Below are 112,088 nucleotides of genomic sequence, written 5' to 3'. Positions count from 1 at the left end.
GCGGTGACGTCCAAGGCGTTGGAGGAGGTGAAGGCTTTCGCCAGGCGTTCGATGTCCACTCCGTGTACGTGGTTGAGGGCCTGGGCCGCGAGCGCGGCGATCATGCCCACGTCTTCGCCGAGCAGCTCGGCTTGGACGGGGGTGAGGGGTGCGCTGAAGCGCATGACTAAGCAGCCTTTCGGTGCGGTGTATGAGGCGAAGGGGCACGGCATGCGGTCGTGCCGTGTGTGAGGGGGGCGGGCAAGGGGAGCCCGCCCCCCCGGAGCGTGGTGGTCAGGCGGCAACCAGTTCGCGGTCCGCGCTGTCCTCGGTGGAGCTGTCGGCTTCCGCCTCCGGATTGACGCTGACCAGCTCGCGGGCTTCGGCGTGTGCCTTGGCCTGCTTGAGCTGCCACCGCGCTTTGGTCAGCGACTCAGCGACCCGGTCCAGCTGGTCCAGCCGTGCACCGACCTGGGTCTCCAGCGTTTCCGCGAGCATCAAGGGCTTCGTCCTGGCGATCTCGTCCAGGAGTTCGCGGACCTGCTCGATCTTGTCGAGCGTGCTGCGGGTCTTCTTCTGCGCGGCGGCGCGTTCGGTGCGCTGCTCCTCGGTCATCTCCTCGACGACCAGGAGGACGGCTTGGTCCTGCTGCTGCTTCATCGCGTAGGCGAAGTGGACGATCTCGTTGTCCGCAGCGAACTCGCCGCGTACGAACTTGCTCAGCACGGAGCCCTGGTTGGCGAAGTTCAGCGCGGCGATCTGCACCGCTGCCTGCGTGCCGATCTTCCCGTCCTGCACCAGTTCCTGAATCTCGATACGCAAGTCGAGCAGGGCCAGGCGCAGCTTCACGTACGTGGCGGTCTTGGCGAAGTCGGAGGCGACGGTCTCGATCGTCGCGCCTTCTTCCTCGTCGAGGATCCGCTGGTAGCCGTGGGCCTCCTCGAACGGGGTCATGTCCTCCCGGGTGACGTTCTCCGACATGGACCGCTTGAACCGCTGGAGTTCGTTCTTCTCCGAGATGATCGTGGCGCGGATCTTGGTGCGGCCGAGGATCTGGTGTGCGCGCCAGCGGCGCTCACCGGCGACGATCTCGTAGCCGCCGCGCTCGTTGTCGGGGCGCACCTCGATGGCCTGCATCAGACCGTACTTGTCGATCGACGTGGCCAGCTCGTTCAGCGCGTCCTCGTTGAAGTACTCGCGCGGCTGGCGCGGGTTGCGGTGGATTTGGCTCATCTTGAGGACGCGCTGCACGGGGTGCTCCTTGAAGTAGGTGGTGAGTTTCCCTGCCCTCACCTTCTACCTAAATTCTACTCTCTTTCGAGGTGGCGTCCATTCCGTAGGGAGCCCCCGGCAGTGACCTCGATCACGAAACCTTCAAGCGTTGACCTGGAGGAACGACATACATGAAGCCCGTCTGCGAACGCTGACGTCCCAGTGCGTCTCTCCCTGGGCTGCGCCGGATCGGTAGGGGGAGAAGGCGTCCGTCACTTCCTGTGCGCACCGCAGGCTCATCCGGGGGGCGGCCCTCCGACATGCCAATGGGCGCCGGGTATCCGGCGCCGATTGGCGGTCATCTACTGCTCGGCGGAGCTGTCCCCGGCCTCTGTCCAACTGCGCCACCGGCGCGCCTGCGGCGGCGTCGCCGCGCCGACGGCGTCCCGGCAGGCCGCGCGGATGGGGCAGATGCGGCACACGCGCTCGGCCATGCCGAACGCGACGGGTGCGTGCGCATCGCCTTCTTTTAGCGGGTGCTGCGCGCACAGGCCTTTGCTCCACGCGATCGGCTGAGCGATCGCGGCGTTTTCATTGCGCAGGCCGCTGAGGGCACGCACGATCCCCGCCGCGTCGGGCTGGCTGGGCGCCGCCCGTCTCGGGCTGGGCAGTTCGGAGAGCGCCCTGATGCGCTCCACGTCAATCACTCGTCCCCCTAGCAACGTCAGGACCGGTAGCCCCGGTTCCTGCGCAGTGACCGTCTCGGCGGACAGCCTTCCCACGAGCTCCAGGTCCCTGAGGTCTCACGAGTGGCGCCCCTTCCAGCGCCTGGAGCCGCCGGGAAGGGTCAGTGCCCCATGCCCACGCCGCCGTCAACGGGCAGGACGGCGCCGGTGATGTAGGACGCTTCATCGCTGGCCAGGAAGCGCACGGCCGCAGCGATGTCCTCGGGCCGGGCGGCCGTACCGAGCGGGATCTGGGCGAGCAGGGCTTTGATGCGCTCCTCGGGAAGGACGGCCGTCATGTCAGTGGAGGTCAGGCCCGGTGCGACGACGTTGGAGGTGATGTTGCGCGATCCCAGCTCGCGGGCCAGGGAGCGGGAGAAGCCGATGAGGCCGGCTTTCGCGGCCGCGTAGTTGGACTGGCCCGCCTCACCGAGCAGTGCGACAGCGGAGGAGATGAAGATCATGCGACCCTTGCGCGCCCGCAGCATGCTGCGCGTGGCGCGTTTGGCGAGGCGGTAGGCGGCCGTCAGGTTTGTGTCGATGACCGCAGCGAAGTCCTCTTCCGGCATTCGCATCAGCAGGCCGTCGCGGGTGATGCCGGCGTTTGCTACGAGGACCTCGACCGGCCCGTGCTCTTCCTCGATGCGCTTGAATGCGAGCTCGACCTGTTCGGGGTCGGTGATGTCGCACTGAACCGGAAGGACGCTGTTGATGGCAGGGGGTTCGCCCGAGCGGTAGGTCACGGCGACGTTGTCCCCGGCTTCAGCCATCGTCCTGGCTATCGCGAGTCCGATGCCACGGTTGCCACCGGTGATGAAGACGCTGCGGCCCATGTGGGGCACCTTTCAGGTCGATATTGACAGATAAGGCCCGCCGAGGCGCGGCCTGTAGTGACGGCGTGCTCAGTGGGCCCGCAGGGGCCTCCCTGCGCACGGCTCACTTTGCCTGGTTTTCATCTTGTTAGGTCGCCCTTGTCGCTGCCGGTCCTGACACATCCGGTACTGCGAGTGCGGTACGCACCTGCTGGGAGCGAAGTTTGGGGCATTTGTCATAGTGTGGAGGGTGCATTGAGGCGCCCAAGGAGGTCACGCGGCGCAAAAGGTGCGTTAAGGTCTGGCCAATCTTTTTGTTTTTTCTGGCTCATACAGGATGAAAGACCATGACAACCGCTATGCCGCCCCTCACTCGCATGCTGCGCACCTGGCGCCAGCGACGAGATCCCCGCGCAGTGCCCGGATTCACCGAGCGTTACGGCAAGCGGACCCGCAAGGGTCTTACCCAGTTGGACATGGCCCTCCTGACGGGAATGTCAGAGGGCTGGTACCGCAAACTGGAGACCGGCGTAGAGGCTAACTACTCCGACGACGTCCTGGAGCGCGTCTCGCGGATACTCGGCCTCAACGAAGGTGAGCGTACGCACCTGTTCTACTACGCCACGGGCCACGAGCCCGCCCCGTTGAAGCGCCCGGATGCCAGCCGCCTCGACCCGACCATCGCGGCTCTCGTTCATCAGCAGTTTTGGCCCGCCTACACCTTCGGCCTGGACTGGGACATCCGTGTCTTCAATGAGCCCGCAGGCCGCGACTTTCCATAGATGCACCACGGCGTCAACGTGATGATCTGGGCCTTGACCTACCCCGAAGCTCGCCTGCAACTCATCGACTGGGAGGAAACTTGGGCCAAGCCCATGGCGTCGATCCTTCGGCTGACTGCCCAGGCCAACCCGGACAACGAGCGCCTGGCCGAAGTTATCCAGGAGATCAAGGAACGTGACGAGACCGCGCGGGTGATCCTGGAGGAGGACAACACCGCCAGGGTCCACCCCGACGGGGATGTCCGCCGCCTGCACCTGCCCAACCGCGACGGTGTGTTCGAGGTGGAGTTCATCACCTTCGCCCGGCTGCGCAACAACACCAAGCTGATGGTGGTCATGCCACCTGGCGGTCCTGCCTATCCGCAGGCTAGCCTGGCGATGCCCTCCACCATGGCCAACGTCCCAGTAGGCACGTCAGCTACTCCCGCTTCGGCGTAGGCGGCCGCAGTCTGAGTAAACAGCCGCTCAGGGTGAGCCCACGAGCCCGCATGTTCCGCCATGACCAGGCGGGCGGCCTCGGCCAGGGGAACCCCGGCCTGGGCATGCTGCGCAGCGGATGCTGCAACCGAGGACAGGTAATCCTTGAAGGCAGTGACGTCGGCACGACTCATCAGGGGCCCATGCCCGGGCACAAACTGCTCGGCCCCCGTAGCCAGCAGCCGGTCGCACACCGCGGCGCATGCGGACGGCGTCCCGGACCACACCACCATGTGCGCGCCGCTGAACAGTGCGTCGCCAGCGAAGACTATGCCGTCCTCGGGGATGTGAACGGCCACGTCGCCGGCGCTGTGGCCCTGACCCAAGTCCAGGAGTTCGACCAGCGACTGCCCCACCTTGACTTCCAGCCGACCGGCGAAAGTCTGGGTGGGGCCGGTGACGGTGACGCCGGAAAACGAGAAGCCTCCGAAGTGCCGCGCCGCGTATGCTGCGGCCTTGCCCTGGACGCTCCCCGAGCACAGCATGGTCAGCTGTTCGGGACCCATCTCCTGACACGCGTGGCGAGCGGACAGCTCCGACGTGATGATCGTCGCGTCAGCGACGAGCTGGTTGCCCCAAGTGTGGTCACCGTTCGCGTGCGTGTTCACGACGGTGGAGATCTCCGTACCCGGTAGTGCCGAGGCGACTGCGTGCAGCATGTGACGTGTCGCGCTGAGCGTGAACTGCGTATCGACCAGCAGGACTTGGCCGTTGCTGGAAACCACGCCGCTGTTACTGAAGCCCCAGCCGGGCTGGTCGTTCATCCACGCCCAGGTCGTGGCGGACAGATGCTGGAGGGTAGGGGAAGACACCGCAGATCATCCTATTCCATAGGGCATTGCGGCAGAAACCGCATGAAGTGAGTGCATCTTAGGAACAGATGTCATCACCGAAGCAAATGAGACTGGAGCGAAATCAGGCCGGGGCTACCAGTAGCCGGGCAGGCCAAGTCCCCCTGGCGCATCACGCTTCGAGGCGCGCGGCAGTGGAGAGCCACGGCCCAGGTGACGCCTCACCTGCGCGGTCGAGTTTCACCGCTCACCGGTCAGTCGCGCCCAGGGTGAGAGGGGCCCTAACGCCACTCAATACGGATCCGCTCACTGGGGTCACGATGCCTGCCACGCCCCACCGCGAGTACGCGCACCTTGACGATCACCACGCCGAGCAGCGCCCGCTGCCATGCCCGTGGTGCCGTCTTCCACCAGGCGGCTAGGTCCTCGACGCCATCGATGGGAACGTCGATCAGCTGCTCCAGGTAGCGCAAGCGGCTACGCGCCTCCCGCAAGTCCTGGTTGGTGGCCTTCTCGGCCGCCTCGTACGCTGCCGGCACCAGCATCTCGCGCATCTCGCGCAGCTCCCCGAACCGCTTCTCCGCCCCCTCGACGTGCGCGCGGAGGCGTTCGGCCTCATCCCGCAGATCGGCGAGCAACTGCGACACTCGCTCCCGCGTTCCCGGGCGCAGAAGCTCGGCAAGAACTTCTTCCGCCACGGTGTCTTCGAACCGGTCGCCGTTGATCCGGACTCGCCCGCACGACGTCTGCCCCGCCCTCGGAGGAGGGCACCGGTAGGTCGGGGCGCCGCCGCTGGTAACGCGAGCGCCCACCATGCTGTGGGCACACCGGTCACACTCCGACAAGCCGTCCTTCATCAGGTAGTCGAACGCCTCGCGAGGCTCGGCCTGCTGCCCCGCCTGCTCGGTGAACAGGGCGAGAAGCCTCAGGCGCTCGTCGGGTGTCAGGACCGTTTCACCGAAGTCCGTAATGAGCTGACCGTCATCGTCGAGCCCGGCCATGCGCGGGTGGCTCAGGACACGGGTCAGTACCTCTGGAGCCCACTCGTTGCCGCGTGTCGTGCGATGTCCCTGGGCGTTCATCCACCGACACACCTCAGCTCTGGCTTGCTGGTCGAACAGCAGCGAGGCGGCTTTCCGCAGACCTTTGGCCTCCTCGGGGTGAAGCCCCCCGCGGCGACTCAAATAACCAGTCAGCCGTGCCATGCGTCTCCGTCCGATCACGAGCTGATCGCCTGCCCGCTAGCGACCCTCTTAGCCCAGTAATAGGTCACGATAGCTGCAAGGAGTAGGAGGTGGAATCCGCAACGCGACCTCGGTGAGGCGCACTGATGTATTTGCGCACGTCAAAGCCCCGCACGCCCCGAAAGCCGTGAGGCACGTCACGGCACCCGCTACAGCAAGACGCCCACTCGCACAGTTGGTCGCCGAGCTTCAACCGTGCGACAAGGCAGCCCGGCCAGAATCCCGAGAGGCGGCCCTGGCCGAGCACCACCGGGGGCGCTCCCCCCCCCGGCTACGAAACCCCCAAGACCTTCCACAGCGAAGCCGTCGCCACCTTTTGAGTGCGCCCCAAAGGGATCAGCTTCGCCGGGAACTCATCCGCCTTGATCAAGTCGTACGCCTTGTCCGCCCCGATCCCCAGGGCGCGTGCAGCTGTCACGACGTTCACTACTGCCGGCAGCGATCGGACTTCCTCTACGGACATCCCGCTACACCGCTGACGCTGCTCAGTCACAGACGAGGACAAAGGTGGTCACATCCCTCTTCCCCGCGCCACCTGGCAGGAAGCATACGACGGCCAAGGAAGCGTCACCTTCGCTACAGCAAGATCAGGGCACGTAAGGAACGACCCACCGCAATCAGGGGGATATCCGAGTGTTCGACGGCAGTACCTACAAGCGATGCAAGTGCACCGAACCCAAGTTGGATGGCGACGGTCAGCCCGTCCTCGACGCGAGCGGCCAGCCCACATTTCGTGAACTTGGCTCTGCCTGCCCCCTCCTCATCAGGCGCGACCACGGCTCCTGGTACTACTACGTCAAGCTCGCCGACGGTCCAGGTGGCAAACGCCGACGCCCACGCAAAGGCGGCTTCCTCACGCAGAAGCAGGCCAAGGAGGCAGCCCAGAAGCTGTGGGACGAAGCTCAGGGGGGCATCGACGTTGACACCAATGAGACTGTCGCCTCGTACCTCGACCGCTGGCACGCGAAGCGCGTCGACCTAAAGCGTAAGACCCGAGGTGACTACCGCGACTTCATCGACCGTGTCTTCAAGCCCGCCCTCGGCCACCTCCCCATGCGCGATCTCCGCGAGCGCCACCTCCAAGAGATGTTCCAACATATCTGGGCATACAACGAGGTCAAGAAGGCCAACCGCGAAGCGGCAGAGCTAGCCAAGATCGAATGCGACGCAGCCCACTTGGCCTGGAGCCAAGCCTCCACGCCCCGGCCGCCCGAGCTGCGTCTGGCATGGCACCAAGCCTGCGCGGCTCTCAAAGAAGCCCGCGCCAAGCCTCGCCAGAACACTGGACCCGCCTCCCAGAAGAAATACCTCGACTGTCTCACCGCCGCACTCGGCGACGCTGTCACCGAGAAGCTCATCACGCAAAACTGGGCCAAGCTCGTCGTCGTCCCTAAATATGAGCGCCCCCAACCGCTGGTCTGGACCGACGAGCGAGTGGCGCGCTGGCGCGAGACCGGCCAGAAGCCCAGTCCAGTCATGGTCTGGACCCCGGAACAGACGGGGGAGTTCCTCGACGCAGCTGTCGATCACCCCATGTACATCATGTGGCACCTCATGGTGTACCGGGCACCACGTCGAGGTGAGGCAACAGGCCTGCCGTGGAGCGAACTCGACCTCGCCAAAGGGGTGGCACACGTATCCGGTCAGCTCGTCACCGACTCCAACTACAACGTATGGAAGGACACCCCCAAGAGCCGCAGCGGCCGCCGCACGGTCGCTCTCGACCACGCCACTCTGGCCCTGCTCACGGCCTGGCGCGACGTACAAAAGGCTCAGCGCGCCGAATGGGAGACGAAGCACCGCGAAGACCCTAAGAACCACGGACCGTACGTCGATTCCGGCTACGTCTTCACCCGACCCGATGGACACCCTCACCACCCGGCCAACGTCTCCCAGGCCTTCAATAGGTTCGTCCAGCGCATTGGTCTGCCACCGATCCGCCTCCACGACCTGCGTCACTGCGCAGCCTCACTCAGCCTGGCTGCCGGCCTCTCCATGAAGGCCATCCAAGCCCTGCTCGGCCATAGCAGCTACCAACTGACGGCTGACACCTACACCAGCTTGTTGCCTCAGTTCGAGCATGCCGCCGCCAACGCCCCGCTTGAACTCGTGCCACGCCGCAACGGAGTGGAGAAGCCCGACGGTGAACAGACCTCCGCATCAGAGGTAGACCACGAGCAGGCCACGGCTTCGGTTCCTCCCGGAGCAGAAGCGCAGGATGAGACAGTCGCCTCCGCCACGGTCCCAGAAGACCGGCACCTGCACGTAGTACGTATCGACCGGGGAGACCAGGCGCAAAACGCCGCTTGAGCGCGCTGTCCCCCGCACGTCCCCCCGAGGGCTTCGGCAGTCTGGATGACCAGACCCTCGACGAGGTGCTCGACGTCCTGGACTCGCTGCGCGAGCGGGACCGCAGCGTCGGCATCGTCAGCCATGTCGCCGACCTGCGCCGCCGGGTGCACGCGCAGTTGGAGGTCGTGAAGGGCAGGGCGGGGTCGGTGGTGCGGCTGCGGGGAGAGGCCTGAGGGCTGTTCTTCACCTCCCCGGCGGCCGCCCTGCCGCCCGTCGCCCGGTGGCCCGTCGCCCGGTGGCCCGTCGCCCGGTCGCTCACCGTCCGAGCGGCCGCCCCGTCAGCGGAGACGAGTAGACGACACTCGTCGTCACCGAGCCGAGCGCGCCGATCCTGCCGGACACCTCCTCCAGGTGCCGCATGGACCGCGCGGCGACCTTGATGACGAAACAGTCGTCCCCGGTGACGTGATGCGCCTCCAGGATCTCCGGCGTCGCCTCGACCAGGTCGTGGAACGGCTTGTAGTTGCCGTTCGGATAGCGGAGCCGTACGAACGCGAGGACCGGCAGGCCAAGCCGCTCCGGGTCCACCACGGCCGCGTAACCCTGGATGACACCGGCCCCTTCCAGGCGCCGCACGCGCTCGGTGACGGCGCTCGCGGACATGGAGACGGCGCGTGCGAGCTCGGCGTAGCTGGCGCGGCCCTGCCGCTGGAGGACGTCGAGGATGCGCCAGTCGGTGGCGTCCGTGGAATAACCGGTCATGTCCGAGAGGAAACAGGGAAAACCCCGGCCGATCAAGAGGTGGACCGGGAATGGGCCCTTCAGGTCCGCGGGCCACGCTCATAGATTTTCAGCCATGGCTCACATGACTCACACAGCCCGCATGACTCACTCAGCCCACATGACTCACTCAGCTCACTCAGCTCAGATAGCCGCCGGAACCGACACGAGCGTCGCGGACAGCACTGATCCTGTCCTGCGCGTCCCGCCCGCCGACCCCGCCGCCGCCGTCGCCCACTTCTCCGCGAGCCTCGCCTTCCACGCCGACGTGTCCGACGTCGCCGCCGCCCTCGCCGCCGACGGCGACCCGGGCTTCGTCCTCCTCGACTCCCGCTCCACGGAGTCCTGGGACCAGGGCCACATCCCCGGCGCCGTGCACCTGCCCACGGCCCTGATCCCGCAGCAGGCCGGTCGGCTCCTCGACAGGGCGGTCCCGGTGGTCACCTACTGCTGGGGCCCGGGCTGCAACGGCGCGACCCGCGCGGCCCTCTCCCTGGCCCGCCTCGGCTTCCAGGTGAAGGAGATGCTCGGCGGGTTCGAGTACTGGGTCCGGGAGGGCTTCGCGTACGAGACCTGGGAGGCCGCGGAGAAGCGCACCGCGGACCCGCTCACGGCGCCCGCCGACGGAGCGGACTGCGGCTGCTGAGCCGGGGCCCAGGGTAAATCCCCGTGCGCGAGCGGCCCGGAGCACGCATCATGACCTGTCATGCCCGAACTTCCGCAGCCGCCCACCGCCGCCGAACTCCGCCGCGATCCGCTCCCGTTGCGCGGACGCACCGCCCTGGTGACGGGAGCGAGCAGGCGCGACGGCATCGGCCACGCCGTCGCCCGTCGACTCGCCGCGTACGGGGCGAGTGTGTATCTGCACCACCACGTGCCGCACGACGCCGAGATGCCCTGGGGCGCCGACCGTACGGAGGACGTCGTCGCCTCCGTGCGCGAGGCGCTCGCCGACCCCGGCGCCCGGGTCGTCCACGGCCCCGCCGACCTCGCAGACCCGGACGCGCCCGCCGCGTTGATCGCCACGGCCGCCGAAGCGCTCGGCGGGCGCCTCGACATCCTCGTAGCCAACCACGCCCGCAGCGGCCGCGACGGCACCCTCGACGAGATCGACGCGGCCACGCTCGATGCCCACTGGGCCGTCGACACCCGCTCCGTGATCCTGCTCGTGCAGGCGTACGCACGGCTGCGCGCCGGGCTCGCACCGCGCACGCCCGGCGGACGCGTCCTGCTGATGACGTCCGGCCAGGACATCGCGGGCGGCATGCCGGGCGAGCTGGCTTACGCCCTCCAGAAGGGCGCCCTCGCCTCGGTGACCCGCTCCCTCGCGACGGCGCTCGCCGACCTCGCCGTCACGGTGAACGCCGTCAACCCCGGTCCCGTGGACACGGGCTACATGTCCGGGGAGGCGTACGAGCACATCGCCGCCCTCTTCCCTGCGGGACGGTGGGGCACGCCGGACGACCCGGCCCGGCTCCTCGCCTGGCTGGCCACGGACGAGGCCTGTTGGATCACGGGCCAGGTCATCGACTCGGAGGGCGGCATCCGGCGCTGAGCCGCAGGCCGCGGCCCGGCGGTGCGCTGTGCGGTGCCACCGCACAGCGCACCGCCGCGTCACAGCGCCGACAACTCGTCCACCAGGTCGTCGAGCCCGAGCGACCCCTGGGACAGCGCCGCCATGTGCCACGCCTTGGCGTCGAACGCGTCGCCGTGGCGCCGCCGCGCGTTCTCGCGGCCGAGCAGCCAGGCGCGTTCGCCGAGCTTGTAGCCGATGGCCTGGCCGGGGATCGTCAGATAGCGGGTCATCTCGCTCTCGATGAAGTCCGCGGGGCGGCTGCAGTGCGCTCCGTAGAACTCCTGGGCCAGGTCCGGCGTCCAGCGCTCGCCGGGGTGGAACGGGGAGTCCGCGGGGATCTTCAGCTCCAGGTGCATGCCGATGTCGACGATGACCCGCAGCGCGCGCATCATCTGGGCGTCGAGGTAGCCGAGCCGGCGCTCCGGGTCCGTGAGGAAGCCGAGCTCGTCCATCAGGCGCTCCGCGTACAGCGCCCAGCCCTCGGCGTTGGCGCTGACGATGCCCACGGTCGCCTGGTAGCGCGAAAGGTCCTGGGCGACGTGCGCCCACTGCGCGAGCTGGAGGTGGTGGCCCGGCACACCCTCGTGGTACCAGGTGGAGACGAGGTCGTAGACGGGGAAGCGGGTCTGGCCCATGGTCGGCAGCCAGGTCCGGCCCGGCCGCGAGAAGTCCTCGGACGGGCCGGTGTAGTACGGGGCCGCCGCGCCGCCGGGCGGAGCGATCCGCGACTCCACCTTCCGCACCCGCTCGGCGAGTTCGAAGTGCGTGCCGTCCAGCGCCTCGATGGCCTCGTCCATGAGGTCCTGCAACCACTGCCGCACCGCGTCGACGCCCTCGATGTGCGTGCCGTGCCCGTCGAGGTGGGCGAGCGCCTCCCACGGCGTCGCCGCGCCCGGCAGGATCTTCTCGGCCTCGGTCCGCATCTCGCCGAGCAGCCGGTGGTACTCGGCCCAGCCGTACGCGTACGCCTCGTCGAGATCCAGGTCCGTGCCGTTGAAGTGCCGTGACAGAAGGGCGTAGCGTTCACGGCCGACCACGTCCGGAGCACCCTCGACAGCGGGTGCGTACACGTCCCGCATCCAGTCGCGCAGCGCCACCACCGCGCCGGTGGCCGCCTTCGCAGCCGTGTCCAGCTCGGCCCGCAGCGCCTGCGGCCCGTCCGCCGCGAACTCCTCGAACCAGCCGGGCCCGCCCTCGGGTCCCGCCCACTGCGTCAACTGCTCGACGAAGGTGGCCGTCGGTCGCGGCGCCCCGAACAGCTTGCGATCGAGGCCCAGTTGGAGCGAGGCGCGGTAGCCGTCGTACGCGGCGGGCACCGCGCGCAGCCGTTCGGCGATCGTCGCCCAGTCCTCGTCCGTGTCCGTGGGCGTCACCGTGAAGATCTCGCGGACCGCGTGCGGCGGCGTGTGCAGATTGCCGACGGCACGCAGCCCCTCGTCGGCCTCGTGCACGGCCAGCTCCGCGCGCAGCCGTTCGCGCAGCAGCCGGGCGCAGCGCCGCTCCACCTCCGCGTCGGCACCCGGCCGCCTCTCCGCCTCGTCGAGCCGGGCCAGCGTCGTCCGCGCGAGGTCCGCCAGGGCGTCGAGGCCCGCGGGGGACAGGTCGGGAAGCTTGGCGTGGCTCTCCTTGACGCCGAGGTAGGTGCCGGTGACGGGGTCCAGGGCGATGAGTTCGTCGACGTAGGTGTCGGCGACCTCGCGGGGCAGCGGGCCGCCGGGGGTGGTGGGAGTGATCTTCGTGTCTGACATGCGGACATCCTGGTACGAGACAGGGGCGCGCGTCACTGCCGCGTCACCGCCGCACGGGGTGGCCCGGCTGTCACCGACTCATTGTTTGACTGATCGTTCTGGATGTGGCTAGCGTCCGCGCCATGGCCAGGACCAAGGAATTCGACCCGGACGCCGCGTTGGTGGCCGCCCTTGAGCTCTTCTGGAGCCGCGGTTACGAGGCGACGTCCATGGCGGACCTCGTGGAGCGTCTGGGCATCGGCCGCGCCAGTGTCTACGCGACCTTCGGCAACAAGCGCGCGCTGTATCTCAAGGCGATGGACCGCTATACGGAGCTGAACGACCCGCTGCTCGTCGACGAGCTGTCCAGGCCGGGCCCCGCCCTGCCGGGGGTCCGCGCGCTGCTGCTGAGGTTCGCCGCCGAGTCGTCGGCGCCCGGTTCCCGGCTCGCGGGCTGCTTCGTGACCAACACGGCCGCGGAGCTCGCCCCGCACGATCCCGCGGCCGACCGCAGGGTCGAACTGCACTGGGAGCAGCTCGAGACGCTGCTGCACGCCGCGCTCACCCGGGCGCGGGCCCAGGGGGAGATCCCCGAGGGCCGCGATCCGCGCGCTCTGGCCCGCATGCTGCTCGTACTGCTGCAGGGGATGCGGGTGGTCGGGAAGGTCTCCGGCGGCGAGGCCCGCGTCCGGGAGGCGGCGGACCAGGCCCTTTCCCTGCTCGGCTGAGCTCGCCCGAAGGCCCCCGCCAGGCCTTGCCATGCCGCACGCGCACCTTGATAACAGAATGTTCGGTCAGTTATGACAGTTGCGTAAGGAAGAACACACATGGCGGAGAAGAAGGTGGCCGTACTCGGCACCGGCGTCATCGGCGCAGAAGGCCGAAGCCCTCCGCGAGTGCCGGGCTCTCCGTGAGGGCCCGGTTTTCCGCTACGCCGTGCGTGCGGGCCGTGCGGGCCGTGCGGTGGGTGCCCGTGCCCGCCGCGGGTGGGGCGGTGGGCACGGGCGTCGGAGCGGTGTCTCGGAGGCGGCTGTTGCCTCAGCGGCGGCTGCCGTACGGCACCTGGGAGCTGACCGGCGTGGTGTCGAGGCGGGCGGTGATGACCAGCGTGCCCTCCTCGATCTGGAAGTCCAGGGGCAGGTTGAGGCCGCGCATCGCGGCGACCATGCCGGTGTTGGACGACTGCGTGACCGCGTAGACGCTCTCGCAGCCCGCATCGATCGCCATCGAGACGAGACGGCCCAGGAGTTCGCCGCCGATGCCGCGGCGCTGCCACTCGTCCTCGACGAGCAGCGCGATCTCCGTCTCGTCGCCGTCCCACAGCAGATGGCCCAGGCCGACGATGCGGCCGGAGGCGGTCCGGGCCGCGAGCGTGCGCCCGAACCGCGGGCTCAGGAGGTGGTTCAGATAGCGGTCGGCGTCGTTCACGGGGCCGTGGTACCGCATGCCCAGGGTGCGCTTCGAGCAGCGTTCGTGCATGGTCTTGGCGGCCTTGAGGTCACCCGCGTCGGCGCGGCGCACCGTGATGTCGGGCCCCTCGGGGAGCGTGAGGACGTCCTGCTCGCGCGGGATGCGCGGACCGAGCCGGGTGTCCAGCTCCACAAGCGCTCGCGCGCGGGCGAACTCGGTGGGGGTGAACGGGAGGTGGGGACGCTCGACCGTGATCACTCCGCCTTCGGGGGCCCGCAGTCGCAGCACGGTCCCCTCCAGTACGCCCTCGACGGGCGCTGTCCCTTCGCCGGCGCGCTCGCCCACCGAGGCGGCGGGCAGCGAGCGGATGGTGCAGCGGCCGAGGAGCTGGCGCAGGGCGAGCGGCAGTTCCGCCGCGTCCAGGGCCGTGCGCGTGGCCAGGCCCAGGATGCGCGTGGGCGCGTCCACCAGGTCGTGCGCGTCGGCCCGCTCGATCCAGGTGCCGGAGCCGCCCGCCCGCGCGACCGTGCGCGTGAGGTCGGCCGCGGACAGTGCCGTCGGGGCCCGCAGCAGGAACTCGTCGATCGTGCCCTCGGCCAGCGGGTGCGTCTGCAGGCTGAGGATGTCCACGCGGTCATGGGCCAGTGCCGTGCACAGCGCCGCGAGTGAGCCTGGGGTGTCGCGCACGGTCGTACGCAGTCGCCACAGCGTCGTGGACTCGGCGTGCGCTCCCGCGCCGTCACCGGACGGTGCCGTGGACGTCTCCGGCGGCACACCGGACCCGGGCCCGGACCCGCCTGCCTCGGCGTGGGCGGACCGGGTGCCGGTGCCGGTGTCGGCCGTGCCCGGCGGCGCATGAGTGTGGCGTCGGGCCCACCAGGTGTGGAACCCGACCGTCGCCAGCAGGATCACGGCCGAGAGGAGGAGCAGTTCGGGCCCGTCCGGGCCGTGCCCCACGAGATTGGCCACCGCGTCCGCCGCGGCCACGGCCGTGAACAGGGCGGCCAGTTCGACGACGTCCCGGCGCCAGTGGTGCACCGGCCTGCCGTGCCTCTTGCGTGTCACATCAGACATGTCTGCACTCATGCAGCCACTCTGACCGAAGCCTGTTTCGTGATCACGAACGCTTTGTGACTGATGAGTTAAGAGCGGTTCTGTCCGATTCATTACTCTTTGATCACCCTGCTTGTCCATCGCTGTCCCCCGTATGGCCGCACTGGTCCGCGCGGGTGCCGAGCGCCCCGAGAGGCCGGAGCAGCCCGAGCGGTACGGTCTCGCCCCCGAGCCGTCCGACTCGCCCACGCGCCGTCCGTCACTGGCCCACGCGTCCCGGCTGCAGCACCTTGGTGAAGAGCACGCCTCCGCCCTGCTGACGCAGCCGCACCGTCAACTCGCCGCTGTCGCCGTCGATGTCCACCTCTCCGTAGTACGGCGGTGTCTCTGCCGGTGATGTGTTGGCGCGGTCCGGTGCCTTGACGAACGTCTGGTCCGGGCCGAAGGTTCCGTCGAGTTTCACGGCGGGGAATCCGCCCGCGGCCAGTGGCCCCGACACGAACTCCCAGAAGGGCGCGAAGTCCTTGAAGGCGGCGCGCGCCGGGTCGTAGTGCTGCGCCGAGGTGTAGTGGACGTCGGCGGTCAGCCACACCGTGCCCGTGATCCGGCGGTGTTTGATGTGCCGCAGGAGCTCCGCGATCTGCAGTTCGCGGCCGAGCGGCGCGCCCGGGTCGCCCTGGGCGACGGCCTCGAAGTTCTCCCGGCCGTCCGCCACCACCAGGCCGAGCGGCATGTCGGAGGCGATCACCTTCCACACCGCGCGGGACCGCGACAGCTCGCGCTTGAGCCAGGCGAGCTGCTCGGCGCCCAGGATGCCGGTGGCGTCGTCGGGCTGGCGGCCCGGCGAGTTGGCGTTGCGGTAGGTCCGCATGTCGAGCACGAACACGTCGAGGAGCGGGCCCTGTCGCAGCACCCGGTACACCCGGCCGTCCCGGCCGCCGGGACGCTGCGTGGAGATCGGGTAGTACTCGCTGAACGCCCGCAGCGAGCGTCGCGCGAGGACGTCGACGTCCTTCTCCGTGTAGCGCGGGTCGTCCAGGATCTGCCCCGGGTACCAGTTGTTGCGCACCTCGTGGTCGTCCCACTGCACGATCGAAGGCACCTGCGCGTTGAAGCGGCGTACGTTCTCGTCGAGCAGGTTGTAGCGGAAGTTGCCGCGGTACTCGGCGAGCGTCTCGGCGACCTTCGACTTCTCCGGAGTGGTGATGTTCTTCCACACCCGGCCGTCGGGCAGCGTGGCGCTCGCCTGGATGGGTCCGTCGGCGTAGATGTTGTCACCGCTGCACAGGAAGAAGTCGGGGTTGCGGCCGCGCATCTCCTCGTACACGCGCCAGCCGCCGAGCTCCGGGTTGATGCCCCAGCCCTGGCCCGCGATGTCCCCCGACCACAGGAAGCGCACACCGTCACGGCGCTTCAAGGACGTCGTACGGAAGGTGCCGGTGACGGGCCGGCCCGTGCGGCGCGGGTCGTCGGGGTCGGACAGGAAGACGCGGTAGTGGATCTGCGCGCCGCTCGGAAGGCCGCGCAGCCGGGTCGTCCCTGTGAAGTCGGTGCCCGGCCCGAGGAGCGGGCCGTGCCATCGGGTGGGTCTGCGGAAGGACTCCGTGGCGGAGGTCTCCACGATCATGCGGGCGGGCCGGTCGGACCGTACCCACACGAGCCCCGAGTGCGCGCCCACGTCACCGGCCTGCACGCCCCAGTCGGCGCTCGGACGCCCCCGCAGGGCGAGCGCCGGGGCCGCACCGGAGAGCGCAGGCAGGGCCAGGGCCGCGGGCGCCACGAGCGAACCACGGAGCAGGCTGCGGCGACGGGGGGAGGGGCTCGGCGAACGGTCTGACATGAAGACGCCTCCAGGGACGGCGAGTCGATCGAGTGTGCAGTGCCACGTGTACTGCGGCCTCGCGGCGCCCACAAGAACCACACGTGAACAACTGACCCCGGACACGCGGAAACCAGCCGCAACGGGGCGGCGTGCGGGCGGCGTGCGGTCGGCCAGGCCCTAGGGCCGTGGACGCAGGCCGTAGGCCGCGGGGACCACGACCCCGGTCCGATGGCAGCAAGATCGTCCGGCCGTAGGCTGACCGGAGCGGCCCACGGAGATGCGGCCGCGGACAAGGAGAATCCCGTGCCCGTCGACGGCCGCAGTCACATCCGCATCGCCCGCCCTTCCCGAGACCTGGCCGCCGCCGAGCGGTTCTGGGTCGAAGGACTGGGGCTCGACGTCCTGTACCGCCACGACGGGAGCGGCGGGCCCGGCGAGCACGCACTCCTCATGGTCGGCTGGCCCGACGCCTCCTGGCACATCGAACTCGTCCACGAGGCGGCCGCCCCCGTGGAGCCCCGCCCCACCGAGGAGGACCTCCTCGTGGTCTACGTGGCGGGCGAGGTCCCCGACACCCTCGTCGCTCGCCTCCAGGAGCACGGTGGCACGCGCGTGCAGTCGCCCAACCCGTACTGGAACGAGTGGGGCGTCACCGTGCGGGACCCGGACGGCTACCGCCTCGTCCTCAGCACCCGCGAGTGGTCCAACTCCTGAGCGACGGCTACGGAGACGACGGGTACAGAGGCGACGGCTACGGAGACGACGGGTACAGAGGCGACGACAAGGAGACGACGGTTACAGCCGCTGCCGGGTGCGTGGGCGGGGCGTCCTCGTCAGCGGCTGGTGTCCAGGATGACGCGCGCCACGAGCGCCGGGTCGTCGTGCATCGGGACGTGCCCGCAGCCCGGCAGCCGCACGAGGCGCGCCCCGGGGATCGTGTGCTTCGCGCGGATCCCCTGGCGGCGCAGGAGCAGCCGGTCACGACTGCCCCAGGCGACGGTGACCGGCACCTGCGGCACATCGTCGCGGAACTGCACCCGCCGTCCGGCGGCCAGCGTCTCGTGGAAGCCGGCGGCTCCGCGCAGGGCGAGCGTCTCCGCGACCACCGCCTCCGGCGAACGGTGGCCGGGGCGGGCGTAGATGGTGCTGGTGAGCACGGTCCTGCCGACCGCGCTGCGTGCGAGCCGCTCGACCATGGGAAGGGGCATCGCCCGCGCGATCCCGCGCATCGCGCGCAGGGTCGTGAACGCGTACTGCCGCTCCGCCCCGGACCAGAACCCGGCGGGCGAAAGGGCGGTGACGGACCGCACGAGGTCCTCACGGCCCATCTCCAGGGCCAGGAGGCCGCCGAGCGAGTTGCCCGCCACGTGCGGCCGCCCGACGCCGAGGGCGTCGCACAGACCCCGCAGCGCGGGCACCACGGACCCCAGGTCGTACGCGAGTCCGTCCGGCAGCGCCGGGGAGGCGCCGAAGCCAGGCAGATCCACGGCTATCACGTCGCGCTCGGCCGCGAGGATGCCGGCGACGGGATCCCAGGCCTGGCGGTGGTGGCCTATCCCGTGCAGCAGGAGCAGCGGCTCCCCGGTGCCCGTGCGCCGGTAGGAGACCGTCACCGTGCGCGGGCCGCGGGCCGACTCGACGCTGAACGAGACCTCAGAGACCTCGGAGACCTCGGAGACCTCTGCCACCCGTGCGGCCATGACTGCTCCTGACTTAGACATCTTGTCAGGAAGGATTACCGCCCAGTAGTGACGAGTTCAAGGGTGCGTGCGTGACGAGTTCGGCCGGGGCGTCGCCGACGGGGCGCGACCGCCGCCGATGAGGGCGGTCCGCCGGGCCCGCGACCGCTGTGATCCTCGTCCGACCGCCCCGGCGCGGGTGGACACCGGCAGTTCCGTGAGCTGGGATGGTGACGTGACTGCCGACACCGTGACCGACGTCTTCGAAGAGCACAGGTCCGTCCTGATGGGCGTCGCCTACCGCATGCTCGGGCGGGTGGCCGACGCGGAGGACGTCGTCCAGGACGCCTGGCTGCGCTGGTCGGCGGGCGAGCGCGGGGAAGTGCGCGAACCCCGCGCCTACTTGGTGCGCGTCACCACCCGGCTCGCCATCGACCGGCTGCGCCAGGCCCAGGCGCGGCACGAGGCGTACGTGGGCCCCTGGCTGCCCGAGCCGATGGTCACCGACTTCGGGCCGACCGTGCCCGACACCGCCGAACGCGCCGTGCTCGCCGACTCCGTGTCCCTCGCGGTGCTCGTCGTCCTCGAATCCCTGTCGCCCCTGGAGCGCGCGGTGTTCGTGCTGCGGGAGGCCTTCGGGTTCCCGTACGCGGAGATCGCGAGCACGCTCGACCGCAGCGAGGCCGCGGTGCGCCAGCTCGCCGGGCGCGCCCGCAAGCACGTGGAGGACGGCAGGCCGCGCTACGAGGTCGACCCCGCCGAGCGCCGCGACCTCACCGAACGCTTCCTCGCCGCCGCCACCGAGGGCGACCTGGCGGGCCTGATGTCACTGCTCGCACCGGACGTGCACCTCGTCGGCGACAGCGGCGGCAAGGCCAAGGCGCCGCTGCGCGTCCTGCAGTCCGCGGACAAGGTGGGCCGCTTCCTCATCGGTGCCGCGCGGCAGGGGGTGCCGGGCGTGGAGACGTACGAGTTCCGACCCGTGGAGGTCAACGGCGCGGCGTCCGTACTCGTCCTGGGTGACGGCAAGCCCGACAGCGTCCTTCAGTTGGATGTCGCCGACGGGCGGATCCAGCGCGTCTACATCATGCGGAATCCGGACAAGCTCGTCGGGCTGACCTCCTAGGGCGCCGGCCCCCGCGGCACTGGCCCCGCCCGGTAACCGGGCGGGGCCACTGTCGCGCGCGCCGCCATGTCCGACGTATCGGATTGCGTCACATCGCCCTCAGGGTGTCGACCGGGCGCGAACAGCGCGTGAATGCTCTGTGGCATCACTTCATTGCGGGCTGTAACGGACTCAGGATTGGTCTTGACCAAGGGTGAGCGCGGCTCTATCGTCGCTGAGATAGTGCAGGAACCTTTAATAAACAAGGCGCTGAAAAGCCGCCTGCGCGCGGCGATTGCGGAGGACAGGGTGGGGACCACGCAGCTCGAAACGGTGCCGGAGCCGAAGTACTGGCACCTCAAGACCGTGCTCAGCGAAGCGCTGGACTCCGAGTTCGCCGTGGGCGAGATCCTGCCCAACGAGCGCGACCTCGCCGCCCGGTTCGGCGTCGCCCGCGCGACGCTGCGCCAGGCACTGGAGCAGCTCGAGCTGGAAGGGCGGCTGCAGCGCCGCCGAGGTGTCGGCACGACCGTGGCGCCGCCCCGCATGGGCGTGGCCGTCGGCTCCGCCCAGGGGAGCTGGCCCGGCGCGGTCGGCGACGCCTGGCAGCCGGCCGACAGCGAGCTCGCCGCGCCGCCCGCCCATGTGGCCCGCGCCCTCGGCGTCGAGCCGGACGAGCCCGTGCACGTGGTGCGGCGCACCCGCGTGTCGCACGGCCAGCCCGTCGCCGCCGAACTTCTTTACGTCCCGGCGGCCTCGGTCCCCGACCTCTCGGCGATCGACGCCCCCGCGGGACCGGCCCGCGCGCGTGCTGTGCTGCGCGAGCTCGGGCGGCTCGACCTGGAGGGCCAGGACCGTGCCGTGGAGCTCGGCTCCGCCCGCGCGGACGACGCCAAGGCCCTCGACCGGCTGCCTGGTGCGCCCGTCCTCCTCGTCACCACCCGTTTCCTCGCCGGCGGCGGCACGGCCGCCCTCTCCGTGGCGACGTACCGCGCGGACACCTGCCGCCTCACCTTCGGCGACCAGGGAGCCGTCGAGATCCACCACGGGCCGGAGCAGCGCGCTTCCTGACCCGGCGGGGCGCCCTGTGACCGACCGGGCGGGACGCCCTCTGAAGCAGGCGCGCTGCCGTACCGGCGCCGTACCGCGGTCTTCATAGGCCAGGGGGTGTTCCTCCTGGCCTACTGGTGTGCCGTCACCGTGCCCTCGACGGCGAACAGTTCCTCGTCCACGTGGTCGAGCGCGAGCCGCAGGGCGCCCGTGGCCACGGCGGCCTCGCCGAGGAGCGAGAGCGCCACCCGCGGTGGCCGCAGGCAGTAGCGGGTCAGCTCGCGGTGGAGCGGCTCCAGGACGCCGTCGAGGCCCGCCGCCCAGCCGCCCACCACGACGAGTTCCGGGTCGAGCGCGAGCACCAGGGCGCCCACGTCGTGCACCAGGCGCCGTATGAAGCGGTCGACCGCCGCGCGGGCCCGCTCGTCGCCCTCGCGCGCGTGCGCGAAGACCTCCGCAACCGCCTGCTCGTCCAACGGGTGCAGCGGTTCGTCCGTCGTCGACAGAAGCGTCTCCGGCGTCACGTCGCGGCCCAGCAGGTGCAGGGCGCCGATCTCGCCCGCCGCCCCGCCGTACCCGCGGTGCAGCCGCCCGCCGATCAGCGATCCGGCACCGGGGCTCAGGCCCGCCAGGACGAACACCACGTCGTCCGACTCCGTGGCCGCGCCCTTCCAGTGCTCGGCGACCGCCGCCGCGTTGGCGTCGTTCTCCACCAGGACAGGGCACTTGAAGGAACGGCGCAGCCGTTCGCCCAGGGGCAGGCCCGTCCACCCGGGCAGCGCGGTGCTCAGCCGCACAGAGCCGTCGGCCTCCACGATCCCGGGGCTGCCGACGCCGACGGCGCGCAGCGAGCCACGGGACACCCCCGCGCGGCGCAGCAGGTCGGCCACGGCCGTGCGCAGCTTGTCGAGGCGCTCGTCCGCGGGCGCCGTCTCCGACACGTTCTTCGCCGCGGTGCCGAGAATCTTGCCGTCGAGGTCGGACAGGACCGCGGCGACCCGGTGCGCGCCGATCTCCAGGCCGAGCAGATGGCCCGCCTCCGCGCGGAAGCGGAACTTCCGCGCAGGCCGTCCCTGGCGCCGCGCGCCGCCCTCGTCCGCGTCCGTCTCCACGACGAGCCCGGCCTCGCTCAGCCCTTCGACCACGCCCTCGACGGTGGGCCGCGAAAGCCCCGTCACCCGGGTGATCTCCGTAAGAGTCGCGAAGTCCGCGGCGCGCAGTGCGTGCAGCACCACCGCCGAGTTGATCCGCCGTAGCAGAGAAGGATCCCCGCCGGTCAGCCGCCCCAACGTCCGTCCTTCCGTTCCATGCGCATGATGGGCGAAGGGTACTCGGAAGGCGCCGACCGGGGCGAGTGCCGATCAGGCCGCGGGCCCGACCGGACTCGGCCGCAGGTGACGAAAGCGGACCAGCCGGGCGGGCCGCCGACGGTGACGGGCGCGGGCTCGCCGGGCGGGCGGGGGCGTGGGCGGGTGGCCGGATCAGCCCGGCGCGACGAAACCGGATTCGTACGCCGTGATGACGGCCTGGGTGCGGTCGCGCGCGCCGAGCTTGGCAAGGAGCGAGCTGACGTGCGACTTCACGGTCTCGGTGCCGACGACGAGGCGGGCGGCGATCTCCGCGTTGGACAGGCCGCGCGCCATCAGACGAAGGACTTCCTCCTCGCGGCCGGTCAGCGCCGCCCGCTCCAGGGCGGCCACCGCGGCCGGATTGCCGCGCCGGGTGCCGTGGGCGCCCGCGAGCTCCCGCACTGCCGCGGGGAACAGCAGCGACTCGCCCTCGGCCACGAGGCGCACCGCGTGCACGATCTCGGCCGGCCTGGCCCGCTTCAGCAGGAAACCGTCGGCGCCCGCGCGCAGCGCCTCGTACACGTACTCGTCGTTCTCGAAGGTCGTGATCACGACGATCTTGGGTGGATCGTCGATCATGCGCAGCACCGCGCGCGTGGCCTCGATGCCGTCGAGGAGCGGCATGCGGACGTCCATGGCGACGACGTCCGGGCGCAGCTCACGCACCAGCGGGATCACGGCGGCACCGTCCGCCGCCTCACCCACGACCTCGATGTCCGGCTGTGCTTCGAGTACGGCGCGCAGACCCGCGCGGACCAGGGGCTCGTCGTCGACGAGCAGGACGGTGACCGGCATCCGGTCAGCGTAGATCACGAACCCATGCCCAGGGGCCCCACGCCCACCCCCGTACGTGCGCTCGCCCGGAGTTCGCCCCGCGCTCACGTCAGGGGCAGCTCCACGCGGACCCGCCAGTCGCCCTCGTGCGGCCCTGTGTCGGCGCGCCCGCCGAGGAGCGTGGCCCGCTCCCGTATCCCGCGCAGCCCGCTGCCGCCCCGTCCCGTCGTGGCCGCGGGGGCGGGCAGGGCGTTGCGTACGTCGAGCGTCAGCAAAGCCTCGTCTGCGGCCACTTGGACGCGCACCGGTACGGGCCCCGCGTGCCGCAGGACGTTCGTCAGGGCCTCCTGGAGCATGCGGTAGCCCTCGCGCGACACGGGCCCCGGCACCCGGTCCACAGGGCCGCTCAGGTCGACGTAGAGCTTCGCGCCCGCCGTGCGCGCGGAGACAAGCAGCCGGTCGGCGTCGGCGAGCGTCGGCCGCTCCCGCGCGGGCCTGCCGTCCTCGCGGAGCACCCGCAGCACCCGTTCCAGGTCCTCCAGGGCGTGCCTGCCCGTGTCCTCGATGGCTTCCAGGGCGCGTTCGGTGAACGCCGGGTCGGCGGTGGCGCGCGCGGCGCCCGCCTGCACGACCGCGACGGTCAGCGCGTGCCCGATGGAGTCGTGCAGCTCGCGGGCGATGCGATTGCGCTCGATGAGCTGCTCGGTGCGCTCCTCCAGGGCGGCGAGACGCTGCGCGGGCGAGGGGCCGAGGAAGCGGCGCGCGGCCGCCGCCACCAGCAGCCCCGCCAGCACGACGACGACGTACAGAGCCAGCAGCGGCAGGGGAAGGAGCAGCGCGGCGAGCCACCGCGGTCCCGCTACGGCGAACAGCGGGCTGTCCTCGTCCGGCGCCCCCGCCGCCGCGCCGGTCAGGGCCAGTGCCTGGCCGATGAGATTGACCGTGGCGAAGGCGGTCGCGCCGCCCACCTCCAGGCGCAGCACGAGCCACAGCGCGGTACGTACGCGGTCGTCCCAGGACGCCGACGGCGACACGGAGACACCGCTTCCGGCGGCGTCCTCGCTCTCATCGTCGTCCACGCGCGCGTGGGCACCCGGGAACAGCATCACGCGCGCCTGCAACCCCTCCGCGCGGCGCATCGCCGGAACCAGCGCCGCCGCGGCCACCAGCGGCACCGGATGGACGAAGAACATCAGGAACCAGTCGGCGACGCCCGCGTCCGTGATGCCGAGGATCGATGCGAACGTCAGCCCGACCACCCCGCTCACGACCAGGTGCAGCCAGCGCGTGTACGTGACGGCCCGCGTGAGCGGCCCGAACCACCGGGAGAAGGGCAGGGACATGCCGTCATCGTGCCAGGGCAGCCGCGCGGCCCGGCTCCCCCTTCCGGGAGAGACGATCTCCCCGGACGGGGGAGGCGCGGGCACCGTCCCCGCCATGACGCTGATGCCATGACCAGCATCGACGTCCAGCAGCTCACCAAGGAGTACGGCACCACGCGTGCGGTGGACGACCTGACCTTCGGCGTCCGTCCCGGCCAGGTCACCGGCTTCCTCGGACCCAACGGCGCCGGAAAGTCCACCACCTTGCGCCTCGTCCTCGGCCTCGACCGGCCCACCTCCGGCACCGCCACCGTCGGCGGGCGGCCCTACGCGGCGTACGAGGAGCCGCTGCGGCAGGTCGGCGCCCTCCTCGACGCGCAGGCCGCCCACGGGTCGCGCACCGCCCGCAACCACCTGCTCGCGCTCGCCGTCAGCAATCGCATCACCCCCGCGCGCGTGGACGAGGTCCTGGAGGAGACGGGCCTTTCGGCGGTCGCCGGTCGCCGCGTCAAGACGTACTCCCTGGGCATGCGCCAGCGCCTCGGTATCGCGGCCGCGCTGCTTGGTGACCCCGCCGTGGTCATCCTGGACGAGCCGTCCAACGGCCTCGACCCCGAAGGCATCATCTGGATCCGCGAGTTGCTGCGACGCCTCGCCCGCGAGGGCCGCACCGTGCTGGTGTCGAGCCACCTCATGAACGAGACCGCGACGTTCGCCGACCACCTGGTGGTCCTCGGCCGCGGCAGGCTGCTCGCGGACACCCCGATGCGGGAGTTCATCGCGTCCCACAGCAAACCGCGCGCCCGCGCCCGCACCACGGACCCGGTCAGGCTGCGCGCCGTGCTCGCCCGCGCCGGGCACGATCTGACGGCGGTCGACGGCGACGGTGACGGCGACGGCTCCCGGTGGGCGGTCGACGGCGCCAGGGCCGAGGAGATCGGCAGGCTCGCCGCGCGCGAGGGCGTGCCGATGCTCGAACTCGCCGACGAGGAAGCCTCGCTGGAGGACGCGTATCTGGCGCTCACGGCGTCCGCCACGGAATTCACCGCGGGCCCCTCTGGTGCCCTGACCGTTCCCGAGAAGCCCGCACCCCGCCAGGAGGCCTGACCATGTCCCCCACCGCCGTGCTCCACTCCGAATGGATCAAGATCAAGTCGCTGCGGGGAAGCATCGGATCGCTCGCCGCGGTGTTCCTGACGACGGTCGCCGTCACGGTCCTCGTCTTCGCCACCGTGGGCCGGGCGGAGGCCGACAACGCCGACGCCGAACCCCTCTTCGACGCCTTCTACGCGCTCAACTTCGGGCAGCTCGCCGCCATCGGCTTCGGTGCCACCGCCGTCAGCTCCGAGTACGTCAACGGCGCCCTGCGGGTCTCCCTGTCCGCCGTGCCGCGCCGAGGCTTGTTCTACCGCTCGAAGATCGCCGTCGTGGGCGGGGCGGCGCTCGCGGTCGGACTGCTCACGAGCTTCACGGCGTTCCTCGGCGGCCAGGCCTTCCTCGGCCAGCACGCCATCGGGCTCGGCCACACCGGTGCCGTGAGCGCGTGCGTGGGCGGCGGGATCTACCTCGCGCTCATGGCACTGCTCGCGGCGGGCCTCGCGGCACTGCTGCGCAGCGGGGTCGCCGTGCTCAGCGTGCTGATCCCGTTCAACCTGATCGTCCCGTTCGTGATCGGGGACGTGGCGGGCGGAGCGGCCCAGTTCCTGCCCGACCGGGCCGGGCAGCAGATCCTGCGCGAGGACCCGACGGGAGTGCTCGGCGGCTGGGCGGGCCTCGGCGTGATGGCGCTGTGGGCGGCGGCAGCGGTCGGCGCCGGGTGGTGGGCGGTGCGGCGGCGGGACGCGTGAGGGGTGGGGAGGGCCGTCGGAGGGAGGCGGAGGGCCTGGGAGGGCCGTCGGAGGGAGCTGAGGGGCCGGGAGAGCGGAGGGCCTGAGAGGGCTGTCGGAGGGGCTGAGGGGCCGGTGGGTCGTCTGACGGGAAGTCAATTGTCAGTGGCGGCCGCTTTACTGGACACCATGAGCAGCGCAGACCACATCGCCGCCATCGACCTGCTGCGCGCCCGAGGCTTCCCCGAGGCGTCCGGCAGGTCGGAACTCGGCTATGGCGGGCCGGGCTACCACGTAGCGGAGTTATCGACGCAGGACCAGTTGTGGGACGACGGCACGGCCCACGGGGAAGCGGAGGAGCAGTACGAGGCCGAGCGGGACGCCCTGACCGTGCTCCTGGCCGAGCGCTGGGGCGAGCCGCAGCACTTCAGCCTCGCCAGTGTGCAGCTCCGTGTCATGGCTCAGGGAGCTGAGGTTCCCGACCCGTGGGCGACGCTCAGCGAATCGGTCCCCGACCTGCATCTGTGGCGGGCCGATGAGCACTGGATAGCCCTGGGAGTGGCCCGCTGGGGCGAGCGCCGGGCGCTCCAACTCGTCGCCGTCGTCACGGAAGTCGACCCGCCGTGACGGTCGCCCGCGGTGTACGACCGCCACCCCGTGGGCGGGCAGCGGGCCCTCACCCGGTGCCGAGACCCAACTCCCCGTACGCACCCGGCTCGAAGAAGCGCTCCACATCGGCCTCCGTCACCGACGCGAGGTCGGCCGGGGACCAGCGGGGTGCCCGGTCCTTGTCGACGACCTGGGCCCGCACCCCCTCGGGGAAGTCCGGCGCCGTCAGACACGCGCACGACACGCGGTACTCCTGGTCCAGCGCCTCCTCCAGGGTGGGAAGGCGGCGCGCCCTGCGCAGGGCGGCGAGCGTGGCCTTCAGCGCCGTGGGGGAGCGCGAAAGCAGGTCGTCGGCCGCTTCCTTGGCCGCCGGGTCACCGCAGGACTGGAGACGGTCGACGATCTCCTCCACCGAGTCCGCGGCGTAGCAGGAGTCGATCCAGGCGCGGTGCGCGGCGAGTTCACCGGCGGGCGCCGCCTCGGCGTACTGCCGGACGACGTCCGCCGGGTCCGCGTCCGCGAGGGCCGCGGTGAACTCCGCGAGGCGTACCGACGGCACGTAGTGGTCGGCGAGGCCGCACAGCACCGCGTCGGCCGCGGACGCCGTCGTGCCGGTCAGCGCCAGATGCGTGCCCAGCTCGCCCGGCGCCCGCGTCAGGAGGAACGTGGCGCCCACGTCCAGGACGAAGCCGATGATCGTCTCGGGCATGGCGACGCGGGACCGCTCCGTGACGACCCGTACATCACCATGGGCCGAGATGCCGACACCGCCACCCATCACGAAGCCGTCCATCAGGGCGACGTACGGCTTCGGATAGTGGGCGATCCGGGCGTCGAGCAGATACTCGTCGCGCCAGTACGCCGCCGACGCGGCGCCGCCGCCCGCGAGGATGTCCTCGCGTACGGCCCGGATGTCGCCGCCCGCGCACAGGCCGCGCTCGCCCGCCCCGCTCACGACGACCGTCCGGACGGTGTCGTCGTGCTCCCACGCGGTGAGCGCCTCGTCTACGAGGCGGACCATGGCGTGGTCGAGCGCGTTCAGGGCACGCGGGCGGTTCAGGACGATGTGGCCTGCGCGGCCCTCGACCCGGGTAAGGACCGGTGGGGCGTCGTGACTCAATGAACTGTTCCCTCTTCACCTTCGGGACGCTGTGCCGCGTCCTCTTCGCTTTCGGGACGCTGTGCCACGTCCGGTTCGCCGTCGGGACGCCGTGATGCGTTCGGTTCGCCGTGGGGACGTTGTGCCGTGTCCGGTCCGCCGTGGGGACGCTGTGCCGCGTCCGCTTCGCCGTCCGGACGCCGGAACGCGTCCAGGATCTGCTCCGCCGCCACGGTCGCCGTCAGCGTCCCCTCGCGCACCCGCTGCTCCAACTCGGGTGCGAGCCGCCGCACGTCGGGATGGGCGTGCAGCCTGCCGAGCAGTTCGTCCCGGACCATCGTCCACGTCCAGTCGACCTGCTGGTCACGCCGTTTGGCGGCGAGGCGGCCGGTGGAGTCCAGAAGCTCACGGTGCTGTTCGAGCCGCTCCCAGAGGGTGTCGAGCCCCTTCGACTCACGGGCGCTGCAACTGAGGACGGGCGGGGTCCACGCCGCGTCGGCGGGATGCATGAGCCGCAAGGCTCCCGCCAGTTCCCGCGCCGCCGAGCGTGCGTCCCGCTCGTGCGGTCCGTCGGCCTTGTTGACGGCGATCACGTCCGCCAGCTCCAGGACGCCCTTCTTGATGCCCTGGAGCTGATCACCGGTGCGGGCCAGGGTGAGCAGCAGAAACGTGTCGACCATGTTGGCCACGGCCGTCTCCGACTGGCCGACGCCGACGGTCTCCACGAGCACCACGTCGTACCCGGCCGCCTCCATCACCACGATGGACTCGCGGGTCGCCTTCGCCACCCCGCCGAGCGTGCCCGCGGTGGGGGAGGGCCGCACGAACGCCGACGGGTCCACCGACAGGCGCTCCATGCGGGTCTTGTCGCCCAGGATGGAGCCGCCCGTCCGCGACGACGACGGATCGACGGCGAGCACGGCAACGCGGTGGCCGAGCGACGTCAGCATCGTGCCGAGCGCGTCGATGAACGTGGACTTCCCCACGCCCGGCACCCCGCTGATGCCGATCCGCCGGGCCCGTCCGGCGTGCGGGAGCAGTTCCGTCAGCAACTGCTGCGCCAGCAGGCGGTGCTGGGCCCTGGTGGACTCCACGAGCGTGATCGCGCGCGCGATGTGCGCACGCTTGCCGTCGAGCACGCCCTTCACATAGGTGTCGAGATCGATCCTCGGTGCCATGGGCTCAGCGGCTCACAGCCCGGCGCGGCCGGAGTCGGGCACCGAACCGTGGCCGGAGCCGGGGCCGGGGCCGGAGCCGGGGCTGGATTCGGTGTCCGACTCCGTCTCCGACTCCGGCGCACCGTCGTGGCCGAGCCCGGCGGCCAGCCGCCGTACCAGGTCGTACGCCGCGTCCGGAATGACCGTGCCGGGCGGGAACACCGCCGCCGCACCCGCCTCGTGCAGGGCGTCCACGTCCTGCGGCGGGATCACACCGCCCACGACGATCATGATGTCCTCGCGGCCCTCGGCGGCAAGCTCCGTACGCAGGGCGGGGACCAGCGTGAGATGACCGGCCGCCAGCGAGGAGACGCCGACGATGTGCACGTCCGCCTCGACGGCCTGCCGTGCCACCTCCGCGGGCGTCTGGAACAGCGGGCCGACGTCGACGTCGAAGCCCAAATCGGCGAAGGCGGTCGCGATCACTTTCTGGCCGCGGTCGTGCCCGTCCTGGCCCATCTTGGCGACCAGGATGCGCGGACGGCGCCCCTCGGCCTCCTCGAAGGACTCCACCAGGGCACGGGTGCGCTCCACGGACGGCGACGGGCCTGCTTCGGTGCGGTACACACCGGAGATCGTACGGATCTGGCCCGCGTGCCGCCCGTACGCCTTCTCCAGCGCGTCCGAGATCTCACCGACCGTCGCCATCGCGCGGGCCGCGTCCACCGCGAGGGCGAGGAGATTGCCTTCGAGCCCCGGGCCCGAGCCGCTCCCGGCCGCGGCCGTCAGCCTGCGCAGCGCGTCCTGGCACACCGCGTCGTCGCGCTCCTCGCGCAGCCGCCGCAGCTTGTCGATCTGCTGGGCGCGCACCGAGGAGTTGTCGACCTTCAGGACCTCGATCTGCTCGTCGCTGTCCACCCGGTACTTGTTCACGCCGATCACCGGCTGCCGCCCGGAGTCGATGCGCGCCTGCGTCCTGGCCGCGGCCTCCTCCACCCGCAGCTTCGGGATGCCCGCGTCGATGGCCTGCGCCATGCCGCCCGCCGCCTCGACCTCCTGGATGTGCTGCCAGGCGCGGCGCGCGAGGTCGTACGTCAGCTTCTCCACGTACGCGCTGCCGCCCCACGGGTCGATGACCCGGCACGTGCCCGACTCCTGCTGGAGCAGGAGCTGGGTGTTGCGGGCGATGCGCGCCGAGAAGTCGGTGGGCAGCGCGAGGGCCTCGTCGAGGGCGTTCGTGTGCAGGGACTGCGTGTGTCCCTGCGTCGCGGCCATCGCCTCCACGCAGGTGCGGGTCACGTTGTTGAACACGTCCTGCGCGGTCAGCGACCAGCCGGAGGTCTGCGAATGGGTGCGCAGGGAAAGGGACTTGGCGTTCTTGGGCTCGAACTGCTTGACCAGCTTCGCCCACAGCAGACGTGCCGCGCGCAGCTTGGCGACCTCCATGAAGAAGTTCATGCCGATCGCCCAGAAGAACGAGAGCCGCGGCGCGAACGCGTCCACGTCCAGGCCCGCCTCGCGGCCCGCCCGCAGATACTCGACGCCGTCGGCGAGCGTGTACGCCAGCTCCAGATCGGCCGTCGCCCCGGCCTCCTGGATGTGGTAGCCGGAGATCGAGATGGAGTTGTAGCGCGGCATCTTCTGCGACGTGAACGAGAAGATGTCGGAGATGATCCGCATCGAGGGCTTCGGCGGATAGATGTAGGTGTTGCGGACCATGAACTCCTTGAGGATGTCGTTCTGGATGGTCCCCGCCAGCTTCTCCAGCGGCACGCCCTGCTCCTCGGCGGCGACGATGTACAGCGCGAGTACGGGAAGGACCGCGCCGTTCATCGTCATCGACACCGTCATCCTGTCCAGCGGGATGCCGTCGAACAGTTGACGCATGTCGTACAAAGAGTCGATGGCCACGCCCGCCATGCCGACGTCGCCGGTCACACGCGGATGGTCGCTGTCGTAGCCGCGGTGCGTCGGCAGGTCGAACGCGACCGAGAGGCCCTTCTGGCCGGCCGCGAGATTGCGGCGGTAGAAGGCGTTGGACTCCTGCGCGGTGGAGAATCCCGCGTACTGCCGGATCGTCCAGGGCTGGTTGACGTACATCGTCGGGTACGGGCCGCGCAGATACGGCGCGACGCCCGGGTAGGTGCCGAGGAAGTCCAGGCCCTCCAGGTCGGCGCCGGTGTACAGGGGCTTGACCGCGATGCCCTCCGGGGTCTCCCACAGCAGGTCGTCGACGTCCTTGCCGGTGGCCGCCTCGACCGCGGCGCGCCACTGTTCGGCGGAACCCCGCGGGGCCGCGTCCGGCCCCAGGCCGATGCCGGAGAAGTCGGGGACGGTCATGGCGCCACTCCCATGAGGTCGAGGGTGGAGGAGAGCACGGCGACGGCGTCGCAGCCTGCGAAGACGTGGGTGACGGCGGCGTCGAGAGCGGCGTCCGTACCGGGACGCCCCGCGAGGAACACGCGCTCGGCACCCGCCGCTGTCAGCGCCGCGGCCACCGCGGCCCCCTCGGCCGTGTACAGCGCGTCGCTGGAGCACACGCACGCCACGCGCGCCCCACTGGCCTTCAATGCGCCGGAGGCGCCCGTCGCGTCCACCGTCACCGGGTCGTGCACGGCTTCGATCCCGCCCGCCTGGAAGAGGTTCGCGGCGAAGGAGACACGCGCGGTGTGCGCGGCGGCCGGGCCGAGCGCGGCCAGGAACACCTTCGGGCGGGTGCCGGTCTTCTCCAGATGCGCGTCGGAGCGGGCCCGCAAAGCTTCGTACGCCTCGTCGCGGCGCACCCTCGGCAGGCCACCCGTGGGACCGGCGGGCGCCGGCTCGCGCTCGACCGGCTTCTCCGTCAGGTTCGGGAACTCGCTGACGCCGGTGATCGGTTCGCGGCGCTCGGCGAGCTTCTTGGAACGCTCCGCCCACGTCGCCGCCAGGCTGTCCCCGAGCATGCCGGAACGCAGGGCCGCAGCCTGCCCGCCCGCGCCCTCGATCTGCTGGAAGAACTCCCAGGCCTTGTGCGCGAGTTCGACGGTGAGCCGCTCCACGTACCAGGAGCCACCCGCCGGGTCGACGACCCGCGCCAGGTGCGACTCCTCCAGGAGGATCGTCGAGGTGTTGCGGGCGATGCGCCGGGCGAAGGCGTCCGGCAGGCCCAGGGAGTGGTCGAAGGGCAGCACCGTGACCGCGTCCGCGCCGCCCACACCGGCACCGAGGCAGGCCACGGTTGTGCGCAGCATGTTCACCCACGGGTCGCGGCGCGCCATCATCACCGGCGACGTCACCACGTGCTGGCGCTGGGCGCCCGCGTCGGCGTCCCCGCTCGCCTCGGCGACGCGCGCCCAGAGACGCCTGGCCGCACGGAGCTTGGCGATGGTCAGGAACTGGTCGGCCGTGGCCGCGTACCGGAACTCAAGCTGCGCGCAGGCCTCCTGGAGGGTGAGGCCCGCGCCCGTGAGCAGCCGCAGATAGGCGACGCCGGTGGCGAGGGACGCACCGAGCTCCTGCGCGGCCGAGCCACCCGCCTCGTGGTACGGCAGCGCGTCCACCGTGAGCGCGCGCAGGCCGCCGTACTCCCGGCCGCACAGCCGCGCGAGCTCGACGGCGGCCTCGGTCCCCGCCTCCGTGCCCGTGCGCGCCTCGTACGCCAACGGGTCCGCGCCGAGGTTGCCGCGCGCCGCGTCCTTCGCGACACCCGCGGCCTCGATCAGACGCAGCAACTCCCGTGCGGCGGGCCCGACATCGGCGCCTGCGTCGAGGACGACGGGAGCCAGGTCCAGATACACGCCGTCGAGCGCCCGCTCGAGACCGGCGACCGGCAGGGCGTCCGGGCCCAGGGTGAGCCACAGCGATGTCACGCCGTTCTCGAGGTCGGCGAGCACGGACTCGTTCGTGCGTACGGGGTCGCCCGTGGCGTGCCGCTGCCGCACGTCCCACCCCGCCGCCGCACTGCCTGCGGCGCGGCCGCCCCGTACGAACGGGGCGAAACCCGGATGGCCCACACCGGCCAGGGCCTCGGCGTCGTGTGGGGTGTACAGGGGGCGGGTGCTGAGCCCGTCCTCGAGCGCGGTGGACAGCGCTTCCTCGGCCGCCGACCCCGATACGTCCTTACCCGACTTGCGCAGTACGCCTTCCACCAGGCGCTGCCACTGCTCATGGGTCGCATCAGGGAACTCGGCGGCCAGCGAAAGCCCGTCATCAGGCAGGACCGTCATATTCCGATGCTAGGGCGGAAACCCGGCCCCGTGCTGGGGCGACGCTGTGACCTTGCACTCTCCGGATCGGTCTTGAACTCGGACGGGTGGCCCGCTATTACCGGTGAGTAATAAGAGGGGGGTGTGGGCCGGTATGGACCGATACGGTCGCTGTCTCTTCGCGGGTCTCTTGTGCATCCTCCTCCGCCCCGCGTCAAGAGAACGTCAAGAAGATCGGCGTCCGCATCAGGATGGCGTCAACAAATGCGGGATGAGCTGCGGCGGGACCAAGACTGAGCGCCGCGGGGGAACGGACGAACGAACCCGTGACGCAGGGCCGTTGCCCGCGGGAGCGTGACGCACGCTGCCCGGGGGAGCGCGACGCACGCCGACGGCGGCGCGCACAGTTCCGCTGGGGGGGCGGGCTGTGACCACCCCAGCAGGTGCGACTGCCCCGTCCGGGGCCTGATCGTCCGTCCGCAAGGGGTCTCCGCCCGCGGCCACGAGGTGCCGCGGGCGGAGACATCCGCAGTAGGTACCGGGTACGGGTGGGTGCCGTCAGGGTGGCGTCAAGTCGGTCCCGGCCGCCGTATGAGAGGCGTCAAGTCCGTCCCGGCTGCCGTATGGGAGGCGTCAGGGGCGGCGGCGCATCCGCTGGTGGCCGCTTTGCTTCACGGGACCGGACATTTTCGTGGGCACCGGACCGCACTGCGTGTGGCCGGCCCGCACGTACCTCCAGGAGGCGGCAACCGATGACCCGGGTGCTGGTGGTCGAGGACGACCCGCAGCTCGTACGGGCTCTGGAGATCAACCTCAAGGCACGCAAGTACGAGGTGGACGCGGCGGTCGACGGGGGCACGGCCCGGCGTCTTGCGTCGGCGCGACCGCCTGACGTGGTCCTTCTTGATCTCGGGCTGCCCGACACGGACGGCATCGACGTGATCAGATGGCTGCGCGGCTTCAGCCGCGCGCCCATCCTCGTCGTGTCGGCCCGCCAGGCCTCCGCCGAGAAGGTCGCGGCGCTCGACGCGGGTGCCGACGACTACATCACCAAGCCGTTCAGCATGGACGAACTCCTCGCCCGGCTGCGGGCCGCCGCCCGCAGGCCCCGCGCCGCGGCGCGCGACGAGGCCACCGCCGCGACCGTCGTCGAGACCGAAGGGTTCACCCTCGACCTGGCCGCCAAGAAGGCGTTACGGGACGGGCGGGCCGTGCGGCTCACACCGACGGAGTGGCACCTCCTGGAGGTCCTGGTCCGCCACCGCGGCCGCCTGGTGGGACGGCAGCAGCTCCTCGCGGAGGTGTGGGGGCCGACACATGGCGCGCGGACCAACTATCTGCGGGTGTACATGGCCCAACTGCGCCGCAAGCTGGAGCCGGACCCGGCCCATCCGCGGCATCTGATCACGGCGCCGGGGATGGGGTATCGGTTCGAGGCGTAGATGTATGCCCAGGCGTGTTCCCAGGCGTGTTCATAGAAGTAGGCGTACGGAGTTGGGGCGGGGGATCCGGGGCGGGACGGGGGCGTAGGGAGCGGGCTCTGCGCGGGTTTGCGGGGCCGGGCCTCGCGCGCGGGTTTGCGGGGCCGGGCCCTGTACGGGTCTGCGGGGGCCGGGCCCTGCACGGGCCCGCGGGGTCAGTTGGCGGGCTGTGCGCTGCCCCGCAGGTCGGCGACCACCGCGGCGTGGTCGGACGGCCAGACTCCGCCGACCGGGCCGTCACCCGCACGCCGTACCCCGCGCACCGCGCCGAGGCCGCCCGGGCCCGGCGGACCGACGTGGACGTAGTCGATCCGGGCGCTCGGCTCGAACGTCAGCGCCACGTACGGGTTCGCTGCGTCCCAGGTGGCGGACGCCGCGCCCGGATCGGCGTACTCCCAGGCGTCCAGAAGCACCTGCCCCGGTACCGTGGGAGCCGTACGGTATCCGCCGTGCAGCCGCATCTCGTCCGAGTCCGGCCAGGCGTTGAAGTCACCCGTGACCACGGGTGGGAAATCCGTGCCGCCCCGGTGTTTCGCGACGAACTCCGCGAGCGCCGCGACCTGGGCGCACCGCGCCGCCGACGCGTGCGGCGGAGACGACAGGTGGGTGGTGAAGAAGGGCACGTCCTGCCCGGGAGCGGCGATGCGCGCGTGCAGTGCGAGGCGGCCGTCGTCCGCATCGTCGAGCGGCGGGAGTTGGGACACGGCGCGCTCGGCGATGGGCCAGCGGCTGAGGACCGCGTTGCCGAAGGCCACGGTCGGGTCGTCGATGCGCCGCTGCCACCGCTCGGGGGTCCGCGACGGCTCCCACGTCCAGTGCAGGTCGAGCTCCTCCGCCAGCCACTCCGCGAGGTTCTCGCCGTCCCGTTCCCACACCTCCTGCAAGCCCACGACGTCCGGCCGCAGTTCGCGCAGCACCGTGCGGACCGCCTTCCTCCGCTGCTGCCACGGGCCGAAACGCCACCACACGTTCCACGTCAATATCCGCACGCGAGTCCTCACTCGTTCGGGCCCGTGAGCCGGGCCGCGCGTCAGCAGAATGTCAGCGTGTTGCCTTTTGTCGTCAACGGCGCGTCATGACCAGTCGGATGACACCCCGTGCCGGGCATACCGTCACTGTGTGCCCGGCGCTCGCCGCCCGACACCCGGGCGACCGCCCGGACCGACGAGAGGCCGCCGGAGCTCAGGGAACTCCCCACGTTTTCTGAGGTTCCGTAAGCACCCGTAAGCACCCGAAAGCCCCCCGCAGGCCTTCGCAGCACTCCGAGGGTCCCCGAAAGTGTCCTCAAGGCTCCGCAAGTCTCCTCAAGGAGGAACCCCATGACGCAGCAACTGGTGTACGGAGAAGACCCCGAGCCCTCCGAACGCCGCCCGGCCGGGCCGCTGTTCGTACCCGTCCGGCCGGGACCCGCGGGCTGTGTCGCCCGCCTGTTCCGCACTCCCGTCGGCGGCCGCACCGCCGTCGCCTTCACCACATCACAACGTCTCACCGACGCACTCGGTGCCCGGCAGCCCTGGATCCGGCTCTCCGAGCCCGCCCTGCGCGCCCTCACCGAACCCCTGGGCATCGCCGCGGTCACCGTCGACCCCCGCCTGGCCCCCGCCCCGCTCGCGCCTGTCGCCGCCTCCTTGGCCCCGCCCCGGCGCACCGCGCGGCAGCGCGCGTGGGACCCCCGGGCTGGGGCCCTGCGCGTCACGGGGGCGGCCGCTCTGGTCGGCGTCCTGACCACGTGGCTCGGCTGAAGACAACTGTGACAACTGTGAAGACGACGAGGCAAAACGAGAAGCGAGCCATGACCCTTGCGGACATCCCCACTACAGCGGCGATTCCGGCGATTCCGGCGCCCCCCGCGACCGTGGCGACCCCGGTGGGCCCGGTAGCCCCTGTGCCCCCGGTAGCCCCTGTGCCCCCGGTGGCCCCGGCGACCGGCGGTCACATCACGCCTCCGGCCCCCGACGAGGGCGAGGGCGGTGGTGGCGAGGGCGGTGACGGTGGCGACGGCGACCTGGCCGTCTGGCCGCACTCCACCACCCGCATCGCCCGCGGTGACCTGGCCGTCGGCGGTGTCCCCCTCACCGAGATCGCCGACCGCTTCGGCACCCCGGCCTACCTGCTCGACGAGGCCGAGGTACGAGGGCGCTGCCGCACCTACGTGCACGCCTTTCCCGACACCGACGTCCTGTACGCCGCCAAGGCGTTCCTCTGTCGCGCCATGGCCCACTGGGTCGCCGAAGAGGGCCTGGGCCTCGATGTCTGCTCCGCCGGTGAACTCGAACTGGCCGTCACCACCGGCTTCCCCGCCGCACGCATCGTCCTGCACGGCAACGCCAAGAGCCCCGAGGACCTGCGCGCCGCGCTGCGCCTCGGCGTCGGCCGCATCGTCATCGACAGCGCCTCCGAGATCGCGCGCCTGGCCGCGGCCGTGCCGCCCGGCAGCCGTCAGAAGGTCCTCGTACGGGTCGTCCCCGGCATCGCCGCCGGCGGCCACAGCAAGATCCAGACGGGTACCGAGGACCAGAAGTTCGGCCTGTCCATCACGGACGGCTCCGCGCAACACGCCATCGCTCGCATTCTGGACCAGCCCGGCCTGGAACTGGTGGGCCTGCACTGCCACTTGGGCTCGCAGATCACCGCCGAGAAGCCGTTCCTGTGTGCGGTACGCCGCCTGGTCGGCCTGATGGCACGCATCAAGGACCACCACGGCATCACCCTCCCCGAACTGGACCTCGGCGGCGGCCACGGCATCGCCTACCACCCGGACGAGAACGCCCTCGACATCCCCTCCCTCGCTCGCAAGGTACGCGCCGAACTCGCCGAGAGCTGCGCTGCCGCCGGCCTCGCCGTACCCCGCTTGATCGTCGAACCCGGGCGCGCCATCGCCGGGCCCGCGGGCGTCGCCCTCTACCGCGTTCTGTCCGTCAAACGCACCGGCGACCGCACCTTCGTCGCCGTCGACGGCGGCATGAGCGACAACCCGCGCCCTGCTCTCTACGGCGTCCGCTACCTGCCGCGCCTCATCGGCCGCCGCTCCACCGCCGCACTGGCACCCGTGACCGTCGTCGGTCGGCACTGCGAGGCGGGCGACGTGCTCGCCGCGGACATCGCGCTACCGTCCGACATCCGCCCCGGCGACCTGCTCGCCGTCCCCGTCGCCGGCGCCTACCACCTGTCGATGGCCTCCGGCTACAACCTCGTCGGCCGTCCCCCCGTCGTCGCCGTCGCCGACGGCCACGCTCGCCTCCTCGTACGGCGTGAGTCCCTGGAGGACTTCCGCAGCCGGGACGTCGGCCTCTGAGCGACCGGGCGACCGACGACCGCACACAATCACGCGGCACGGCCTACGCAGCAGGACCGCAGGCTCGCCCAGCTCCCCTCACGAGGCCCTTCGTCCTCAGGAACCGAGAAAGCGCAGGATCGCGAGCACCCGGCGGCTATAGCCCGTGACACCGGACAGCTCCAGCTTGTCGAAGATCGCGTTCACATACTTCTCCACGGCGCTCTGCGAGACGTGCAGTTGCTCCGCGATGGCAGCGTTCGTATGGCCCTGCGCCATCTTGGCGAGCACATCACGCTCCCGCTCCGTCAGCCGCTGCAAGGGGTCCACTTGGCTGCTGAACGTCAGCAACTGTCGCACCACCTCCGGGTCGAACGCCGTCCGGCCCGCACCGACGCGGTCGAGCGCGTCCAGGAACTCGTCGACCTGGACGACTCGGTCCTTGAGCAGATACCCCACCCCTTCCGTGGCCGTCGTCAACAGGTCGGTGGCATACCGCCGTTCGACATACTGCGACAGGACGAGAACGCCCGTGTCCGGCCAGCTCCGGCGGATCTCCAGGGCGGCCCGCAGCCCCTCGTCGGTGTGCGTCGGCGGCATCCGCACATCCACCACGGCGGCGTCCGGCGGATCAGCGGCGATCGCCTCCAGCAGGGCACCCGCGTCCCCCACGGACGCCGTCACCTCGTGCCCCTCGTCGGCGAGCAGCCGGGCCAGGCCCTCGCGCAGCAGCGTCGAGTCGTCGGCAAGCATTACACGCATGGCAACTCCGCGGTGATGACGGTGGGGCCTCCGGCCGGACTGATCACCGTCAACGTACCGTCGAGCGCTGCGACCCTGCGGGTCAGGCCCAACAGCCCACTGCCGGACGGGTCCGCCCCGCCGCGGCCGTCGTCCTCCACATACAGCCGCAGCAGCGTGCCCGCACGGTCGGCCCGCACCGTCACCAGGCCGGCGCCGGAGTGCTTGACCGCGTTCGTCACCGCTTCGGCCGCGACGAAGTACGCGACCGCCTGCGCCGTCGGCGGCGGTATGTCCCGCAGGTCGCAGAAGAGCCGGACGGGTATCGCGGCCCGCTCGGCGACCGATTCCAGGGCGGCGGCGAGTCCGCCCTCGTCGAGCGCCGCCGGATACACCCGCCAGGCCACGTCTCTCAGCTCCACCAGTGCTTGCTGCGACTCCTCGTGGGCCTGCCGGAGCAACTCGGCGGACTTGCCGGGGTCCGGGGCGCGGCGGGCTCTGCCGAGCAGCATGCCGAGGGCGACAAGACGCTGCTGGACGCCGTCGTGCAGATCCCGCTCGATGCGCCGCCGCTCGTCGTGGACGGCCTGGACGACTCCGGCGCGGCTCTCCGCCAGCTCCCCGATGCGGCGCTGCATGCTCATGCGGTCGCTGGGGCTGAGGAAATGCCGTGCCAGTTGTTCGTCCATCAGCGCCACGGCATGCACTCCCTGCATGCTCAGAAAGAGGAGGAACAGGCCGCCGAATCCGGAAAGCACCATGGTCACCGGCCATCGGTCGAGGTCGACCCAGAACCAGCCCCACACCAGCAGCGACGCATACCCGGCGCCGCAGACCGCGGCCAGGAGCACCACTCCGCCCAGGACGCCCACAGTCCAGCGCGTGGACACATAGGCGAGGGCGGGCATACCGGTCAGCGGCGCGGTGACACCCATCGGGTCAGGGCCGTACCAAAGAGTCATCCGGCGCCGCTGCCATCCCGCCCACCGGCGGGCGCCCGCGAGTATCGGGGTTTCGCCGCGGCGCTCGTCGGCGGAGCGCCCCAGCGTGACGAGCAGCCACAGCCCGGACGCCAGCGTCAGGACCAGCTCGACGGCGGCGCTGAGGAATCCGATGAGGACTCCGGCGGCGACGCGCAGTCGGCGGACGAGGAAGTTTCGCATGATCAAACACGCTAGCCGAGCCGTGCGCGGAGCGGACTGCGGAAAACCGCAAAGCTGTCTGCGGTAGGCCGCAGGCCGTATCTACGGCGTTCCGCAGGCGGGCCTACGGCTTCCCGCAGCGCAACTGTGCGGCCGCCCTCATACCGCGGTGGCCTGCGGTTTCGTACCGTCGAAGACATGATCCTCACTGCTCAGCACACGCTCGCTGCCGCATCCGAGTCCTTCGCGGCGACAGTCTCACCCGTCTCCGGATCCGCTCGGCACGTGGTGTACGCGGCCGCCCCCGCCGACGCCCCCGCGGGGGGTATAGCGGGGTGGGCGGCCGATCTCATGGACTCGCTCGGCGCGGTCGGGGCCGGCGCGGCAATCGCGCTGGAGAATCTGTTCCCGCCCCTGCCCAGCGAGGTGATCCTGCCCCTGGCCGGATTCGCCGCCAGCCAGGGCAAGTTCAGCCTTCTGGCGGCCCTGCTGTGGACGACGGTCGGCTCGGTCGTCGGAGCCCTCGCGCTGTACTGGGTCGGCGCCCTGCTCGGCCGGGACCGCACGGTCGCCGTCGCCGCACGCCTGCCGCTGGTCAAGACGTCGGACATAGAGAAGACGGAGGCATGGTTCAGCCGGCACGGCACCAAGGCCGTGTTCTTCGGCCGAATGATCCCGATCTTCCGCAGCATGATCTCGATACCGGCCGGGATCGAGCGGATGCCGCTGCCCGTGTTCCTGGGCCTCACGACACTGGGCAGCCTGCTGTGGAACAGCGTGTTCGTGCTGCTCGGCTATGGGCTCGGCAGCCGCTGGCACGAGGTCACCGACGTGGTCGGCCTGTACTCGAAGGCCGTGCTCGGCATCGTCGCCCTGGCTGTCCTGGTGTTCGTGGTGATCCGCATACGCAAGGCGGGCCGCGGCTCACACCGGTCGAGGAACTGACCCCACCGGATGCGCGAACCGCGACCCGCCCGCAGGAGAACGAACGACCCGACCGACGCGGACATCACCCGACCGACTCAGAGATCAGAGGACCATCATGGCCGGACCGCCGAACTCAGAGAATCGCGCCCGGCTTGTAGGCCGCCGCCTCCGGGTGCTCCTTGAGGACAGCCTCGACCTGGGCGACGACCGTGGCGACCTGATCGCTGGCGGCACCGGTGAACGACAGCTTGTCGGCCATCAGCTCGTCCAGTTGGGCGCGGTCCAGCGGAATGCGGGAGTCGGCGGCGAGCTTGTCCAGGAGCTCGTTGCGCTCGGCGCCCTGCTCACGCATGGCGAGGGCGGCGGCGACGGCGTTCTCCTTGATCGCCTCGTGGGCCTCCTCACGGCCCACACCGGCCCGCACGGACGCCATGAGCACCTTGGTGGTGGCGAGGAACGGCAGATAGCGGTCCAGCTCACGGGCGATGACAGCCGGGAACGCGCCGAACTCGTCAAGGACCGTCAGGAACGTCTCCAGCAGGCCGTCCAGCGCGAAGAACGCGTCGGGCAGGGCCACGCGGCGCACGACCGAGCAGGAGACGTCGCCTTCGTTCCACTGGTCGCCGGCCAGTTCGGCGGTCATCGAGGCGTAGCCGCGGAGGATGACGGTCAGGCCGTTGACGCGCTCGCAGGAGCGGGTGTTCATCTTGTGCGGCATCGCGGACGAGCCGACCTGGCCGGGCTTGAAGCCTTCGGTGACCAGTTCGTGCCCGGCCATCAGGCGGATCGTCTTGGCCAGCGAGGACGGGGCGGCGGCGAGCTGCACGAGTGCCGTCACCACCTCGTAGTCGAGGGAGCGGGGGTAGACCTGACCGACGGAGGTGAAGGCACGGTCGAAGCCGAGGTGGGAGGCGATGCGGTCCTCGAGCTCGGTGAGCTTGTCGGTGTCGCCGCCGAGCAGGTCGAGCATGTCCTGGGCGGTGCCGACGGGGCCCTTGATGCCGCGCAGCGGGTAGCGGCCGAGGAGGTCCTCCAGGCGGCGGTGGGCCACGAGCAGTTCGTCGGCGGCCGTGGCGAAGCGCTTGCCGAGGGTGGTGGCCTGGGCGGCGACGTTGTGGGAGCGGCCGGCCATGACCAGCTCGGCGTACTCACCGGAGAGCCTGCCCAGGCGGGCGAGGACGGCGACGGTGCGGGACCGGACCAGTTCGAGGGAGAGCCGGATCTGGAGCTGCTCCACGTTCTCGGTGAGGTCGCGGGAAGTCATGCCCTTGTGGATGTGCTCGTGACCGGCGAGGGCGTTGAACTCCTCGATGCGGGCCTTCACGTCGTGCCGGGTGACCTTCTCGCGCTCGGCGATGGAGGCCAGGTCGACCTGGTCGAGCACGCGCTCGTAGTCGGTGATCGCGGCGTCCGGCACATCGATGCCGAGGTCCTTCTGGGCACGCAGGACGGCGAGCCAGAGGCGGCGCTCCAGCTTCACCTTCTGCTCGGGCGACCAGAGCGTCGCGAGCTCGGTGGAGGCGTAACGCCCGGCGAGGACGTTCGGGATACGGGGCTTTGCAGGCGCAGCAGTCACAGTCGGCCATTCTACTGTCGGTTTCTGCAGGCCAGCGCCATGGGCCGGATCGTCGGAAGCTACAAGAAGCGACCCGTGTCAGGCTGTGTCCGGCTCCACGCGGTGCCAGGTCCGGACGGGGCCCGGGGTCACCGGGTCGTTCGGCGTCACCCAGAACGCACGGCCGGTCTCGGGATCCACATGAGCGCCCACGCGGCCGTCACCGGACGAGCGGCCGGTCAGCCGGCGGCCGATCCAGGGGCCCAGATGCTGTCGGGCGAAGCGCAGGTCGCTCGCGCGGCGGGCGGCCCAGGCGGCGCGAGCCGCGGGCGGCAGCGGTGTGCGCCAGTCATCCACCGGTTCGTGGCCGAGCGTCTGCCACACCGCCTCGGCGACCCGGCGGTGCCCCTCCGCCGTCAGGTGCAGCCGGTCCACGTCCCACATCCGCTGGTCGCCGAGCGCCGTGGACCCGTACAGATCGACGACGACGGCTCCGTGCCGGGCCCCGAGTTCGTCGACGTAGTGGAAGAGTTCTTCCATGCGGGGGCGGAACCGTTCGAGGACCGGGCCCTGGCGGCCTGGGCTGCGCATCAGGACCAATTGTTTGCAGGCCGGGGCGAGGGTCTCCACCGCGTGTTCAAGGAGCCCGCGCACCCGGCCCATGTCGCACTTGGGCCGCAAGGTGTCGTTGAGGCCGCCGACGAGGGTGACCACATCGGCGCCGAGTGCGGCGGCCATGGGGGCCTGCTCCTCGGCGATCTGTCCGATGAGCTTGCCGCGTACGGCGAGGTTGGCGTACCGGAAGCCGGGGGTGCGGGTCGCCAGACGCTCAGCGAGGACATCGGCCCAGCCGCGGTAGCTGCCGTCCGGCAGCAGATCGGACATGCCCTCGGTGAAGGAGTCGCCGATCGCGACAAGGCTTGTGTGGTGGGGATCGATCTGCATGGCGATGCGATGGTATCCCGCCCTTGCCGGGGCTGCCGGGGCTGCCGGGGGCGGTCCGGGCGGTTCCGGTGGGCTCAGGGGCGGGTGAAGCGGGCGGCGTGCTCGCCGTGCAGACGGCCGGGTGGCAGCTTCCGGCCGAACGCCACGAGGCCCCGAGCCCCCGACCGCGGGCCCCCGCCCAGCCTCCCCCCCCCGGGGGGCGCCTCACACAGGCTGGCCGAACAGCTCCCGCAGCACGTCCTCCATGGTGACCATCCCGGCCAGCCTGCCGTCCTCGCCGAGCACCGCGGCCACATGGGTGCGGCTGCCCCGCATGGCCGTCAGGACGTCGTCCAGCGGGGTGGCCGCCCGTACCCGGGCGATGGACCGCATGTCCGCCACCCGGAAAGGCAGGTCCCGCGGGCTGACGTCGAGGGCGTCCTTGACGTGGAGGTAGCCGACGATGCGGCGACCCTCGTCGACGACAGGGAAGCGCGAGAAGCCGGTCTCGGCCGACAGCGCCTCCAGTTGTTCCGGCGTGACGCCCACGCGCGCGTACTTCACTCGCTCAAGGGGAAGCACCACGTCACGCACCGGGCGGCGCCCCAGCTCCAGGGCTTCGTGCAGCCGCTCCTGGGCCCGGTCGTCGATCAGGCCCGCGTCGCTGGAGTCCTGCACCAGACGGGCCAGTTCGGCGTCCGAGAAGGTGGCCGCGACCTCGTCCTTCGTCTCGACCCGCAGCAGCTTCAGGATCGCGTTGGCGAACGCGTTGATCGCGAAGACCAGCGGGCGCAGCGCCCGCGCGCACGTCACCAGGGGCGGCCCGAGCAGCAGCGCGCTGCGCACCGGCTCGGCCAGGGCGATGTTCTTCGGGATCATCTCGCCGAGCAGCATGTGCAGATACGTCGCCACGGCCAGCGCGATGACGAACGAGATCGGGTGGACGAGGCCGTGCGGCACGCCCACACCGTTGAACACCGGCTCCAGGAGATGCGCGATCGCCGGCTCGGCGACGACGCCGAGCACCAGGGTGCACAGCGTGATGCCGAGCTGTGCGGCGGCCATGAGGACGGACACGTGCCGCAGGCCCCACAGGACGCTCTTGGCGCGCCGGTCGCCGTCCTCGGCGTGCGGCTCGATCTGGCTGCGCCGCACGGAGATCAGGGCGAACTCGGCGCCCACGAAGAAGGCGTTGACGACGAGCGTCGCGAGGCCGATCAAAAGCTGAATGACGATCATCGGTCGTTCTCCTCCGGCTCATCACCTGCGGCGTCGGCGGGCGCGTGCAGCAGCACCCGGGCGGCGCGGCGGCCCGTGGCGTCCATGACGTCCAGGCGCCAGTGGGCCACCTCGACCGTGTCGCCGGCGGCGGGGATGCGGCCGAGCTCGGTGGCGACAAGGCCGGCCAGCGTCTCGTACGGGCCGTCCGGCGCCCGCAGGCCCACGCGTGCGAGCTGGTCGGTGCGGGCAGCGCCGTCCGCCGAGTACAGCGCGCGGCCGTCCTCGTCGGTGCCGGCCGGGGCGAGGTCGGGCGTCTCGTGCGGGTCGTGCTCGTCGTGGACCTCGCCGACGACTTCCTCGACGATGTCCTCCAGGGTCGCGACGCCCGCCGTACCGCCGTACTCGTCGATGACGACGGCCATGGTGCGCTTGCCCGAGAGCCGGTCCAGGAGGCGTTCGACGGTCAGCGACTCCGGTACGAGCAGCGGCTCGCGCATCAGCTCGTGCACGGACTGGCGCGGTCTGCGCTCGGCGGGCACGGCCAGGATGTCCTTGATGTGGACGACACCGACGACCGCGTCGAGGCTGCCGCGGTAGATCGGGAACCGGGACAGACCGGTCGCGCGGGTGGCGTTGGCGACGTCCTCGCAGGTGGCCTGCACGTCGAGGGCGACGACCTGCACGCGCGGCGTCATCACGTTCTCCGCGGTGAGGTCGGCCAGGTTCAGCGTGCGCATGAACCGCTCGGCGGTGTCCGGCTCCAGGGCGCCCTCCTTGGCGGAGTGCCGGGCCAGGGCGACCAGCTCCTTGGGGCCGCGCGCGGAGGCGAGCTCCTCGGTGGGCTCCATGCCGATGCGGCGCACCGCGCGGTTCGCCGTGTTGTTCAGGTGCCTGATGAAGGGCCGGAACGCGGCGCTGAAGAAGCGCTGTGGCGTCGCCACGCGCTTGGCGATGGCCAAGGGCGAGGAGATCGCCCAGTTCTTGGGCACCAGCTCACCGACGACCATCAGAAAGACCGTCGACAGGGCGGTGCCGAGCATGAGGGCGACGGTCGAGGACGCCGAGTCGGGCACACCGGCGGCGTTCAGCGGGCCCTGGATGAGGTCTCCGATGGCCGGTTTGGCGAGCATACCGACGACCAGGCCGGTCACGGTGATGCCGAGCTGTGCGCCGGAGAGCTGGAAGGTGAGGTTCTTGACGGCCTTGAGGGCGCTGGCGGCGCCCCGCTCGCCGCGTTCGACGGCACGCTCCAGGTCGCTGCGTTCCACGGTCGTGAGCGAGAACTCCGCGGCGACGAAGACACCGCACGCGAGCGAGAGCAGCACCGCCAAGAGGAGCAGGAGCACTTCGGTCATCGGGTCACCTCCGTCCCATGGTCGGCCACGGGCGTGGTGAATGCGCGATGTCGGGTACTCGTGGTACTGGGAGGCTCGCCCATGGGCGGACGCTCACACCTTTCCATGAGGTTCGAATTCAAATGATCCGACCATGTTAAAGGACCGGCAAAACACTGGACTCCATGTGACTCTGGGTGACATCATGTAACTCCCCGACGCCATGTGATCCCCGCTGTGCACTCCCTGCTACGTAATCCCGGCTGGGTGATCCCGGCTGGGTGATCCCGCTGTGCCGCTTACCCCCGCCGTACCGCTTCAGTCGGTGAGGGGCTTCACCCAGCGGCTCGAAGGGCACCGCCCCTCACTCGTGAGCGATCGCCTCCAGGACGTTCATGCGCGACGCCCGCAGCGCCGGAAGCAGCGCCGCGACTATCCCGACGACCACCGAGCCGACGACGACGGCCACGACCGTCGACCACGGCACCGCGAACGCCGTCAGCCCCTGCAACTGAAGGACCTGGTGCATCGACACGCCCCACACCAGACCGAGTACGAGACCGAGCACCGCCCCGAACACCGCGATCACCACCGACTCCAGGCGGATCATGCGGCGCAGTTGCCGTCGCGCGAGGCCGATCGCGCGGAGCAGCCCGATCTCCCGGGTGCGCTCGACGACCGACAGGGCAAGGGTGTTGACCACGCCGAGCACCGCGATGACGATCGCGAGGCCGAGGAGTGCGTACACGAGGTAGAGCATCACGGCGATCTGGTCGCGGATGAGCTTCTTGTAGTCGGCCTGGTCGCGCACCTGGACCTGCGGGTAGGGGTCGAGGGCGGCGTCCAGGCGGTCGCGCAGGGTGTCGGCGTCCGTGCCCGGCGCGGCGTTCACGTACACGGCGGAGTCCTGTCCGTCGGGCACGTACTTCTCCAGCGTGCCGAGACCCATGAACACCCCGCCCCGCATGCCGGGGCCTTCTGGGCCATCCAGGTCGGTGAGCGCGGCCACGGTAAGCCGGGCCCTGCGCTTGTCGGGGAACTCCACGGGCAGTACCGAACCGACGCGGACGCCGTGGTCCTCGGCGTAGTCCCGGTCCATCGCGACGTGCCCGGGGGCCAGGGCCCGTGCCGAACTGCCCTGCGCGTACGTCATCTTCACGACGTCGTCGAGCTGTGGCCCGTACCCGGCGGCGGTCGTCTCGGTCGTCCCGCCGTCGGGCGTGCGCAGCTTCAGCGGGGTGAAGCGGTTGCGTACGACGTCGGCGGTGCCCTCGGTCGCCCGCACCTTCTCGGTGACCTCGCGGGGGAACGGCAGGAACGCGTTGTTCTGCACGACGAAGTCCGCGCCGAGGGTCTTGTCGATCTGCTCGTCGAACGACTTGGTCATGGAGGCGCTGGCCACCGACAACCCGCCGACCAGGGCGAGGCCCACCATCAGCGCGGCCGCCGTGGCTCCGGTGCGGCGCGGGTTGCGCAGCGCGTTGCGCTGACTCATCCGGCCCACCGAGCCGAACAGGGCGGGGAAGGCACCGCCGAGCACCCGGATCACCGGACGCACCAGGAGCGGGCCCGCCACGACGGTGGCGACGAGGCTGAGGACGACTCCGAGGCCGAGCAGGGACGCCGATGTCGAGGTGTCGGACGAGGCCGCGCATCCGACGAGCGCGGCGGCTCCGGCCACTGCCACGACCCCGCCGACGACGGCCCGCCTCCGCAACGGCCGCCCCACGCCCGCGATCTCGGCGTCCGCGAGCGCCGCCATGGGGGACACCTGCGCTGCCCGGCGCGCCGGCAGATACGCCGCGACGAAGGTGACGCCCACCCCGACCACGTACGACACCACCGGCGTCGGCCAGGCGATCACCATTTCCGTGGACTTCAGGTTCATCCCGAGCAGACCCATCAGCTCGATGAGTCCGGCGGCGAGGCCGATTCCGGCGGCGAGGCCGAGGGTGGAGCCGACCACGCCGAGGAGCACGGCCTCGATCAGTACCGAGCGGCGCACCTGCCTGCGGTCGGCGCCGAGCGCGCGCAGCAGGCCCAGCTCGCGGGTGCGCTGTGCGATGAGCATCGAGAAGGTGTTGACGATCAGGAAGATGCCGACGAGGACCGCGACGCCGGCGAAGCCGAGCATCACGTACTTGATCACGTCGAGGAAGCCGCCGAGCTCGGACGCGGCCGACTCGGCCTGTTCGTCCGCGGTCTTCAGGTCGTAGGAGGTGCCCAGTTCGGCGGCGATGCGCCGCTTCAGCTCGGCGTCGGGGACACCGGGCGCGGCGTCGACGGCGATGCCGGTCGCCGCGTCCTCGTTGCCGAGCAGCTTGGCCTGCGCGGTCGGGGTGTCCAGGAAGACGAGGGCCGCGCCGGGGTTGGTGGTCGTGAACGTGACGATGCCGACGACCCGCACCTTGAACGAGCCGGGTGCGGCGAGGACCGAGAGCGTGTCCCCGATCTCCACGTCCTTCTTGTCCGCGGTGTCCGCGTCGACCAGGGCCTCCCCGGCGCCGTGCGGGGCCCGGCCCGAGGTGAGCCGCACCGGGCTGCGGTCGGTCTCGTACCAGTTGGAGGCGATCGTGGGCGCCCCGCTTGTGGGGCCGACGGTGTCGTTGTGGCGGTCGACGACCGTGATGTTCTCGACCTCCGCGTCCACGTGCGTGCCGGCGACGCCGTCGATCTTCGCGATCTGCCGTGCCACCGTCGCGGGCAGGGTCGGTGTCCGTCCCGTCGGCATGCCCTCGTCGAGGTCGTCGTCCGCGGGCGCGACCGTCACGTCGGCGGAGGTGGACGCGAAGAGCCGGTCGAAGGTGCGGGCGACGGTGTCGGAGAAGATCAGACTGCCCGCGACGAACGCTACCGAGAGGATCACGGCGAGCGCGGACAGGGCCAGCCTGCCCTTGTGCGCGAGGAAGCTGCGGAGCGTGGCCTTCAGCACGGGTAACCGCCTCAGTCCTGGGTGGCCGGGTCGTCGGGGGAGCCGTGCGCTTCAGGGCCGTCCGGGGTGGCCCGCGCGGGGGGAACGGCGCCTTCGGGCGTGGCCCGTCCGGGGGGAACGGTGCTTTCGGGCACGGGTTGCGTGGGCGGAGCGGCAGCCTCGGGCGCGGGATGCGCGGTCGGAACGGCGCCCTCGGGCGCGGGTTGCGCGGTCGGAACGGTGCTTTCGGGCGCGGGTTGCCTGGGCGGAGCGGCGCCCTCGGGTGCGGGCCGTGCGCCCTGGAGCGCGTCGAACCGTTTCATCCGCTCCAGGACCCCCTCCGCCGTGGGCCGCGGCATCTCGTCCACGATCCGACCGTCCGCGAGGAAGAGCACCAGGTCGGAGTGGCCGGCGGCGCCCGGGTCGTGGGTCACCATCACTACCGTCTGGCCCAGCGAGTCCACCGCCTCGCGCAGGAACCCGAGGACCTCAAGACCCGCCCGCGAGTCGAGGTTGCCGGTCGGTTCGTCGGCGAAGATCAGCTCTGGGCGGGAGGCGAGGGCGCGCGCGCACGCCACGCGCTGCTGCTGTCCGCCCGAAAGCTGCGCGGGCCGGTGCCGCAGCCGGTCGCGCAGCCCGAGCGTGTCGATGACGTGTTCCAGCCACTCGGTGTCGGGGCGCTTGCCCGCGATGTCCATGGGCAGCGTGATGTTCTCGCGTGCGTTCAGCGTCGGGATGAGGTTGAACGACTGGAACATGAAGCCCACCCGGTCCCGCCTGAGCTGCGTCAGCTCGCGATCCTTCAGCCCGGTGATCTCGGTCTCGCCGAGCCACACCTGGCCCGCGGAGACCGAGTCGAGGCCGGCCAGGGTGTGCATCAGCGTGGACTTGCCGGAACCGGAAGGACCCATCACGGCCGTGAACCGTTGGCGCGCGATGTCCACGTCCACCGCGTCCAGGGCGATCACCGCAGTCTCGCCGGAGCCGTACGCCTTCGTCAGCCCGCGGGCGCGGGCGGCGACGCCGACGGGCTCGGTGCGCTCCGTGTGCGGTGCCGAAGCTGATGTGGACAAGGCCGCCTCCCGGGTCGTGGCCGCCCCGACTCGCGTATGCCAGCGGAGAGTCCAGCAGAGAGTAGACGCTCGTACCCGGCGGCTGGTATCCCTCGGAAGTCGGTCGAACGAGCGTGTGTAAGGGACACCTGTCGGGCTACTCGCGAACCTCTTGCCGGTGCTAGCGGATCGGCGCTAGCTTGTGGGCATGGCGAAGACTCAGCTCAACGTGCGGGTGGACGAGGACACCGCCCGGGCCGCGCGCGAACGCGCGACGGCCCGCGGTATGAGCGTCAACCGCTATATCGAAGAGCTCGTCAAGCAGGACGCGGGCGAGCTCGGCCACACCTTCGTGGAGGCCGCGGCCGACTTCATGAAGCAGTACGAGTCCGTCTTCGCCGAGGAGTTCGGCGCGGAGCGCGAGGGTCGTCGCTGACCGTTGAACCTCAGAATCGACCTCGCCTGGCTCCTCATGGTCGCCGAGCACAAGACGCCCGGTGATCCGCAGGTCACCGACTGGGGAGCCCTGGTCGCCGCCGTCGCACGTCACCAGGCGGAGATATTCGGCGTACCCGTCTACGAGGGACCCCACGACCGTGCCGCCGCGCTGCTCCAGCTCCTGCTGCACCTGCCCGCCCTCGAACGCTCCAACGCGCTCTTCGCGTCCTCGGTCGCGTACGCCTACCTCGTCGCCAGCGGGGTGAAGGTGGTGACATCCCCCGAACAGGTGCGGGACCTGGCCCGCCTGATCAAGGAGGACGGGGCGAGCATCGACGACATAGCGCGTGAGCTGCGGCAGTGGAGCCTGTGACGGGCCCTGTTACGGGACCTGTGACGGGATGTCTGAGGGGACCTTTGAGGGGGCCTTGCAGGGGCTTTTGACGGCACCTTGGCCTCCATCGGGCGACAGGCACCGATGAGTTATGGCCCGCGCACGGGTCAGCACAGGGCAAGCAGTCACGACCCCCTAGCGCCCCGACCCCCTAGCGACCCGACCCCCTGGGAGCACGGCCATGCCCGCCACCATCCAGCCCATGCTGATCACCCCCGACCTGGACCGTCTCGTCGCCTTCTACACGGAGCTGTTCGGCGCGCAGGAGAGCGACCGGGTGCCGGACGAAGGGCCCGTCTTCTTCCTGAACCTGCGCATCGAGGACTCCGACCTCGGCATCGTCGCCGACAAGAGCGTCGAACTCGGCGTCCCGCAGCGCTCGCTCCTGAGCGTGACGGTGGCGTCCGTGGACGACCTCCTCACCCGCGTCGAAGCGCTCGGCGGTACGGTGCGCGGCCCGGCGAACGACATGCCGTGGGGTCAGCGGGTCGCGCACATCCAGGATCCGGACGGCAACGCGGTGAATCTCGTCCAGCCGATCTGACGGCGCGGCTCAGGTGCCATGGCCGTTGTGGCCGGTGGGGCTGCCTTGGCCGGTAGGGCCGTCTGGGCCGCCTGGGCCGACATGGTCGGTCGGGTCGGCCTCGGGCTCGGGCGGGCGGCGGGCCGAGCCGAGTACGCAGTACGACGTGGGCAGCCGCGGCCCGTGCGCGGGCACCATCACCTGCCGGTACGGGCCGAGCTCGAACCCGGCGGTACGCAGCGCGCCCACGGTGTCGCGGCCCACGTGGCAGCCGCCGAACAGGAGCGGCCACACGGTCCGGTCCAGGGCGCGCTGGGCCGTGGCCATCGCCGTGCCTGGGGCCCTGCCGTGCTCGAAGAACCGCAGCTCGCCGCCGGGACGCAGCACCCGACGCAGCTCCGCGAGCGCCTGCGGTACGTCCCGCACACTGCACAGCACGAGCGAGGCGACGGCGTAGTCGAACGCCTTGCTCTCGACCGGCAGGGCCTCGGCGGCACCCGGCACCACGTCGACGGGGACGTCCGCGCGCAGCGCCGCCGACACGGCGAGGCCGCGCAGCAGGCGCTCCGGTTCGATCGCCACCACCTCGGCGACCGTGGCCGGATAGTGCGCGAAGTTCAGCCCGTTGCCCGCGCCGACCTCGATCACCCGGCCGCCGACACCGTGCAGGAGTTCCTTGCGGTGCGGGGCGACGACCCGCTCGGCCGCGGTGCTCTGGCGCGCGTAGAAGCGGGCGAACACCGGGTGGTGGACCGCGTCGCGCGGGGCGGGCCTGGCGGAGGGCGGGGCCATGCTGCCTCCAAGGGGTCGGCTGGTACTTCCCCCGCCCCGGCCCACCTCGAAACGGGGGCGGACCGGGGCGTCGGCGCGGCGATCGGGGCGTCCGAGCGATGCCCGGGACGGCCCGCACAGCAACCGGGACGGGGCTCGCGCAGCGACGGGGGCGTCCGAGCAACGAACAGGGACGGTCCGCGAACCCAGCGGGACGGCTGCGCAGCGAACCCGCACGGCCCGCGCAACAACCGGGACGGCTGCGCAGCGAACCGGGGCGGCTGCGCAATGAACCGGCACGGCTCGCGCAGCGATCGGGGTGTCCGAGCAACGAACAGGGACGGTCCGCGCAACGAGCGGCACCGCCCGCGCGCCGAGCGGCACCGCCCGCACAATGACCGGGACGGCTGCAACGAACCGGCACAGCCCGCACAATGACCGGGACGGCTGCGCGCCCCGACCGGCACGGCCCCCGCGCCCCGACCGGCACGGCCCCCGCGCCCCGACCGGCACGGCCCCCGCGCCCCGACCGGCACGGCCCGACCCCAACAACCGGGACGGCTCCCGCGCCCGCCCCGACCGGCACGGCCCGACCCCAACAACCGGGACGGCTCCCGCGCCCGCCCCGCCCGGCACCGCCCGACCCCAACAACCGGGACGGCCCCCGCGCCCGCCCCGCCCGGCACGGCCCGACCCCAACAACCGGGACGTTTCAGCCCAGGCGGCGAGGGGGCCGAGTCTCTCCACGGCTTCGCCACCCCGCAGGCGGCGGGGGGCTTTCCAGGGAGCGTCGGCACCGACGAGCGCCCGGTCCGGGGACCCGGAGAAACGGAGCCCCCGCCGACACCCCGCACGGCCTAGAACGCCACGTCCCGTACGTCCCACCGCCCCCCGAGCCCCGGCCCGAGCCACCCCGCGGCGCGGTCACGGAACGTGGACGCGTCCAGTGCCCCCGCGCCCTCGGGCACCGCCCCCAGCAGGGGAGCGCCCGCCGCGTCGGGCAGCTCGGCCAGGTTGCAGCGCGACGCCAGGTCCGGTGCGGCGGGCCAGCTCCCGATGACGACGCCCGCGGCGGCCAGGCCGCGGGCACGCAGGGCCTCACCGGTCAGCGTCGTCATGTTGAGGGTGCCGAGCCCGGCCGTGGCCACGACGAGGACGGGCGCGTCGAGGAGCCGGGCCGCGTCCGCGAGCGTCGCCCCCGCCTCGTCGAAGCGGACCAGCAGACCGCCCGCCCCCTCGACCAGGACCAGATCGTGCGAGGCCGCCAACTTCGCCGCGGCCTCGGCGACTTCGGCGGGCGTGACCGGCGCGAGCCCGGCCCGCCCGGCGGCCGTCGCCGGTGCCAACGGCTCGGGGTAGCGGGCGAGTTCGACCCCGGTCACCAGGTCGCCTGCGAGCCGCCGCACCTCGGCGACATCCCCGGGCTCGCCGGGCCCGACGCCCGTCTGGGCGGGCTTCAGGACGGCGACGCTGCGCCCGGCGGCGACGGCGAGCGCGGCCACCGCCGCGGTCGTCACCGTCTTGCCGATCTCCGTGCCCGTACCGGACACCACGAGCACGCTCACGCGGACACCTCCCCACGGTTCGCGGCCGTACTGGCGGCCGCCGCCGCGCACACCGCGCGGCCGATCCTGGCGACGTCGTCGTCACCGGTGACGAAGGGCGGCATCGTGTAGATCAGGTCGCGGAACGGCCGCACCCACACACCCTCGCGAACGGCGGCGAGCGTCGCCGCCTCCATGTCGACCGGGTGGTCGAGCTGTACGACACCGAGCGCGCCGAGTATCCGTACGTCCTGGACCCCGGGCAGCCCGGCCGCGGGAGCGAGCGCCGCCCGCAGCCCCGTCTCGACGCGCTTGACCTCGGTCTGCCAGTCCTGCCCGAGCAGCAGGTCGATGGAGGCGCCCGCCACCGCCGCGGCCAGCGGATTGCCCATGAACGTCGGCCCGTGCGCGAGCACCGGCACCTCACCGCGCGCGATCCCCTCCGCGACCCGCGCGGTGCACAGCGTCGCCGCCATCGTGAGATAGCCGCCGGTCAGGGACTTGCCCAGACACATCACGTCCGGAGTGACGCCCGCGTGGTCCGCCGCGAACAGGGCCCCCGTGCGCCCGAAGCCCGTCGCGATCTCGTCGAACACGAGCAGCACGCCGTGCGCGTCGCAGGCCTCCCGCAGGGCCCGCAGATACCTCGGGGAGTGAAAGCGCATCCCGCCCGCGCCCTGCACGACCGGCTCCACGATCACGCCCGCGAGTTCGTGGGCGTGCCGTCCGATCAGATCGTGCAGATGCTGCGCGTACGTCTCGTCGTACGCGTCGAACCCGGCGGGCGGCAGGTCGGCGAAGACCTGCTCGGGAAGGACGCCCTGCCACAGGCTGTGCATGCCGCCCTGCGGGTCGCACACGGCCATCGGCTGCCAGGTGTCGCCGTGGTAGCCGCCGCGCCAGGTGAGCATCCGGTGCTTCTCGGGCCTGCCGAGGGAACGCCAGTGCTGGAGGCACATCTTGACCGCGACCTCCACGGACACCGAACCGGAGTCGGCCAGGAAGACATGCTCAAGGCCGTCCGGAGTGATGTCGACAAGTCGCTTCGCCAGGCGTACGGCGGGCTCGTGCGTGAGCCCGCCGAACATCACATGGCTCATGCGGTCGAGCTGGCCGCGTACCGCCTCGTTGAGGACGGGGTGGTTGTAGCCGTGGATGGCCGACCACCACGACGACATGCCGTCGACGAGCTCGCCCACACCGGTGACGTTCAGCCGCACCCCGGTGGCCGACTCCACGACCAGCGGCTCCTGGCGGCCCGGCATCGGGCCGTAGGGGTGCCAGACGTGGGCGCGGTCGAGGTCCAGGATCTCCCGCGGGCCCAGGCCGGGGGCCGCCGTGCCGTCACGCATTGGGGGCCAGATCCGTGCCGGCGCCACGACGGCGTACCGCGACCAGGTCCGTGCGCGCCCCGGGCACCCCGGCCGCCCCCGCCGCGGGTGCCTCCGCCGCGGGAACCCGCGCCGCGCCCACACCGGACGCCGCGCCCACACCGGACGCCGAGCCCTCTGCCCCGGGCGCCGACTCCGCCCCGGGCACCGGCTCCTCCGCTCCGAGCACAGGCTCCTCCGAGCCGCACGCCGACTCCTCCGACCCGCACACCGACCCGCAGCCGCCGCCCCTGCGGTGCTCCGGCAGCGTCACCTGGTCCGAGGTCTCCACCTCGAAACCGGCGTCCGCGATCATCTCCAGGTCGGCCTTGCCCGCCTGGCCCTCGCTCGTCAGGTAGTCGCCGAGGAAGATCGAGTTGGCGAGGTGCAGGGCGAGCGGCTGCAACGTACGCAGATGCAGCTCGCGCCCGCCCGCGATGCGGACCTCGACGTCCGGGCAGACGAACCGGACCATGGCGAGGATGCGCAGACAGCGCTGCGGGGAGAGGTTCCACTCCTTGGCGAGGGGGGTGCCCTCGAAGGGGATGAGGAAGTTCACCGGCACCGAGTCGGTGTCGAGCTCGCGCAGCGCGAAGACCACGTCCACCAGGTCGTCGTCCGTCTCGCCCATGCCCGCGATCAGACCCGAGCAGGCGGAGAGCCCCGCCGCGTGAGCTTTCTGCACGGTGTCGACGCGGTCGGCGTACGTATGCGTCTTGGTGATGTCGCCGTACGTCGCCTCGGACGTGTTCAGGTTGTGGTTGTAGGCGTCGGCACCGGCCCCGCGCAGCCGCTCGGCCTGCCCGTCGGAGAGCAGACCGAGACAGGCGCAGACCTCCACGCCCTCGTTCTGCTCCTTGATCGTCTTGATGGTGTCGGAGACCCGGTCGACGTCCCGGTCGGTCGGCCCCCGGCCGCTCGCCACCAGACACACCCGCTTGGCGCCGCCCGCGAGCCCGGCGGCCGCCGCCTCGGACGCCTCCTGCGGCTTCAGCCAGGTGTACTTGAGGATCCCGGTGTCCGCGCCGAGCCGCTGCGAGCAGTACGAGCAGTCCTCGGGGCACAGACCGGACTTGAGATTGACCAGATAGTTGAGTTTCACCCGCCGCCCGAACCACTGCCGCCGTACCTTTCCGGCCGCCGCCACCACGTCGAGCAGTTGCTCGTCGGAGGTCGCGAGCACGGCGAGCGCCTCTTCACGGCTCGGCAGTTCGCGCCGAAGCCCCTTGTCCACCAGCGTGTTCAGCAGATCCATGGCGCTGATCCTGGCGTAAGCCGGTCGGTATGACCATGGAGATTCTGAACAACAGAAGCGATGAGAGGTGTGGGTATTGCCACACCATGGCCTGGTGGCGTGCCCGCTAGGGTCTGTGCACTGTCTACAAACACCCGGTCCGTACGAGCCGTTCCCGCGGCCCGCGTACGCCGACCCTTGAGGACCCGGAGGTCCCATGGCGAGCTCGCCGTTCGACTGGATCGACGAGCAGGCACGGCAGCGCGAGCGGGCGGGCCTGGTGCGCACGCTGCGCCCGCGCCCGGCCGAATCCGGACTGCTCGACCTCGCGGGCAACGACTACCTGGGGCTCACCCGGCACCCGGAGGTGACCGCTGGCGCGGCCGACGCGGCCCGGCGCTGGGGCGGCGGCGCGACCGGCTCCCGCCTGGTGACCGGTTCCACCGAGCTGCACGCCGAACTGGAGCACGAGCTCGCCGCGTTCTGCGGCTTCGAGGCGGCCCTCGTCCTGTCGTCGGGGTACGCGGCGAACCTCGCGGCGGTCACGGCGCTCGCCCCGCACGGCTCGCTGGTCGTCTCCGACGCGGGCAACCACGCCTCCCTGATCGACGGCTGCCGTCTCGCGCGCGGGACGACACAGGTCGTGCCGCACAGCGACCCGGACGCGGTGCGCAAGGCGCTCGTCACCCATGAGGGGCCCGCTGTCGCGGTCACGGACTCGGTGTTCTCCGTCGACGGGGACGCGGCGCCGCTGCGCAGCCTGGCCGCCGTGTGCCGGGAGGCCGGGGCGGGGCTCGTCGTCGACGACGCGCACGGTCTCGGTGTCCTCGGCGCGGGCGGCCGCGGTGCCCCGCAGGCCGCGGGTCTCGCGGGCAGCGCCGACACCGTCGTCACGGTGACGCTGTCGAAGTCGCTCGGCAGCCAGGGCGGCGCCGTGCTCGGCCCGGCCGGGGTCATCGACCACCTGGTCAACGCCGCCCGGACGCTGATCTTCGACACGGGACTCGCACCGGCCGCGGCCGGCGCGGCGCTCGCGGCCCTGCGGGTGCTTCGCAGGGAGCCGGAACGGTCCGTGCGCGTGCGTGCGGTGGCGTCCGAGTTGCATGAACTCCTCACCGATGACGGGCATTCGGCGGTACGTCCCGACGCCGCCGTCGTCTCGGTGCGCGCGCCGTCGCCGGAGGCGGCGGTACGGTGGGCGGCCGACTGCCGGGCCGCGGGCCTCGCCGTGGGCTGTTTCCGCCCGCCGTCGGTTCCCGACGGCGTCTCACGGTTGCGGCTGACCGCACGAGCCGACCTGACCGGCGCACAGATCGCCGATGCCGTCCATGTGATCAGCCGCACCGCACCCTGACTCCTGGGATCTGGCACCTGAGACCTGGGTCCAGGGTCCGGCGCAGTCACGCGGTCCTCACCGAAGGGCGCCGGTGAAGTCCTTCCAGGCGGCGGGGGAGAAGAGCACGGCAGGTCCGGCCGTGTCCTTCGAGTCGCGCACGGCCAGCAGACCGGCGAGCGGCCCTGAGCCGAGCGACGCTGTTTCCACGCAGTTGTTCATTCCATTGCTGCGGCTGCTGCGCCGCCACCGCACGTCTTCGAGAGACGTGCTGGAGGGAACGGACCGAGGCAGTGCAGTCATAGTGCCTCCTTACGTGCCGTCACCTAACTCGGCGATGTAATCCATTGAATCGTGAACGGAAAGCGCCTGTCCCTGGAGGGAGTTGAAGGCGTCGGTGTACGCCTTGAGATCTTCTTTCCGTTCGAGGTAGAGGCTACTCGTCAAATGGTCGAGAACGACCACATCCAGATCAGAAATGTCCGGAAAGGAGAGGATAACGAAAGATCCGATCAGTCCCATGTGCTCGCCGGTGGCGAACGGAAGGACCTGGATCCGGACTTGGGGAAGCCGTGACACCTCCCGCAGCCGCCGCAATTGACCGGCGAGAACCTCGGGCCCGCCGACCTGGCGCCGCAACACCGCCTCGTCGAGGATGACGCTCAGTCGCAGCGGTGGCTCGTTGCGCAGTACGTCCTGCCGGGCGAGCCGCACCCGGACCAGGGCCTCCACCTGCTCCTCGGGCAGCCCGCCGAGAGCGGCACGTGTCACCGCACGGGCGTACTCCGGCGTCTGCAGGAGCCCCGGCACGACCGTGGTCTCCAGGGTGCGCACCCGGCAGGCCTGGGACTCCAGGCTGATGAAGTCGCGGTAGGCGGGTGGCAGCAGACCGCGATAGGCGTGCCACCAGTGATGCCGCCCGTTGTCCTCGTCCCCGCCCGCGAGCACGATCAGGAGCTCCCGCAACTGCGGGTTCCCGACCTCGTACGCGTCGAGGAGCAGTTGTACGTCCGAGGCACGTACACCGGAGCGCCCGGTCTCGATCCGGCTCACCTTCGACTGGTGCCAGCCCACGCGCGCTGCCGCCTCGCCACTGGTGAGTCCTGCCTGTCCGCGCAGCGCCCGCAACTCCGCGCCGAGTTTGCGGCGCCGTACCGCCGGACCGTACTGCATGTCCGTCTCCTTCCGGACGTCCGCGCCAACCGTACGGGACAGTGGGAGACAGTAGAGGAAGTGTCGCAGTTGCGCCCAAATACGTTCTGTCGTCGTAGAGTTCACCGCTTCGAGCGACAGATATATGCACATCTTGGTGGATCGCTGCGCGTCATCGGCCTCGGAGTGGCAGTCTGGCGCAAAGCACCAGTTCCGGGACCGTCCTCGAGTTCTTCCGCCGCGCGCCGGAGTCCGGTTCCGTTGGGAAAGGGACGGCAACGCCATGGCAGATCACCAGGAAGCGTCAGTCACTCTGCCGAGCGATCCCGTCTCGGTAGCTGCCGCCCGCAGGTATGTGGGAAATGTCCTGTCGGAGTGGGGGCTGCCGCCCGAAGCCGACGCCGCCGACACCGTGCGCCTCATTGTCTCCGAACTGGCCACGAACGCCGTCCAGCACACCCTCGGTCAGTCGCCCACCTTCACCGTCGACGTGCAGCTCGAACGGGACGAGCGGCTGCGCATCGGCGTGACCGACAGCCACCCCCGCTATCCCAAGCGGCTGCCCGCAGCCGTCCAGCAGGACAACGGCCGTGGCATGGTCATCATCCGCTGGCTGACCGCCGAGTGCGGTGGCAGGCTCTCGGTCAGCCCGACGCCTGAGGGCGGCAAGACGGTATGGATCACCCTGCCGTGGTCGGTGCCGGTGCAGAGTTGACGGCGGCGCCGTGCGCGGGACCGCCGTCACCCGGGCCCGCCCGTATTGCGGTCGTCGCGGGACGTGTCCTCGCTGTCGTTCCCGCCCTCGGCCCCGTTGCTGCCGTTGCTGCCGTTGCTGCCGTTCCTGCCCTCGGTCCCTTTCCAGAGCGGCGAGGGCGCCGCGCCGGACTCCATCCCGGCCCGTGCGACCGCCCAGGGGAGCACCCACCACAGCCCGCCGCACGACAACAGCGTGCACGCGGCGGCGATCAGCGCGCCGGTGCGGCTCGCCGCCACATCCACCACCAGCAGCACCGAACCGGTGAGCGCCAGCACAAGGACGGCCAGCCCGGCCGCCGCGAGGCGCGACGACACCCGGACGATCAACGGCTTCGCACCCCGCTGGAACAGTCCCCGGTGCAAGGCCGCAGGAGCGGTGAACAGGGCGGCCGCCAGGACGGCGAGCAGCAGCGTGGTCACATAGGTGGCGCGCTGCACGGTGTCGAGCGAGGGGAAGCGGGGCGTGAAGGCGAGGGTGAGCAGGAACGCGAAGAGGATCTGCACACCCGTCTGAGTGACCCTCAGCTCCTGCAGAAGCTCGCCGAAGTTCCGGTCGGCCCGTTCTTGAGGCGTCTCGTTGCGGCCGTCGTGGAAGGGGACACCCGCGGCGGGTGGACCTTTTTCGGACATGTACTACGAGGTTCCCGCGCCGGCGCGTTCCACTCCCCGCGCCGTGCGCGCTGCGCCCGGACGGCGGCGGCCATCACCCGGTCACCGGCCGCCGCCCGCCCGACGGGGTCAGCGGACCCGGCCGTACCAGACGCTCCTGGTCCAGATCTTCTCTAGCCGGACCACGGTGTTCCGCTTCGGCGCGTGCCAGATCTTGTTCTTACCGGCGTAGATGCCGACGTGGTACACGTTCCGGCCCGAGTGGAAGAACACCAGGTCGCCGCGGGTGCGGTTGGCGGCGGACACATGGCGGGTCTTGTTGTACTGCTGTGCGGCGGTGCGCGGCAGCTTCTTGCCCACGCGCTTGAACGAGTAGAGCGTGAGACCCGAGCAGTCGAACCGGTGCGGCCCGGCGGCTCCGTAGCGGTACGGTGAGCCCTTCTTGGAAGCCGCGATGTTGAGCGCCTTCGTTCCGTGTGTCGCGGCCTCTGCCTCCGACGTGAGCCCGGGGGCCACGAGGGTGCCGCCCACGGCGGCGAGAGTGAGAGCCGATGCGGTACCGGCCCTCGTCAGGAGCGACGGAACACGCGACGGAGCACGATGCAGCGCAGTCATGCGCAACCCTTCGTCAGCCGCCTGTGAAGGATGACCTGTCGGGTTCGGGCAGGCGAAGATGCCCGGTCGCGTCACGACTTCACCCCAAGGACCGCCGGTTTCCCGGGCGGCCCGCCATGCTGGGTCCTCCACTCCTGCCGAATGCACACATGTCGACCGGTCATCCGGGTGGCGGCAGGACTCGGCGTCCGCCCGGACCGCCCCGCCGCTTGTGGCGGGGGCTTGTCGTCGGAAGGGATCTTCACCCGGGAGTGGCCGAAATGCCGAGCCGAAACGGCCTTATGTGAGGCTCCTCACGACTGATCCATTCGGGTGGACAGGGCCTGAATGGGGCTCAGGTCACAGTCGGGGGCGATTGCCCGAACAGCACTGGAACGCCCCGTTCCGCCTGTCGCGTAAGGGAGTTGCGCAACTCGAGAGGTTCGAGCGTACGAGCGATTCGTACGCTGAATGAGCTACCACGTCTGGTCGTGCCGGGTGTCGCGCCGGGCCCGGCCGCTCCTTCGCCGGAACCCGTCCGGCCGCTCACCGGACGGGCGGCGCGGGCGCGCTGCGGCCGTGGCGCCCCCGCGGGCGGCCGGTGCGACGGCGCACCCTCGGCGTGGGTGCACGGTATGCCCCGAATGCCCCGGCCGCCTCGGCTGCCCCGGTCAACTCGCCGACGGTGGCGCGTCCTCGCCCATCGCGATGGGCGGCAGGGTCACGCGTGCGGCGCGCCGTTCCCCGTCGAGGGTCCGCAGTGCCCTGGTCAATGTTGCCGTGTGCAGCTCCGTTTCGCCTCGCCGATGCATCAGGGTCAGCGCGTCGCGCAGCTCCGTGGCCCAACTGACGAGGGCTTGCGCCGCGCGCAGGCCCCCGTACGTGTGCTCCGCGCGCGCCGGATTGATCCTGCCGAGGAGGTCCACCACCGCCAGATAGGCGTCGACGACCTCGCCCTCGGCACGCGTCAGGGCAGGCAGCGGCGGGAGTTCCGGCATCATCGCGGCCTCACCCGGCGGCGGTGCGGGAGGCCTTGCGGCTCGGCACCACGCGGTCCGCCAGGCCGTACTCCACCGCGGCCGCGGCGTCGAGCACCGTGTCCCGCTCGATGTCCGCCGCGACCTGCTCGGCATCGCGTCCGGTGTGCCGTACGAGCATCTCCTCGAGAAGCGCGCGGGTGCGACGCAGTTCCTCGGCCTGGATGGCGAGGTCGGTCGGTTGGCCCCGCAGTTCCTCCGGCAGTGCCGGCTGCTTGAGCAGCACCCGGGCGCCGGGAAGGATGGAGCGTTTGCCCGGTGTGCCCGCGGCGAGCAGCACCGCCGCGGCGGAGGCGGCCTGGCCGAGGCAGACGGTCTCCACGTCGCAGCTCGTGAACCGTAGCGTGTCGTAGATCGCCGTGGTGGCGCTGAAGGAGCCGCCGGGGGAGTTGATGTAGAGCGAGATGTCCCGTTCGGGCGCGAGGTACTCCAGGTGCAGGAACTGGGCCATCACGTCGTTCGCGGCGACATCGTCGACCGGCGTACCGAGAAAGACGATCCGCTCCTCCAGGAGCTTGGAGTAGGGGTCGAGGGTACGAAGTCCCGAGCTGGTGCGCTCGGTGAACTCCGGCAGGACGTGCCTCCCGATGTGCATGACGTCGCTCCTGGTGTGCATGACGTGCCTCCTGGTGAGTGCGACATGCGTGCGTGTGAACGCACGGGCATGCGGACGGGCGCCGCCACAGGGCGGGCGGCCTCTGTAAAAAATGTACAGGATGTACGTCACGTTATGATGGAGGTATGGCCTACGAGATTCCGGTGACGCAAGCCCGAGCAGAGCTCGCGGATCTGATCAACCGCGTCGTCTACGGCAGCGAGCGCGTGGTCGTCACCCGGCACGGCAAGCCGCTCGTGGCCCTCGTGTCCGCCGACGACCTGCGCCGACTCGACGAGATCGACCGCGCCGAAGCCGCCGGTGCGGAAGCCGCCGACGCGGCCAGTGGGACCGCCGACACGGCGGAGGAGCAGATCATCAGCTCCGTCTCGGCGATCGGTTCCGGCTCCTCGGTGCCGGGAGGCGGCGGCGGGCGGCAGCGGTTCGGCATCGCGGCGGAGCACCGCGGGCCCGACGCGCGGTAGGTGCGCGACCGGCCTGTCGGCTCTACTCGGCGGCGGGCCGATGGGCGCGCCCCCGGAGGGTCTCGATGGCCTGATGGGTATGGGGCAGCCCCAGGAACGGTCATGACGGGGTCAAGGGCTGGTTAACCTCGCTGAAACTCCGCCCAACTAGCCTGCTCTGCCACGCCACCTGGGGATTTCGTACGCCAAGGTGTACTTCGGCGCGCATATTCCTGCGCGCTACATCTATGCCGTCGCGGTGGCCGCGGCAGCCGGACCCCGCACGGTCCGGAGCGAGGACTGTGAGGTGGGACGTGCAACTGACCCCGCACGAGCAGGAGAGACTGCTCATTCATGTGGCCGCCGACGTGGCCGGTAAGCGCCGGGCGCGCGGGCTGCGGCTCAATCATCCCGAGGCGATAGCGCTCATCACGTCCCACATCCTCGAAGGTGCTCGTGACGGCCACAGCGTCGCCGACCTGATGGCGTCGGGCCGCAGGGTGCTGACGCGGGACGACGTCATGGAGGGCATCCCCGAGATGATCCACGACGTTCAGGTCGAGGCGACCTTCCCGGACGGCACCAAGCTCGTCACCGTCCACGAGCCGATCGTCTGACGGGGGAGCGAGTCGTATGTCCCCCGAAGACGCGAGCCGTGTGTCCTCCGCAGACGCTAGCCGTACATCCTCCGCAGACACGAGCTGTATGTCCTCCGCAGCCAACGGCTCCTCCGCAGCCAACGGCTCTTCCGCAGCCAACGGCTCTTCCGCAGCCAACGGCTCTTCCGCAGCCAACGGCTCCGGCGCCGCCCTCGGCGCGGCCGGCGCCATCGGCGGCCGAAACGCCCGCGCGGCCCTGGGCGCCCTCGACGCATTCGGCACCTCCGGCGACGGTCCCGGCCTGGTGCCGGGCGAGATCTTCTTCGCCGAGGAGCCCGTCGCCTACAACCAAGGCCGCGCCACCACCCGGCTGACGGTCCTGAACGCCGCCGACCGCCCCGTCCAGGTCGGCTCCCACTACCACTTCGCCGAGGCCAACCCCGGCCTGGACTTCGACCGGGCCGCCGCGCACGGCCTACGGCTCAACATCGCCGCGGGCACCGCCGTGCGTTTCGAGCCCGGCATCCCGGTGGACGTCGAACTGGTCCCGCTGGCCGGAGCACGGGTCGTGCCCGGGCTGCGCGGGGAGACCGGGGGTGCGCTCGACTCCGGGGCGGGCGGCGGGACGGCGGGTGCTGCTGCCGCCGACCTGCCCGGCGGGACCGGACCCGCCGTCACCGCCGACCAGCCGGAGGGGACCGGATCCGCCGTCACCGCCGGTCCGGGCGGCGGGACCCGAGGTCCCGTCACTGCCGGTCCGGGCGGCGGGACCCGAGGTCCCGTCACTGCCGGTCCGGGCGGCCAGACCGGAGGTGCCGTCGATGCCTGAGCTCTCCCGTGCCGCGTACGCGGACCTCTTCGGCCCCACCACCGGGGACCGGATCCGGCTCGCCGACACCGATCTGCTCGTCGAGATCGAGGAGGACCGCTCCGGCGGCCCCGGACGCTCCGGCGACGAGGCCGTGTTCGGCGGCGGCAAGGTCATCCGCGAGTCGATGGGCCAGTCCCGTACGACACGGGCCGAAGGCGCGCCCGACACCGTGGTCACCGGCGCCGTGGTCATCGACCACTGGGGCGTGGTCAAGGCGGACGTCGGCATCCGGGACGGCCGGATCACCGGCATCGGCAAGGCCGGCAACCCGGACACCATGGACGGCGTGCACCCCGATCTCGTCATCGGCCCGGAAACCGAGATCCTCGCGGGCAACGGCAAGATCCTCACGGCCGGCGGCATCGACACACACATCCACTTCATCTCGCCGACGATCGTCGACGAGGCACTCGCCTCCGGCGTCACCACCCTCATCGGCGGTGGCACAGGACCTGCCGAGGGCAGCAAGGCCACCACCATCACGCCCGGCGCCTGGCACCTCGCCCGAATGTTCGCGGCGATGGAGAACGCCCCGGTCAACATCGGCTTCCTGGGCAAGGGCAACACCACGTCCGCCGAGTCGATGCACGCCCAGTTGCGCGCGGGCGCCGTCAGCTTCAAGATCCACGAGGACTGGGGCGCGACGCCCGCGGTGATCGACGCCTGCCTGAACGTGTGCGAGGACACCGGCGCCCAACTCGCCGTGCACACCGACACCCTGAACGAGGCGGGCTTCGTCGACGCCACTTTCAAGGCCGTCGCGGGACGTACGATGCACGCCTTCCATGTGGAGGGCGCGGGCGGCGGCCACGCCCCCGACATGATCACGGCCGTCTCGCTGCCGAACATGCTCCCCAGCTCGACCAACCCGACCCGCCCGCACACCGTCAACACCGTCGAGGAGCACCTCGACATGCTGATGGTCTGTCACCACCTGAATCCGGCGGTACCGGAGGACCTGGCCTTCGCCGAGTCCCGTATCCGGCCGACGACGATCGGCGCGGAGGACATCCTGCACGACCTGGGCGCCATCTCGATCATGTCGTCCGACTCACAGGCCATGGGACGCGTCGGCGAGGTCGTCCTGCGTACGTGGCAGACGGCGCACGTGATGAAGCGGCGGCGCGGCGCGCTTCCGGGGGACGGCAGGGCCGACAACCACCGGGCGCGGCGGTACGTCGCCAAGTACACGATCAACGCGGCGATCGCTCAGGGCGTCGAGCGGGAGATCGGCTCCGTGGAGAGCGGCAAACTCGCCGACCTGGTGCTGTGGGACCCGGCGTTCTTCGGTGTCAAGCCGCAGGTGGTGCTGAAGGGCGGGCAGATCGCGTACGCGCAGATGGGCGACGCCAACGCCTCGATCCCCACCCCGCAGCCGGTGCTGCCGCGCCCGATGTTCGGCGCCCACGGCAGGGCGCCCGCGCGCAACTCCCTGAACTTCGTGACGCGTTCCGCGCTGGACGACGGGCTGCCCGAACGCCTCTCTCTTGAGCGGCCGTTCGTGGCGATCGAGTCCACGCGGGGGCGTACGAAGGCCGACATGCGCGAGAACGACGCCCTGCCGCGGGTCGAAGTCGCCCCCGACAGCTTCGCCGTCCGCATCGACGGCGAACTCGTCGAGCCGTCACCCGCCGCCGAACTTCCGCTCGCCCAGCGGTACTTCCTGTTCTGAGGCGGTGAGCGAACATGTCACGGGCCGCGTTGCTGGTCCTGGCCGACGGGCGTCTCCCCGCCGGTGGGCACGCGCACTCCGGGGGCGCCGAGGCGGCCGTCAAGGCGGGCCGGATCACCGGGGCACGATCCCTGGAGGACTTCTGCCGTGGGCGGCTGCACACCACGGGCGCGGTGTCCGCGGCGCTCGCGGGCGCGGCGGCGCTCGGGGTCGATCCGGTGGCCCTGGACGAGGCGGCGGACGCGCGTACGCCGTCCGCGGCGTTGCGCACCGCGGCCCGTAAGCTCGGCAGGCAGTTGCTGCGGGCCGCGCGAGTGGCCTGGCCGTCGCCCGAACTCGACGCCCTGGCGGCGCGGTTCCCCAAGGGCGCACACCAGCCGGTGGTCCTCGGCACGGCGGCGCGGGCGGCAGGCCTCGACGCGGAGGACGCCGCCCACTGCACGGCGTACGAGAACGTCAGCGGCCCCGCCACCGCAGTGGTCCGGCTCCTGAGCCTCGACCCCTTCGAAGCCACCGCGGTCCTGGCCCGGCTCGCCCCCGACATGGACACGGTGGCCCGCCAGGCGGCGGAGGCGGCGCGCCGAGCATGGGACGAGGGCACCGACACCCTGCCGGCGGCGTCGGCGCCACTCCTCGAGGTGGGGGCGGAGGGGCACGCCGGGTGGGACGTGAGGTTGTTCGCGTCATAGCCGCAGCCCCGAGCGGGACACCCAAAAAAACAAACCCACCATTCCGTACCAGTCACCCGTACTGGCACCCGTACCCGCAACACCAGAACATAAGGGGAGAAGCATGCACCTCGACCACACCCACGACGAGGCGGCGGCCGTCAGCGCGGACGCGCACCGCCCCGACGGCACCCGCAGGGCCCTGCGCATCGGCCTCGGCGGCCCCGTCGGCTCGGGGAAGACGGCCACCGTCGCAGCGCTCTGCCGACTCCTGCGCGACGAGATGTCATTGGCCGTGGTGACCAACGACATCTACACGCGTGAGGACGCGGAGTTCCTGCTCCGCGAGGCCGTGCTGCCGCCGGAGCGCATCACGGCGGTGGAGACGGGCGCGTGCCCGCACACCGCGATACGCGACGACATCTCGGCGAACCTGGAGGCGGTGGAGGACCTGGAGGACGAGGTGGGTCCGCTGGACCTCGTCCTGGTGGAGTCGGGCGGCGACAACCTCACGGCGACGTTCTCCCGCGGCCTGGTGGACGCGCAGATCTTCGTCATCGATGTGGCGGGCGGCGACGACATCCCGCGGAAGGGCGGCCCCGGTGTCACGACGGCGGACCTGCTCGTGGTGAACAAGACCGACCTCGCCCCGTACGTGGGCTCGGACCTGGCCCGCATGGCCGCCGACGCGAAGGCGCAGCGCGCTGAGCTCCCGGTGGTGTTCCAGTCGCTGCGGTCGGAGGAGCATGTGTCGGCGGTGGCGCGATGGGTGCGGGAGCAGCACGCGGCGTGGGCGGGAGCAGCGGCGAAGTGAGCCCGGCGAGTCCGGCCGGGGTGCATGCCCGGGCCCGCATCGGTGCCCGCGCCGACCGGTACGGGCGTACCGTCCTGCCGGTCCTGGAGGGAGAGGCCCCCCTTGCCCTGCGCCGTACACGGGCGACGGGGCCCGCGGCGCAGGTGACGCTGGTGGGGGCGATGAGCGGCCCGCTCGGCGGGGACCGTCTCGTAGTGGAGGCGGACGTGGGCGCGGGCGCGCGCCTGGGCGTGGGCTCGGCGGCCGCGACGATCGCGCTGCCGGGCCAGGACGGGGCGGCGGCGCACTACGACGTGCGTCTCACGGTCGCGTCCTACGCGGAGCTGCGCTGGCTCCCGGAACAGCTCATCTCGGTACGGGGGAGCGAGCTGCGTGTCACGACGCGGGCGGACGTCGAGGAGGGCGGATGCCTCGTCCTGCGCGAGGAGCAGGTGCTCGGCCGGGCCGGCGAGGACCCCGGCCTGCTCCGCAGCCGCCTCACCGTGCGCGTCGCGGGCCGCCCCCTGCTGGACCAGGAGCTGACATGCGGCCCCGGCGCCCCCGGTGGCTGGGACGGCCCGGCTGTCCTGGGCGGCCACAGAGCCGTCGGCCAACTGGTCCTGATCCATCCGCGTTTCGCCCAAGAACCCCCTGCGGCAACGATGCTGACCGACCACGCGGCCCTGACCCCCCTCCCCGGCCCCGGAGCACTGATCACCGCCCTGTCCCCGAACGCACTCCACCTCCGCCACACCCTCGACGAGGCATTGCACCGCCTCACCTGACCCACCCGCACCCACCGGCCACGCCCACCGCCCCACCCAGCGCCGCTTACCGGTACAACCCGGTCCGTTTATCGGATTGGCAAAGAACGGCCGATCCCCCTGTTGTCAGGGACCGCGCAGACGGAAGTATCCCCGTACCGAGCGAACGACCGAATCGATGTGCGGGAGGCCCCACTTGAGTCGTACCCCGATGACCACGCGGACCAGACGGACGGTGACGTTCGGATCCGCGGGCACACTCGTCGCGGCGACGCTGATAGCGGGGGCGCTCGCCGCGCCGTCCGCGAGCGCCGACGCAAGTGCTGACCAGGGGCGCGCCCACGCCGCGTCCGCCAAGGACCGGGAGCAGGCCGGTGCCGCCGTCGCCGCGCGGCGTGCCGCCAAGAAGGGCATCGACTGGGCGGACTGTCCGCAGGACTGGGGGCTCGCCAAGCCCATCAAGTGCGGCTGGGTCACCGTGCCCCTCGACTACGCCAAGCCGAACGGCAAGCAGATCAAGCTCGCCGTCGACCGCATCGGCAACACGGGGAGCAAGGGCGAGCGTCAGGGCGCGCTCCTCTACAACCCCGGCGGACCCGGCGCCTCCGGCCTGCGCTTCCCCACGCGCGTCACCACCAAGAACAAGCTGTGGGAGAAGACCGCCAAGGCCTACGACTTCGTGGGCTTCGAGCCGCGCGGCGTCGGCCACTCCGCGCCGATCTCCTGCGTCGACCCGCAGGAGTTCGTGAAGGCCCCCAAGCTCGACCCGGTCCCCGACTCCGCGGCCGACAAGCGCGCCCAGCGCAAGCTCGCCGCCGAGTACGCGCAGGGCTGCAAGGAGCGCAGCGGCGCCGTGCTGCCGCACATGACGACGCCCAACACCGCCCGTGACCTGGACGTCATCCGCGCCGCGCTGGGGGAGAAGAAGCTCAATTACCTGGGTGTCTCGTACGGAACCTACCTCGGTGCCGTCTACGCCACCCTCTTCCCCTCGCATGTGCGCCGCATGGTCTTCGACTCGGTCGTCAACCCGTCCACGGAGAAGATCTGGTACGAGGCCAACCTCGACCAGGACGTCGCCTTCGAGGTCCGGTTGAAGGACTGGATGAAGTGGGTCGCCAAGTACGACGCGACCTTCCACCTCGGTGACACCTACGACAAGGTGCGCGGACAGTGGGAGAAGCTGCGCGCGACGGCGAAGAAGAACCCGCTGGACGGCGTCGTCGGCCCCGCCGAGCTCGTCGCCTACTTCCAGAACGCGCCCTACTACGACTCCACCTGGGTCTCCATCGCGACCAACTGGAGCAAGTACGTCGCCGGTGACCCGAAGCCGCTGATCGAGGCCGCCAGCCCCGACCTGTCCGACATCGCGGGCAACAAGGCGTCCGAGAACAGCAACGCCGTCTACACCGCCGTCGAGTGCGCCGACGCCAAGTGGCCCACGAGCTGGAAGAAGTGGGACCGGGACAACACCCGCATCCACAAGGACCACCCGTTCATGACCTGGGCCAACGCCTGGATGAACCTGCCGTGCGCGACCTGGCCGAGCAAGCAGCACAAGCCCGTCGAGGTCAAGACCGGCAAGGGCCTGCCGCCCACGCTGATCGCCCAGGCCACGCGCGACGCCGCCACGCCGTACCCGGGCGGGGTCGAGCTGCACAAGCGTCTCAAGGGTTCACGTCTGATCACGGAGAAGGACGCGGGCTCGCACGGCATCACCAACCTGGTGAACCCCTGCCTCAACGAGCGTGTGGACTCCTACCTGCTCACCGGCAAGCTCGACAGCCGTGACGTGACGTGCACCCCGCACGCCACCCCCAAGCCGTAACTGCGGCGGATACCTCGCTCCTACTGGGAGATCGCTTCGGGCCTTTCGCCTTCGTGCCTGGCGCCCGGCTCGGCTTCGGGCCGGGCGTCCGGCTCGCCTTCGGGCCTGACGCCCGGCGGTCTCCCAGTAGTACGTGGGTTCAGCTCAGGGGCATCTTCGGGAACTTCCGGTCCTGTACGCGGCGCCCGCCGCCCGCGGCCCGTTCCGCTTCCTCCTCCGCCTTCACCACGGCTGCGTACTTGTCCACGTACTCCTGCCCGGACAGGCCGAGGATCGCGTACATCAGCTCGTCCGTGACCGCGCGCAGGACCGCCTTCTCGCCGTCCATGCCGGCGTAGCGGGAGAACTCGAGGGGTTCGCCGAAGCGGATCGTCACGCGCCGGAAGCGCGGTACGACCTTCCCCGGCGGCTGCGCCTCGAACGTGCCGATCATGGCGCACGGGATCACCGGCACCTGCGCCCGCAGCGCCATCGCCGCGACCCCGACCTTGCCCTTGTAAAGCCGCCCGTCGTGCGAGCGGGTGCCCTCGGGGTAGATGCCGAGCAGCTCGCCCTTGCGCAGCACGCCGAGGCCCTCGCGGATCGCGGCCCGGCCCGCCTCCTTGCCGGAGCGGTCCACCGGGATCTGCCCGGCGCTGCGGAAGAACGCGGCGGTGAGCCGGCCCTTGATGCCGGGGCCCGTGAAGTACTCGGCCTTCGCCAGGAACGTGATGCGCCGCTTGATGATGGCGGGCATCAGGAAGTGGTCGGAGAACGACAGGTGGTTGCCGGCCACGATGGCCGCGCCGTGCTCCGGAACGTGCTCCAGGCCTTCGATCCTGGGCCGGAACATCAGCCGGAGCAGCGGCCCGAGGATCACGTACTTCAGCAGTAGGTAGAACATGCGGGCGCCGCCTTCCCCGGGGGTGGTGCCGACGCACAGTAGTCAATCGGCGGCGCGGACGCGAGAGCCCGTTCGGGTCCTTGTCGATCGTGGACGCATGTGATCCGTGCCCGACGGGCTTGGTGGTCCGTACGGGTGAGGCGTACGTCGACGGGTGGGGCGAGTGCGTCCGTATGGGGGAACCGGTGGCGTGGCGGCTTGCCCGGCGCGGGGCCGCGGGGGTGCTCTGGGTGGTGCCACACGTCATCGCCCGACGTCACCGCCGACGTCCTGGACATCGCCGTCCGTGATCGGCGTCCCCCCGGACGCCACCGTCCGTGACCGGCGCCCGTCGCTGCCCGCGGAGGTCCCATGCGCTCGTCCATCGTCACCGCGGCCGCCCTGCTCGCGCTCGCCGCGGCCGCCGCGCCGGTCGCGGCGGCACCCGGAGCCGAGGCTCCGGAGCACCGGCGCGGCCTCTTCCTCACCGTCTCCGGCGACTCGGGCACCTGGATCCGCGGCCTCGCGCTGACGTGCGCGCCGAAGCCGTCGGGTCACCACCCGCACGCTGCGCGGGCCTGCGCCGAGCTCGACGCGGCCCACGGCGACTTCGGCGCGCTGCCGGTCGCGCGGGACCAACTGTGCACCAAGGAGTACGCGCCGGTCACCGTGACCGCCGAAGGGGAGTTCCGCGGCAGGCCCGTGGCGTGGCACAAGACGTACGCCAACGCGTGCGAGCTGGGCGCGAGCACGGGGCACGTCTTCCGCTTCTGAGTACGTCCTCCGCCATGGAGGGCAGCGCCGCTCGGCGCCCCCTCATGATGCCCGCGCCGGTTCAGCGCCCCTCACGACGGCCGCGCGAACACCATCGCCATCGTGAGCATCCCGAGCACCACCCAGCCGAACCACAGCCAGCCGTTGCTCCCGAGCGCCACACTGTAGGCGGTCACCATCACCAGACCCCCGATGGTGAACGCACCCATCGTCTTCGTAGAACCAGGCATCGCCCTGCCTCCTCAAACGCAGGTCGGGCGTCCGGTTCCCGGAGCGCCGTGACCGTGGCCTGAGACCATCCTCACCCGTGATGCGCTCCCGCCGCTAGCGTCCGCGCGCCGCCAGTGAGGCCAGATAGGCGTTGTACGCCTCCAGCTCCTTGTCGCCGTCACGGTCGGCCGCGCGGTCCTTGCGGCGGCCTTCGCGCTGGTCGGAGCGGTACCACTGGAAGAGCAGGGCGAGCAGGACGAGCACCGAGGGGATCTCGCTGAAGGCCCAGGCGATGCCGCCCGCGGCGTTCTGATCGGCGAGCGCCTCGACGCCGAGGGAGGCCGGGGGATTCTTGTACGTTTCCACCATCGGCTCGGACGCCATCATCAGGGCGATGCCGAAGAACGCGTGGAACGGCATGCCCGCGAAGAGCTCCAGCATCCGCATCAGATAGCCGGGGCGGTGGGGGCCCGGGTCCACGCCCATGATCGGCCAGAAGAACACCACGCCGACGGCGAGGAAGTGCACCATCATGCCGATGTGCCCGGGCTTGGAGCCCATCAGGGTGTCGAAAAGCGGGGTGAAGTAGAGCGCGTACAGGCTCGCGATGAACAGCGGGATGGTGAACGCCGGGTGCGTGATGATCCGTACGTACCGGCTGTGCAGCAGAGCCAGGAGCAGCTCGCGCGGGCCCTTGCGGCCGCGTCCCGCCACCGGCAGCGCCCGCAGCGCGAGCGTGATCGGCGCGCCCATGAGCAACAGGATCGGCGACAGCATGCTGATCACCATGTGCTGCACCATGTGCACGCTGAACAGGACCATGCCGTAGTCGTTGAGCTTCGTACACATCACGAGCAGCACGGTCAGGACACCGACGACGAACGCGACCGTGCGGCCCACCGGCCACTTGTCGCCGCGCCGCACCAGGCGCACGACCCCCCACCCGTACAGGGCGAGGGCCGCCAGACAGCCGACGAGGAAGAAGGGGTCGGCCGAGGGTTCGAGCCCGCGCCCCAGCGTGAACGGCGGCAGATCCATGTTCATGCCATGCATGCCGTGCCCGCTGTGATCCATCCGCTGGCTCCTGTTTCGTGCCGATTGTGCGCTGTGTGTCGGCACCCAGAGTAGAACCGCCCCCGGCCGCGTCGGCGACCGGGGGCGGTTCCAGGGACTCGGTGGGGCGGGCGTCAGAGCACGCACTCCGCTTCCGCGTACCGCTCGTCGGGCACCGTCTTCAGCGTCTCGACGGCCTCGGCGAGCGGCACCATCACGATGTCCGTGCCGCGCAGCGCCGTCATGCTGCCGAATTCACCGCGGTGCACGGCCTCCACGGCGTGCCAGCCGAAGCGCGTCGCAAGCACCCGGTCGTACGCGGTGGGGGTGCCGCCGCGCTGGACGTGGCCGAGGATCACCGGGCGTGCCTCCTTGCCGAGGCGCTGCTCCAGTTCGAGGGAGAGCTGGCGCGCGATGCCCGCGAACCGCTCGTGGCCGTAGACGTCCTTGGCGCCCTCGTCGAACTTCATCGTGCCCTCGCGCGGCTTGGCGCCCTCGGCGGCCACGACGATCGCGAACTTCTTGCCCGCCTCGAAGCGCTCGCCGACCTTCGCCGCCAACTCCTCGATGTCGAAGGGGCGTTCCGGTACGACGATGGCGTGGGCGCCGGCCGCCATGCCGGAGTGCAGCGCGATCCAGCCGGTGTGCCGCCCCATGACCTCGACGATCAGGACGCGCTGGTGGGACTCGGCGGTGGTCTTGAGGCGGTCGAGGGCCTCGGTGGCGACACCGACCGCCGTGTCGAACCCGAACGTCACATCGGTGACGGCGATGTCGTTGTCGATGGTCTTCGGCACGCCGACGATGGGCAGGCCCGCGTCCGAGAGGAGCCGGGCGGCCTTGAGCGTGCCCTCGCCGCCGATCGGGATGATCGCGTCGAGGCCGAGGTCGACGACGTGGCCCTTGGCGCGCTCGACGCCGTCACGCAGGTGAGCGGGCTGCACCCGCGAGGAGCCGAGGATCGTGCCGCCGCGCGCCAGAATGCCGCCCACCGCGTCCAGGTCCAGCTTGCGGTAGTCGCATTCCAGCAGGCCCTTCCAGCCGTCGTGGAAGCCGATGACCTCGTCGCCGTGGTCGACGACGGCACGGTGCACGACCGAGCGGATGACGGCATTCAGGCCGGGGCAGTCGCCGCCGGAGGTCAGGACACCAATGCGCATAGCGCGGAATACCTTTGCTACGTGGGCCGGTGACCGGACCACGTCGTCCGGCTGGATCTGGCCCACCCTACCGGCGAGAGCCCCACCGCCACAGGCCCGCCCGCCAGGTGGACAGAGCATCGCTGGAGCCGCACCGGCAGCCGACCGAGGGGACGGTGTTTCCAGCGCCGCAGCCGGTCGCCGGACGGGGTATTCAGCCCGTCCGGCGTTTGAGGACGAGCGCGCAGCGCGACAGACGGCAAGGCGTCCGACCCGCACGGCACGCAGCCCCCGCCCCCGCGCAGGGACCGTACGCCGCCCACCCCGCCGGAGGCGCCACGCGCTACGCAGGCTGCTGCTGCGCAGCAGAGATCCGCTCCCCGCGCAGAGCCTCGTACCAGCGGTCGTCCGTGGGCGGCAACGCGTTCACATCGAGGGCCAGCTTCAGGAGCAGGTCCGCGATGAGCGGGTTACGGGCGAGCACGGGCCCGTGCATGTACGTCCCGAAGACCGTGCCGTTGTACGCGCCCTCGGTGCCGTCACCGGTGCCGTTGCCCTTGCCGAGGCGGACCCTGGCGAAGGGGCGCGAGCCGGGGCCGACGTGCGTGATGCCCTGGTGGTTCTCGAAGCCGGTGAGCTCGGGCAGACCGAGCTGCGGGTCGATGTCCCCGAGGACGTCACCGACGCAGCGCTCGCCCTCGCCGCGCGTCGACACCACGTCGAGCAGGCCGAGGCCGGGCTCGCGCTGGCCGAGGTCGTTGATGAACTCGTTGCCGAGGATCTGGTAGCCCGCGCACACCGAGAAGACGATGGCGCCGTTGCCCACGGCCCGCTGCAGGCCGCCGTCGCGGCGCAGCCGCTCGGAGGCGAGGCGCTGCGGACGGTCCTCGCCGCCGCCGATGAGATAGATGTCACCGGAGGTCGGCACGGGCTGGTCGCTGCGGACGTCGTACCGCTCGACCTGGAGGCCGCGCTGGCGGGCGCGCCGCTCCACCACGAGGGCGTTGCCCTGGTCGCCGTACGTGCTCAGCAGGTCGGGGTAGACCCACACCAGACGCAGGCTGTTGTCGCTCATGCTCATTGGTCCCTACGAAGGTCTCGAAGTGCCGGACGAAGGTCTCGAAGCGCCGGGAGGTCCGGGGCGTCCGTGGCGTCAGTTGCCGACGCGGCGGCGCAGGTCCTGGAACGCGGTGTAGTTCGCGATCGTCTCGATGCGCCCTGGCGGGGCGAGCTGCACGGCCTCGTCGAGGGTCTCGCACACACGGAAGTCGAGGCCCGCGACCTCCAGGCGGACGGCGAGGTCCAGCTTGCGGTCGCCGAGCACGAAGATCGGGTGCCCGGCGAGCCGGGTGTAGTCGACGTCCCACAGCCAGGAGGTGTCCGTGCCGTCCGCGCCGCGGGCGTTCACCGACAGGAACACGGGGGCGGGCGGCGGGTCGATCAGCGAAAACGTTTCGAGCCAGCCCGCCGGGTTCTTCGCGAGGAGCAGGCGCAGGTCGCGGCCCTGGAACTGCACGACGTCATAGCGTCCTGCGACCGCCTGCACCTGATACATCCGCTCCAGGGCGACCTGCGGGGGCACCCCGAAGACCGCGGCGACGGCGGCGGACGAGGCGGCGTTCGCCTTGTTCGCGCGGCCGGGGAGCTGGAGGTGGATCGGCCAGGCCGAGCCGTGCGGGTCGAGCACATAGTCGCCGGAAAGGGCCCAGCTCGGCTGGGGGCGGCGGAAGCCGCACTCGCCGCAGAACCAGTCGTCGCCGGGGCGCTGCATGACGCCGCCGCATGCCGGGCAGGACCAGGCGTCGTCCTTCCACTCCTGTCCCGCGGCCACCCACACCACGTTCGGCGAGGAGGAGGCCGCCCAGACGACCAGCGGGTCGTCGGCGTTCGCGATGACGACGGCCTTGGAACCGGCAAGGCCCTCGCGCCACTTCTCGGCGAGCATGCGGGTCTCACCGGCGCGGTCGAGCTGGTCGCGGGAGAGGTTCAGGAGCGCGATCGCCTTCGGCGAGACGTCACGGGCGACGCCCGCGAGATACTTCTCGTCGACCTCGATCACGCCGAACCGGGCGTCGGAGCCGCCCGCGAGCGCGGAGGTGATGCCGGCAGGCATGTTCGCGCCGAGGGCGTTGGAGACGACCGGGCCGCTGGCCCGCAGCGCCTCGGCGATCAGCCGCGTCGTGGTCGTCTTGCCGTTCGTGGCCGAGACGAGCACCACGTCCAGGTGCGTGGCCAGGCGTCCCAGAAGCTCCGGGTCGAGCCTGAGGGCCACCTTGCCGCCGATCACCGAACCGCTGCCGCGGCCTGCCGCGCGCGACACCGCCGCGGCCGCCTTGCCCGCCGTCACGGCCAGCTTGGCCCGAGGCGACAGCGGGTCTCCACTGCCAGGGTGTCCTGCCATCTCTCTGGATCCTCCTTGCGTACGGCGCCGCGCCTGCCCGGCATCGTGTCGGGCCAGCCTATCGAGATCGACTGACAAGCCCGAATCACACCACCTGCGCACGGCGCGAATGCCCCCCGGTGTCCTCTGGACCGTACTCTTGCCGCCATGCGACACGGCTCGATCCCGGGCGCCTCAGGGCGCGTACGACCCCTGACCCTGCTCGGCGACCCCGGGCTGCACTCCTCCTGCGCGGAGGTGACCGACTTCGGTCCCCGCCTCGCCACGCTCGTCGAGGACATGTTCGCCACGATGTACGCGGCCGACGGCGTGGGTCTGGCGGCCAACCAGATCGGCGTGGGCCTGAGGGTGTTCGTGTACGACTGCCCGGACGACGAGGACGTGCGCCACCTCGGGCACATCGTGAACCCGCGCCTGGTCGACGTGGACGGGGTGAGCGTCCGCGGCCCCGAGGGGTGTCTGTCGCTGCCCGGCCTGGAGGCGGCGACGCCGCGCTTCGACCACGCGGTCCTCGAAGGCGTCACGCTGCGCGGGGAGCCCGTGCGGGTGCACGGCACCGGGTATTTCGCGCGCTGCCTCCAGCACGAGTACGACCACTTGGAGGGCGGCGTGTACACCGACCACGTCACCGGGTGGCGCAGGCGACGGGTGCTGCGACAGGCGGCGCGGGCGCCCTGGGCCGCGACGGCCTGAGGCACGGCGGCCCGAGTTCCGCGCGGCGGCTGTGGCGGCGGTGATGGGCGGCGGGGAGCCCTTCGCGGTGGCCGGGGGCGGCGTCGGTCCCGGCTCAGAAGCCGGGTCCGCCCACGCGGTTGCCCGCCGCCGCCAGCCGTCCCCAGAGCAGATCGGCCAGGCTGCGCACCAATTCGGCGCGGGAGCAGGGCCGTTCGCCGAGCCACCAGTCGCCGGCCGCGTGCATCATGCCGACGATGCCGTGCCCCCACACGCGCGCAAGCAGGTCGTTCCGCGGACCGAGGTCGACCCGCTCCTCGATGACCTCGGCCAGCTCCTCGCCGAGTCGGCGCAGCAAGGGAGCGGAGTGCAGGCCCACGTCGAAGCCGTTCTCACCGCTCTGCTCTCCCGCCTGGGCGGCCTCCGACGGATGCATCAGGAAGCGGTAGACCTGCGGACGGGCCTCGATGGCCGCGAGGTAGGTGTCGAGCGTCGCCTCCACCCGCTCCCTGCGCTCCGCGGGGGCGTCCAGGGCGTCCCGCAGCGAGGCGAGCAGCGCGTCGGTGTGCCGTTTGGCCAGGGCCGCGTAAAGGCCGCCCTTGTCGCCGAAGTGCCGGTACAGAATGGGCTTGGTGATGCCCGCCTCGGCGGCGATGGCGTTCATCGAGGCACCGGGTCCCTCACGGAGGACGACACGGTCGGCCGCCTCGAGAAGTTCGCGCCGCCGTTGCTCGGCGGACCGTTGCTGATCGGTCCGCTGCGTGGTCTCCATGAGGTGCTCTCCGCCCGTCCAGTTGCCTGACGCATGCGCAACGTAACACTCGCGCACGGGTGTGCATCGAACTGGCTGCCGGGAGTTGACATGGGCTACCGGCCAGTAACAGACTCCAGTTACCGCAAGTAACGTAGCAGGGTTCCGCAGTCCTGGAGGGGTCATGGCCGAGTTCACCATGGAGCTCAACGACGAGCAGAAGGAGGTACGGGACTGGCTCCACGGGTTCGCGGCCGACGTGATCCGGCCCGCGGCCGCCGAGTGGGACGAGCGCGAGGAGACGCCCTGGCCCGTCATCCAGGAGGCGGCGAAGGTCGGGATCTACTCCCTGGACTTCTACGCCCAGCAGTTCTTCGACCCGACCGGGCTCGGCATCCCGATGGCCATGGAGGAGCTCTTCTGGGGCGACGCGGGCATAGCCCTGTCCATCGTCGGCACCGGCCTCGCGGCGGTCGGTGTCCTCGCCAACGGCACCGAGGAGCAGATCGGTACCTGGATCCCGCAGATGTACGGCGACGTGAACGACGTGAAGGTCGCCGCCTTCTGCTCCTCCGAGCCCGACGCCGGCTCCGACGTGGGGTCCATGCGCACCCGCGCGGTCCACGACGAGGCCAAGGACGAGTGGGTCCTGAACGGCACCAAGACCTGGGCGACCAACGGCGGCATCGCGGGCGTCCACGTCGTCGTCGCGGTCGTCGACCCCGAGCTCGGCTCCAAGGGTCACGCGTCCTTCATCGTGCCGCCGGGCACCCCGGGCCTCTCCCAGGGGCAGAAGTTCAAGAAGCACGGCATCCGCGCCTCGCACACCGCCGAGGTCGTCCTGGAGGACGTACGCGTCCCCGGCTCCTGCCTGCTCGGCGGCAAGGAGAAACTGGACGAGCGCCTGGCACGCGCGCGTGAGCGCGCGAAGAGCGCAGGCAAGGACGGGACCCGCCTGAAGAACGCCGCCATGGCGACCTTCGAGGCCTCCCGCCCCGCGGTCGGCGCGATGGCGGTGGGCACGGCCCGCGCCGCGTACGAGGAGGCACTCGAATACGCCAAGACGCGTACGCAGTTCGGCCGTCCGATCATCGACAACCAGGGGGTCGCCTTCCAGTTGGCCGACATGCGTACGCAGATCGACGCAGCCCGGCTGCTCGTGTGGCGTGCCTCCTGGATGGCGACCACGGGCAAGAAGTTCGAGTCGGCCGAGGGCTCGATGTCCAAGCTGTTCGCCAGCGAGACCGCCAAGAAGGTGACCGCCCAGGCGATCCAGATCCTCGGCGGCAACGGCTACACCCGTGAGTACCCGGTGGAGCGCATGCACCGGGACGCCGCGATCTACACGATCTTCGAAGGCACCAGCGAGATCCAGCGCCTGGTCATCGCCCGCACGCTCTCGGGACTGCCGATCCGCTGAGACGCGGGTTGCCGAGGGGACGGGGGAGGCGCTCTGGTAAGCGCCATGGTCATGCCATTACGGTGGATGCCCGCGTTCCCTCCGCCGAGGAGTGCCGATGCCCAGACGCCCCCTGACCTGGCTGATCCCCGCCCTCGCCACCGCCGCCGCGGTCACCGTGACGGTGGTCGTCGTCCCTCAGGGCGGGGGCGGCGCACCGGACGACCGCCCGGCACCGGCGGCCCACGGGGAGCGGCCCGCGGGGAAGGCCGAGCCGGACGCGCGTGACGTGGTGCTCGCCGTGCACGGCGGGGCCGGGACGGCGCTCGACCGGGACAAGACCTCTCCGGAGCGTGAGAAGGCGTACCGGGACGGGCTCGCCGGGGCTCTGCGGGCCGGCCGGAAGGTCCTCGACAAGGGCGGCTCCAGCATCGACGCCGTGCAGGCGGCGGTGGTGAAGCTGGAGGACAACCCGCTGTTCAACGCCGGCAAGGGGGCCGTTTTCACCGCGGACGCGGGGCACGAGCTGGACGCGTCGATCATGCGCGGCTCCGATCTGAAGGCAGGCGCGGTGGCGGGGGTGAAGAGCCTGCGGAACCCCATCGCGGGTGCCCGCGCGGTGCTGGACAAGTCCCCGCACGTCCTGCTCGCGGGCGAGGGCGCCGACGACTTCGGGGCCCGGCACGGCCTGAAGACCGTCACGCAGGACTACTACTGGACGCAGGCCCGCTGGGACGCGCTGATGGCCGCCAAGGAGCAGGAGAAGGGCGACCGCGGGCGAGGCGGAGGAAAGGGCGTTCCGGACGGCCGGAAGGCCGCCGACTCGCCCGCCGCGCTCGCCGACGCGCAGTCCAAGGGCACGGTCGGGGCGGTCGCCGTCGACAGGAAGCGCGACCTGGCGGCGGCCACGTCCACGGGTGGCATGACCAACAAGCTGCCCGGCCGCGTGGGCGACTCACCGCTGATCGGCTCGGGGACGTACGCCAAGAACGGCACCGTCGCCGCGAGCGCCACGGGCGCCGGTGAGGTGTTCATCCGGGGCGCCGCCACGTCGACGATCTCGAACCTCATGGAGTTCAAGGGGGCCGGGGTCGCGTCGGCCGCGTACGAAGTCATCGTCAAGCGGCTGCCGGGGCTCGGCGGCGACGGCGGCGTGATCGCCCTCGCGCCCGACGGCGCGTTCGACGCCCCGCACAGCAGCCCCGGCATGCTGCACGGCTATGTGACGAAGGACGGGAAGATCGTCACCAAGATCTTCCCGGACGAGACACCACCCAACTCCTGACCCCCGCCCGGAGGCGACGGCCGGGGCGGCCGTGATGGACGTGGCCGTCACACCGCCGGAGCGAACGGCGGCTCGTACACGTACGGCGTCGTCGTGCTCAGCTCCGCGAAGCCGAGCCGGCGCAGGATGGGGCGGCTCTGGCTGGACGCGTCGACCTGGAGGTGACGCACTCCGCGCTCCGCGGCGATCCGGGCGCGGTGGGCGATCAGGGAGCGGTAGATGCCGCGGCCGCGCCACTCGGTGACGGTGCCGCCGCCCCACAGCCCGGCGAAGTCCGTGCCCGGCCGGAACTCGATGCGCGCCGAACTCACCGGCACCTCACCGGCCATGGCCACGACCGCGGCGACCGTCTCCGGCGCCGTGGTCAGTTGGTCGAGGAGTTGCCGGCCGAGGTCGGTGCCGTCCGTGCCGAAGGCCTGCTCGTGCACCTCGGTCATGAGGCGCACGCCATGCGCGTCCGTGACCGGGAGCAGCCGGATCCCCTCCGGTGGCTCGACGTCCAGGGGCAGCTCCTCGACGTCGGCGACCATGACCGTCTCGGCGGGCTCGGGGACGAATCCGGCGGCCAGGAGCCGCTCGGGCAGGTCGGCGGGGAGGTCGTGTGTGTACGCCTTCCACTCGAAGGACAGGCCGAGGGACGTGAAGTGGCGGACCTGGGCGGCGATGGACTCGTCCGCGGTGCTCTCTTCGAGGTCCGACCAGAGGATGCCGTTCCAGTCGTGGGCCGCGGCCACGCGCCGTACGACGCCGCCCAGCCGCTCGATCAGTACCCCGGGCCCGTCCGGGTCCAGGTTCTGCCGTATTTGCCTGTCGTACGCGGCGAGTACCGCTGAGTGGTCCATGGGCACACTTCAGCAAGGGAGGGCCGCGCACGGCAACGGAATTACCGGTGGGGCAGCGGCGGCAGATGCAGCGACTTCGTGATCGCGGCGAGACGCAGGGCCAGGACGAGCCCGGCCGACGTCACCGTGGTCGCGGTCGGGGACGCGCCCGCGTGGTGCAGGCCGAGATAGCACAGGGCGCCCGCGAGGGCCGCGGTCGCGTACACCTCCTCGCGCAGCAGCAGCGGTGGGAACTGACCGCACAGCACATCGCGGGCGACCTCGCCCGTCACGCCCGTGAGGACGGCCAGGATGAGCACGGCCAGTGGAGTGACATGGGCGTCGATGGCGGCCTTGGCGCCCATGACGGTGACGACGGAGAGGCCGACCGCGTCCACGACCATCAGCGTGCGCTGCGGGAGCTCGCGGTGGCGCAGATACAGCATCGTGGCCACGCCCGTGCAGCCGACGACCGTGAGCAGGACCCAGTCGTGCGTCCAGTACAGGGGGTGCCGGTCGAGGATGAGATCGCGCAGGGTGCCCCCGGAGATGGAGGCGACGAAGGCGAGCACGAGCCCGCCGAACGGATCCATCCGGGCCCGGTGCGCGGCGAGTACACCACTGGCGGCGAAGGCGGAGACGCCCACCAGATACAGCGTGTGCAGCATCAGCGGTCCGCCCCGCTTCCGGGTGTAGGGCGGCGCAGCAGCAGGAGGACGGCCGCGGAGGCGACGAACGCGACGGTGAGGGCGGTGGCGTCGAGCCACGGGTCCGCGCCGCCGTCCCCCGGTGCGGTGGTCCGGGGTCGGTCGTGGCGCGCGGGCGCGTGGCGGGTGGGCGCGCCCGCGACGAGGGCCGCCGTCAGTGCGCACACGGCGGCGGCCCCCGCCGCCCTGAGCCACCACCTGGGATTCCGCGCCGTGAACATCCCTCCAGCCTGTCCGGCGCGGCCGGGGAAGCACCATCGGCCACGTGGACGGTTCGGAATAGCCGAAAGGACGACCCGGCGAAGCCGTGGTCGGGCGGAGCCTTGAAGCATGCAAGGACAGAGCGCAAGGGGCACCGGGGCGTGCCGAGTCCAGCGCCGTTGGACACGGCGTATAAATCTGCGGACGCGGCGTACAAAGTCATGGCAAAGAGCGGCGGTACCACCCGGTATGTGGGGCAGAGTGCGTCACAGCCGGTGTTCGAGAGACCTCGGAACGGAACGCGGGACGAGCGGAACGGAACGCACGACGAGAGGCAGCCCAGCGGGGCGCAGCCCAGCAGGTGAGGGGGACGATCGCGGCGAGGAGCCGTGCGGGGCGGGCCGGTCAGGACAGCCAGCGGCAGCGCAGTGCCGCGGTGGCGAAGCCAGGACCGAAGGCGACGGTGTAACCCCGTGCGCCGTCCGCCGGCGGCTCGGCATGAGTGCGCTCAAGCACGCGCAGGACGCTGACACCACCGATGTTCCCTTCGTGGGCGAGGGTCTCGGTGGAGTGCCGGGCATCGTGGTCACTGAGGCCGAGGGCTGCCGCGGTGTCTGTGATGATGCGTGGGCTTCCGGGGTGGATGACGGCGAAATCGGGACGGTCGGCGCCGATCCAGGCCTTGAGCTGCGGCAGCACGTCGTTGGCCGCGGACAGCGCTTGCTTCGTGGACACGAAATGGATGCCGCCGCGGTCGATCATGCCCGCCTGGCGGTCCACGCTGTCCGGCAGGACGTACTCGAAGGTGTCCTCGATCATGAGGCCGGGGCCGCGTTGTTCGCCGGTGACGACCGTCGCAGCCGCCGCGTCCCCGAAGAGCGCCTTGTAGATCATCGACTCGATGTTGGTGTCGGAGTGGTGATAGATGCCGGACAGCGCCTCTCCGGCGATCACCAGGACCTTGCTCCGGGGCCGCGCGGCCACCAGGTCGGCGGCGCGGATGAGGGCCTGGGCGCCGCCCGGGCACGCCACCGTGGTGAGAGCGACGCGGCGCACGGTGGGGCGCAGGCCGAGGCGTTCGATCAGGTTGATGTCGAGGTTGGGGACGGTCCAGCTCGTGGTGTGAGTGGTCACGATCGCGTCGATGTCCTGAGCCCCGAGACCGGCCGCGTCGAGCGCCGCGAAAGCCGCCTTCTCCGCCATCGCGAGCACATCGGCGAACACCACGCGGGTGCGCTCGTCGATCCCGGCGGCGCCGGCGACGGTCGGCGAGTCCAGTGGGCGAGTGAAGTAGCGCGTACGGACCCCGCAGTTCTCGATCACGCGCAGGCACGCGCGCAGCCGGGGATGGTCGGGGTGGTGCAGGCGCACGTCCTCGGCGATCTCCGAGGTGGTGACCTTGTGGTCACCCAGGACGGTCTGGGGTCTCAGTACATGAGCAGGCATGGAGGTGGCTCCCACGGGGCGCAGGTGGATGTGGGGATCCGTGCCCAAAGTACTGCACCACATCGAACATGCGTCCTGCCCTGCTCACCCGTTCGTGGAGGTCCGGTCGGTCAGCAGGCGTCGATCAACTGGACCTGAGCATGGGTGAGCGTGGGTGGGAGCGCTGCGCACCCGGGTGAAACACCAAGATCATCAGTCGCGCCCCGGGCGCTGTCAAGGGTTGGGCCGCGCACATCGTGACCCAGCCGGGGCCGAGGTCGGCATGCATGAGGGGGCGCTCGTCGCCGTCGGGGTGGGGGTGCGGGCGCCCGGCGCCGTAGTGGACGGCGACGTCGGGGTCGGCGAGGACCTCCTTCTCGATCTGGCGGAGCGTTTCGTCCTCAGGGCGCGAGGCGAGGGCGCCGTGCAGTTGGGGGAGCACCATGGGCGCCCAGGAGGTCTGCCAGTCGAGGAGGTGAGCACGGCCCACCGGGTCGAGAACCATCCACCGCATGATGTTCGACGGCACCTGCCCGTCGGGGAACATCCGGGTGAAGGCCTCGTTGTGGGCGAGCATGTCCCATGAGGCGTCGGTGACGTAGGCCATGTGCCGCACGCCCTCCACGGCCTCCTGCCAGACGCCCGGGACCTCCTTGCCCGCCGACAGGTGAAGCGGCCCGGGAGGGTCCTGGAGCAGGGCATAGCGGCACAAGGACACCCATTCCTGCTCATTGAGGCCGAACAGGCGGGCCACATCGCGCAGGAGGGCGGTCGGCGGGTTGGGGTAGTTGCCGGACTCCAGGCGGTGGTAGGTGCCCAGGGTGCGGTGAAGGAGCTGGTCCACCTGATGCTGGGAGAGCCCGGGCGCACGGCGCCCCTGACCCGTGGAGCGGACGAACCCGTGCGATTCGGGGGCGATGAGGGCGCGTCGTTCACGGAGCAGAGCGCGCAGCGCCGTCTTGTTCATGGTGGGTAATCCCTCTTCGTACACGCCGAGTTGAGCGTAAGCAGTCTAAATACTCGCATCTTCTTTGGTCATAAACATTGCCTGAAGAAAACGATCAGCAGATGCGGCATCATGGAGTACGCGAGAGCACCGACCTGCAGGTTTGATCGTCGGTGTGCTCGTGGGCACAACTCAGGGGCGTCTTGTTCGAGCAGCGTGAAATTGGCTGAAATTCCTCGGCGCTGGGCACCCCCAAGGCCTACGGGGTCGATGTCGGGTGGTGCGCGGGACCGGTTGTTCGTATTCCGATCCGTGTGGTCGGAAACTGAGCAGTGTGTACCTGCGTGGCAGTTACCGCCTGGTTCGGTTCCTGGGTTCACTGGCTGCGGCCGGTGCCGTCACTCGCCATTACGTAGCGGCCACGGTACCGGCCGCCCGTGCTGTCCCGGGTGGCACAACGGTCCGAAACGGACTCAAGGGGCCTGAGTCGACGGCTGGGCCGGAAGTTCCGAGTCCTGTCGTGCGGCCACTTGTCGTTCCGCTTCCGCGAGGATGTCCGTCACCCGCAGGCCGAAATGTACGTCGCACGGGTGCCGCTTTCCGCCCTCGGCTGCTTGCGCGAGCGCACCTACCGCTGACCGAAACGCATCGGTCGAGTCACCCCATCCGCTCGCGCCCCACCCCGCCGGTGCCGCCGTCCCGCGCTTGCCGCGGAACTCCAGGATCAGGCCCTCGGCGGCGGCCGGTGCCCGCAGGGTGAGCGTCGCGGTGCTCGACGCGCCGCCCGCGTGCCGCAGGATCAGATGGACGGCGTCCTCGGGGCCCGGTGCCGCCGTCACGGCTGTGACCTCGCCGAGTACGGCCGTGAGCACGGACAGTGCGTGCGGTCCGACGTCCCAGAGGCCGCCCTTGTCGGCCCGCCACGGGGAGTCGAACGCGCCGGTGCCGTCCGCCGCGTAGAACGAGCTGTACCAGTCGGCGCGCGCCGTGAACCAGGGTCCCTCCTCGGCTCGGCCGGCCAGCCACTCCGCCATGGGTGGCGCGAAGCGGAGGGTGAAGAAGACGACGGACGCCACCCCGGCCCGGTCCACGGCCGCGGCGAGACCGCGGGCCGCCTCCGGTGAGGTGGCCACCGGTTTGTCGAGCAGCAGGTGGCAGCCCGCCGCCGCGGCTCGCTCCGCCAGCGGTGCCTGCACGTCGGGCGGCACGGCGAAGGCGATCGCGTCGCTGGCTGCGAACAGCTCGTCCAGGTCCTCGTACGCCGTGGTGGCGTGCGCGGCCGCGAGTTCGGCCGCTGCCTTCGGGCGGCGCCCCCATATGCCCGACAGCGTGGCGTCGGGGTGCGCGGCGAGTACCGGCGCGTGCGTCTGGGTGGCCCAGGGGCCCGTACCGATCAAGCCCACTCGAAGTCTGGTCATGCGCGCAGTATGGCTGAGCGGGCTGTGGTGGCAGTACGGGTGCGGCGGTGCCGGAGTGCGGAACCGGTATGCAGGGCCCGACTTGATACGGGGGAGTGCTTCTGGCCGGTCCGGAGAGAGGAGCGAACCTTCGAGTGCCGAAGGTCTGGACCTATTCGGGTTCGGCTTCTCCTGCGTATCGGAGGGGGCGCCGGGGAAGTACGTGCGGCGCGGTTCGTGTCGTTCGTCGAGTGGGCGGGTTGATTTCTCGACGTTCCGTCAACTCATGCCCTGCGAATGGGAATTCATGGCCAAAGGTGTCGGGGGTGAATTCGCATTCACTCAGGGTTGATGGGTGGCCGATAGATGGTGTCCGAAACGAGCGTGTGCCGGGTCGGGACGTGTCCTGACTGTCCGGGAGTTTCCGACATCAGGCTTTTTGGGGAGTGGCGGCACCGACTCCGCCCGGCCCGTCGACCGTGATCGGCGTCTCGCCGCCGGTCGGGCCGAAGCGCGGGCCGCGCGCAGTTGTGCGCCCTACGCTCGGACACGGCGCCCAAGTGGGCGGTTACAGACGGAAAGTGACGCCATGACCAGCTCGACCTCACCTCCGGCGGCATGCGCGCCGGGCCCCGGGCGGCGTGACGCGGAGACCACGAAAGCCGCGATCATGCGTGCGGCCCGGCATCTGCTCGCGCGGCACGCGCACACCGACATCACGCTGAAGGCCGTGGCCGAACGCGCTGGGGTGAGCGCGCCGCTGGTCCTCAAGTACTTCGGCAGCAAGGACGCGCTGTTCACCCGGATCATGTCGTTCGAGGAGGACGCGGAAGCGGTCCTGGACGCGCCCCTGTGCGACCTGGGCAGGCACATGGTCAGCTACCTGCTCACCAGTCAGGCCGAGCGCGGCGCCGACCCCATCCTGCGCATCGTGTACGCCCCGCTGCACCGCGAGCACGGCTATGTGCTGCGCGCCAACTTCCGTACGCAGGTGGTGCGCAGGCTCGGCGACCGGCTGGCAGGGCCCGACGCGGGACTGCGGGCCGAGCTGGCCGTCGGGATGCTGCTCGGCCTCGGGGTGATGTACGGCATCGCGCGCGGGCCGCATCTGCGGGCGGCGGCGATAGCGGAGATCACCGACCGCTACGCACCCGCCGTGCAGGCCTGTCTGACGCCTCCGTCCCCCCTGCCCCCGGAGTGACGTCACCCTCTGCGCGGCTGCGCCCGGCCCCCGCGCCGCCGCCCTCCGTGCCCGCGGTACCGCCCCGCGCCGTGCCTCGGTGCACCACCACGACCGCCGCGAGCGCGACGGCGAGGCCGACGGCCGTCTGTGCGCCGAACGGCTCCCCGAACATCGCCGCGCCCCACAGGGCCGTCACGGGCGCCATCAGGAACATCAGCGTGTTGACGCGGGTGACGCCGCCGCGGCGCAGGATGAGCCAGTACAGGCCGTAGCCGCCGAAGGTGGACAGGACCACGAGCCAGCCGATCGCCGTCCAGAACGACACCTCGGCGACCGGCGCCGCAGCGCCCGTGGCGAGTGCGAGCCCCGTGAAGATCACGGCGCTCGTGACGCAGTGCACCGTCAGCGCGGCGAACGGCGCGACCTCGGTGCGGGTGCGGCGGTCCAGGAAGGTCGCAGCGACAAGGGACAGCATGCCGGCGAACGGCACGAGGTAGGCCCACCACGGCACGCCGGAGCCGGCGGCCGCGTCGCCGGTCGTCACGATCGCCACGCCCGTCAGGCCGAGCGCGAGCCCCACCCACTGGGTGCGGGACACGTACTGGCCGAGCAGCGGTCCGGCGAGCGCGCCCGCGACCAGGGGTTGGGTCCCGTCGATCAGGGCCGTCGTACCACTGGAGACACCGAGTTGGATCGCGTAGTACACAGTCAGGAGGTAGCCGCTCTGGGACAGGGCGCCGACCAGTGCCTGCCGCGCGAGGTCGCGTGCGGTGAGGCCGCGCCAGGACGACCTCGCCACGGTCGCGGCGGCCAGTGCGAGCACGGCGGCAAGCGGCAGGAACCGCCACATCAGGATGGTCACCGCGTCCGCGTCGCCCGCGCCGAGCTTGGCGCCGATGAAGCCGGAGCTCCAGGTCAGCACGAATGCGATGGAGAGCAGGACGTTCACGGTGCACACCTCCTGTGGCCCACCGAAGTAGACCGATCTGTTTACTCCGTGGGAGTGAGTATACAGATCGGTTTACTATGGAGATCTGCGTGAGGTCCTCCATGGGTCCTCCTCCACGAGGTGAGGTGAGGTCGTGAGCGAGAACGAGGACGGGAACGAGAAGGAGAAGGAGAAGGAGAAGGAGAAGGAGAACGAGAACGTGGGCGGGAGTGCGGGCGAGGCCGGGGGCGGCGGACCGCGTCGCGTGTCGATGACGCCGGGGGCGCGGCGCGTCCTTGAGGCGGCCGGGCGGCTGTTCTATGAGCGCGGGATCCACGCCGTCGGCGTCGATCTGATCGCGGCCGAGGCGGGCGTGACCAAGAAGACGCTGTACGACCGCTTCGGCGCCAAGGAACAGATCGTCGTCGAGTACCTGGCGGACAGGGACGAGCGCTGGCGCGCCTTCCTCGCCCCGTACCTGGAGCGCGCCCGTACGCCCCGCTCTCGGATCCTGGCCGTCTTCGACGCGTCTCGCGACTGGGCGGAGCGCAGCCTTCCGCGGGGGTGCAGCATGATCAACGCGCATGCGGAGATCAGTGACCCCGCCCATCCCGCGTACGCGGTGATCACCGGGCAGAAGGTGTGGATGCTCGCTCTCTTCACGGACCTGGCCCGGTCCCACGCGCCCCGCCGGGCGACCTCGCTCGGCAGGACGCTGATGCTGCTGCACGAGGGCGGACTGGTGGCGTACGGCATGGGGGTCTTCCCCGGGGCCATCGACCACGCACGTCAGGGCGCCGAGCTCCTGCTGCGGGACGCGCCGCATCCGCCGACCACGTGAGTGCACACCGCAGGCCCCGCCTTTGCGACGACAGCCGCCATTTGCATATGTGTTGGGCAAGCCTTTACCCATGGCCGGAATGCGCCGTGGTGCGTTGACCGTGTGTCGTCCGAGGTGGAGTCTGGAGAGATAGCTGCCTATTACATCTAGTTCGGCCGTTCGAGGCGTACGACCGGAGGTGGGCAGCCGGACGGCAGGAGGAATCCTCATGTGTGGCATCACCGGCTGGGTATCGTTCGACCGCGATCTGCGGGCGCACGGGCAGACCCTGGACGCGATGACGGAGACGATGTCGTGCCGCGGCCCGGACGACCGCGGCACCTGGACCGACGGCCCCGCCGCGCTCGGGCACCGGCGCCTCGCCATCATCGACCTGCCCGGCGGACGTCAGCCGATGACCGCGACGACGCCCGAGGGCACCGTCGCCCTTGTCTACTCCGGTGAGACATACAACTTCACCGAACTGCGCGAGGAACTGGCCGGTCACGGGCATGAGTTCGCGACCGGTTCCGACACCGAGGTGGTGCTGCGCGGCTACCTCCAGTGGGGCGAGGGCGTCGCCGCGCGGCTCAACGGGATGTACGCGTTCGCCGTGTGGGACGGGCGCAGGCAGCGCCTGGTCATGATCCGTGACCGTATGGGCATCAAGCCCTTCTACTTCCACCCGACCCCGGACGGTGTCCTGTTCGGCTCCGAGCCCAAGGCGATCCTCGCCAACCCGCTCGCTCGCGCCCGCGTCACCGTGGACGGGCTGCGCGAGATCTTCGCCTTCGTGAAGACGCCGGGGCATGCCGTGTGGGACGGCATGCGCGAGGTCGAACCCGGCACCGTCGTCACCGTCGACCGCGACGGACTGCGCAGCCGCGCCTACTGGCGCCTGGAGACCCGCCCGCATCCGCACGACCGCGACGAGACCGTGGCCACCGTGCGCTCGCTGCTCGACGACATCGTGCGCCGCCAGCTCGTGGCCGACGTGCCGCGCTGTGTGCTGCTCTCCGGTGGCCTCGACTCGTCCGCGATGGCGGCCCTCGCCGCGGGACGGCTCGCCGTCACGGGGGAGACGCTGCGGAGCTTCGCCGTCGACTTCGCGGGTCAGGGCGAGCACTTCGTCGCGGACGAGATGCGGGGCACACCGGACGCGCCGTACGCCCATGACGTGGCACGTCTCGCCGGTACCGAGCACCGCGACATCGTCCTGGACACGCAGGCCCTCGCCGACCCCGAGGTGCGGGCGAAGATGCTGACGGCCCGCGACCTGCCGGTCGGCTTCGGGGACATGGACGCCTCGCTGTATCTGCTCTTCCAGGCGATCCGCGAGCACTCGACGGTCGCCCTGTCCGGCGAGTCGGCGGACGAGGTGTTCGGCGGCTACCGGCAGTTCTTCGACGAGCGCGCCAGGCGCGGCGGCACCTTCCCGTGGCTGGTGCGGCACGCGGAGACGCTGGGTGACGAGACGGGTGTCCTGCGACAGGACGTCCTCGACGCCCTCGACGTGCCCACGTACGTCAAGGACAGCTACGCCACGGCCGCAGGCGGCGTCGAGCGCCTCGACGGGGAGAGCGACTTCGAGTACCGCATGCGCACGGTCAGCCATCTCTACCTGACCCGCTTCGTGCGCTCGCTCCTCGACCGCAAGGACCGCGCGAGCATGGCCGTGGGCCTGGAGGTGCGGGTGCCGTTCTGCGACCACCGCCTCGTTGAGTACGTCTACAACGCGCCCTGGGCGCTGAAGTCCTTCGACGGCCGGGAGAAGTCGCTGCTGCGGGAGGCCGCCAGGGACAGCCTGCCGCGCTCCGTCTACGACCGGGTCAAGAGCCCGTATCCCTCCACGCAGGATCCGAAGTACGCCTTCGCGCTCCAGGAGCACGCCAAGGATCTCCTGTCGCGCCGGGGGCACCCGGTCTTCGGCCTCGTCGACCACGAAACCCTGCGCCGTCTCGCGCACCGGGACACACCGCAGATCAGGCAGGCGTCACGGCGCGGCCTGGAGCGGGCGCTGGATCTGGCGCTGTGGTTCGACCTGTACGAGCCGGAGGTCGTGTTGCCCTGAGGGCGGGCACGGACTCGGCCGCGGGTACGGATTCGGGTACGGGGTCGAGTTCGGGGAGCAGCGTCAGGGCCCCGAGCGGCTGCGGACCGCCGACTGCTGGGGTGGGACCCGGGGTGGGGCGGCGGTCGCGAGGGTGTCGAGGAACCGCTGCAGCGCCGGGGTGCTCCGGGTGTCGGGGTCGCGTCGCACCGGGGGCACCACCGCGCCGCGCCGGGTGCTGCCGCTGTCGCAGGTGTCCGGTTCGCGTCCGGCGTGGACGGCTTCGCGTCCGGCGTGGACGGCGGCCGCTCGGCGTATGAACTCCGCGGGCGTGATGCCGAGGCGGTCGGCCTGCCGGGCCACGGCGGCGTACTCGGCGGGTGAGAACAAGACCTGCACAGGCTTGGCACCGTCCATGGACGCATGATGCCGCCCGGACCGGTGTCGCGCGGTGCGGTTGGCATATTCGTGCTCGAAGGGGTGGCAGCGCCCCGAAGCGGTGGCGAACTCCAGGTGTCGCACAGATGAGAGCCCCGGCCGGACGGGGGAATCGCGGTCGGGGCTCTCATCTTGTTCAACGGTGAAATAGGGCGTCGCGTTCCCTCGCGGCCCATTCTCGCGACTGTGATCTGCGCCACAAGCACCACGTGAGTCACAAGCACCACGTGAGTCACGTGCCCCACGTGAGTCACGTGCCCCACGTGAGTCACGTGCCCCACGTGAGTCACCTGCACGACGTGAGCCACGTACGCCACGTGAGCCACGTACGCCACGTGCGGCGGCGGCCCGCCTGCCCGGTCCGGAGCCGACCGGGGCGTGCCCGGTGCCGGGCTATAACTTGGGGCCGTGACGCTCGACGATCTCCGTGTGTTCATCGCCGTGTGCCGCGCGGGCAGCCTCAGCGCCGTCGCGCGCGACCTCTCCTGTACGCAGTCGGCGGTCAGCCAGCACGTGAAGCGCCTGGAGAGGGAACTCGCCGTCAGCCTCCTGGAGCGGCACCCGCGCGGCGTCGTCCCCACGTCGGCGGGCCGCATCCTGCACGCCGCCGCGGCGGACGGCATCGGCGGCATCGACCTCGCCCTGCGCCGCCTCGGCGACCTGGTGCGCGGTGAGAGCGGTGCCGTGCGCGTCACCACAGGCGCGACGACCGTACGGCACTTCATGGGGGCGGCGGTCGCCCGGTTCCGGGAGCGGTACCCGCAGGTCACGCTGGAGTTCCAGACGGCGAGTTCCAGCCGGGCCTGCTTCGACGCGCTGGCCGACGACGACCTGGACCTGGCGTGGGTGACCATCGGGGCACCGGTGCGCGGCATCGAACAGCGGCCCGTCGCCGCACTGCCCTGGGTGCTCGCGGTGCAGTCCGGCGACCCGCTCGCCGCCCGGCCGCACGCCGACCTCACCGACCTGGCGGCGGCCCGCCTGATCAAGCCCCCGCAGGCGTCCACCTCCCGCGTCCAGCTCGACGCGGCCCTCGCCGACCTGGACCTCGACCCCGCGGGCCACACCAGCGTCGCCGACTGGGACACCGCGCTGCTGCTCACCGAACTCGGCGTCGGCCAGGCCGTCGTCCCCGCCCTGCCCGCCCTGCGCGCACAGGAACCGCCCGGCCTCACGCTGCTGCCGGTCCCGGCCCTGCCGCCGCTCTCCGTCGGCTGGGCCGTGCGCCGCTGGGACGCGCTCAGCCCGCCTGCCCGCGCCTTCGCGGACCTGGTGGCCGCCGACTGTGCCGAGGGCGGGGCGGGGCGGGACCGGGGCGGCGCGGGGCGCGGCGCGGACGCCGTACCGGTGCCCGCGCAGGGCTCTCCGCTCAGGGCGCGAGACGTGCCGCCCGCATCTGGAGGTAGCGGGACTCCGGCCGGCTGAGCGTGCGCTGGGCCGCGACCTGGTAGGCGGCACGCGCCCCTTGGAGGTCACCGGCGCGTTCCAGGAGATGTCCGCGTACCGATTCGAGCCGGTGGTGACCCGCCAACCGCTCTTCGAGGGCCGACAGTTGGCTGAGCCCGGCCCGCGGACCGTGCACCATGGCCACCGCGACGGCCCGCCCCAGCTCGGCCATGGGCTCCGGGGTGCGGCGCACCAGGATGTCGTACAGCGCGAGGATCTGCGGCCAGTCGGTGTCGTCGGCGCGGGCCGCCTCGTCGTGCAGGGCGGCGATCGCGGCCTGCAACTGGTAGACGCCCGCCGGGCCTTGGCGCAGGGCTTCCTCCACAAGAACGGTGCCCTCGCCGATCGCCGCGGTGTCCCAGAGTGAGCGGTCCTGCTCGTCCAGCGGGACCAGTTCGCCGTGCGGTCCCGTGCGGGCGGCGCTGCGCGCGTCGGTGAGGAGCATCAGCGCGAGCAGTCCGGTCACCGCGCCCTCGCGGGGCAGCAGCAGGCGCACCGCGCGGGTCAGCCGGATGGCCTCGCGGGCCAGGTCGGCGCGGTGCAGGGCGGCGCCCGACGTCGCCGTGTAGCCCTCGTTGAAGATCAGATACAGCACCTGAAGGACGGCGGCGAGGCGTCCGTCGCGGTCGGCGGGGCCCGGCTGCCGGAACGGCACGCCCCGCACCTTCTGCTTGGCGCGGCTGATGCGCTGCGCCATCGTGGCCTCCGGGACCAGGTGCGCGCGGGCGATCTCGGCGGTCGTGAGGCCGCCGACGGCCCTGAGCGTCAGTGCGATCTGGGCGGCCGGGGCGAGCGACGGGTCGCAGCACAGGAACAGCAGCGTGAGGGTGTCGTCCTGCGAAGGGGCGCGCGCCTCGCCGGGCGGCGGTGCCGTGAAGGCGTCGCGCGGCGTCATCAGGGCGGCGCTCTCCTCGCGCCGCCGCCGGGCCGCGTCGCTGCGCAACTGGTCCGTGAGGCGCCGGGACGCCACCTTGATCAGCCAGCCGCGCGGGTTGTCCGGCACACCACGGTCCGGCCATGCGCGGGCAGCCGCGAGCAGGGCTTCCTGTACGGCGTCCTCGGCCTCGTCGAAGTGGCCGTAGCGCCGCACAAGGGCGCCGAGGACCTGCGGTGCGTGCAGGCGCAGCAGGTCCTCGACGTCACCGGCGGACCGCACCGCCGCCGGGGGCGGGGGCGGGGGCCACCGACGTGCGCCGGTCCCGCGCCCCGGTGCCGGGTGGATTCCTCAGCATCCCGGCCCGTCACCGCCGCCTTCTTGGATCGGCCGGATCACCACCGGCGGCGTCGGGGAGCCCGGGGGCACCGGACACTCGTTGACCCGCTGGGCGATCTCCGTGACCCGCTCCAGGCTCTCGCAGTCCAGGACCCAGTACCCGGCGAGTACTTCCTTGGTCTCGCCGTAGGGCCCGTCCGTGATCACCGGGCGCCCGTTGTCGTCGATGCCGACGAGGCGGGTCTGCGCGGGCTCGGTCAGGCCCTGGCCGTCGACGAACTCGCCGGACTCGGACAGATCGTCGTTCAGCTTGTTCATGAACGCGAACATGGCCTGCAGTTCCTTCTCGCTCCACGCCGGGCTGTGCGCGGAGGCCTTGCCGCTCATGGCCTCGTAATCGGCCTGGGAGCCCTGCACCATCACCAGATACTTCATGACCGCGCTCCTTGGCTGCGTCATCACCCCTCATGGGCAACTCTCACAGGGGACGTCGGAGCGGGCGACTCGATCTCGACAACTCCTCCGGAGTTCCCCGAAGATTTTTTTCGGGCGGCGATGCGGGGCCGAATGTGGGGTTGGGTGCGGGCCGGGCGCGGGACCGGTGCGGGCCCGGCGCTGGGCCGCGGGTAACCCGACCGGCGGACCCCGCGGGGCGGGCCGTCGCGGCCACCGCGAGAGTGGGCGCATGCGTGCCTTGCGGGAGACGGTGGCGGGGCGGCTGCCGCGTGCCGGGCGCGCGGTCCTCGTGTGCGTGCCCGGCCTCGCCGCCGTGGCCGCCCTCGTGCTGTGCGTCCTCGGAGTGGAGCGGGCGGTCGAGGACGGTGGCCGGGGGACCGTGACCCGGTCCGCGGGGCACCGCGCCGCCAGGCCCGCCATCGTGCCGCGCGAGCGGTGGCTGGGCGACGCACGGCCCGCGAGGGCGCCCGCCCGCTACGGTGCGCCCGTGGTCGCGGTCTTCGTCCACCACACCGACTCGCCGAACCGGTACGACTGCGCCGACGTGCCGCGCATCATCCGGGCCCTCGCCGAGGGGCAGACCCGGGCCCGCCTGTTCGACGACATCGGCTACAACTTCCTCGTCGACCGCTGCGGCACGATCTACGAGGGGCGCGGGGGCGGCGTCGACCGGCCCGTCGTCGGCGCGCACACCCAGGGGTTCAACCAGCGCACGGCCGGTGTCGCCGCGATCGGCACGTTCACCGCGGGGGTGCCCGTGCCCGCCCCGATGGCGGAGGCCATCGCCGCGCTCGCCGCCTGGAAGCTCGGCCTCGCCGACGCCGACCCGCGGCGCACGGCACGCCTGGTGTCCAGCAACAGCCTCAGCAGGTTCCCCGCGGGCGCCCACGCCGACTTCCAGGCGGTGTCCGGACACGCCGACGGCTACTCCACACACTGCCCGGGCGCGGCGCTGCGGGCCGAACTGCCCGCGATCAGGGAGCGGGCGGCGGCCCTCCAGGGCAGGACGTCCGCCAGGGCGGCGGCGGCCCGGCCCGGCTGAACCGGCCCGCACGTCCGGCGGGTCAGCGCGCGGTGGCGTACACGATGAGGTTGTCCACCGGGTGGCCCTTGGCGTCGAAGGCGCCGTCGCACGTGATCAGGCGCAGGGCGCGCGAGCGGGTACCGCCGTACACCTTCTTCGTCGGGAAGGCCTGCTTGTCGACCGTCTCGGTGCCGGTGACCTCGAAGTGCACGGTCTTTCCGCGGGAGTCGCGTACGGCGATGTCCGCGCCCGCGCGGACCTTCTTCAGGTCGTGGAAGACGGCGCGGCCGAAGCGGGTGTCGTTGTGCCCGATGATCACGGCCGCTCCGCGCTCCCCGGGTACGGCGCCGCCCGTGTACCACCCGGCGGTCATCCCCTTGTCCGGCGGCGGCACCTCGACCGTGCGGTCCGCGTTCAGGCCGAGCCGCATCAGGGAGCTGCTGACGCCGATGGACGGCACGGACACGTGCACCGGCGCGGCACGCCCCGCGGAGCGGCCGGAACCCGCGGGGGACGCGGATTCGCGCGGCTCGTTCACCGCGTACGTGGACGGCGACTCGGTGCGTGCGCCGCCCGCCGAGGAACAGCCGCTCACGGCGGCGCAGACGAGGGCGAGCCCGGCGGCCGCGAGGGCGGCGGCGCGGGGCGCCCGCCGGTGAGGTGCAGAGAACATGAGGGCTCCGTGAGCGGGCACCGGCCCGGGGCACGAAGGGGCCGGGCCGGTGCCCCGCAGGGGTCGCGCCGGGGTCCGGCACGACCGGGGGTGGATTCCGGCAGTTGGGCACGGGCGGCCGGACCGGACGAGGGGTCTGGGAGACCGGGGGTGGGGCTTCCGGGGCGGCCAGGGGGACCCACCCAGCCGCCCGCCCCGGCCCGTTCGGCGGCCCGCCCCGGCCCGCCGGACAGCACCGCCCGGCAGCCGACGCCGTGCTGTGCCCCCGCCGGGAACTGCGTGGCGCGCCCGGCGGGGACACTGGGAGCAGGGACAGGGAACAGGGGAGGCGGGCGGTGTCAGCCCTGTTGGCGCACGGCTGCGCGGCGGCGCAGGACGATCGTGCCGGCGCCCGCGAGCAGCGCCATGCCCGCGGCCGAGCCGATCAGGGTGTTCGTGCTGTCGCTGCCGGACGCGGGGCGCTCGCCCGCGGCGACGGCGCCCTTGGGCACCCTCGCGTCCTCGGCCGCCTGCTTGCGGTCCTCCTCGGCCGCGGGCTTCCGGGTGGGCTTGGCGGCCTCCTCGTGTACGACGGGGCGGTCGCCCGCGTCGACTCCGCCGCGCGGCGGAGCCGGCACGGGCTTGCCCTCCTTGAGGGCCTTCTCGGCGGCCTCCCGCTTCTCCGCGACTTCCTCGGGGGCCGGGGCGGACGTGGGGGGCGTCGGCTTCGGCTTGGGTGTCGCGTCGCTCGCGAAGGCCGAAGCGGTCGGAGCAGCGAGCACCCCGCCGGCCACAGCGGTGGCTACGGCGACGGCGCGCAGATGCGTGCGACGCTGGGGACGACGGGCATGGCGGGACATATGGGCTCCATTCCAGCTCTGACTAGGAAGGGCCCGGCGCCGTGGTCAGTGGCGCCGGGCCTGCCGCACAGGCTGGCGTGAAGTTATGAGGAAGCTGTCAGGTTCCTGTTGGCGTCCGATCAGCGTGCCGACAACATCAACGCCGTGCGGACGACACCACTCCGTGCCGACGACACCACTCCGTGCCGACAACACCACTCCGTGCCGACAACGCTGTGCGGACGACACCACTCCGTGCCGACAACGCTGTGCGGACGACACCACTCCGTGCCGACAACAGCAACTCCGTGCCGACAACACCAACCCCGCGCCGACAACACCAACTCCGCGCCGCAGGGCCGATGTCAGAGCCTTCTGGCACAGTGCGCCCATGAACACGACCGACCGGTACGCCGCCTTCCGTGACCTGCACCGCCCCGGCGCCCCCCTGCTGCTGCCCAACGCGTGGGACCACGCGTCCGCCGCCGCCCTCGCCCGTGCGGGCTTCCCCGCCATCGGCACGACGAGCCTCGGCGTCGCGGCCGCCGCGGGCAAGGCGGACGCCGCCGGTGCCGCACGGGCGGAGACGCTGCTCCTGGCCCGCGGCATCGCGCGCCTGCCCGCACTCGTCACCGTCGACATCGAGGGCGGTTTCAGCGAGCGGCCAGAGGAAGTCGCCGACCTCGTCCGTGAACTCGCCGCCGCGGGCGCGGTCGGCGTGAACCTCGAAGACGGCAGACCCGACGGCACGCTGACCGCCGTCGGCGCGCAGTGCGACCTGATCCGTGCCGTGAAGGAGGCCGTGCCCGAGCTGTTCCTGAACGCGCGCACGGACACGTACTGGCTGAAGGCCGGAGGCGAGCAGGAGTCCCACGAGCGCGCCGCCGCCTACCGCGGTGCGGGCGCGGACGGCGTGTTCGTGCCCGGGGTCCAGGACGAGGCCGTCATCGGCGGACTCGCCGCCGCCCTCGACGTACCGCTGAACATCCTGTACGCGCCCGGCGGTCTGTCGCCCAGGCGCCTCGCCGAGCTCGGGGTGCGGCGCGTCAGCAGCGGGTCGCTGCTGTTCCGCGCGGCGGTGCGGCACGCGGTCGATGTGGCACGGGAGTTCACACAGGGCACCGTGGGCACGGAGGGGCTGCCGACGTACGCTGAGGCGCAAGCGCTCGCGACGGCTTTCGACGACCACGAAGGCCCCAGAGACGCGGACGGCCCGGGCGAGGGGGCCGCCCGGGACTGAGGTTTCGGCGGGCGGACCGATTGCGGGCGTGGGAGGGGAGCGGCGGTCCCACCGCCGGGCGGGGGGAGAGGCATGGCTCGGCGTGGCACGTCACGGCGCCCGCAGCCGACGGCGGAGCCCGGCGCCGGGCAGCCGTCGCCGTGGTCCGACCCCAACTACCGCCTCTTCCTCGGCCTCCAGGGACTCTCCGCGCTCGGTGACTCCTTCTCGCACGTGGCGATCCCGCTGCTGGTCCTGCACCAGACCGGGTCCGTGGCGCAGATGGGCCTCGTCACGGGGCTGACCGGCGTCGCCTCCATCGTCACGGGACTGTTCGCGGGGATCGTCGCCGACCGTGTGAACCGGCGCCGCCTGCTCGTCGTCACCGATGTCGCGCGCTGCGTGCTGTTCGGTTCGATCCCGCTGGTGTGGCTGTTCGCGACGCCGATCTGGCTGGTGTACGCGGTCGTTCCCGTCGCCGGGGTGTTCGCGATGCTCTTCCAGGTGACGTACGTGACCGTGGTGCCCGGCATCGTCGCGCCCGGCCAGATCCTGCAGACCAACAGCCATCTGTACGGCACGTACGCCGTGGCGAGCGCGGGTGGACCGATGCTCGCGGGCCTGATCGCCGCGGTCTTCGGGCCCGCGGCGGCCATCGGCGTGGACGCCGGTACCTTCGCGGTGTCGGCGGTCGGCATCCTCTTCGTACGGATCCGCGCCACCCGCCCACCCGAAGCGGACGACACGGGCGACACGGGCGACACAGGCGACGCGGCCGACGAGCGGAGCCCCGCGGCGGCCGGACTCCGCGGCGTACAACGGGAGTTCCTCACCGGGGCCCGGTTCCTGTGGCGGCACCCGGTCCTGCGGCCCCTGACCGTGCTGCTCGGTCTGCTCACCTTCCTCACCTACGGCGTCACCGACGTCCTCATCTACCGCGTGCGGCACGACCTGGGCCACGGCGAGGGCGCGGTGGGGTACGTGCTGACCGCGGGGACGCTCGGCACGCTCGCCGCGACGCTGGTGGTCGCCCGACTGCGCGGACGGCTCGGCTTCGGCCCCAGTTGGATCGGCGCGCACACGCTGTCGGGAGTCGCTCTGGCCGGTGTCGGCCTGACCGGCAGCCTGCCGGTGCTCGCCGTGCTCGCCGCCGGCATGCTCTTCTGCACCGGCCTCGGCGGCATCAACTCCATGTCCTTGCGCCAGGAAGTGACACCCGCCCATCTCCTCGGCCGGGTCACCTCGTCGTTCTGGACGATCCACAACGCGCTCGGCCCGGTCGGCGCGGCGGCCGTCACCGCCGCCGTCGCCACCTGGGGCGTGCGCGGGGTGTGCCTCGTCGTCGGCGCCTGCGTGGTGGCCGTGACCCTGAGCGGCACGCTCACCGGGGTGGGCCGCGCACGGACGGGGCGAGCCGGGGAAGCAGCCTAGAGCCGCCTGTCCGATGGGTCGGCGGGGTCAGCGGGGTCGGCCGGGTCGGCGGGTCCGGCGCCGCGTCGCGGCTTCTCGTCCCCGTGGCCCGGCCACCACGCGGCATGCCCTATGAGGGCGGTCAGGGCCGGGGTGAACAGCATCGCCATGACGAACGCGGCGATCGCGATGCCGAAGGAGAGGGAGAAACCCATCTGCGAGAGCGTGGAGTTGCCCGCGAGCATCAGGGTGGCGAAGGTGCCCGCGAGGATCACACCGGCCGAGCCGATCGTCGGTCCCGAGTGGCGCACCGCGGTGCCCGCCGCGTCGTGCGGACTCCGGCCCTCGCGGGCCTCCTCGCGCAGGCGGGAGACCATCAGGATGTTGTAGTCCGTACCGAGGGCGACCACGAACAGGTACATGATGACGGGCAGCATGAACATCAGGCCCGGCTGGCTGCCGATCTGCTGGAACAGGATCGACGTGGCGCCGAGCGTCGCGCCGAAGCCGAGCGCCACCGAGAGCATCAGGTACCAGGGAGCCACCAGGCTGCGGAGCAGCAGGCCGAGGATCACCATGATGGCGAGGGCCGCCACCGGGAAGACCACCGAGTAGTCGCGGTCCACGGCCTTGTTGATGTCGACGTACACGGCCGTGATGCCGCCCACGAGGGCCTCGGTGCCCTGTGGCGCGTCGGCGTGGGCCGCAGGGCGGAGCTGCTTGTTGATCGTCGCGAGGGCCTTGTCGGAGGCGGGCGGATCGGCGAGCACCACGGAGTACGAGGCGGTGGTGCCGTCCTCGCTGACGCGCGCCTTCGCCACCTCGCCGACACCCTCGACGGACTGCAACCGCTCGCGGAAGGCGGCCGGTTGCCCCGCGGCGAGCGGGCCGTCACCGCTCGACGTCAGATAGACGAAGGTCGGGTCGGTGGAGCCCGCGGGGAAGCCCTTCTCCAGGTTGTCCTGCCAGACGATGGACTCCTTGTCCTTGGGCAGCGAGGAGCCCGCGAGGTCGAAGTTGGCTTTGTAGCCGAGGGCGCCGAGCGCGAGGGCGCCCATGAAGAGCGCCGAGACGACCGCCCACACGGCGGGCTTGCGGGCGATCGACGTGCCCAGCTTGGCGAAGCCGGTGCCCTGCGGTTCCCGCTGCCACGACTTGGACGGCCAGAAGACCTTCGTACCGAGCAGCGACACCACGGCGGGCACCAGTGTCAGCCCGGCGAGCAGGGTGAGGAACACCGCGATCGCGAGGGCCGGGCCCATCGAGCGCAGCATGCCGAGCGAGGACAGCGTCAGGGCGGCGAAGGCGACGATGACAGCGCCCGCCGCCGATGTGATGGCCTCGCCGACGCGCTCGACCGCGTGCACCATGGCGCCCTTGGCGTCCTCGCCCGAGCGCAGCGCCTCCCGGTAGCGGAACAGCAGGAACAGGATGTAGTCCGTGCCCACGCCGAACAGGACGACGGTGAGCAGCTCCTGGATGGAGGAGTCCGCCTTCATGTCGAAGGCCTTGTTGGCGGAGGCGATAAGGCCCGTCGCCATGGGCGAGATCAGCCCGATGAGGACCACGGGCAGCAGCGCGATGATGGGACTGCGGAAGATCACGAAGAGCAGCACGACGATGATCACGATCGTGCCGACGCCGACGAGGATCCCGGCCCGCTCGGAGGCGTCGCTCTCGTCCAGGGCCTGCGCCGCGGAGCCCGTGATTCCGGCCTTCAGGTCGGTGTCCTTGAGCTGCGGTTCCAAGTCCTTGCGGAGCTGTTCGACCGCGTCCTGCTGGGTGGTGTCCTCGGGGTCGGTGACCTTCGGCATGGCGACGACGGCCGTCTGCACGAGCTTGTTCGGCGACGCCTGGCCGGGCTCGACGGCCTGGACGTCCTCGATCTTCCGCCCCGAGAGGTCCTTGGCGATACGGGTGACGTCCGCGGAGTCGGTGGCGGTGATCTTCTCGCCGTCGGAGCGCTGGAAGACGATGATCGCGCCGATGTTCCGCTGCTGGGGGAAGTCCCGCTCCTGCAGGTCCGACGCGCGGATGGATTCGTAGTGGTCGGGCAGGAAGCTCGCCTCGTCCGAACTGGAGGTGAGTTTCGGTGCCAGCGAGATCACGGCTCCCGCGGCGATCACCCACGCGAGGATGATCCACCACGGGCGGCGGACGACGAAACGGCCCAGGCCTGAGAACATCGGAAGCTGCCTCTCCTCGGCCCCCGAGGCACAGCACATCCTGCCCAGGATCGGCCGGAGTGCGCGCCTGCGCCACTTGAGGGACCCAGGCACGGCAGCGGGAACGGCGGCCCCGCCGCCCGTACGGGGGCTGCGGGGCCGCCGGCCGTCAGAAGTTGATCATGTGTCCGGCCAGGCCGTGCACGGCCTCCTTGACGGCCTCGCCCAGGGTCGGGTGGGCGTGGACGTTGCGGGCCACCTCGTGCACCGTGAGGTCCCACTGCTGGGCGAGGGTGAGCTCGGGCAGCAGCTCGGTGACGTCAGGGCCGATCAGATGAGCGCCGATGATCTCACCGTGGGCCGCATCGCTGATGATCTTGACGAAGCCGACCGTGTCGCCAAGGCCGTGCGCCTTGCCGTTCGCCTGGAAGGGGAACTTGGCGACCTGTACGTCGAAGCCCTTCTCCTTGGCCTGCGCCTCCGTCCAGCCGAAGCTCGCGATCTGCGGCTGCGAGTAGGTGGCGCGCGGGATCATCGGGTAGTCGAGCTCCATGGTCTCGGCGTCCCCGATGGTCTCGGCGGCCACGACGCCCATGGACTCGGCGGTGTGCGCGAGCATCAGCTTCGCGGTGACGTCACCGATGGCGTAGATGTGCGGCACGTTCGTACGGCAGCGGCCGTCGATGTCGATCGCGCCGCGCTCGGTGAGGGCCACACCGGTCGCCTCCAGGCCGTAGCCGGTGACGTTCGGCGCGAAACCGATGGCCTGGAGGACCTTGTCGGCCTCCAGGACCTGCTGGCTGCCGTCCTTGGCGGTGACGGTGACGCGGACCTGCTCGCCGGACTCGTCGATGGACTCCACCCGGGTCGACGTCAGCACGTCGATACCGAGCTTGCGGTACTGCTTGGCGAGTTCCTTGGAGACGTCCGCGTCCTCCAGGGGCGCGACGCGGTCGAGGAACTCGACGATGGTGACCTTCACGCCGTAGTTGTGCAGGACGTACGCGAACTCGATGCCGATCGCGCCCGCACCCGCGATCACGACCGAGCGCGGCAGCTCGTCCGCGAGGATCTGCTCCTCGTAGGTCACCACACGCTCGCTGCGGCGGGTGCCGGGCAGCAGCTTCGGCGTGGCGCCCGTGGCGATGACGCAGTTGTCGAAGCCGATCGTGGTGGTCGTGCCGTCGGACTTCGCCACCTGAAGGGTGTTGGCGTCCAGGAAGGTGCCCCGGCCGTCGAACTCCGCGATCTTGTTCTTCTTCATCAGGAAGTGGACGCCCTTGACGCGGCCGTCCGCGACCGTGCGGCTGCGCCGGAACGCCTCGCCGTAGTCGAAGGACACCTCACCCTCGACCTTGATGCCGTACGTCTTCGCCTCGTGCGTGAACAGATGCGCAAGCTCCGCGTTGCGCAGCAGCGCCTTCGTCGGGATGCAGCCGACGTTGAGGCAGACCCCGCCCCAGTACTTCTCCTCGACGACCGCCACGCGCTTGCCCAACTGGGCGGCGCGGATCGCGGCGACATAACCGCCGGGGCCTGCTCCGAGCACGACGACGTCGAAGCGCTCATCCATGGGGTTGGTCCTCTCTGCATGGCACAGCTACCTGGTACGGATGCCCCGATCATCCGTCATCCGGAGGTCGCGGCGTCGGGCGACCCCAGTCAACACCTGTTGACCTGGCGGAGCCCGCGCCCCACAATGGCCGACATGATCCAGCACCTGACTGCCGCCCTCGGACGTTTCAGCGTCCCGTGGCGGCGCGGGTGCGAGCGGTCGGGCTGTTGACGCGGCACCGCGTTCCTGTGCCGCGCACGCCTTCTGCGTGCTCGTGAACCGCGCCTTCGTGCGCTCGTGAACCGTACGCCCGACCCGTGAGGACGACCGCCATGACGGCAGTACCCGTTTCCCCCGCCCCGACACCCCCGGCAGCGCTCCGCGAGGCCCGAGTGCCCGCCGACGGCATGTACGAGGGCCGCCGCACCCTGCGCAGGCTCCCCGACGACCGTTTCGAGCGTCCGTACGAGCACATCGACGTGGTGCCGCAGGGCCGGATCATCGGCGCCGAGATCCGCGGCGCCGACCTCTCCCGTCCGCTCGCCCCCGCGCTGCGCGAGGAACTGCACCGTGCCCTCCTGGAGTGGAAGGTGCTGTTCTTCCGCGGTGCCCACCTCGCCTCCGACGAGCAGCGCGCCTTCGCCCGCACCTGGGGGGAGTTGGAGACCAATCCGCTGCTAGCGCGCGGCGCCGCCGAGGACGTCGTACGGTTCGAGAAGGGCGGCACCGCGACGCCCACCTTCGAGAACGTGTGGCACGCCGACGTCACCTTCCGCGAACGGCCCGCGCTCGGCGCCGTGCTGCAGCTCCGTGAGGTCCCGCCCGTCGGCGGCGACACGATGTGGGCGGACATGGCCGCCGCGTACGACAACCTCCCGGACGACGTCAAGGCGCGCATCGACGGGGCGAGCGCCGTGCACGACTTCATCCCGGGCTTCTCCCGCTTCTACGGCCCCGAGCAACTCGCCCCGTTCCAGGACGCGTTCCCGCCCGTCGAGCACCCGGTCGTGCGTACGCACCCGGAGACCGGGCGCCGGATGCTGTTCGTGAACACGTCCTTCACCACGCACATCGTCGGTATGGACCGCGCCGAGAGCGACCGTCTGCTCGGGTACCTGGTGCGTCAGGCCCATGTGCCCGAGTACCAGGTGCGGTGGCGCTGGCAGGCGGGCGACATCGCGTTCTGGGACAACCGGGCGACCCAGCACTACGCCGTCGACGACTACGCGCCGCAGCGCAGGGTGGCGGAGCGCGTGGCCATCGCGGGCGACCGCCCTTTCTAGCGGTTCGGCTGCCCGCCGTTCAGCTCCAGCCGTTCAGCTCCAGCCGTTCAGCTCCAGCCGTTCGGCTGCCCGTCGTTCAGCGTGAGCCGCCACCTGATCTCGCCGTCGCGCCTCTCGTCGGTGGGCGCGAGCCCGGCGGCGCGGGCCACGGCGGCGGACGCGTCGTGATCGGGACGGATGTGCGCCAGGAGGTGTGTCACCTCCGGACGGCCGCGCAGCCACTCCACGAGGCCCCGGGCCGCCTCGGACGCGATGCCCCGGCCCTGCCACGGCGTGCCCACCATCCAGGCGATCTCGGCGCCGTGGCCGTCGCTCCCGTCCTCGCTGCCGTCCTGGCTCCCGTCCTCACTCCCGCCGGGGCCCCGGGGCCGTACGGTCGCCTGCACGGTGCCCGCGAGGCGGCCGTCCGCTGACACCCGCAGGACCCAGTTGCACCACGAGACCCGGGGGTCGGGCGGCCCGGCGACCATACGCGTGTAGCGGGCCCGCAGGGCGGTCACGTCGTCGGGGGCGCCCCCGATGAACGTGTGCAGGGCCGGGTCGCCGAGCACCACCGCCATCTCGTCGGCGTGCGCCACGCGCAGCGGCTCCAGCGTCAGCCGGTCGGTGGTGATCGGTTCGGCGACAAGGCGGTGGCCCGTGGTGCTCATGTCACCATCATCGCGCAGTCGTACACGTCGAGCCGTCCGCACATACCGAACCGGCCCCGCTCGGCGGGCTGTTCGGCGCGGACCCCGGCCGCCGCGAGATGGCGGGCGTCACCCCGTGCCAGGGCGTCGAGCTGCGCGCCGGTGGCCGCGGCCGCCGCGGCGGCGCCGGTGCGCCAGCGCTCCCGCCACGCCGCGGCCAGCGGGCGGACGAGGGCGGCGGCGGCGCGGTGGAACGCGGCGAGGGGCTCGGGGTCCCCGGCCTCCGCGGCGCGGCGCAGGGCGGTGAACCCCTCCACGGCGAGGTCGCGTCGGTGCCGCGCGGCCGCTTCCATGGCGCTCTCGTCCCCGTCCGCCCGCACGGGCGGGAGGGCGACGGCGGCCCGGTACGCGGCGGGGTCGGCGAGCAGGTGCGGCGGCAGGGTCAGTACGGCGTCGCCCGCCTCGGGCAGACCGCTGTTCTGCATGAGTACGTGGATCGTCAGACCGCCCTCGTCGACGAGCCGGTGAACGGTGCCGGGCGTGAACCACACGAGGGCGCCGGGGGCGAGCGGGGTGTGCCGGAACCCGGCGGGCGTGAGGGTCTGTACGGCACCGCGGCCCGCGACCACCGCGTAGCCCTCCGTGCACGTCAGATGGAGATGGGGGGGTGCCGCCGCGGAGCCCGTCGGCGGCCGGCCAGTCGTACACGCGAAGACGGGACACGCCGATGCCGCCGGGGAGCCCTCCGTACCCGGCGGGGTCCGGGTCCTGGGGTGTCGGCGGCACGGGGGGAGTCTCGGGTGCGGGGCGCGCGGCGGGAGTCGGCACGGCGGGACCTCCTATGGCCTGACGGGTTCCCGGACAGGATCCGACAGGTTCGGCGGGAACGACCCGGACGTGGACGGCATTGTGCGGCCCCCGATGCTCGGGACATCGGGGGCCGCGTGCCTCGGCTCCCTCCCCCCACGAAAGGGTGGCCGAGGTGTCTATGGGCAGAACGGCGGATCCTTCGGAATCGTGCCCCTACCGGGTGTACCGCCAGGAGCCGTCCGGTGACGGATGTACCGTCAGGAGCCGTCCAGTGACGGAAGAACCGTCAGAAGTTCAACAGGCTGCTGTTCGCGAGGCCCGCCCTCATCTCGCACGGGTTGCCGAAGGTGGTCGTCCAGGCGACGTGCTTGCCCTTCCAGACCCCGGCCGCGGAGATCACGACCGGGTTCCACTCCTTCGTACAGACGCCCGTGGGCGACGCGTCGACGAGCTGATCGAACCGTGCCTCCACGGAGTTGAGTTCGGCGCACGCGGCGCTCGGCGCCGGGTGGGTGCCGGAGGCCTTGGGCGCACAAGTGAGGGTGACCGCACGCTGCACCGTGGCCGTGGCGGCGTCTTCGCCCTGGCCGACGGTGAGCACCAGGTCCGACGGCGCGTACAGGCTCGTCGGTCCCGGGGTCGCTGCCCCGGCCGCGCCCGTCGAGACCGCCGAGACGGTCAGGACACCGGCGGCCACGGCGGCGGCCGCGCTCACGGTCTTCAGGAGGTGACGCACTTTGACGCTCCTTCGAATGCGGGTTGGTTGGAGATTCTTGTACTTCTTGTGTTTCTTGTGGTGGTACCGAGAGTTTCCTGGGGATTGCGTGCCCCGGAGGTGATTGCGGTGGGGAGTCTTGCAAGTGCGCTGAGTGAGCGGCAACCGGATGGTCGATTTCCGGATGGATGCGTCCGCTGAGGGGGTGTCGAATGACCGTTCGGGCAGCTCAGGGCGGTTGGCGCGGTCCGCGAGGAGCGTCCAGAATATGGGCGAGGCTAGGTGGTATAACCCGTAACAACCATCTGACCTGGGAAAATGAGCGGTTGGTATTTTTCATCGGCGAGGCGTTCGACCGGAAACCAGTGCTTGACCCTGTGGATGCGGGCGAGCTAAGCGACAGGTGTGACTGGTGAGGTCAGTGAGGATGAACCGGCCGGTCCACCTGCGGTGTGCTCGGTTCGCGGGGTGGCTGGCCTGCGATTCCTCGGGGTGCGGTGGCGTCGGCTCGGGGGGCGGCGGGCTCGGGGCGGGGCGGGGATGCGAGGTGCGGCCCGGGTGTGCGGAGCGGCCGGGACGCCAGGTGCGGCCGGGACGCGAGACGCCGGGCGGCCTCCGGCCTCAGCCTTCCGCCCTTGTCGAACGCGGTCGTGTACGGCCGGTCGCCGAGGCGTGCGCGTGCGGCCGCCGACACCCGGTCCACGTCCTGCCGTTCGCCCGCCGGGAGCGGCGCGCCCACGGAGGCCCGGGCCGCGGCGGCGGCACCGAGCAGGGTGGCGGCCGTGCGGTGCTCCCCGGCGGCGGTCTGTGCCCCCGCGAGGCCCTCCAGGGCCAGGGCCTGCGCCCGCGCGTCCCCGAGGCCCACGGCGACGTCGAAGCCCTCCGCGTGCAACGCGTGGGCCGTCGCAGCGTCGCCGTGCGCCTCCGCGACGAAGCCCAGCTCGGCGAGGGCGAGCGTGACCCCCGGGCCGTAGTCGGCCTCGCGGAACCGGGCGAGCAGCGCGCGCATGTGCCCCTCGGCGCCCGTGAGGTCGCCCTCCCTGCGGGCGCCGAGGCCGAGGCCGATCCGTGCGTCGAGCTCACCGGAGCGGAAGCCGTGGTCGCGGGCCAGGCGCAGCGCACGCTCGTGCGCGCTGCGGGCCTGCGCGAAGTCCCCTGTGAGCAGAGCGATCCGGCCAAGTCCTGACAGCCGCTTGGAGGCCTCCGTCCACAGGCCGAGGCGCTCCGCGACGGCCAGTCCCGCACGGTGCAGGCGGTCGGCGGCGGCGTAGTCGCCCGCGATCTCGCTGAGCGTGGCCAGGGGAAAAACGGCTTGCAACTGCCCCCACTCGTCGCCGAGTTCACGGAAGATTTGGTCGCTGCGCTCGCTGTCACGCCGGGCGGCGTCGAGATCGCCGTGCGCGATGGCGTGCCGGGCGCGCACACTGAGCGTGGCGGCGGTGCCCCAGGAGTCGCCGAGTTCCTCGAAGGCGCCGAGCGCCTCGTCCACCAGTCGTTCACCGGCACGCACGGCGCCCGCGCCCATCTGGGCGGAGCCGAGGATCCACAGGGCGGTGGCGCGGCCGACGGGGTCGTCGAGTTCGCGCTGTGCGGCGAGGGTTTCCCGCATGAGGCGGGCGGGTTCATCATCTGCGCTGTGGCTGTGGCTGTGGCCGCCGCCGTGGCCGTGGCTGCGCCTTTGGCCGTCGCCGTCGCTGTGTCCGTCGCCGCTCGGGCTCGCGTCGACGCCCGCGGGCCCGCCGGAAGCACCGGTTGCGGCGGCCACCCCGTCCCCCGTACCGACGCACGGGTCGGCGTACGCGTCCGCCCCCGCGTCGGTGGCCTCGCTGCCCTCGCGCAGGGAGATGCCCGTCCGCCAGGCCAACGCGAGTGCCCGTGCGGTGGCGATCTCTCGCGAGGGGGCTGGGGCAGCAGGGGTAGTTGCGGCGGCTTGGCCCGTGCCCGCACCCACGTCCGTGCCCGCGCCCTCGGACGCGCGGAGTGCCGCGTCCAGGGAGTGCCGTGCCTCTGTCGTGCGGCCCCGCAGTACCCAGTACCAGGCGAGCGCGTTGACCATGGTCAGGGCGCGTTCGGTCGCACCGTGGGCGAGTGCGGTGTCCAGGGCGCGGCGCAGGTTGGGGCTCTCCTCGTCCAGGCGGTTCAGCCACTCGCGCTGCCCGTGGCCGTGCAGCGACCGACTGGCCCGCGCGGCCAGTTCGGCGTAGTGGACGCTGTGCCGCTCCCGTACGTCCGCGAACTCGCCCGTCGCGCGGAGTTGTTCGGAACCGTACTCCCTGACGGACTCCAGGACGCGGTACCGCGGTCCTTCCGGCCGGTCGGCCGCGACCACCAGGGAACGGTCCACCAGGCGGGAGAGGAGGTCGAGCACCTCGGTGTCGCGTACGTCACCGCCCGCGCCGACGGCCCGCGCGGCGTCGAGCGCCCAGCCGTCGGGCACGGCGAGCCTGCGCAGCAGGGCGCGTTCGGGCGCCGTGAGCAGCGACCAGCTCCAGTCGATGACGGCACGCAGCGTGCGCTGCCGCGCCGGGGCGCCGCGGAAGCCGCGGGCGAGCAGCGCGAACCGGTCGTCCAGGCGGGCCAGAAGCCCGTGCACGCCCAGCGTGCGTACGCGTGCCGCCGCGAGTTCCAGCGCCAGCGGCAGTCCGTCGAGCCGTACGCACAGCTCGGCGACCGCCTCCGCGTCGTCCGCGCCGAGGTCGGCGCCGGACCCGAGACCGGCCCGCTGCCGGAACAGCTCCATGGCGCTAGCCAGTTCGAGCGGCGGCACCATCCAGACGCGCTCACCGCTCACATCGAGGGGTTCCTGACTGGTGGCGAGGACCGTGAGGTCCGGTACGTCGCGCAGCAGCGCGCCCACCGCCTCGGCCACCGCGTCGACCACGTGCTCGCAGTTGTCGAGCACGAGCAGCAGCCGCCGCTCGCGCAGCCCCTGCGTGAGGCGTGCGAGGGCCGCCACCGGGGCGCCGGGCTCCTCGTGCAGGCCGAGTACCCGTGCCACCGCCTCGGCCACCGCGTCCGTGCCCTGGCCGGACTCGGCGTCCAGCGTGGCGAGTTCGGCCAGCCACACCCCGTCGGGGAACGCGTCGGCGACCTCACGGGCCGCCGCGACGGCAAGCCGGGTCTTGCCCACGCCGCCGGGCCCGGTGAGCGTCACCAGACGGGTGGCGCCGAGGAGTCGGCGTACCCCCGGTACGGCGTCGTCCCGGCCGAGGAGCGCGGCGACGGGCGCGGGGAGATTGGTACGGAGGGCCGGCGCCTCGGGCCGCGCGGGCGCGGAGGCAGAGGTAGGTGTGGACGCAGGCGCACAGGCGGGTGCGGGCACTGGCGCAGGCGCCTGTGTGGGAGGCGCGGGAGGGTGTCGGGTGGGGGGTGGGGTCAGTTCCGGGTCCTGGCGCAGGATCGCGCCGTGCAGCGCCGCGAGTTCGGCGCCGGGTACGAGGCCCAGGTCGGCGGAGAGACGGCGGCGCAGATCCTCGTACGCGGCGAGGGCCTCCGTCTGCCGCCCGGAACGGTACAGAGCCCGCAACTGCGCGGCCCGCAGCCGCTCCCGCAGCGGGTGGCGCACGACCAGGTCGGCGAGGTCCGCGGCGAGCGGCCCGTGCTCGCCCGCCTCCAGGCGGGCCTCGGCCTGTTCCTCACGGGCGGTGAGCCGGTCCTCCTCCAGGCGGCCGATCGCGCCACGCGCGAAGGCGTCGTCGGCGAAGTCCGCGAACGCATCGCCGCGCCACAGGCCGAGCGCCTCGCCCAGGAGCCGCACCCGCGCGGCCGCCCCGTGCGCGGCCGCCCCGTCCGCGGCCCGCGCCCGCTCCAGGAGCAGCGCGAACCGGCCGGTGTCCACGGCGTCCGCCGTGACGCGCAGCGCGTACCCGGCGGGCCCCGACTCGACGAGCGAACGCCCGCCCGGCTCGGCCCGCCCCAGCACCCTGCGCAACTGGGACACCTTGCCCTGCAACGCGTTCGCGGGATGGTCGGGCAGGTCCTCGCCCCACAGCCCGTCGATCAGGCGGTCCGCCGACACCGGGTGGCCCGGGTGCACAAGGAGCTGGGCAAGAAGCGCGCGGACCTTGGCCCCCGGGACGGCGACCTCCGTACCGTCCGTCGTCCACACGGCCAGCGGACCGAGCACCCCGAATCGCATGCCGACGACGATAACCCGCCAGGTGAGCGCCCCGACCGCCACCTTCGGACGCACCGGGCGACAGCCGACCGGCACTCATCCGGCAGCCGACCGACAGCCGTCCGGCACTCATCCGGCAGCCGACCGACAGCCGTCCGGCAGTGAACCGGCAGCGCCCGCCCGCACAGTGACGACCAGACGCCGGGCACACCGCCAGGCAACGCTCCCACCGGAGGCCGTCCCCATGAACGTCACCACCCCCGAGCCCACGACCGTCGCCGTCATCGGACTCGGCAACCTCGGCCAGGTCCTTGCCCGCACCCTCCTGGACCAGGGGCACAAGGTCACCGTCTGGAACCGCTCGCAGGACAAGGCGGACGACCTGGTCGCGCGGGGCGCCACCCGGGCGGCGACCCCCGCCGACGCGATCCGGGCGAGCGACCTCGTCATCATCTGCGTACTCGACTACACCACCGTCCGCGACCTGCTCACGCCCGCCGCCGACGCCCTCGCGGGCCGCGTCGTCGTGAACGTCACCTCCGGCATCCCGGAGCCCGCCCGCGAACTCGCCACCCGGGTCAACGGCAGCGGCGCCGCCTACGTGGACGGCGCCGTCTACGCGATCCCGCAGACCATCGGCACGCCGGAGGCCTTCGTCCTCTACAGCGGGGACGAGGAGGCGTTCGCCCGGCACCGGGCGCTCCTGGAGACCCTCGGCACGGCGGAGTTCGTCGGCGCCGACGCGGGGCTCGCGGCCGTCCACGACGTGGCGCTGCTCAGCGGCATGTACGGGATGTTCGCCGGGTTCTTCCAGACCGTGGCCGTCAGTGGGTCCGCGGGCATCGAGGCGGTACGGGTCACCGAACTCCTGGTGCGCTGGCTCAAGGAGGCGATCGCCGCGCTGCCCGCCTTCGCCGCCGAGATCGACGCCGGGGACTACCGCACGCAGACCTCCAACCTGGACATCAACGCGGTGGGCCTCGCCAACATCCTCGCCGCGACCAGGGCGCAGGGCGTCGGCGTCGAGCTGCTCGCCCCGCTGCACGCCCTGTTCGAGCAGCAGGTGTCCGCGGGCCACGGCGCCGAGAGCCTGTCCCGCACGATCGAGTCCCTGCGGTAGGCGCGCAGGCGCGCAGGCGCGCAGGCGCGTTCGAAGGCCGGTGCCGAGACCGGCGGTGCCGAGACCGGCGGTGCCGAGACCGGCGGTGCCGAGACCGGCGGTGCCGGGCACCGCCGGTGCCCGGCCCACTGGTGTCTGGCATTCTGAGCACCTTTGATTGGTGGAGGCATCCATCGGTTCCGAGCGCAGAGACGAGACACATGGCACGCGGCAGGCTTCGGATCTATCTGGGGGCGGCACCGGGCGTCGGCAAGACGTACGCGATGCTGTCCGAGGCGCACCGGCGTACCGAGCGCGGTACCGACTGTGTCGTCGCCTTCGTGGAGCACCACGACCGCCCCCGTACGGAAGTGCTGCTGCACGGCGTCGAACTGGTGCCGCGCAAGGAGCTGACGTACCGGGGCGCGGTCTTCACCGAGATGGACGTGGACGCGGTCCTGCAACGCGCCCCGGCCGTCGCCGTGGTGGACGAGCTGGCGCACACGAACGTGCCGGGTTCGCGCAACGCCAAGCGCTGGCAGGACGTCGAGGAGCTGCTGGAGGCGGGCGTCGATGTCATATCGACG

General features: G+C 71.6%; 102 protein-coding genes, 4 pseudogenes and 1 riboswitch (1 of these 107 running past the window's edge). Of the genes and pseudogenes, 44 read left to right on the top strand and 62 right to left on the bottom strand.

The window, feature by feature from the left end; translation table 11 throughout:
• The 4 genes from IG78_RS0122460 to fabG all read right to left on the bottom strand — a co-directional run.
• Nucleotides 1-164 carry the 5' portion of a hypothetical protein gene (locus tag IG78_RS0122460; protein ID WP_030565992.1) on the bottom strand. 130 nt of this gene lie to the left of the window's left edge, so 164 of the gene's 294 nt are visible here — the first part of the coding sequence; it begins with the start codon at nt 162-164; its stop codon lies off the left edge, out of view.
• A 109-nt stretch (nt 165-273) separates the two neighbouring features.
• Nucleotides 274-1,272 carry a ParB/RepB/Spo0J family partition protein gene (locus IG78_RS44205; protein WP_157855850.1) on the bottom strand — a complete coding sequence of 333 codons (999 nt, stop codon included), beginning with the start codon at nt 1,270-1,272 and terminating at the stop codon, nt 274-276.
• Nucleotides 1,273-1,553: 281 nt separating this feature from the next.
• The gene (locus tag IG78_RS0122450; RefSeq protein ID WP_157855849.1) at nt 1,554-1,898 is read right to left on the bottom strand and encodes a hypothetical protein; all 345 of its coding nucleotides are present in this window, start codon (nt 1,896-1,898) and stop codon (nt 1,554-1,556) included.
• A gap of 140 nt (nt 1,899-2,038) precedes the next feature.
• Nucleotides 2,039-2,749 carry a beta-ketoacyl-ACP reductase gene (gene fabG / locus IG78_RS0122445; protein WP_030565985.1) on the bottom strand — a complete coding sequence of 237 codons (711 nt, stop codon included), beginning with the start codon at nt 2,747-2,749 and terminating at the stop codon, nt 2,039-2,041.
• A 326-nt stretch (nt 2,750-3,075) separates the two neighbouring features.
• On the opposite strand from fabG, the gene IG78_RS44200 reads away from it, so the two are divergent.
• Both IG78_RS44200 and IG78_RS49345 read left to right on the top strand, forming a co-directional pair.
• Entirely contained in the window at nt 3,076-3,510 is a 435-nt protein-coding gene (locus tag IG78_RS44200; RefSeq protein WP_078965381.1) for a helix-turn-helix domain-containing protein, read from the top strand.
• Complete coding sequence (locus IG78_RS49345) at nt 3,511-3,948, top strand: MmyB family transcriptional regulator (protein WP_157855848.1); 438 nt, start codon at nt 3,511-3,513, stop codon at nt 3,946-3,948. It begins immediately after the preceding gene.
• On the opposite strand, the gene IG78_RS0122435 is transcribed toward IG78_RS49345, so the two are convergent.
• Together IG78_RS0122435 and IG78_RS42515 are read right to left on the bottom strand one after the other, a co-directional pair.
• Complete coding sequence (locus IG78_RS0122435) at nt 3,867-4,751, bottom strand: MBL fold metallo-hydrolase (protein WP_157855847.1); 885 nt, start codon at nt 4,749-4,751, stop codon at nt 3,867-3,869. The genes IG78_RS49345 and IG78_RS0122435 overlap by 82 nt on opposite strands.
• A gap of 308 nt (nt 4,752-5,059) precedes the next feature.
• Entirely contained in the window at nt 5,060-5,983 is a 924-nt protein-coding gene (locus IG78_RS42515) for a recombinase family protein (RefSeq protein WP_078965380.1), read from the bottom strand.
• Between the two features lie 672 nt (nt 5,984-6,655).
• Between IG78_RS42515 and IG78_RS0122420 the strand changes: the two genes are divergently transcribed.
• Both IG78_RS0122420 and IG78_RS0122415 read left to right on the top strand, forming a co-directional pair.
• Nucleotides 6,656-8,332, top strand: coding sequence for a tyrosine-type recombinase/integrase (locus IG78_RS0122420; RefSeq protein WP_030565979.1), 1,677 nt, complete (start codon nt 6,656-6,658; stop codon nt 8,330-8,332).
• A gap of 26 nt (nt 8,333-8,358) precedes the next feature.
• Nucleotides 8,359-8,547 (top strand): annotated as a pseudogene (locus IG78_RS0122415) (SbcC/MukB-like Walker B domain-containing protein); the annotation flags it as partial.
• A gap of 82 nt (nt 8,548-8,629) precedes the next feature.
• Here IG78_RS0122415 and IG78_RS0122410 read toward each other — a convergent pair.
• Complete coding sequence (locus tag IG78_RS0122410) at nt 8,630-9,076, bottom strand: Lrp/AsnC family transcriptional regulator (RefSeq protein WP_030565975.1); 447 nt, start codon at nt 9,074-9,076, stop codon at nt 8,630-8,632.
• Between the two features lie 139 nt (nt 9,077-9,215).
• Here IG78_RS0122410 and IG78_RS0122405 point away from each other — a divergent pair, with 139 nt between their 5' ends.
• Together IG78_RS0122405 and IG78_RS0122400 are read left to right on the top strand one after the other, a co-directional pair.
• Nucleotides 9,216-9,740, top strand: a complete 525-nt coding sequence (locus IG78_RS0122405) for a rhodanese-like domain-containing protein (RefSeq protein ID WP_051852844.1) — start codon at nt 9,216-9,218, stop codon at nt 9,738-9,740.
• 60 nt (nt 9,741-9,800) lie between these two features.
• Nucleotides 9,801-10,649 carry an SDR family oxidoreductase gene (locus IG78_RS0122400; protein WP_030565972.1) on the top strand — a complete coding sequence of 283 codons (849 nt, stop codon included), beginning with the start codon at nt 9,801-9,803 and terminating at the stop codon, nt 10,647-10,649.
• A gap of 59 nt (nt 10,650-10,708) precedes the next feature.
• Here the strand turns inward: IG78_RS0122400 and IG78_RS0122395 are convergent, their stop codons facing one another.
• Complete coding sequence (locus tag IG78_RS0122395; RefSeq protein WP_030565971.1) at nt 10,709-12,418, bottom strand: DUF885 domain-containing protein; 1,710 nt, start codon at nt 12,416-12,418, stop codon at nt 10,709-10,711.
• 122 nt (nt 12,419-12,540) lie between these two features.
• Here IG78_RS0122395 and IG78_RS0122390 point away from each other — a divergent pair, with 122 nt between their 5' ends.
• Entirely contained in the window at nt 12,541-13,125 is a 585-nt protein-coding gene (locus tag IG78_RS0122390; protein WP_030565970.1) for a TetR/AcrR family transcriptional regulator, read from the top strand.
• 310 nt (nt 13,126-13,435) lie between these two features.
• Here IG78_RS0122390 and IG78_RS0122385 read toward each other — a convergent pair whose 3' ends face one another.
• The gene (locus IG78_RS0122385; protein WP_225882179.1) at nt 13,436-14,881 is read right to left on the bottom strand and encodes a GNAT family N-acetyltransferase; all 1,446 of its coding nucleotides are present in this window, start codon (nt 14,879-14,881) and stop codon (nt 13,436-13,438) included.
• Nucleotides 14,882-15,119: 238 nt separating this feature from the next.
• Nucleotides 15,120-16,700, bottom strand: coding sequence for an alkaline phosphatase D family protein (locus IG78_RS0122380; RefSeq protein ID WP_030565968.1), 1,581 nt, complete (start codon nt 16,698-16,700; stop codon nt 15,120-15,122).
• 285 nt (nt 16,701-16,985) lie between these two features.
• Between IG78_RS0122380 and IG78_RS0122375 the strand changes: the two genes are divergently transcribed.
• Nucleotides 16,986-17,396 (top strand): VOC family protein, encoded by a 411-nt coding sequence (locus IG78_RS0122375; RefSeq protein ID WP_030565966.1) that lies wholly within the window; start codon nt 16,986-16,988, stop codon nt 17,394-17,396.
• Between the two features lie 119 nt (nt 17,397-17,515).
• Here the strand turns inward: IG78_RS0122375 and IG78_RS0122370 are convergent, their stop codons facing one another.
• A complete protein-coding gene (locus tag IG78_RS0122370) occupies nt 17,516-18,382 on the bottom strand; it encodes an alpha/beta fold hydrolase (RefSeq protein ID WP_051852843.1) in 867 nt (288 codons plus the stop codon).
• Nucleotides 18,383-18,596: 214 nt separating this feature from the next.
• Here IG78_RS0122370 and IG78_RS0122365 point away from each other — a divergent pair, with 214 nt between their 5' ends.
• Together IG78_RS0122365 and IG78_RS0122360 are read left to right on the top strand one after the other, a co-directional pair.
• Entirely contained in the window at nt 18,597-19,487 is an 891-nt protein-coding gene (locus IG78_RS0122365; RefSeq protein ID WP_030565962.1) for an RNA polymerase sigma-70 factor, read from the top strand.
• Nucleotides 19,488-19,775: 288 nt separating this feature from the next.
• Nucleotides 19,776-20,537, top strand: a complete 762-nt coding sequence (locus tag IG78_RS0122360; RefSeq protein ID WP_030565959.1) for a GntR family transcriptional regulator — start codon at nt 19,776-19,778, stop codon at nt 20,535-20,537.
• 110 nt (nt 20,538-20,647) lie between these two features.
• Here the strand turns inward: IG78_RS0122360 and IG78_RS0122355 are convergent, their stop codons facing one another.
• The 3 genes from IG78_RS0122355 to IG78_RS0122345 form a co-directional block, all read right to left on the bottom strand.
• A complete protein-coding gene (locus tag IG78_RS0122355) occupies nt 20,648-21,805 on the bottom strand; it encodes an ROK family transcriptional regulator (protein ID WP_030565958.1) in 1,158 nt (385 codons plus the stop codon).
• A 192-nt stretch (nt 21,806-21,997) separates the two neighbouring features.
• Entirely contained in the window at nt 21,998-22,660 is a 663-nt protein-coding gene (locus IG78_RS0122350) for a response regulator transcription factor (protein ID WP_030565956.1), read from the bottom strand.
• A gap of 83 nt (nt 22,661-22,743) precedes the next feature.
• Nucleotides 22,744-23,982, bottom strand: a complete 1,239-nt coding sequence (locus IG78_RS0122345) for a sensor histidine kinase (protein ID WP_030565954.1) — start codon at nt 23,980-23,982, stop codon at nt 22,744-22,746.
• 108 nt (nt 23,983-24,090) lie between these two features.
• On the opposite strand from IG78_RS0122345, the gene IG78_RS0122340 reads away from it, so the two are divergent.
• The 3 genes from IG78_RS0122340 to IG78_RS0122330 all read left to right on the top strand — a co-directional run bounded on the left by IG78_RS0122340 (nt 24,091) and on the right by IG78_RS0122330 (nt 26,414).
• On the top strand, nt 24,091-25,068 hold the full coding sequence (locus IG78_RS0122340; protein WP_051852842.1) for an ABC transporter ATP-binding protein: 978 nt from the start codon (nt 24,091-24,093) through the stop codon (nt 25,066-25,068).
• 2 nt (nt 25,069-25,070) lie between these two features.
• The gene (locus IG78_RS0122335; RefSeq protein ID WP_030565950.1) at nt 25,071-25,808 is read left to right on the top strand and encodes an ABC transporter; all 738 of its coding nucleotides are present in this window, start codon (nt 25,071-25,073) and stop codon (nt 25,806-25,808) included.
• Between the two features lie 168 nt (nt 25,809-25,976).
• Nucleotides 25,977-26,414, top strand: a complete 438-nt coding sequence (locus tag IG78_RS0122330; RefSeq protein ID WP_030565948.1) for a hypothetical protein — start codon at nt 25,977-25,979, stop codon at nt 26,412-26,414.
• A 49-nt stretch (nt 26,415-26,463) separates the two neighbouring features.
• Here IG78_RS0122330 and IG78_RS0122325 read toward each other — a convergent pair whose 3' ends face one another.
• Genes IG78_RS0122325 through IG78_RS0122310 form a run of 4 tightly spaced genes read right to left on the bottom strand, consistent with a single transcriptional unit; the run spans nt 26,464 to nt 32,857 of the window.
• Nucleotides 26,464-27,516, bottom strand: coding sequence for an enoyl-CoA hydratase/isomerase family protein (locus tag IG78_RS0122325; RefSeq protein WP_030565946.1), 1,053 nt, complete (start codon nt 27,514-27,516; stop codon nt 26,464-26,466).
• Nucleotides 27,513-28,673, bottom strand: coding sequence for a methylmalonyl Co-A mutase-associated GTPase MeaB (gene meaB, locus IG78_RS0122320; RefSeq protein ID WP_225882178.1), 1,161 nt, complete (start codon nt 28,671-28,673; stop codon nt 27,513-27,515). Before meaB ends, IG78_RS0122325 begins: the two co-directional genes overlap by 4 nt.
• 12 nt (nt 28,674-28,685) lie before the next feature.
• Nucleotides 28,686-30,992: a methylmalonyl-CoA mutase gene (scpA, locus tag IG78_RS0122315; protein WP_078965378.1), complete on the bottom strand. Its 2,307-nt coding sequence runs from the start codon at nt 30,990-30,992 to the stop codon at nt 28,686-28,688.
• Nucleotides 30,989-32,857, bottom strand: a complete 1,869-nt coding sequence (locus tag IG78_RS0122310) for a methylmalonyl-CoA mutase family protein (RefSeq protein WP_030565939.1) — start codon at nt 32,855-32,857, stop codon at nt 30,989-30,991. Before IG78_RS0122310 ends, scpA begins: the two co-directional genes overlap by 4 nt.
• A gap of 731 nt (nt 32,858-33,588) precedes the next feature.
• Between IG78_RS0122310 and IG78_RS0122305 the strand changes: the two genes are divergently transcribed.
• Nucleotides 33,589-34,278 carry a response regulator gene (locus IG78_RS0122305; RefSeq protein WP_030565938.1) on the top strand — a complete coding sequence of 230 codons (690 nt, stop codon included), beginning with the start codon at nt 33,589-33,591 and terminating at the stop codon, nt 34,276-34,278.
• 194 nt (nt 34,279-34,472) lie between these two features.
• Here the strand turns inward: IG78_RS0122305 and IG78_RS0122300 are convergent, their stop codons facing one another.
• The gene (locus IG78_RS0122300; protein WP_030565936.1) at nt 34,473-35,306 is read right to left on the bottom strand and encodes an endonuclease/exonuclease/phosphatase family protein; all 834 of its coding nucleotides are present in this window, start codon (nt 35,304-35,306) and stop codon (nt 34,473-34,475) included.
• Nucleotides 35,307-35,636: 330 nt separating this feature from the next.
• On the opposite strand from IG78_RS0122300, the gene IG78_RS0122295 reads away from it, so the two are divergent.
• Nucleotides 35,637-36,059 (top strand): SAV_915 family protein, encoded by a 423-nt coding sequence (locus IG78_RS0122295; protein ID WP_030565935.1) that lies wholly within the window; start codon nt 35,637-35,639, stop codon nt 36,057-36,059.
• 50 nt (nt 36,060-36,109) lie between these two features.
• Entirely contained in the window at nt 36,110-37,612 is a 1,503-nt protein-coding gene (gene lysA, locus IG78_RS0122290) for a diaminopimelate decarboxylase (protein WP_404827716.1), read from the top strand.
• A gap of 96 nt (nt 37,613-37,708) precedes the next feature.
• Here lysA and IG78_RS0122285 read toward each other — a convergent pair whose 3' ends face one another.
• On the bottom strand, nt 37,709-38,344 hold the full coding sequence (locus IG78_RS0122285; protein WP_030565933.1) for a response regulator: 636 nt from the start codon (nt 38,342-38,344) through the stop codon (nt 37,709-37,711).
• Nucleotides 38,344-39,495, bottom strand: coding sequence for a sensor histidine kinase (locus IG78_RS0122280; protein WP_030565932.1), 1,152 nt, complete (start codon nt 39,493-39,495; stop codon nt 38,344-38,346). The genes IG78_RS0122285 and IG78_RS0122280 overlap by 1 nt, the downstream gene beginning before the upstream one ends.
• A gap of 177 nt (nt 39,496-39,672) precedes the next feature.
• Between IG78_RS0122280 and IG78_RS0122275 the strand changes: the two genes are divergently transcribed.
• Nucleotides 39,673-40,419, top strand: coding sequence for a DedA family protein (locus tag IG78_RS0122275; RefSeq protein WP_225882177.1), 747 nt, complete (start codon nt 39,673-39,675; stop codon nt 40,417-40,419).
• Between the two features lie 115 nt (nt 40,420-40,534).
• Here IG78_RS0122275 and purB read toward each other — a convergent pair whose 3' ends face one another.
• The 6 genes and pseudogenes from purB to IG78_RS0122245 form a co-directional block, all read right to left on the bottom strand.
• Nucleotides 40,535-41,977 (bottom strand): adenylosuccinate lyase, encoded by a 1,443-nt coding sequence (gene purB, locus IG78_RS0122270; protein ID WP_030565928.1) that lies wholly within the window; start codon nt 41,975-41,977, stop codon nt 40,535-40,537.
• A gap of 78 nt (nt 41,978-42,055) precedes the next feature.
• The gene (locus IG78_RS0122265; RefSeq protein ID WP_030565926.1) at nt 42,056-42,901 is read right to left on the bottom strand and encodes an SGNH/GDSL hydrolase family protein; all 846 of its coding nucleotides are present in this window, start codon (nt 42,899-42,901) and stop codon (nt 42,056-42,058) included.
• 204 nt (nt 42,902-43,105) lie between these two features.
• On the bottom strand, nt 43,106-44,119 hold the full coding sequence (locus tag IG78_RS0122260) for a hemolysin family protein (RefSeq protein WP_030565924.1): 1,014 nt from the start codon (nt 44,117-44,119) through the stop codon (nt 43,106-43,108).
• Nucleotides 44,116-45,456 (bottom strand): hemolysin family protein, encoded by a 1,341-nt coding sequence (locus IG78_RS0122255; protein WP_030565922.1) that lies wholly within the window; start codon nt 45,454-45,456, stop codon nt 44,116-44,118. Before IG78_RS0122255 ends, IG78_RS0122260 begins: the two co-directional genes overlap by 4 nt.
• 343 nt (nt 45,457-45,799) lie before the next feature.
• The gene (locus tag IG78_RS0122250) at nt 45,800-48,367 is read right to left on the bottom strand and encodes an ABC transporter permease (protein WP_030565920.1); all 2,568 of its coding nucleotides are present in this window, start codon (nt 48,365-48,367) and stop codon (nt 45,800-45,802) included.
• Nucleotides 48,368-48,624: 257 nt separating this feature from the next.
• Nucleotides 48,625-49,419: pseudogene (locus IG78_RS0122245) on the bottom strand (ABC transporter ATP-binding protein); the annotation flags it as partial.
• 187 nt (nt 49,420-49,606) lie between these two features.
• Between IG78_RS0122245 and IG78_RS0122240 the strand changes: the two are divergent.
• The 3 genes from IG78_RS0122240 to IG78_RS0122230 all read left to right on the top strand — a co-directional run bounded on the left by IG78_RS0122240 (nt 49,607) and on the right by IG78_RS0122230 (nt 50,774).
• Nucleotides 49,607-49,834, top strand: coding sequence for a toxin-antitoxin system HicB family antitoxin (locus IG78_RS0122240; protein WP_030565916.1), 228 nt, complete (start codon nt 49,607-49,609; stop codon nt 49,832-49,834).
• Nucleotides 49,835-49,870: 36 nt separating this feature from the next.
• Nucleotides 49,871-50,209 carry a hypothetical protein gene (locus IG78_RS0122235; RefSeq protein WP_051852851.1) on the top strand — a complete coding sequence of 113 codons (339 nt, stop codon included), beginning with the start codon at nt 49,871-49,873 and terminating at the stop codon, nt 50,207-50,209.
• Between the two features lie 202 nt (nt 50,210-50,411).
• Nucleotides 50,412-50,774 (top strand): VOC family protein, encoded by a 363-nt coding sequence (locus IG78_RS0122230; RefSeq protein WP_030565912.1) that lies wholly within the window; start codon nt 50,412-50,414, stop codon nt 50,772-50,774.
• Nucleotides 50,775-50,783: 9 nt separating this feature from the next.
• Here IG78_RS0122230 and IG78_RS0122225 read toward each other — a convergent pair whose 3' ends face one another.
• The 4 genes from IG78_RS0122225 to bioB all read right to left on the bottom strand — a co-directional run bounded on the left by IG78_RS0122225 (nt 50,784) and on the right by bioB (nt 55,693).
• Nucleotides 50,784-51,545 carry a class I SAM-dependent methyltransferase gene (locus tag IG78_RS0122225; protein WP_078965375.1) on the bottom strand — a complete coding sequence of 254 codons (762 nt, stop codon included), beginning with the start codon at nt 51,543-51,545 and terminating at the stop codon, nt 50,784-50,786.
• An 836-nt stretch (nt 51,546-52,381) separates the two neighbouring features.
• Nucleotides 52,382-53,089 (bottom strand): dethiobiotin synthase, encoded by a 708-nt coding sequence (gene bioD / locus IG78_RS0122220; RefSeq protein ID WP_030565908.1) that lies wholly within the window; start codon nt 53,087-53,089, stop codon nt 52,382-52,384.
• Nucleotides 53,086-54,420, bottom strand: a complete 1,335-nt coding sequence (locus IG78_RS0122215; RefSeq protein WP_051852841.1) for an adenosylmethionine--8-amino-7-oxononanoate transaminase — start codon at nt 54,418-54,420, stop codon at nt 53,086-53,088. Before IG78_RS0122215 ends, bioD begins: the two co-directional genes overlap by 4 nt.
• Nucleotides 54,413-55,693: a biotin synthase BioB gene (bioB, locus tag IG78_RS0122210; RefSeq protein WP_030565906.1), complete on the bottom strand. Its 1,281-nt coding sequence runs from the start codon at nt 55,691-55,693 to the stop codon at nt 54,413-54,415. The genes IG78_RS0122215 and bioB overlap by 8 nt, the downstream gene beginning before the upstream one ends.
• A gap of 196 nt (nt 55,694-55,889) precedes the next feature.
• Between bioB and IG78_RS0122205 the strand changes: the two genes are divergently transcribed.
• Nucleotides 55,890-57,026 (top strand): 8-amino-7-oxononanoate synthase, encoded by a 1,137-nt coding sequence (locus tag IG78_RS0122205; protein ID WP_030565905.1) that lies wholly within the window; start codon nt 55,890-55,892, stop codon nt 57,024-57,026.
• A gap of 57 nt (nt 57,027-57,083) precedes the next feature.
• On the opposite strand, the gene IG78_RS0122200 is transcribed toward IG78_RS0122205, so the two are convergent.
• On the bottom strand, nt 57,084-57,308 hold the full coding sequence (locus IG78_RS0122200; RefSeq protein ID WP_030565904.1) for a DUF397 domain-containing protein: 225 nt from the start codon (nt 57,306-57,308) through the stop codon (nt 57,084-57,086).
• A 9-nt stretch (nt 57,309-57,317) separates the two neighbouring features.
• Complete coding sequence (locus IG78_RS0122195) at nt 57,318-58,178, bottom strand: helix-turn-helix domain-containing protein (RefSeq protein WP_030565903.1); 861 nt, start codon at nt 58,176-58,178, stop codon at nt 57,318-57,320.
• Nucleotides 58,179-58,440: 262 nt separating this feature from the next.
• Between IG78_RS0122195 and IG78_RS0122190 the strand changes: the two genes are divergently transcribed.
• Entirely contained in the window at nt 58,441-58,872 is a 432-nt protein-coding gene (locus IG78_RS0122190) for an ATP-binding protein (protein ID WP_030565902.1), read from the top strand.
• 26 nt (nt 58,873-58,898) lie between these two features.
• Here the strand turns inward: IG78_RS0122190 and IG78_RS0122185 are convergent, their stop codons facing one another.
• From IG78_RS0122185 to IG78_RS0122170, 4 genes are all read right to left on the bottom strand, one after another.
• Nucleotides 58,899-59,543 carry a DUF6328 family protein gene (locus tag IG78_RS0122185; RefSeq protein WP_051852840.1) on the bottom strand — a complete coding sequence of 215 codons (645 nt, stop codon included), beginning with the start codon at nt 59,541-59,543 and terminating at the stop codon, nt 58,899-58,901.
• A 108-nt stretch (nt 59,544-59,651) separates the two neighbouring features.
• Entirely contained in the window at nt 59,652-60,137 is a 486-nt protein-coding gene (locus IG78_RS0122180; RefSeq protein ID WP_030565899.1) for a C40 family peptidase, read from the bottom strand.
• 3 nt (nt 60,138-60,140) lie between these two features.
• A riboswitch (cyclic di-AMP (ydaO/yuaA leader) is annotated at nt 60,141-60,293 on the bottom strand.
• Nucleotides 60,294-60,787: 494 nt separating this feature from the next.
• The gene (locus IG78_RS0122175; protein WP_037685942.1) at nt 60,788-61,117 is read right to left on the bottom strand and encodes a hypothetical protein; all 330 of its coding nucleotides are present in this window, start codon (nt 61,115-61,117) and stop codon (nt 60,788-60,790) included.
• A gap of 7 nt (nt 61,118-61,124) precedes the next feature.
• On the bottom strand, nt 61,125-61,769 hold the full coding sequence (locus IG78_RS0122170; RefSeq protein ID WP_078965373.1) for an ATP-dependent Clp protease proteolytic subunit: 645 nt from the start codon (nt 61,767-61,769) through the stop codon (nt 61,125-61,127).
• Nucleotides 61,770-61,894: 125 nt separating this feature from the next.
• Here IG78_RS0122170 and IG78_RS0122165 point away from each other — a divergent pair, with 125 nt between their 5' ends.
• From IG78_RS0122165 to IG78_RS0122130, 8 genes and pseudogenes are all read left to right on the top strand, one after another.
• Nucleotides 61,895-62,233: a type II toxin-antitoxin system Phd/YefM family antitoxin gene (locus IG78_RS0122165; RefSeq protein ID WP_030565896.1), complete on the top strand. Its 339-nt coding sequence runs from the start codon at nt 61,895-61,897 to the stop codon at nt 62,231-62,233.
• 293 nt (nt 62,234-62,526) lie between these two features.
• Nucleotides 62,527-62,829 carry an urease subunit gamma gene (locus tag IG78_RS0122160; protein ID WP_037685957.1) on the top strand — a complete coding sequence of 101 codons (303 nt, stop codon included), beginning with the start codon at nt 62,527-62,529 and terminating at the stop codon, nt 62,827-62,829.
• A gap of 283 nt (nt 62,830-63,112) precedes the next feature.
• A pseudogene (locus IG78_RS50610) lies at nt 63,113-63,421 on the top strand (urease subunit beta); the annotation flags it as partial.
• 211 nt (nt 63,422-63,632) lie between these two features.
• On the top strand, nt 63,633-65,354 hold the full coding sequence (locus tag IG78_RS0122150; protein WP_030565893.1) for an urease subunit alpha: 1,722 nt from the start codon (nt 63,633-63,635) through the stop codon (nt 65,352-65,354).
• 14 nt (nt 65,355-65,368) lie between these two features.
• Entirely contained in the window at nt 65,369-66,043 is a 675-nt protein-coding gene (locus IG78_RS0122145; RefSeq protein WP_030565892.1) for an urease accessory protein UreF, read from the top strand.
• A gap of 103 nt (nt 66,044-66,146) precedes the next feature.
• Nucleotides 66,147-66,836, top strand: a complete 690-nt coding sequence (gene ureG / locus IG78_RS0122140) for an urease accessory protein UreG (protein ID WP_030565891.1) — start codon at nt 66,147-66,149, stop codon at nt 66,834-66,836.
• Nucleotides 66,837-66,856: 20 nt separating this feature from the next.
• A complete protein-coding gene (locus tag IG78_RS0122135; RefSeq protein ID WP_030565890.1) occupies nt 66,857-67,600 on the top strand; it encodes an urease accessory protein UreD in 744 nt (247 codons plus the stop codon).
• A gap of 190 nt (nt 67,601-67,790) precedes the next feature.
• Complete coding sequence (locus IG78_RS0122130; RefSeq protein WP_030565889.1) at nt 67,791-69,407, top strand: alpha/beta hydrolase; 1,617 nt, start codon at nt 67,791-67,793, stop codon at nt 69,405-69,407.
• Nucleotides 69,408-69,546: 139 nt separating this feature from the next.
• Here the strand turns inward: IG78_RS0122130 and IG78_RS0122125 are convergent, their stop codons facing one another.
• The gene (locus IG78_RS0122125) at nt 69,547-70,290 is read right to left on the bottom strand and encodes a lysophospholipid acyltransferase family protein (RefSeq protein ID WP_030565888.1); all 744 of its coding nucleotides are present in this window, start codon (nt 70,288-70,290) and stop codon (nt 69,547-69,549) included.
• Between the two features lie 351 nt (nt 70,291-70,641).
• Between IG78_RS0122125 and IG78_RS0122120 the strand changes: the two genes are divergently transcribed.
• On the top strand, nt 70,642-71,043 hold the full coding sequence (locus tag IG78_RS0122120; protein WP_030565887.1) for a subtilase-type protease inhibitor: 402 nt from the start codon (nt 70,642-70,644) through the stop codon (nt 71,041-71,043).
• Nucleotides 71,044-71,114: 71 nt separating this feature from the next.
• On the opposite strand, the gene IG78_RS48245 is transcribed toward IG78_RS0122120, so the two are convergent.
• The 5 genes from IG78_RS48245 to IG78_RS0122095 form a co-directional block, all read right to left on the bottom strand.
• Complete coding sequence (locus tag IG78_RS48245) at nt 71,115-71,273, bottom strand: hypothetical protein (protein WP_037685940.1); 159 nt, start codon at nt 71,271-71,273, stop codon at nt 71,115-71,117.
• A 94-nt stretch (nt 71,274-71,367) separates the two neighbouring features.
• Nucleotides 71,368-72,327 (bottom strand): cytochrome c oxidase assembly protein, encoded by a 960-nt coding sequence (locus IG78_RS0122110; protein ID WP_030565886.1) that lies wholly within the window; start codon nt 72,325-72,327, stop codon nt 71,368-71,370.
• A gap of 113 nt (nt 72,328-72,440) precedes the next feature.
• The gene (locus tag IG78_RS0122105; RefSeq protein ID WP_030565885.1) at nt 72,441-73,466 is read right to left on the bottom strand and encodes a 6-phosphofructokinase; all 1,026 of its coding nucleotides are present in this window, start codon (nt 73,464-73,466) and stop codon (nt 72,441-72,443) included.
• Nucleotides 73,467-73,788: 322 nt separating this feature from the next.
• On the bottom strand, nt 73,789-74,520 hold the full coding sequence (locus tag IG78_RS0122100; protein ID WP_030565884.1) for a type 1 glutamine amidotransferase: 732 nt from the start codon (nt 74,518-74,520) through the stop codon (nt 73,789-73,791).
• Nucleotides 74,521-74,598: 78 nt separating this feature from the next.
• A complete protein-coding gene (locus IG78_RS0122095; RefSeq protein WP_030565883.1) occupies nt 74,599-75,846 on the bottom strand; it encodes a Mur ligase family protein in 1,248 nt (415 codons plus the stop codon).
• A gap of 147 nt (nt 75,847-75,993) precedes the next feature.
• Between IG78_RS0122095 and def the strand changes: the two genes are divergently transcribed.
• Nucleotides 75,994-76,539 carry a peptide deformylase gene (gene def / locus IG78_RS0122090; RefSeq protein ID WP_030565882.1) on the top strand — a complete coding sequence of 182 codons (546 nt, stop codon included), beginning with the start codon at nt 75,994-75,996 and terminating at the stop codon, nt 76,537-76,539.
• 94 nt (nt 76,540-76,633) lie between these two features.
• Here the strand turns inward: def and IG78_RS0122085 are convergent, their stop codons facing one another.
• Nucleotides 76,634-77,290, bottom strand: a complete 657-nt coding sequence (locus tag IG78_RS0122085; protein WP_030565881.1) for a TetR/AcrR family transcriptional regulator — start codon at nt 77,288-77,290, stop codon at nt 76,634-76,636.
• Between the two features lie 163 nt (nt 77,291-77,453).
• Here IG78_RS0122085 and IG78_RS0122080 point away from each other — a divergent pair, with 163 nt between their 5' ends.
• Complete coding sequence (locus IG78_RS0122080; RefSeq protein ID WP_030565880.1) at nt 77,454-78,689, top strand: acyl-CoA dehydrogenase family protein; 1,236 nt, start codon at nt 77,454-77,456, stop codon at nt 78,687-78,689.
• A gap of 97 nt (nt 78,690-78,786) precedes the next feature.
• Complete coding sequence (locus IG78_RS0122075; RefSeq protein WP_030565879.1) at nt 78,787-79,953, top strand: isoaspartyl peptidase/L-asparaginase family protein; 1,167 nt, start codon at nt 78,787-78,789, stop codon at nt 79,951-79,953.
• 47 nt (nt 79,954-80,000) lie between these two features.
• Here IG78_RS0122075 and IG78_RS0122070 read toward each other — a convergent pair whose 3' ends face one another.
• The 6 genes from IG78_RS0122070 to IG78_RS0122050 form a co-directional block, all read right to left on the bottom strand.
• Nucleotides 80,001-80,795, bottom strand: a complete 795-nt coding sequence (locus tag IG78_RS0122070) for a GNAT family N-acetyltransferase (RefSeq protein ID WP_030565878.1) — start codon at nt 80,793-80,795, stop codon at nt 80,001-80,003.
• Between the two features lie 41 nt (nt 80,796-80,836).
• The gene (locus IG78_RS0122065) at nt 80,837-81,442 is read right to left on the bottom strand and encodes a trimeric intracellular cation channel family protein (RefSeq protein WP_037685937.1); all 606 of its coding nucleotides are present in this window, start codon (nt 81,440-81,442) and stop codon (nt 80,837-80,839) included.
• Nucleotides 81,442-81,702 (bottom strand): hypothetical protein, encoded by a 261-nt coding sequence (locus IG78_RS42505; RefSeq protein WP_037685936.1) that lies wholly within the window; start codon nt 81,700-81,702, stop codon nt 81,442-81,444. Before IG78_RS42505 ends, IG78_RS0122065 begins: the two co-directional genes overlap by 1 nt.
• Before the next feature lie 385 nt (nt 81,703-82,087).
• Nucleotides 82,088-83,128 (bottom strand): beta-ketoacyl-[acyl-carrier-protein] synthase family protein, encoded by a 1,041-nt coding sequence (locus IG78_RS0122060; RefSeq protein WP_030565876.1) that lies wholly within the window; start codon nt 83,126-83,128, stop codon nt 82,088-82,090.
• A gap of 124 nt (nt 83,129-83,252) precedes the next feature.
• A complete protein-coding gene (locus IG78_RS0122055) occupies nt 83,253-84,074 on the bottom strand; it encodes an MmyB family transcriptional regulator (protein WP_030565875.1) in 822 nt (273 codons plus the stop codon).
• Nucleotides 84,075-84,526: 452 nt separating this feature from the next.
• Complete coding sequence (locus tag IG78_RS0122050; protein WP_037685934.1) at nt 84,527-85,471, bottom strand: Gfo/Idh/MocA family protein; 945 nt, start codon at nt 85,469-85,471, stop codon at nt 84,527-84,529.
• Between the two features lie 568 nt (nt 85,472-86,039).
• On the opposite strand from IG78_RS0122050, the gene IG78_RS0122045 reads away from it, so the two are divergent.
• On the top strand, nt 86,040-86,651 hold the full coding sequence (locus IG78_RS0122045) for a TetR/AcrR family transcriptional regulator (protein WP_030565873.1): 612 nt from the start codon (nt 86,040-86,042) through the stop codon (nt 86,649-86,651).
• On the opposite strand, the gene IG78_RS0122040 is transcribed toward IG78_RS0122045, so the two are convergent.
• A complete protein-coding gene (locus tag IG78_RS0122040; RefSeq protein ID WP_078965391.1) occupies nt 86,584-87,582 on the bottom strand; it encodes a DMT family transporter in 999 nt (332 codons plus the stop codon). The genes IG78_RS0122045 and IG78_RS0122040 overlap by 68 nt on opposite strands.
• A 250-nt stretch (nt 87,583-87,832) precedes the next feature.
• Between IG78_RS0122040 and IG78_RS0122035 the strand changes: the two genes are divergently transcribed.
• The gene (locus IG78_RS0122035; RefSeq protein ID WP_037685955.1) at nt 87,833-88,402 is read left to right on the top strand and encodes a TetR/AcrR family transcriptional regulator; all 570 of its coding nucleotides are present in this window, start codon (nt 87,833-87,835) and stop codon (nt 88,400-88,402) included.
• Nucleotides 88,403-88,610: 208 nt separating this feature from the next.
• Complete coding sequence (asnB, locus tag IG78_RS0122030) at nt 88,611-90,452, top strand: asparagine synthase (glutamine-hydrolyzing) (protein ID WP_030565870.1); 1,842 nt, start codon at nt 88,611-88,613, stop codon at nt 90,450-90,452.
• Nucleotides 90,453-90,515: 63 nt separating this feature from the next.
• Here asnB and IG78_RS0122025 read toward each other — a convergent pair whose 3' ends face one another.
• Nucleotides 90,516-90,848, bottom strand: coding sequence for a hypothetical protein (locus IG78_RS0122025; protein WP_157855846.1), 333 nt, complete (start codon nt 90,846-90,848; stop codon nt 90,516-90,518).
• 429 nt (nt 90,849-91,277) lie between these two features.
• Between IG78_RS0122025 and IG78_RS0122020 the strand changes: the two genes are divergently transcribed.
• Nucleotides 91,278-92,294: a LysR family transcriptional regulator gene (locus IG78_RS0122020; protein WP_078965369.1), complete on the top strand. Its 1,017-nt coding sequence runs from the start codon at nt 91,278-91,280 to the stop codon at nt 92,292-92,294.
• Here IG78_RS0122020 and IG78_RS0122015 read toward each other — a convergent pair.
• Both IG78_RS0122015 and IG78_RS0122010 read right to left on the bottom strand, forming a co-directional pair.
• Complete coding sequence (locus IG78_RS0122015; protein WP_030565863.1) at nt 92,239-93,471, bottom strand: RNA polymerase sigma factor; 1,233 nt, start codon at nt 93,469-93,471, stop codon at nt 92,239-92,241. The genes IG78_RS0122020 and IG78_RS0122015 overlap by 56 nt on opposite strands.
• A gap of 69 nt (nt 93,472-93,540) precedes the next feature.
• Entirely contained in the window at nt 93,541-93,963 is a 423-nt protein-coding gene (locus IG78_RS0122010; RefSeq protein WP_030565861.1) for a YciI family protein, read from the bottom strand.
• Between the two features lie 250 nt (nt 93,964-94,213).
• Here IG78_RS0122010 and IG78_RS0122005 point away from each other — a divergent pair, with 250 nt between their 5' ends.
• The gene (locus IG78_RS0122005) at nt 94,214-95,026 is read left to right on the top strand and encodes a peptidoglycan recognition protein family protein (protein WP_051852838.1); all 813 of its coding nucleotides are present in this window, start codon (nt 94,214-94,216) and stop codon (nt 95,024-95,026) included.
• Nucleotides 95,027-95,048: 22 nt separating this feature from the next.
• On the opposite strand, the gene IG78_RS0122000 is transcribed toward IG78_RS0122005, so the two are convergent.
• Both IG78_RS0122000 and IG78_RS0121995 read right to left on the bottom strand, forming a co-directional pair.
• On the bottom strand, nt 95,049-95,681 hold the full coding sequence (locus tag IG78_RS0122000) for a class F sortase (protein ID WP_030565857.1): 633 nt from the start codon (nt 95,679-95,681) through the stop codon (nt 95,049-95,051).
• A 338-nt stretch (nt 95,682-96,019) separates the two neighbouring features.
• On the bottom strand, nt 96,020-96,520 hold the full coding sequence (locus tag IG78_RS0121995) for a hypothetical protein (RefSeq protein ID WP_030565856.1): 501 nt from the start codon (nt 96,518-96,520) through the stop codon (nt 96,020-96,022).
• 370 nt (nt 96,521-96,890) lie between these two features.
• On the opposite strand from IG78_RS0121995, the gene IG78_RS0121990 reads away from it, so the two are divergent.
• Nucleotides 96,891-97,739 (top strand): isocitrate lyase/PEP mutase family protein, encoded by an 849-nt coding sequence (locus IG78_RS0121990; RefSeq protein ID WP_051852837.1) that lies wholly within the window; start codon nt 96,891-96,893, stop codon nt 97,737-97,739.
• Between the two features lie 72 nt (nt 97,740-97,811).
• Nucleotides 97,812-99,149 carry an MFS transporter gene (locus tag IG78_RS0121985; protein ID WP_030565852.1) on the top strand — a complete coding sequence of 446 codons (1,338 nt, stop codon included), beginning with the start codon at nt 97,812-97,814 and terminating at the stop codon, nt 99,147-99,149.
• Here the strand turns inward: IG78_RS0121985 and IG78_RS0121980 are convergent.
• Nucleotides 99,146-101,314, bottom strand: coding sequence for an MMPL family transporter (locus IG78_RS0121980; protein WP_030565849.1), 2,169 nt, complete (start codon nt 101,312-101,314; stop codon nt 99,146-99,148). The genes IG78_RS0121985 and IG78_RS0121980 overlap by 4 nt on opposite strands.
• Nucleotides 101,315-101,462: 148 nt before the next feature.
• Nucleotides 101,463-102,866: a dihydrolipoyl dehydrogenase gene (gene lpdA, locus IG78_RS0121975; RefSeq protein ID WP_030565847.1), complete on the bottom strand. Its 1,404-nt coding sequence runs from the start codon at nt 102,864-102,866 to the stop codon at nt 101,463-101,465.
• 389 nt (nt 102,867-103,255) lie between these two features.
• Here lpdA and IG78_RS0121970 point away from each other — a divergent pair, with 389 nt between their 5' ends.
• Entirely contained in the window at nt 103,256-104,131 is an 876-nt protein-coding gene (locus IG78_RS0121970; protein WP_037685952.1) for a TauD/TfdA dioxygenase family protein, read from the top strand.
• A 47-nt stretch (nt 104,132-104,178) separates the two neighbouring features.
• Here the strand turns inward: IG78_RS0121970 and IG78_RS0121965 are convergent, their stop codons facing one another.
• From IG78_RS0121965 to IG78_RS0121950, 4 genes and pseudogenes are all read right to left on the bottom strand, one after another.
• A complete protein-coding gene (locus tag IG78_RS0121965) occupies nt 104,179-104,781 on the bottom strand; it encodes a GNAT family N-acetyltransferase (RefSeq protein WP_030565843.1) in 603 nt (200 codons plus the stop codon).
• Nucleotides 104,778-105,546 (bottom strand): annotated as a pseudogene (locus tag IG78_RS42495) (cupin). The gene IG78_RS0121965 and the pseudogene IG78_RS42495 overlap by 4 nt, the downstream one beginning before the upstream one ends.
• A gap of 310 nt (nt 105,547-105,856) precedes the next feature.
• Complete coding sequence (locus tag IG78_RS0121955; protein ID WP_030565841.1) at nt 105,857-106,306, bottom strand: SSI family serine proteinase inhibitor; 450 nt, start codon at nt 106,304-106,306, stop codon at nt 105,857-105,859.
• 397 nt (nt 106,307-106,703) lie between these two features.
• On the bottom strand, nt 106,704-110,423 hold the full coding sequence (locus tag IG78_RS0121950; RefSeq protein WP_078965389.1) for an AfsR/SARP family transcriptional regulator: 3,720 nt from the start codon (nt 110,421-110,423) through the stop codon (nt 106,704-106,706).
• On the opposite strand from IG78_RS0121950, the gene IG78_RS0121945 reads away from it, so the two are divergent.
• Entirely contained in the window at nt 110,422-111,522 is a 1,101-nt protein-coding gene (locus tag IG78_RS0121945; RefSeq protein ID WP_225882176.1) for an NAD(P)-dependent oxidoreductase, read from the top strand. The genes IG78_RS0121950 and IG78_RS0121945 overlap by 2 nt on opposite strands.
• 200 nt (nt 111,523-111,722) lie before the next feature.
• On the top strand, nt 111,723-112,088 hold a 366-nt coding region (locus tag IG78_RS42490; protein ID WP_037685930.1), incomplete at its 3' end, for a histidine kinase.

Source organism: Streptomyces aureocirculatus (assembly GCF_000720475.1).
Lineage (GTDB): Bacteria > Actinomycetota > Actinomycetes > Streptomycetales > Streptomycetaceae > Streptomyces > Streptomyces aureocirculatus.
This window is presented reverse-complemented; position numbering and strand designations above follow the sequence as displayed.

Coding starts and splice junctions, on each gene's coding strand:
- fabG (WP_030565985.1), bottom strand. CDS start 2,749: ATGGGCCGCAGCGTCTTCATCACCGGTGGCAACCGTGGCATCGGACTC.
- IG78_RS44200 (WP_078965381.1), top strand. CDS start 3,076: ATGACAACCGCTATGCCGCCCCTCACTCGCATGCTGCGCACCTGGCGC.
- IG78_RS49345 (WP_157855848.1), top strand. CDS start 3,511: ATGCACCACGGCGTCAACGTGATGATCTGGGCCTTGACCTACCCCGAA.
- IG78_RS0122435 (WP_157855847.1), bottom strand. CDS start 4,751: ATGAACGACCAGCCCGGCTGGGGCTTCAGTAACAGCGGCGTGGTTTCC.
- IG78_RS42515 (WP_078965380.1), bottom strand. CDS start 5,983: ATGGCACGGCTGACTGGTTATTTGAGTCGCCGCGGGGGGCTTCACCCC.
- IG78_RS0122410 (WP_030565975.1), bottom strand. CDS start 9,076: ATGACCGGTTATTCCACGGACGCCACCGACTGGCGCATCCTCGACGTC.
- IG78_RS0122405 (WP_051852844.1), top strand. CDS start 9,216: ATGACTCACTCAGCTCACTCAGCTCAGATAGCCGCCGGAACCGACACG.
- IG78_RS0122400 (WP_030565972.1), top strand. CDS start 9,801: ATGCCCGAACTTCCGCAGCCGCCCACCGCCGCCGAACTCCGCCGCGAT.
- IG78_RS0122395 (WP_030565971.1), bottom strand. CDS start 12,418: ATGTCAGACACGAAGATCACTCCCACCACCCCCGGCGGCCCGCTGCCC.
- IG78_RS0122390 (WP_030565970.1), top strand. CDS start 12,541: ATGGCCAGGACCAAGGAATTCGACCCGGACGCCGCGTTGGTGGCCGCC.
- IG78_RS0122385 (WP_225882179.1), bottom strand. CDS start 14,881: ATGTCTGATGTGACACGCAAGAGGCACGGCAGGCCGGTGCACCACTGG.
- IG78_RS0122380 (WP_030565968.1), bottom strand. CDS start 16,700: ATGTCAGACCGTTCGCCGAGCCCCTCCCCCCGTCGCCGCAGCCTGCTC.
- IG78_RS0122370 (WP_051852843.1), bottom strand. CDS start 18,382: ATGGCCGCACGGGTGGCAGAGGTCTCCGAGGTCTCCGAGGTCTCTGAG.
- IG78_RS0122350 (WP_030565956.1), bottom strand. CDS start 22,660: ATGCCGGTCACCGTCCTGCTCGTCGACGACGAGCCCCTGGTCCGCGCG.
- IG78_RS0122345 (WP_030565954.1), bottom strand. CDS start 23,982: ATGTCCCTGCCCTTCTCCCGGTGGTTCGGGCCGCTCACGCGGGCCGTC.
- IG78_RS0122340 (WP_051852842.1), top strand. CDS start 24,091: ATGACCAGCATCGACGTCCAGCAGCTCACCAAGGAGTACGGCACCACG.
- IG78_RS0122335 (WP_030565950.1), top strand. CDS start 25,071: ATGTCCCCCACCGCCGTGCTCCACTCCGAATGGATCAAGATCAAGTCG.
- IG78_RS0122330 (WP_030565948.1), top strand. CDS start 25,977: ATGAGCAGCGCAGACCACATCGCCGCCATCGACCTGCTGCGCGCCCGA.
- meaB (WP_225882178.1), bottom strand. CDS start 28,673: ATGGCACCGAGGATCGATCTCGACACCTATGTGAAGGGCGTGCTCGAC.
- scpA (WP_078965378.1), bottom strand. CDS start 30,992: ATGACCGTCCCCGACTTCTCCGGCATCGGCCTGGGGCCGGACGCGGCC.
- IG78_RS0122310 (WP_030565939.1), bottom strand. CDS start 32,857: ATGACGGTCCTGCCTGATGACGGGCTTTCGCTGGCCGCCGAGTTCCCT.
- IG78_RS0122305 (WP_030565938.1), top strand. CDS start 33,589: ATGACCCGGGTGCTGGTGGTCGAGGACGACCCGCAGCTCGTACGGGCT.
- IG78_RS0122295 (WP_030565935.1), top strand. CDS start 35,637: ATGACGCAGCAACTGGTGTACGGAGAAGACCCCGAGCCCTCCGAACGC.
- lysA (WP_404827716.1), top strand. CDS start 36,110: ATGACCCTTGCGGACATCCCCACTACAGCGGCGATTCCGGCGATTCCG.
- IG78_RS0122285 (WP_030565933.1), bottom strand. CDS start 38,344: ATGCTTGCCGACGACTCGACGCTGCTGCGCGAGGGCCTGGCCCGGCTG.
- IG78_RS0122280 (WP_030565932.1), bottom strand. CDS start 39,495: ATGCGAAACTTCCTCGTCCGCCGACTGCGCGTCGCCGCCGGAGTCCTC.
- IG78_RS0122275 (WP_225882177.1), top strand. CDS start 39,673: ATGATCCTCACTGCTCAGCACACGCTCGCTGCCGCATCCGAGTCCTTC.
- IG78_RS0122265 (WP_030565926.1), bottom strand. CDS start 42,901: ATGCAGATCGATCCCCACCACACAAGCCTTGTCGCGATCGGCGACTCC.
- IG78_RS0122260 (WP_030565924.1), bottom strand. CDS start 44,119: ATGATCGTCATTCAGCTTTTGATCGGCCTCGCGACGCTCGTCGTCAAC.
- IG78_RS0122255 (WP_030565922.1), bottom strand. CDS start 45,456: ATGACCGAAGTGCTCCTGCTCCTCTTGGCGGTGCTGCTCTCGCTCGCG.
- IG78_RS0122240 (WP_030565916.1), top strand. CDS start 49,607: ATGGCGAAGACTCAGCTCAACGTGCGGGTGGACGAGGACACCGCCCGG.
- IG78_RS0122235 (WP_051852851.1), top strand. CDS start 49,871: ATGGTCGCCGAGCACAAGACGCCCGGTGATCCGCAGGTCACCGACTGG.
- IG78_RS0122230 (WP_030565912.1), top strand. CDS start 50,412: ATGCCCGCCACCATCCAGCCCATGCTGATCACCCCCGACCTGGACCGT.
- IG78_RS0122225 (WP_078965375.1), bottom strand. CDS start 51,545: ATGGCCCCGCCCTCCGCCAGGCCCGCCCCGCGCGACGCGGTCCACCAC.
- IG78_RS0122215 (WP_051852841.1), bottom strand. CDS start 54,420: ATGCGTGACGGCACGGCGGCCCCCGGCCTGGGCCCGCGGGAGATCCTG.
- bioB (WP_030565906.1), bottom strand. CDS start 55,693: ATGGATCTGCTGAACACGCTGGTGGACAAGGGGCTTCGGCGCGAACTG.
- IG78_RS0122205 (WP_030565905.1), top strand. CDS start 55,890: ATGGCGAGCTCGCCGTTCGACTGGATCGACGAGCAGGCACGGCAGCGC.
- IG78_RS0122200 (WP_030565904.1), bottom strand. CDS start 57,308: ATGACTGCACTGCCTCGGTCCGTTCCCTCCAGCACGTCTCTCGAAGAC.
- IG78_RS0122195 (WP_030565903.1), bottom strand. CDS start 58,178: ATGCAGTACGGTCCGGCGGTACGGCGCCGCAAACTCGGCGCGGAGTTG.
- IG78_RS0122190 (WP_030565902.1), top strand. CDS start 58,441: ATGGCAGATCACCAGGAAGCGTCAGTCACTCTGCCGAGCGATCCCGTC.
- IG78_RS0122185 (WP_051852840.1), bottom strand. CDS start 59,543: ATGTCCGAAAAAGGTCCACCCGCCGCGGGTGTCCCCTTCCACGACGGC.
- IG78_RS0122180 (WP_030565899.1), bottom strand. CDS start 60,137: ATGACTGCGCTGCATCGTGCTCCGTCGCGTGTTCCGTCGCTCCTGACG.
- IG78_RS0122175 (WP_037685942.1), bottom strand. CDS start 61,117: ATGATGCCGGAACTCCCGCCGCTGCCTGCCCTGACGCGTGCCGAGGGC.
- IG78_RS0122170 (WP_078965373.1), bottom strand. CDS start 61,769: ATGCACACCAGGAGCGACGTCATGCACATCGGGAGGCACGTCCTGCCG.
- IG78_RS0122165 (WP_030565896.1), top strand. CDS start 61,895: ATGGCCTACGAGATTCCGGTGACGCAAGCCCGAGCAGAGCTCGCGGAT.
- IG78_RS0122150 (WP_030565893.1), top strand. CDS start 63,633: ATGCCTGAGCTCTCCCGTGCCGCGTACGCGGACCTCTTCGGCCCCACC.
- IG78_RS0122145 (WP_030565892.1), top strand. CDS start 65,369: ATGTCACGGGCCGCGTTGCTGGTCCTGGCCGACGGGCGTCTCCCCGCC.
- ureG (WP_030565891.1), top strand. CDS start 66,147: ATGCACCTCGACCACACCCACGACGAGGCGGCGGCCGTCAGCGCGGAC.
- IG78_RS0122130 (WP_030565889.1), top strand. CDS start 67,791: ATGACCACGCGGACCAGACGGACGGTGACGTTCGGATCCGCGGGCACA.
- IG78_RS0122125 (WP_030565888.1), bottom strand. CDS start 70,290: ATGTTCTACCTACTGCTGAAGTACGTGATCCTCGGGCCGCTGCTCCGG.
- IG78_RS0122120 (WP_030565887.1), top strand. CDS start 70,642: ATGCGCTCGTCCATCGTCACCGCGGCCGCCCTGCTCGCGCTCGCCGCG.
- IG78_RS48245 (WP_037685940.1), bottom strand. CDS start 71,273: ATGCCTGGTTCTACGAAGACGATGGGTGCGTTCACCATCGGGGGTCTG.
- IG78_RS0122110 (WP_030565886.1), bottom strand. CDS start 72,327: ATGGATCACAGCGGGCACGGCATGCATGGCATGAACATGGATCTGCCG.
- IG78_RS0122105 (WP_030565885.1), bottom strand. CDS start 73,466: ATGCGCATTGGTGTCCTGACCTCCGGCGGCGACTGCCCCGGCCTGAAT.
- IG78_RS0122100 (WP_030565884.1), bottom strand. CDS start 74,520: ATGAGCGACAACAGCCTGCGTCTGGTGTGGGTCTACCCCGACCTGCTG.
- IG78_RS0122095 (WP_030565883.1), bottom strand. CDS start 75,846: ATGGCAGGACACCCTGGCAGTGGAGACCCGCTGTCGCCTCGGGCCAAG.
- def (WP_030565882.1), top strand. CDS start 75,994: ATGCGACACGGCTCGATCCCGGGCGCCTCAGGGCGCGTACGACCCCTG.
- IG78_RS0122085 (WP_030565881.1), bottom strand. CDS start 77,290: ATGGAGACCACGCAGCGGACCGATCAGCAACGGTCCGCCGAGCAACGG.
- IG78_RS0122080 (WP_030565880.1), top strand. CDS start 77,454: ATGGCCGAGTTCACCATGGAGCTCAACGACGAGCAGAAGGAGGTACGG.
- IG78_RS0122075 (WP_030565879.1), top strand. CDS start 78,787: ATGCCCAGACGCCCCCTGACCTGGCTGATCCCCGCCCTCGCCACCGCC.
- IG78_RS0122070 (WP_030565878.1), bottom strand. CDS start 80,795: ATGGACCACTCAGCGGTACTCGCCGCGTACGACAGGCAAATACGGCAG.
- IG78_RS0122065 (WP_037685937.1), bottom strand. CDS start 81,442: ATGCTGCACACGCTGTATCTGGTGGGCGTCTCCGCCTTCGCCGCCAGT.
- IG78_RS42505 (WP_037685936.1), bottom strand. CDS start 81,702: ATGTTCACGGCGCGGAATCCCAGGTGGTGGCTCAGGGCGGCGGGGGCC.
- IG78_RS0122060 (WP_030565876.1), bottom strand. CDS start 83,128: ATGCCTGCTCATGTACTGAGACCCCAGACCGTCCTGGGTGACCACAAG.
- IG78_RS0122055 (WP_030565875.1), bottom strand. CDS start 84,074: ATGAACAAGACGGCGCTGCGCGCTCTGCTCCGTGAACGACGCGCCCTC.
- IG78_RS0122050 (WP_037685934.1), bottom strand. CDS start 85,471: ATGACCAGACTTCGAGTGGGCTTGATCGGTACGGGCCCCTGGGCCACC.
- IG78_RS0122045 (WP_030565873.1), top strand. CDS start 86,040: ATGACCAGCTCGACCTCACCTCCGGCGGCATGCGCGCCGGGCCCCGGG.
- IG78_RS0122035 (WP_037685955.1), top strand. CDS start 87,833: ATGACGCCGGGGGCGCGGCGCGTCCTTGAGGCGGCCGGGCGGCTGTTC.
- asnB (WP_030565870.1), top strand. CDS start 88,611: ATGTGTGGCATCACCGGCTGGGTATCGTTCGACCGCGATCTGCGGGCG.
- IG78_RS0122025 (WP_157855846.1), bottom strand. CDS start 90,848: ATGGACGGTGCCAAGCCTGTGCAGGTCTTGTTCTCACCCGCCGAGTAC.
- IG78_RS0122010 (WP_030565861.1), bottom strand. CDS start 93,963: ATGAAGTATCTGGTGATGGTGCAGGGCTCCCAGGCCGATTACGAGGCC.
- IG78_RS0122005 (WP_051852838.1), top strand. CDS start 94,214: ATGCGTGCCTTGCGGGAGACGGTGGCGGGGCGGCTGCCGCGTGCCGGG.
- IG78_RS0122000 (WP_030565857.1), bottom strand. CDS start 95,681: ATGTTCTCTGCACCTCACCGGCGGGCGCCCCGCGCCGCCGCCCTCGCG.
- IG78_RS0121995 (WP_030565856.1), bottom strand. CDS start 96,520: ATGTCCCGCCATGCCCGTCGTCCCCAGCGTCGCACGCATCTGCGCGCC.
- IG78_RS0121990 (WP_051852837.1), top strand. CDS start 96,891: ATGAACACGACCGACCGGTACGCCGCCTTCCGTGACCTGCACCGCCCC.
- IG78_RS0121985 (WP_030565852.1), top strand. CDS start 97,812: ATGGCTCGGCGTGGCACGTCACGGCGCCCGCAGCCGACGGCGGAGCCC.
- IG78_RS0121980 (WP_030565849.1), bottom strand. CDS start 101,314: ATGTTCTCAGGCCTGGGCCGTTTCGTCGTCCGCCGCCCGTGGTGGATC.
- lpdA (WP_030565847.1), bottom strand. CDS start 102,866: ATGGATGAGCGCTTCGACGTCGTCGTGCTCGGAGCAGGCCCCGGCGGT.
- IG78_RS0121970 (WP_037685952.1), top strand. CDS start 103,256: ATGTACGAGGGCCGCCGCACCCTGCGCAGGCTCCCCGACGACCGTTTC.
- IG78_RS0121965 (WP_030565843.1), bottom strand. CDS start 104,781: ATGAGCACCACGGGCCACCGCCTTGTCGCCGAACCGATCACCACCGAC.
- IG78_RS0121945 (WP_225882176.1), top strand. CDS start 110,422: ATGCCGACGACGATAACCCGCCAGGTGAGCGCCCCGACCGCCACCTTC.
- IG78_RS0121950 (WP_078965389.1), bottom strand. CDS start 110,423: ATGCGATTCGGGGTGCTCGGTCCGCTGGCCGTGTGGACGACGGACGGT.